Annotated in this window: 92 protein-coding genes, 4 tRNA genes, 3 rRNA genes, 1 other RNA gene and 5 pseudogenes (1 of these 105 running past the window's edge); 38 read left to right on the forward strand and 67 right to left on the reverse strand. The window is 59.9% G+C overall.

What is annotated here, in order from left to right; genetic code table 11:
* Positions 1-14: 14 nt before the first annotated feature.
* From A0257_08315 to A0257_08330, 4 genes and pseudogenes are all read right to left on the reverse strand, one after another.
* Positions 15-308, reverse strand: a complete 294-nt coding sequence (locus A0257_08315) for a cell division protein ZapA (protein ID AMR27114.1) — start codon at positions 306-308, stop codon at positions 15-17.
* 36 nt (positions 309-344) lie between these two features.
* Positions 345-644, reverse strand: a complete 300-nt coding sequence (locus A0257_08320; protein AMR27115.1) for a hypothetical protein — start codon at positions 642-644, stop codon at positions 345-347.
* Positions 645-833: 189 nt separating this feature from the next.
* Positions 834-3,785: pseudogene (locus A0257_08325) on the reverse strand (peptidase M16).
* 578 nt (positions 3,786-4,363) lie between these two features.
* Positions 4,364-6,808, reverse strand: coding sequence for a phenylalanine--tRNA ligase subunit beta (locus tag A0257_08330; GenBank protein AMR29677.1), 2,445 nt, complete (start codon positions 6,806-6,808; stop codon positions 4,364-4,366).
* Positions 6,809-7,108: 300 nt separating this feature from the next.
* Here A0257_08330 and A0257_08335 point away from each other — a divergent pair, with 300 nt between their 5' ends.
* The 3 genes from A0257_08335 (at position 7,109) to A0257_08345 (ending at position 9,785) form a co-directional block, all read left to right on the forward strand.
* Positions 7,109-7,951: a hypothetical protein gene (locus A0257_08335; protein ID AMR27116.1), complete on the forward strand. Its 843-nt coding sequence runs from the start codon at positions 7,109-7,111 to the stop codon at positions 7,949-7,951.
* 105 nt (positions 7,952-8,056) lie between these two features.
* Positions 8,057-9,208 carry a hypothetical protein gene (locus tag A0257_08340; GenBank protein ID AMR27117.1) on the forward strand — a complete coding sequence of 384 codons (1,152 nt, stop codon included), beginning with the start codon at positions 8,057-8,059 and terminating at the stop codon, positions 9,206-9,208.
* 85 nt (positions 9,209-9,293) lie between these two features.
* Positions 9,294-9,785 carry a hypothetical protein gene (locus A0257_08345; protein ID AMR27118.1) on the forward strand — a complete coding sequence of 164 codons (492 nt, stop codon included), beginning with the start codon at positions 9,294-9,296 and terminating at the stop codon, positions 9,783-9,785.
* Between the two features lie 154 nt (positions 9,786-9,939).
* Here the strand turns inward: A0257_08345 and A0257_08350 are convergent, their stop codons facing one another.
* Together A0257_08350 and A0257_08355 are read right to left on the reverse strand one after the other, a co-directional pair.
* Complete coding sequence (locus A0257_08350; GenBank protein AMR27119.1) at positions 9,940-10,458, reverse strand: hypothetical protein; 519 nt, start codon at positions 10,456-10,458, stop codon at positions 9,940-9,942.
* Between the two features lie 241 nt (positions 10,459-10,699).
* A complete protein-coding gene (locus tag A0257_08355) occupies positions 10,700-11,413 on the reverse strand; it encodes a hypothetical protein (protein ID AMR29678.1) in 714 nt (237 codons plus the stop codon).
* Positions 11,414-11,570: 157 nt separating this feature from the next.
* On the opposite strand from A0257_08355, the gene A0257_08360 reads away from it, so the two are divergent.
* The 5 genes and pseudogenes from A0257_08360 to A0257_08380 all read left to right on the forward strand — a co-directional run bounded on the left by A0257_08360 (position 11,571) and on the right by A0257_08380 (position 15,925).
* Complete coding sequence (locus A0257_08360; GenBank protein ID AMR27120.1) at positions 11,571-12,821, forward strand: DNA mismatch repair protein MutT; 1,251 nt, start codon at positions 11,571-11,573, stop codon at positions 12,819-12,821.
* A gap of 109 nt (positions 12,822-12,930) precedes the next feature.
* Entirely contained in the window at positions 12,931-13,584 is a 654-nt protein-coding gene (locus A0257_08365; GenBank protein AMR27121.1) for a hypothetical protein, read from the forward strand.
* Between the two features lie 133 nt (positions 13,585-13,717).
* Positions 13,718-14,398: a hypothetical protein gene (locus A0257_08370; protein AMR27122.1), complete on the forward strand. Its 681-nt coding sequence runs from the start codon at positions 13,718-13,720 to the stop codon at positions 14,396-14,398.
* Between the two features lie 134 nt (positions 14,399-14,532).
* Positions 14,533-15,384: pseudogene (locus tag A0257_08375) on the forward strand (UV damage endonuclease UvdE).
* A 202-nt stretch (positions 15,385-15,586) separates the two neighbouring features.
* Entirely contained in the window at positions 15,587-15,925 is a 339-nt protein-coding gene (locus A0257_08380) for a hypothetical protein (GenBank protein AMR27123.1), read from the forward strand.
* 84 nt (positions 15,926-16,009) lie between these two features.
* On the opposite strand, the gene A0257_08385 is transcribed toward A0257_08380, so the two are convergent.
* The 3 genes from A0257_08385 to A0257_08395 all read right to left on the reverse strand — a co-directional run bounded on the left by A0257_08385 (position 16,010) and on the right by A0257_08395 (position 17,197).
* The gene (locus A0257_08385; GenBank protein AMR27124.1) at positions 16,010-16,297 is read right to left on the reverse strand and encodes a hypothetical protein; all 288 of its coding nucleotides are present in this window, start codon (positions 16,295-16,297) and stop codon (positions 16,010-16,012) included.
* A gap of 37 nt (positions 16,298-16,334) precedes the next feature.
* Positions 16,335-16,766 carry a hypothetical protein gene (locus A0257_08390; GenBank protein ID AMR27125.1) on the reverse strand — a complete coding sequence of 144 codons (432 nt, stop codon included), beginning with the start codon at positions 16,764-16,766 and terminating at the stop codon, positions 16,335-16,337.
* 110 nt (positions 16,767-16,876) lie between these two features.
* Positions 16,877-17,197 carry a hypothetical protein gene (locus A0257_08395; GenBank protein AMR27126.1) on the reverse strand — a complete coding sequence of 107 codons (321 nt, stop codon included), beginning with the start codon at positions 17,195-17,197 and terminating at the stop codon, positions 16,877-16,879.
* A gap of 604 nt (positions 17,198-17,801) precedes the next feature.
* Between A0257_08395 and A0257_08400 the strand changes: the two genes are divergently transcribed.
* Positions 17,802-18,887, forward strand: a complete 1,086-nt coding sequence (locus tag A0257_08400) for a hypothetical protein (GenBank protein AMR27127.1) — start codon at positions 17,802-17,804, stop codon at positions 18,885-18,887.
* 13 nt (positions 18,888-18,900) lie between these two features.
* On the opposite strand, the gene A0257_08405 is transcribed toward A0257_08400, so the two are convergent.
* From A0257_08405 to A0257_08425, 5 genes are all read right to left on the reverse strand, one after another.
* The gene (locus A0257_08405; GenBank protein ID AMR27128.1) at positions 18,901-20,496 is read right to left on the reverse strand and encodes an amidase; all 1,596 of its coding nucleotides are present in this window, start codon (positions 20,494-20,496) and stop codon (positions 18,901-18,903) included.
* Between the two features lie 213 nt (positions 20,497-20,709).
* A complete protein-coding gene (locus A0257_08410; protein AMR27129.1) occupies positions 20,710-20,898 on the reverse strand; it encodes a hypothetical protein in 189 nt (62 codons plus the stop codon).
* 281 nt (positions 20,899-21,179) lie between these two features.
* Positions 21,180-21,371: a hypothetical protein gene (locus A0257_08415; GenBank protein AMR27130.1), complete on the reverse strand. Its 192-nt coding sequence runs from the start codon at positions 21,369-21,371 to the stop codon at positions 21,180-21,182.
* 206 nt (positions 21,372-21,577) lie between these two features.
* Positions 21,578-21,949, reverse strand: a transfer-messenger RNA (tmRNA) gene (gene ssrA / locus A0257_08420).
* 108 nt (positions 21,950-22,057) lie between these two features.
* The gene (locus A0257_08425; GenBank protein ID AMR27131.1) at positions 22,058-23,026 is read right to left on the reverse strand and encodes an alcohol dehydrogenase; all 969 of its coding nucleotides are present in this window, start codon (positions 23,024-23,026) and stop codon (positions 22,058-22,060) included.
* A 315-nt stretch (positions 23,027-23,341) separates the two neighbouring features.
* On the opposite strand from A0257_08425, the gene A0257_08430 reads away from it, so the two are divergent.
* From A0257_08430 to A0257_08440, 3 genes are read left to right on the forward strand one after another with little or no spacing between them, the layout of a single operon-like run.
* Positions 23,342-25,345, forward strand: coding sequence for a DNA polymerase III subunit gamma/tau (locus tag A0257_08430; GenBank protein AMR27132.1), 2,004 nt, complete (start codon positions 23,342-23,344; stop codon positions 25,343-25,345).
* 18 nt (positions 25,346-25,363) lie between these two features.
* Positions 25,364-26,923, forward strand: coding sequence for a hypothetical protein (locus tag A0257_08435; GenBank protein ID AMR27133.1), 1,560 nt, complete (start codon positions 25,364-25,366; stop codon positions 26,921-26,923).
* A 36-nt stretch (positions 26,924-26,959) separates the two neighbouring features.
* Positions 26,960-29,545 (forward strand): hypothetical protein, encoded by a 2,586-nt coding sequence (locus A0257_08440; GenBank protein ID AMR27134.1) that lies wholly within the window; start codon positions 26,960-26,962, stop codon positions 29,543-29,545.
* A gap of 180 nt (positions 29,546-29,725) precedes the next feature.
* Here A0257_08440 and A0257_08445 read toward each other — a convergent pair whose 3' ends face one another.
* The 3 genes from A0257_08445 to A0257_08455 form a co-directional block, all read right to left on the reverse strand.
* On the reverse strand, positions 29,726-30,652 hold the full coding sequence (locus A0257_08445; protein AMR27135.1) for a 1,4-dihydroxy-2-naphthoate octaprenyltransferase: 927 nt from the start codon (positions 30,650-30,652) through the stop codon (positions 29,726-29,728).
* A gap of 161 nt (positions 30,653-30,813) precedes the next feature.
* Positions 30,814-31,314: a glutathione peroxidase gene (locus tag A0257_08450; protein ID AMR29679.1), complete on the reverse strand. Its 501-nt coding sequence runs from the start codon at positions 31,312-31,314 to the stop codon at positions 30,814-30,816.
* A gap of 148 nt (positions 31,315-31,462) precedes the next feature.
* Positions 31,463-33,622: a hypothetical protein gene (locus A0257_08455; protein ID AMR27136.1), complete on the reverse strand. Its 2,160-nt coding sequence runs from the start codon at positions 33,620-33,622 to the stop codon at positions 31,463-31,465.
* A gap of 174 nt (positions 33,623-33,796) precedes the next feature.
* Between A0257_08455 and A0257_08460 the strand changes: the two genes are divergently transcribed.
* The 3 genes from A0257_08460 (at position 33,797) to A0257_08470 (ending at position 37,441) form a co-directional block, all read left to right on the forward strand.
* A complete protein-coding gene (locus tag A0257_08460) occupies positions 33,797-35,128 on the forward strand; it encodes an adenylosuccinate lyase (protein AMR29680.1) in 1,332 nt (443 codons plus the stop codon).
* 82 nt (positions 35,129-35,210) lie between these two features.
* Complete coding sequence (locus A0257_08465; GenBank protein ID AMR27137.1) at positions 35,211-35,885, forward strand: hypothetical protein; 675 nt, start codon at positions 35,211-35,213, stop codon at positions 35,883-35,885.
* A 431-nt stretch (positions 35,886-36,316) separates the two neighbouring features.
* Positions 36,317-37,441, forward strand: coding sequence for a hypothetical protein (locus tag A0257_08470; protein AMR27138.1), 1,125 nt, complete (start codon positions 36,317-36,319; stop codon positions 37,439-37,441).
* On the opposite strand, the gene A0257_08475 is transcribed toward A0257_08470, so the two are convergent.
* From A0257_08475 to A0257_08550, 16 genes are all read right to left on the reverse strand, one after another.
* Positions 37,438-37,833 (reverse strand): hypothetical protein, encoded by a 396-nt coding sequence (locus A0257_08475; GenBank protein AMR27139.1) that lies wholly within the window; start codon positions 37,831-37,833, stop codon positions 37,438-37,440. The genes A0257_08470 and A0257_08475 overlap by 4 nt on opposite strands.
* Positions 37,830-38,960: a glycosyl transferase family 1 gene (locus A0257_08480; GenBank protein AMR27140.1), complete on the reverse strand. Its 1,131-nt coding sequence runs from the start codon at positions 38,958-38,960 to the stop codon at positions 37,830-37,832. The genes A0257_08475 and A0257_08480 overlap by 4 nt, the downstream gene beginning before the upstream one ends.
* Positions 38,957-39,907: a glycosyl transferase family 2 gene (locus A0257_08485; GenBank protein ID AMR29681.1), complete on the reverse strand. Its 951-nt coding sequence runs from the start codon at positions 39,905-39,907 to the stop codon at positions 38,957-38,959. The genes A0257_08480 and A0257_08485 overlap by 4 nt, the downstream gene beginning before the upstream one ends.
* Positions 39,908-39,926: 19 nt before the next feature.
* The gene (locus A0257_08490) at positions 39,927-40,460 is read right to left on the reverse strand and encodes a hypothetical protein (protein ID AMR27141.1); all 534 of its coding nucleotides are present in this window, start codon (positions 40,458-40,460) and stop codon (positions 39,927-39,929) included.
* A gap of 28 nt (positions 40,461-40,488) precedes the next feature.
* Positions 40,489-40,932, reverse strand: coding sequence for a hypothetical protein (locus tag A0257_08495; GenBank protein ID AMR27142.1), 444 nt, complete (start codon positions 40,930-40,932; stop codon positions 40,489-40,491).
* Positions 40,933-41,098: 166 nt separating this feature from the next.
* Positions 41,099-42,970, reverse strand: a complete 1,872-nt coding sequence (locus tag A0257_08500; protein AMR27143.1) for a hypothetical protein — start codon at positions 42,968-42,970, stop codon at positions 41,099-41,101.
* A gap of 375 nt (positions 42,971-43,345) precedes the next feature.
* Positions 43,346-43,457, reverse strand: a 5S ribosomal RNA gene (rrf, locus tag A0257_08505).
* A 100-nt stretch (positions 43,458-43,557) separates the two neighbouring features.
* Positions 43,558-46,477: ribosomal RNA gene (locus A0257_08510) — 23S ribosomal RNA — on the reverse strand.
* Positions 46,478-46,671: 194 nt separating this feature from the next.
* Positions 46,672-46,748 (reverse strand) — tRNA-Ala (locus tag A0257_08515).
* Between the two features lie 37 nt (positions 46,749-46,785).
* A tRNA-Ile gene (locus tag A0257_08520) sits at positions 46,786-46,859 on the reverse strand.
* Positions 46,860-46,977: 118 nt separating this feature from the next.
* A 16S ribosomal RNA gene (locus A0257_08525) occupies positions 46,978-48,498 on the reverse strand.
* Together the 16S, 23S and 5S rRNA genes with 2 tRNA genes alongside form the textbook arrangement of a ribosomal RNA operon.
* Positions 48,499-49,801: 1,303 nt before the next feature.
* Positions 49,802-51,070: an adenylosuccinate synthase gene (locus tag A0257_08530; GenBank protein ID AMR27144.1), complete on the reverse strand. Its 1,269-nt coding sequence runs from the start codon at positions 51,068-51,070 to the stop codon at positions 49,802-49,804.
* 143 nt (positions 51,071-51,213) lie between these two features.
* Positions 51,214-51,564 carry an anti-anti-sigma factor gene (locus tag A0257_08535; GenBank protein AMR27145.1) on the reverse strand — a complete coding sequence of 117 codons (351 nt, stop codon included), beginning with the start codon at positions 51,562-51,564 and terminating at the stop codon, positions 51,214-51,216.
* Positions 51,565-52,017 carry a transcriptional repressor gene (locus tag A0257_08540; GenBank protein ID AMR29682.1) on the reverse strand — a complete coding sequence of 151 codons (453 nt, stop codon included), beginning with the start codon at positions 52,015-52,017 and terminating at the stop codon, positions 51,565-51,567. It abuts the gene before it with no gap.
* A gap of 208 nt (positions 52,018-52,225) precedes the next feature.
* Positions 52,226-52,558 (reverse strand): hypothetical protein, encoded by a 333-nt coding sequence (locus tag A0257_08545; GenBank protein AMR27146.1) that lies wholly within the window; start codon positions 52,556-52,558, stop codon positions 52,226-52,228.
* The gene (locus A0257_08550; protein ID AMR27147.1) at positions 52,555-54,756 is read right to left on the reverse strand and encodes a RelA/SpoT family protein; all 2,202 of its coding nucleotides are present in this window, start codon (positions 54,754-54,756) and stop codon (positions 52,555-52,557) included. Before A0257_08550 ends, A0257_08545 begins: the two co-directional genes overlap by 4 nt.
* Before the next feature lie 170 nt (positions 54,757-54,926).
* On the opposite strand from A0257_08550, the gene A0257_08555 reads away from it, so the two are divergent.
* The 5 genes from A0257_08555 to A0257_08575 all read left to right on the forward strand — a co-directional run bounded on the left by A0257_08555 (position 54,927) and on the right by A0257_08575 (position 61,674).
* A tRNA-Leu gene (locus tag A0257_08555) sits at positions 54,927-55,008 on the forward strand.
* A gap of 90 nt (positions 55,009-55,098) precedes the next feature.
* The gene (locus A0257_08560; protein ID AMR27148.1) at positions 55,099-56,433 is read left to right on the forward strand and encodes a trigger factor; all 1,335 of its coding nucleotides are present in this window, start codon (positions 55,099-55,101) and stop codon (positions 56,431-56,433) included.
* A 152-nt stretch (positions 56,434-56,585) separates the two neighbouring features.
* Complete coding sequence (locus tag A0257_08565; protein AMR27149.1) at positions 56,586-57,293, forward strand: ATP-dependent Clp protease proteolytic subunit; 708 nt, start codon at positions 56,586-56,588, stop codon at positions 57,291-57,293.
* Between the two features lie 295 nt (positions 57,294-57,588).
* Positions 57,589-58,812, forward strand: a complete 1,224-nt coding sequence (locus A0257_08570; GenBank protein AMR27150.1) for an ATP-dependent Clp protease ATP-binding subunit ClpX — start codon at positions 57,589-57,591, stop codon at positions 58,810-58,812.
* A 165-nt stretch (positions 58,813-58,977) separates the two neighbouring features.
* Entirely contained in the window at positions 58,978-61,674 is a 2,697-nt protein-coding gene (locus A0257_08575) for a hypothetical protein (GenBank protein ID AMR27151.1), read from the forward strand.
* A gap of 60 nt (positions 61,675-61,734) precedes the next feature.
* Here A0257_08575 and A0257_08580 read toward each other — a convergent pair whose 3' ends face one another.
* The 5 genes from A0257_08580 to A0257_08600 all read right to left on the reverse strand — a co-directional run bounded on the left by A0257_08580 (position 61,735) and on the right by A0257_08600 (position 67,638).
* Positions 61,735-62,781: a guanylate cyclase gene (locus tag A0257_08580; protein ID AMR27152.1), complete on the reverse strand. Its 1,047-nt coding sequence runs from the start codon at positions 62,779-62,781 to the stop codon at positions 61,735-61,737.
* Positions 62,778-63,161 carry a Fis family transcriptional regulator gene (locus tag A0257_08585; protein ID AMR27153.1) on the reverse strand — a complete coding sequence of 128 codons (384 nt, stop codon included), beginning with the start codon at positions 63,159-63,161 and terminating at the stop codon, positions 62,778-62,780. The genes A0257_08580 and A0257_08585 overlap by 4 nt, the downstream gene beginning before the upstream one ends.
* Positions 63,162-63,192: 31 nt before the next feature.
* Entirely contained in the window at positions 63,193-64,560 is a 1,368-nt protein-coding gene (locus A0257_08590) for a histidine kinase (GenBank protein AMR27154.1), read from the reverse strand.
* A 211-nt stretch (positions 64,561-64,771) separates the two neighbouring features.
* Complete coding sequence (locus tag A0257_08595) at positions 64,772-66,184, reverse strand: hypothetical protein (protein ID AMR27155.1); 1,413 nt, start codon at positions 66,182-66,184, stop codon at positions 64,772-64,774.
* A gap of 284 nt (positions 66,185-66,468) precedes the next feature.
* The gene (locus A0257_08600; GenBank protein AMR27156.1) at positions 66,469-67,638 is read right to left on the reverse strand and encodes a hypothetical protein; all 1,170 of its coding nucleotides are present in this window, start codon (positions 67,636-67,638) and stop codon (positions 66,469-66,471) included.
* 75 nt (positions 67,639-67,713) lie between these two features.
* Between A0257_08600 and A0257_08605 the strand changes: the two genes are divergently transcribed.
* Positions 67,714-68,922 (forward strand): hypothetical protein, encoded by a 1,209-nt coding sequence (locus A0257_08605; protein ID AMR27157.1) that lies wholly within the window; start codon positions 67,714-67,716, stop codon positions 68,920-68,922.
* Between the two features lie 158 nt (positions 68,923-69,080).
* On the opposite strand, the pseudogene A0257_08610 reads toward A0257_08605, so the two are convergent.
* The 9 genes and pseudogenes from A0257_08610 to A0257_08650 form a co-directional block, all read right to left on the reverse strand.
* Positions 69,081-70,671 (reverse strand): annotated as a pseudogene (locus tag A0257_08610) (MFS transporter).
* Between the two features lie 214 nt (positions 70,672-70,885).
* Positions 70,886-73,261, reverse strand: coding sequence for a hypothetical protein (locus A0257_08615; GenBank protein ID AMR29683.1), 2,376 nt, complete (start codon positions 73,259-73,261; stop codon positions 70,886-70,888).
* A 239-nt stretch (positions 73,262-73,500) separates the two neighbouring features.
* Complete coding sequence (locus A0257_08620) at positions 73,501-73,836, reverse strand: hypothetical protein (protein AMR27158.1); 336 nt, start codon at positions 73,834-73,836, stop codon at positions 73,501-73,503.
* Positions 73,837-74,099: 263 nt separating this feature from the next.
* Positions 74,100-74,969, reverse strand: coding sequence for a formate dehydrogenase accessory protein FdhD (locus A0257_08625; protein AMR27159.1), 870 nt, complete (start codon positions 74,967-74,969; stop codon positions 74,100-74,102).
* A gap of 118 nt (positions 74,970-75,087) precedes the next feature.
* Positions 75,088-76,200 (reverse strand): lipid-A-disaccharide synthase, encoded by a 1,113-nt coding sequence (locus A0257_08630; protein AMR27160.1) that lies wholly within the window; start codon positions 76,198-76,200, stop codon positions 75,088-75,090.
* A 90-nt stretch (positions 76,201-76,290) separates the two neighbouring features.
* Positions 76,291-76,704, reverse strand: coding sequence for a 6-pyruvoyl tetrahydrobiopterin synthase (locus A0257_08635; GenBank protein AMR27161.1), 414 nt, complete (start codon positions 76,702-76,704; stop codon positions 76,291-76,293).
* A 69-nt stretch (positions 76,705-76,773) separates the two neighbouring features.
* Complete coding sequence (locus A0257_08640) at positions 76,774-77,778, reverse strand: iron ABC transporter permease (protein AMR27162.1); 1,005 nt, start codon at positions 77,776-77,778, stop codon at positions 76,774-76,776.
* A gap of 3 nt (positions 77,779-77,781) precedes the next feature.
* On the reverse strand, positions 77,782-77,982 hold the full coding sequence (locus A0257_08645; GenBank protein ID AMR27163.1) for a hypothetical protein: 201 nt from the start codon (positions 77,980-77,982) through the stop codon (positions 77,782-77,784).
* Positions 77,979-78,644: a hypothetical protein gene (locus A0257_08650; GenBank protein ID AMR27164.1), complete on the reverse strand. Its 666-nt coding sequence runs from the start codon at positions 78,642-78,644 to the stop codon at positions 77,979-77,981. The genes A0257_08645 and A0257_08650 overlap by 4 nt, the downstream gene beginning before the upstream one ends.
* 156 nt (positions 78,645-78,800) lie before the next feature.
* Between A0257_08650 and A0257_08655 the strand changes: the two genes are divergently transcribed.
* From A0257_08655 to A0257_08670, 4 genes are all read left to right on the forward strand, one after another.
* A complete protein-coding gene (locus tag A0257_08655; protein AMR27165.1) occupies positions 78,801-79,769 on the forward strand; it encodes an ADP-L-glycero-D-mannoheptose-6-epimerase in 969 nt (322 codons plus the stop codon).
* Between the two features lie 22 nt (positions 79,770-79,791).
* Positions 79,792-80,106, forward strand: a complete 315-nt coding sequence (locus A0257_08660; GenBank protein AMR27166.1) for a hypothetical protein — start codon at positions 79,792-79,794, stop codon at positions 80,104-80,106.
* Positions 80,103-80,402: a hypothetical protein gene (locus A0257_08665; GenBank protein AMR27167.1), complete on the forward strand. Its 300-nt coding sequence runs from the start codon at positions 80,103-80,105 to the stop codon at positions 80,400-80,402. Before A0257_08660 ends, A0257_08665 begins: the two co-directional genes overlap by 4 nt.
* A 323-nt stretch (positions 80,403-80,725) precedes the next feature.
* A complete protein-coding gene (locus A0257_08670) occupies positions 80,726-81,184 on the forward strand; it encodes a hypothetical protein (GenBank protein ID AMR27168.1) in 459 nt (152 codons plus the stop codon).
* Between the two features lie 31 nt (positions 81,185-81,215).
* Here the strand turns inward: A0257_08670 and A0257_08675 are convergent, their stop codons facing one another.
* The 3 genes from A0257_08675 to A0257_08685 all read right to left on the reverse strand — a co-directional run bounded on the left by A0257_08675 (position 81,216) and on the right by A0257_08685 (position 83,737).
* Entirely contained in the window at positions 81,216-82,910 is a 1,695-nt protein-coding gene (locus A0257_08675) for a peptidase S41 (protein AMR27169.1), read from the reverse strand.
* A 102-nt stretch (positions 82,911-83,012) separates the two neighbouring features.
* Entirely contained in the window at positions 83,013-83,378 is a 366-nt protein-coding gene (locus A0257_08680; protein ID AMR29684.1) for a hypothetical protein, read from the reverse strand.
* 200 nt (positions 83,379-83,578) lie between these two features.
* Positions 83,579-83,737, reverse strand: coding sequence for a 50S ribosomal protein L34 (locus tag A0257_08685; GenBank protein AMR27170.1), 159 nt, complete (start codon positions 83,735-83,737; stop codon positions 83,579-83,581).
* A 211-nt stretch (positions 83,738-83,948) separates the two neighbouring features.
* On the opposite strand from A0257_08685, the gene A0257_08690 reads away from it, so the two are divergent.
* Positions 83,949-85,685: a peptidase M61 gene (locus tag A0257_08690; GenBank protein ID AMR27171.1), complete on the forward strand. Its 1,737-nt coding sequence runs from the start codon at positions 83,949-83,951 to the stop codon at positions 85,683-85,685.
* 879 nt (positions 85,686-86,564) lie between these two features.
* On the opposite strand, the gene A0257_08695 is transcribed toward A0257_08690, so the two are convergent.
* From A0257_08695 to A0257_08710, 4 genes are all read right to left on the reverse strand, one after another.
* Positions 86,565-86,813, reverse strand: a complete 249-nt coding sequence (locus A0257_08695; GenBank protein AMR27172.1) for a hypothetical protein — start codon at positions 86,811-86,813, stop codon at positions 86,565-86,567.
* Positions 86,814-86,904: 91 nt separating this feature from the next.
* Positions 86,905-87,456 carry a hypothetical protein gene (locus A0257_08700; protein AMR29685.1) on the reverse strand — a complete coding sequence of 184 codons (552 nt, stop codon included), beginning with the start codon at positions 87,454-87,456 and terminating at the stop codon, positions 86,905-86,907.
* Positions 87,457-87,636: 180 nt separating this feature from the next.
* Complete coding sequence (locus A0257_08705) at positions 87,637-88,566, reverse strand: sugar kinase (protein ID AMR27173.1); 930 nt, start codon at positions 88,564-88,566, stop codon at positions 87,637-87,639.
* Positions 88,567-88,663: 97 nt separating this feature from the next.
* A tRNA-His gene (locus A0257_08710) sits at positions 88,664-88,737 on the reverse strand.
* A 229-nt stretch (positions 88,738-88,966) separates the two neighbouring features.
* Here A0257_08710 and A0257_08715 point away from each other — a divergent pair.
* On the forward strand, positions 88,967-90,388 hold the full coding sequence (locus tag A0257_08715) for a DEAD/DEAH box helicase (GenBank protein ID AMR27174.1): 1,422 nt from the start codon (positions 88,967-88,969) through the stop codon (positions 90,386-90,388).
* 190 nt (positions 90,389-90,578) lie between these two features.
* On the opposite strand, the pseudogene A0257_08720 reads toward A0257_08715, so the two are convergent.
* The 4 genes and pseudogenes from A0257_08720 to A0257_08735 all read right to left on the reverse strand — a co-directional run bounded on the left by A0257_08720 (position 90,579) and on the right by A0257_08735 (position 93,804).
* Positions 90,579-91,253: pseudogene (locus tag A0257_08720) on the reverse strand (aquaporin).
* Positions 91,254-91,467: 214 nt separating this feature from the next.
* Complete coding sequence (locus A0257_08725) at positions 91,468-91,899, reverse strand: hypothetical protein (protein AMR27175.1); 432 nt, start codon at positions 91,897-91,899, stop codon at positions 91,468-91,470.
* Between the two features lie 277 nt (positions 91,900-92,176).
* Complete coding sequence (locus A0257_08730; GenBank protein ID AMR29686.1) at positions 92,177-92,815, reverse strand: uracil phosphoribosyltransferase; 639 nt, start codon at positions 92,813-92,815, stop codon at positions 92,177-92,179.
* A 38-nt stretch (positions 92,816-92,853) separates the two neighbouring features.
* Positions 92,854-93,804: a hypothetical protein gene (locus A0257_08735; GenBank protein AMR27176.1), complete on the reverse strand. Its 951-nt coding sequence runs from the start codon at positions 93,802-93,804 to the stop codon at positions 92,854-92,856.
* 413 nt (positions 93,805-94,217) lie between these two features.
* Here A0257_08735 and A0257_08740 point away from each other — a divergent pair, with 413 nt between their 5' ends.
* From A0257_08740 to A0257_08780, 9 genes are all read left to right on the forward strand, one after another.
* On the forward strand, positions 94,218-96,005 hold the full coding sequence (locus A0257_08740) for a hypothetical protein (protein ID AMR29687.1): 1,788 nt from the start codon (positions 94,218-94,220) through the stop codon (positions 96,003-96,005).
* A 71-nt stretch (positions 96,006-96,076) separates the two neighbouring features.
* Entirely contained in the window at positions 96,077-96,424 is a 348-nt protein-coding gene (locus A0257_08745; protein ID AMR27177.1) for a hypothetical protein, read from the forward strand.
* 84 nt (positions 96,425-96,508) lie between these two features.
* Complete coding sequence (locus tag A0257_08750; GenBank protein ID AMR27178.1) at positions 96,509-98,401, forward strand: antibiotic ABC transporter ATP-binding protein; 1,893 nt, start codon at positions 96,509-96,511, stop codon at positions 98,399-98,401.
* A gap of 66 nt (positions 98,402-98,467) precedes the next feature.
* Entirely contained in the window at positions 98,468-98,887 is a 420-nt protein-coding gene (locus A0257_08755; GenBank protein AMR27179.1) for a hypothetical protein, read from the forward strand.
* Positions 98,888-98,897: 10 nt separating this feature from the next.
* Complete coding sequence (gmhA, locus tag A0257_08760) at positions 98,898-99,479, forward strand: phosphoheptose isomerase (GenBank protein AMR27180.1); 582 nt, start codon at positions 98,898-98,900, stop codon at positions 99,477-99,479.
* A gap of 201 nt (positions 99,480-99,680) precedes the next feature.
* Positions 99,681-101,219 (forward strand): magnesium chelatase, encoded by a 1,539-nt coding sequence (locus A0257_08765; protein AMR27181.1) that lies wholly within the window; start codon positions 99,681-99,683, stop codon positions 101,217-101,219.
* A gap of 19 nt (positions 101,220-101,238) precedes the next feature.
* The gene (locus tag A0257_08770; GenBank protein ID AMR27182.1) at positions 101,239-101,550 is read left to right on the forward strand and encodes a hypothetical protein; all 312 of its coding nucleotides are present in this window, start codon (positions 101,239-101,241) and stop codon (positions 101,548-101,550) included.
* On the forward strand, positions 101,522-101,905 hold the full coding sequence (locus tag A0257_08775; protein ID AMR27183.1) for a hypothetical protein: 384 nt from the start codon (positions 101,522-101,524) through the stop codon (positions 101,903-101,905). The genes A0257_08770 and A0257_08775 overlap by 29 nt, the downstream gene beginning before the upstream one ends.
* The gene (locus A0257_08780; protein ID AMR29688.1) at positions 101,898-102,932 is read left to right on the forward strand and encodes a dihydroorotate dehydrogenase; all 1,035 of its coding nucleotides are present in this window, start codon (positions 101,898-101,900) and stop codon (positions 102,930-102,932) included. The genes A0257_08775 and A0257_08780 overlap by 8 nt, the downstream gene beginning before the upstream one ends.
* Here A0257_08780 and A0257_08785 read toward each other — a convergent pair.
* On the reverse strand, positions 102,929-103,618 hold the full coding sequence (locus A0257_08785; protein ID AMR27184.1) for a hypothetical protein: 690 nt from the start codon (positions 103,616-103,618) through the stop codon (positions 102,929-102,931). The two genes, A0257_08780 and A0257_08785, sit on opposite strands and share 4 nt — an antisense overlap.
* Positions 103,619-103,782: 164 nt before the next feature.
* On the reverse strand, positions 103,783-104,868 hold the full coding sequence (locus A0257_08790; GenBank protein ID AMR27185.1) for a hypothetical protein: 1,086 nt from the start codon (positions 104,866-104,868) through the stop codon (positions 103,783-103,785).
* 265 nt (positions 104,869-105,133) lie between these two features.
* Between A0257_08790 and A0257_08795 the strand changes: the two genes are divergently transcribed.
* Together A0257_08795 and A0257_08800 are read left to right on the forward strand one after the other, a co-directional pair.
* On the forward strand, positions 105,134-105,835 hold the full coding sequence (locus tag A0257_08795; protein ID AMR27186.1) for a hypothetical protein: 702 nt from the start codon (positions 105,134-105,136) through the stop codon (positions 105,833-105,835).
* 132 nt (positions 105,836-105,967) lie between these two features.
* Positions 105,968-106,600 carry a hypothetical protein gene (locus A0257_08800; GenBank protein ID AMR27187.1) on the forward strand — a complete coding sequence of 211 codons (633 nt, stop codon included), beginning with the start codon at positions 105,968-105,970 and terminating at the stop codon, positions 106,598-106,600.
* Between the two features lie 232 nt (positions 106,601-106,832).
* On the opposite strand, the gene A0257_08805 is transcribed toward A0257_08800, so the two are convergent.
* The 7 genes and pseudogenes from A0257_08805 to A0257_08835 form a co-directional block, all read right to left on the reverse strand.
* A complete protein-coding gene (locus tag A0257_08805) occupies positions 106,833-108,203 on the reverse strand; it encodes a peptidase dimerization domain protein (protein AMR27188.1) in 1,371 nt (456 codons plus the stop codon).
* A 265-nt stretch (positions 108,204-108,468) separates the two neighbouring features.
* Positions 108,469-109,698 (reverse strand): annotated as a pseudogene (locus A0257_08810) (dihydropyrimidine dehydrogenase subunit B).
* Positions 109,699-109,839: 141 nt separating this feature from the next.
* Positions 109,840-111,162, reverse strand: coding sequence for a hypothetical protein (locus tag A0257_08815; GenBank protein ID AMR27189.1), 1,323 nt, complete (start codon positions 111,160-111,162; stop codon positions 109,840-109,842).
* Positions 111,163-111,311: 149 nt separating this feature from the next.
* On the reverse strand, positions 111,312-112,145 hold the full coding sequence (locus A0257_08820; protein ID AMR29689.1) for an acyltransferase: 834 nt from the start codon (positions 112,143-112,145) through the stop codon (positions 111,312-111,314).
* A gap of 200 nt (positions 112,146-112,345) precedes the next feature.
* The gene (locus A0257_08825) at positions 112,346-113,722 is read right to left on the reverse strand and encodes a dihydropyrimidinase (protein ID AMR27190.1); all 1,377 of its coding nucleotides are present in this window, start codon (positions 113,720-113,722) and stop codon (positions 112,346-112,348) included.
* Between the two features lie 95 nt (positions 113,723-113,817).
* Positions 113,818-115,170 (reverse strand): hypothetical protein, encoded by a 1,353-nt coding sequence (locus A0257_08830; GenBank protein ID AMR27191.1) that lies wholly within the window; start codon positions 115,168-115,170, stop codon positions 113,818-113,820.
* A gap of 76 nt (positions 115,171-115,246) precedes the next feature.
* Positions 115,247-115,343: the final stretch of a hypothetical protein gene (locus A0257_08835; GenBank protein ID AMR27192.1), read on the reverse strand. It continues 200 nt past the right edge of the window; the window shows 97 of its 297 coding nt (coding positions 201-297); its start codon lies beyond the right edge, outside the window; the stop codon is at positions 115,247-115,249.

The raw sequence follows: 115,343 nt of genomic DNA on the forward strand, positions 1-115,343 counted from the left end.
GTGCTGCCCAGCCGCTAGGCGGCCAGCACCACGCCAGTCAGCAGCTCGTCGAGGCGCGCCAGGCGCTCGGTAAGGGCTGCATCGGTTCCATCCTTTTCCTTGCTGACTTTCAGTGAGTCAGCCATTGTGGCGAGGGCTACCATCGCCAGCAGGTCTTGTTTGTCCTGAATGCCATACTGCTCCCGAAACTCCCGTAGCCGTTCGCTGAGCTGCCGGCCCGCCAGGCGCAGGCGCTCTTCGTCGGCCACTTCTACCCGCATGGGATATTCGCGCTCGGCGATACGAATTTTGATGGCTAAGTCGTTCACTTATAGAGCAGTAAGGTAATCGTATAAGAAGGTTCGCTATTCCCTCAGATGGGCAAGGCACTTATCTAGTTCGCGGATGTATTCGTTGAGGCGTTGTTTCAGCTCGTTGGCCTGGGTGGGTTCCCCGCCGGCTATAGTCTGGACAAGTTTAACAATGTTTTCCTGGTTTTGGTACTCGCGAAGCTGTTTTTCTCGCTCGCGGTCGTCGGCCCGGAGGTGTTCAATGGTCACGTTGGCATCGGCTAGCTCCTCACGCAGCTGCTGATAGGCAGCCACTAAGGTAGTTACCTGCCGCTCCAGGCGGTCGAGCTGCGCAAGCTGCTGGGATGAGGCCACGAATGATTTATTATTTTAGCTTGCGAAGGTAGGGCGCACGGGCGGCCCGTTCTGCCCTACCCCCAAAAAAAGCCCGCCGGGACGGCGGGCTTTTTCCAGAGGCAAAAGATGCGGCTATTCGCCACCTTTCTTCTTGGTCTTCACCTTGCGGCCGTCTTCCTCCTTCTTGGTTTTGCCATCAGGCATAGCCGGCATCACGGTGGAAGTGGGTACGGCCGCCGGAGGGGGGGTAGGCGCGGCAGCGGTTACGGGCGCGCCGTTCACATCCAGTTCCTGCACGTCGTAGCCCAGCTGCGAGAGGCCGGGGAAGGCCTTGGCGCGGTCGCCGACCACCACGATGTACATCTTGTCGGCGGGCAGGTATTTCTGGGCCGAGGCCTGCACGTCTTCCTTCTTTAGCCCTTTCAGAATGGCGGCCTGCTGCGTTACGTAGTCGGGCTTGAGGTCGTATTCCACCAAGCGTGAGAGGAAGCCGGCTTTTTGCTGGCCGGTTTCGTAGCGCAGGGCATCGCTCTGGCCCACTGAGCTTTGCAAAAAGGCCAGCTCCTCATCCGAGATACCGTTGCGGTAGTTCTGGATTTCGCTCATAAACTCCTTCACCGAAGCGGCGGTGGCGTCGGCGCGCACGCCGGCCTGGGCCGTGTAGGGGCCAAAGTAGCGCGTGCCCCGGAAGCCCGAATTGGCCCCGTAGGTGTAGCCTTTGTTCTCGCGCAGGTTCAGGTTGATGCGCGAGTTGAAGGCGCCGCCGAGCAGGTAGTTGGCCAGGTAGGCGCGGTAGTAATCGCCAGTGGCGTCGTAGGCCAGCGGCGTGAGGTAGCCCACCCGGATTTCAGACTGCGCCGCGCCGGGCTTGTCGATGAAGTAGATTTTGGTTTTGTCGGGCTGCACCGCCGCCGTGGCGGGGGGTAGGGACACGGGCTTGGCCGCCCAGGCTTTCAAGAAGCCCAGGTTGGGCTCCACGGCGGCCTGGTCCTGGTCGCTCACCACGGTGAGGAAGCTCACGCTGGGCGAGTAGTACTGCTGATAAAACTGCTTCACATCGTCGAGCGTGATGCTCGACACGGTGGCCGTGGTGCCGCTCACCGGCACGCCCATGATGTTATCCTGCCCATAGAGCAGCTTGGCGTAGGCATTGTTGGCAATGACAACCGGCTGCGTTACTTGATTGGCGATGCCCTGCAAATCCTGCTTTTTCAAGCGGTCAAAGTCGGCCGGGTCGAAGCGGGGGTGCAGCAGGCGCTGGTCGAGCAAGGCCAGGGTCGCGGGCAGGTTTTTGGTTAACGACTGCACGTACACGGTCGTGTTTTCGTCGCCCGCAAACACCTGCACGGTGCTGCCCAGGCGGTCGAGCGCCGCCGAAAACTGCTCGCCGGTGTATTTCTCTGAGCCTTCGTTCAGCATTTGGGCCGTGAGCGAGGCGATGCCGGCCTTGCCGGGTATGGCCTGCTCCAGGCGGTGGCCGCCCTCCAGCGTGAGCAGCATTGTGGTGGTGGGCAGCTCGGTATTCTTAGTACCGATGAGCTTGAGGCCGTTGCCAAACTTATCTTCCCAGATAGCCGGCACTTTCACCACCGGGTTAGGTCCCGCTCCTGGCTGCTTCGCGCGGTCGAAGGTGTCGGTAGCCTTCACGTATTTCAGGCCATCATAGCCGTAGTTGGGGGCCACGTAGCCGGCCGTGGAGGCAGTGTAGTTGTCCTTGCCGGCTTCCTCATCAGCCTTGCCCTTGGGCACCACGCTCAGAATAACGGCGTGCTTGCCCCGGAGATACTTGTCGAACACGCGCTGCACGTCGGCCTTAGTGAGGGCGCGGAGCTGCCTGAGCTCAATGGGCAAGCGGTTGGGGTTGTTGAAGTACGTCTGGTTGGCAGCCAACTGGCTCACCTTGCCGCTCACGCTGGCCAGGCTGTTGATGAGCTGGGCCTCGGTGCTGGCTTTGTAGCGGGCCACCTGCTCGTCGGTCGGGCCGGTTTTGGCAAACTCGGCCAGCGTCTGGCGCATGATAACCTCCGTGCTGTCCAGGCCCTTACCCGGCAAGGCCAGTGCAATCATGGCAAATTCGCCGGCCAGCTCCGAGTTGCGCTGGTAGGCCTGGGCCTGCACCGCTTTCTGGGGCTTCACCAGGTTTTTATAGAGCAAGGAATTCTTACCGCTGCCAATGATATCGGCCAGCGCATCGAGCGCTGTCTCGTCGGGGTTGCCGTTGGGCACCGTCGGAAACACCATTTGCAGCATCGGGAAGCGCACGTTGTCCTCGTAGCTCACGTAGCGGTCGGCCGTCAGCACGGGCTCGGGCAGCTTCTGCACCGGCACGGCCGGCCCGCGCTTGATGGGGCCGAAATACTTCTCGGCGTACTTCAGCACCTGGGCTGTGGTCACGTCGCCGCCCACGGTGAGGGTAGCGTTGTTGGGACCGTACCAGCGCAGGAAGAAGTTCTTCAAATCCTGCACGCTGGAGTTGTCGAGGTCCTTCAAATACCCAATAGTCAGCCACGAATACGGGTGGCCGTAGGGGTAGAGCGTCTTCGACACGTACTCGCTGGCCAGGCCATACGGTCGGTTGTCGTAGTTCTGGCCACGCTCGTTCTTCACGGTAGCGCGCTGAATCTCAAACTTTTTCTGGCTCACCGCGTCCAGTAAAAAGCCCATGCGGTCGGCCTCGAGCCACATGGCCGTTTCGAGCTGGTTGCTCGGCACGGTTTCATAGTAGTTGGTGCGGTCCTGGTTGGTGCTGCCGTTGAGGGTGCCGCCGGCGGCCGTCACGAGCTTGAAGTGCTGCTGGTCACCCACGTGGTCGGAGCCCTGAAACATCATGTGCTCGAAGAAGTGCGCGAAGCCCGACTTGCCAATCTGCTCGCGCGCCGAGCCCACGTGATACGTCACGTCCACGTGCACCAGCGGGTCGGAGTGGTCCTCGGCCACGATAACCGTCAAGCCATTGGGCAGCACGTATTTCGAGTAGGGAATTACCAGTTCGCCAGGCTTGCGGGTCACGGTTTCGACCAGGCGGGCACCGCCGGTAGTAGCCATCATCGTTTTTTTGGCCACCGGAGCTTTGGCTTTGGGAGCCGGCTTTTGAGCTAAAGCCGGGGTCGCCACCAGCGCCAGGCCACACAGCCAGGAGTAGGCAAAACGTATTTTCATAAGAAAAATAAGGGGTGGGAAAGGTCGATTGCGATGAGTAGGTATGGCCTACCTCTACTATCGGAACGCAATGTTACTCACCAGTCAGCAAGAATCATTACATCATTCCCTCATTTTCTTCTATTCGTTAATGAAATCACCGCATTTCGCAGCCTAAATAGCGACCGACCGTACCTTCGCCGCACTCGCGTTCGGTAAGTCCCCCAGCCAACGGCTACTCTGCTAAAAAAGAGAAGCCCCGGCTGCGCAAACAGCCAGGGCTTCGAGAAGTGTGGGGGTTATTGCACAACCCTTTTACTTCTAGCCAGATGGAAAGGGAAAACGCGAAGACGGAGTTTAAACTAACGTTTAAGCTTCGGATGCCTCCCGAGCTACTTAAGTGGCTCGTAGGGGCGGTACTAATGGGCGGCGGAGCCATTTCGGCAGTCGCCCACTGGGCCAACTAGGTTGCAAGGGGCGTGCCGCGAGGTGCGGCCCTTGTTCGTCAGACAAATATACTGTGTCGGCTGGTAAGGGTTGCTGGTTGATTAAATCTTCTGGCAAACTGTTCAACGACGGGCGGGGGCAAGCCCCGCACCCTACTTCCGAATCAGCGCGCCGGCCTGCTTCTCAAACTGTTGAATAAGCCGCTGCATCACCTGGTCGATGGCTTGGTCGGTGAGCGTTTGGGTCGGGTCTTGCAACGTGAAGCTGACGGAATACGACTTCTTGCCCGCTTCGAGGCGGTCGCCTTCGTACACGTCGAACACGTTGAGGCCGTGCAGCAGCTTCTTCTCGGTGCGCTGCGCGATGGTGCGCAACTGCTCGAACGTCACGCTCTTATCGACTACCAGCGACAGGTCGCGGCGCACTTCCGGGAAGCGGGGCAGCTCGCGGGCAGTGAGGGTAGCTTTGTATTTCTTGAGCAGCCAGTCCCAATCCAGCTCGGCATACCACACGGGCTGGCTCACGTCGAGGCGCTTGAGCACCTGCGGCGATACGGCCCCGACGTTGCCGACGGGTTGGTTTTGCACCAGCAGCCCTACCCCCCCTGCCAGGTACGGGTGTTGCGTGGGCTGCGGCGCGGCCTGCGGGTAGCCCAGCGCGGCCAGCACCTGCTGCACCGCCCCGGCCGCGTCGTGGTACGTGGCCTTTTGAGTGGGATGCTGCCAGGTTTCGGCGGTGGCGCTGCCGGTGAGCCAGAGGCCGAGCACGGTCTTTTCCTGGTACTTACCGGTGGCGGTGCGCTGGTAGGTGCGGCCAAACTCGTAGAGCTTGAGGTCGCGCTGCCGGCGGTTGAGGTTGTGGCGCACCACCTCCAGGCCCGAATGCAGCAGCGCGGGACGCATCACGTTCAGGTCCTGGCTGTTGTAGTTGAGAATACGCACCAGCTTCTCGTCGGGCGCGTCAGCTTTTTCGAAGTACTGCGAGTTGGTGAGCGAGTTGGTGATAATCTCCGAGAAGCCCTGGCCGCTGAGCAGGCTGGCCACTTTCTGGCGCACCACTTCGGGGTCGGGGTTGGGGAAGGGGGATAGGAACGAGGCCGAATTATGCGGCCGCAGCGCCACGTTGTTGAAGCCGTAGATGCGCAGAATCTCTTCGATTACGTCGGCCTCGCGGGTCACGTCCACCTTGTAGGGCGGCACGGCCAGCAGCCAGGTTTTCGGGTTCTTGGTTCCTGGTTCCTGGTTGGTAGTTTCCTCTTCGATTTTAATATCGAGGCCGGTCAGGATTTCGCGGATGCGCTCCTCCCCTATTTCCTGGCCGATGAGCTGCGCGACGCGGGCCAGCCGCAGGCGCACCTGGTTGGTGGGAATGAGGTGCGGAAACTCGTCCACGACCGGCGCGGCGATGCGCGCGCCGGCTACTTCTTGCAGCAGCAGGGCGGCGCGTTTCAGCGCCACCGGCACCATGTAGGGGTCGGTGCCGCGCTCGAAGCGGAAGGAGGCGTCGGTTTTGAGGCCGTGGGCCTGGCTGGTGCGGCGCACCACGGCGGGCGCGAAGTAGGCGCTTTCGAGGAAAACGCGGGTGGTGCCCGTCCCTACCCCCGATATTTTGCCGCCAAACACGCCGGCCAGCGCCATCGGCGCGCCGTTGCCATCGGCCACCACTAAGTCGTCGGCGCTCAGGGTGCGGGCCACGTTGTCGAGGGTCACGAATACTTCACCGGCTTCGGCGCGCTTCACCCGAATATGGCCGCCCGTGATGGCGGCGGCGTCGAAGGCGTGCAGCGGCTGGCCCAGCTCGTGCAGCACGAAGTTGGTGACATCCACTACGTTGTTAATCGGCGAGAGCCCGATGCTGCGCAGCCGGCGTTGCAGCCACTCAGGCGAGGGGCCGACTTTCACCTCATCCAAAAGCAAGCCGGCGTAGCGCGGGCAGGCTTGCTCATCTTCCAGCGTCACCCTAATGTTGGCCCCTTCGGAGGGGGTAGCAAAGGCACTGACGTCGGGCAACTGCGCGGGCTGGCCCAGCAGGGCGCGCAGCTCGCGGGCCACGCCGTAGTGCGAGGCGGCGTCGGCGCGGTTGGGCGTGAGGCCGATTTCGAACACCGTGTCGGCGGCCAAGCCGAAGTAGTCGGCAGCGGGCGTGCCGTCGGGCAGGTCGGTGTCGAGCACCATAATGCCAGCGTGCGACTGGCCCAGGCCGATTTCATCCTCGGCGCAAATCATGCCTTCGGAGGCCGCGCCGCGGATTTTTGACTTCTTTATTTTGAAAGGCTCGCCGGTCGTGGGGTGCAGCATCGCACCTTCCAGGGCCACTACTACGCGCTGGCCGGCGGCCACGTTGGGCGCGCCGCACACAATCTGGCGCGGGGTTTCGTCGCCCACGGCCACGGTGGTCAGGCTCAGCTTGTCGGCGTCGGGGTGGCGCGCGCAGGTGAGCACGGTGCCCAGCACCACGCCGCGCAGGCCACCGGGAATGCTTTCCAGGTCGGTCAGGCTTTCTACTTCGAGGCCGGAGCCGGTGAGCAGCGCCCCGACTTCAGCGGCGGGCAGGGGGGTAGGGAACAGCGTTTTAAGCCAGTCGAAGGAGATAGTCATGGGCAAAAAGCGCCGGTAGTGCAAGGGCCGGGCGCGTTTGGCAAAGGTACGGGCAGGCGGGGCGCCCCAAAATGCGCGCTTGCTGCCGCCAACGCCGGGGTCCCGTAGGGTGCGGGGCTTGCCCCCGCCCGGCGCATGAACGAATTCAGCGCAAAACGTTCACGCGCCGGGCGGGGGCAAGCCCCGCACCCTACTTCGGTCAATAATTTACCATACGCAGTGCATATTCCCTGATTATCAGCTACATTCAACCTAACGAAGTGCTCGTAACCGTCCCACTCCTTAGCCGCTCCCTGCCTTATGCTGCCTATTCATTTTGCGCCGCATCCGGCGCTGCTGGAGTTTATCGACAGCATTTTTGTGGTCGATATTGACTTTCGGGCGGGCACCGGCTTGTCGTCCATCTACCCCTTCGTGCCCACGCACAACCGGTTTTTGTGCTTTTACCTCCACGACCAGGTGAAGGTGAGCAAGGGGCCGGGCCAGGAGTTTGTTCAGCGGGCGCGGTCCATCATTATCGGGCCGCAACTGACGCCCGTGACCCTCGACCTGGGCCAGCAGCACCAGGCCATCGTGGTGAACCTCAAGCCCGCCGCCATGTACCGGCTGCTGGGCATTCCGATGACCGAGCTGCTGGACCGCGACTACGACGCCCGCCTGGTCATGGGCCGGGAAATTGACGAGCTGCTGGAGCGCTTGCACGAGGCCCGTGGCCCCGCGGCGCGCAACGACGTCACGCAGCGCTACCTGCTGGACAAGCTACCCCAGCTCAAGCCCTTGCTGCCTTTCGACCTGGCCATGCTGCACCAGGTGCGGGCCAGCGGCAACCTGCCCATTGAGCGGCTGGCGGCGCGGGCCTGCCTGAGCGTGCGGCAGTTCGAGCGCAAGTCGTACGAGCGGCTGGGCCTGTCGCCCAAGGTGTATAGCCGCATGATTCGCTTTTCGCACGCCTACAAATACAAGGAAACCGCGCCGCATCTTTCCTGGACCGAAATCGCTTACCGCTGCGGCTATTTCGACCAGATGCATTTCATCCGGGACTTTAAATTCTTCGCGGGCTTCACGCCGAGTATGCTAAAAAAGGAAGAAATAAAGAAGTCGGTGGTCTTCCACACGATGGAAGATTTAAGCATTTCCTTTTGAGGTGCTATCCCGTTGATAATGTCGCATTTGTACTAGGCGTCGGGTTGGGCGGGCGGGTACTTTTGGGAACAGAATTTTTCTTCACCCTACCCCCCTCCCACAGCTATGGCTAAACTCACTGCCCCGGTCGCGTTTACCAAAATCGACCCTTCCATCATCAGCGCGGCCCAGACCAATAGCGCGGTTACGATGCTAAATACGCTGACCACCGAGCTGCAAAAACGGTTCGACGAGCTAGGCGGCGCCAGCTTCTTTGGGCCGCTGGAAAAGAAGGATGTAAACACCTGGTATTTTCAGAATGGCTGCCTATCCTACAATGGCACCCTGAAAAAAGCCGTGGAAATTCACGGCGAAATCTACAAAAAATGGCAGACGCTGGGCGGCCTGGCCTGGGGCAAGCCCGACACCGACGAGTCGCCCTGCGCCGATGGCACGGGCCGCTTCAACCACTTCAACCACGGGGCCAATACCATTATGTGGTCGCCCCAAACGGGGGCCAACGGCGTGGGCGGCGACATTCACCAGCGCTGGGCGGCGCTGGGCTGGGAGCGCTCGTACTTGGGCTACCCCACCAGCGACGAGGTAAATTTTCCGGACGGCGGCCGCGTCAACGCTTTTCAGCACGGCGGCATCTACTGGTGGTCCGACACCGGGGCCATTGATTTGAACGACGTGTCGGTGGCCTACACCGGGCTGGTGTGCTTCAAGGAAACCGGCGAGTCGTCGGGGTCCGATGAGCCCTACGCGGTGCTCGGGGTTATCACGCCTTTTGCCACCTACAATTACCGAACTAAAACCTACGGCGGCGTCGATTCTAACACCAGCCGGCCCGATTTGATGGAAGTGTACCGGGGCAAGCCCAATGGCATCTCTATCAGCGTGTTGCTCATGGAAGCGGACCAGGGCGACCCCGCCAAGTATCAGAAGGAAATAACCGCCGCCATCCAAAAAGTGCATGAGGCCGGCACGGCGGCCCTGGGCTTCATTCCCGTGGTGGGGGTAGGGATTGCCGCCGTGCTGGGTCCGCTCATCCAGAAATTTATCCCCGATATCGGCAAGGCTATCAACGGCTTGTTTGGCTTTGGCGATGACATCATCGGCTCGCAGACTATTACTCTGACGGGCAAGGACATGATTATCCTGGCCAGCAAAACCGGCAACTCGACCCTTAAAAACGTGGGGTTCAAGTTTGCGACCAACAACCTGCTGGGCCAGCATGCCAACTACAAAGTGTATTTCGGCATCGTGCCGGTATAGGCCGGCGGCCTTCATCAACAACCGGGCGGCCGCCACGCGGCGGCCGCCTGCCTGCTACCCCTCCCCGTTTTTCTTTTCTGAACTTATGAAAACTAATCTGGCTTTGTTTGGCGCTGCGGCGCTGCTTACGCTATCGGCCGCCACGCAGCCAGCCGGCGCCACCCCGCCCCAGCGCCCTACCCCCACCCCGGCGGCCAGCCGCGCCCTCAACCCCGACGAGCAGCTGTTTACCACCCTTATCGGGCGGGTAAGCACGGCCATCGAAAAGCAGGACATGGCGGCTTTTGGCAAATTTCTGGCCCCCGAATACGTGCACTACAACCCCGGCAATGGCAGCGGCAACCGCGCCGAGGAGCTGGCCTACGTGGGCAGCTGGACCAAAACCACCATCCAACCAAAGGGTCCGGTGAAGGTGAACCGCTACGGCAATACGGCCATCACCGTCTCCACTTCCACCTTCAGCGGAGTGGCTGACGGCAAGGACTTTAACACTGCCCTTCAAATGATGATTGCCTGGGTGCTGCGCGACGGCCAGTGGCAAATGGCCGTGGTGCAGTCGAAGCTGATGCCAGCGTAATGGTGAGATGGTGAGTAAAAGAACGTCATGCTGAGCTTGTCGAAGCATCTCGCTCGCATCGTTGAACGGATTGATTTTAGTGCAGCACGCGAGATGCTTCGACAAGCTCAGCATGACGTTCTTTTACTCACCATCTCACCACCTCACTATTTCACTACTCACCACTAAGCTGCTCGCCGGCCAGCACGGGCACGCTCAGGCGGTTGTCGGCGGGCGGCTTGGGGCAGCTGTAGTCGTGGTTGTAGGCGCAGAAAGGGTTGTAGGCCGCGTTAAAATCGAGGCTGATTTCGGAGGCTTCGGGAGTGGGGATAGGCAGGTCGAGGTAGCGGCCGCCGGCGTAGGTCTGCTGGCCGTTCGTGGGGTCGGTGAAGGGAAGAAATAATTCCTGGCCCGCCCCTACCCCCTGCTTTTGCAGCAACGTCAACTTTTGCGGCCGGCCGGCCAGGGTAAACTCGGCGGTGCCCCAGCGCGCGTAGGCATCGGCCGAGCCGCGGGTGAGCGCCAGCGGCAGCGGGGTCAGCACGGCCGCCCGCACGAGGCGTGCCACCACGCGGTAGGCCGCGTCGGGGCCGTAGTAGCGCAGGCCATTGAAGGCCGCGCGCTGCCCGGCCGGAATGGGCGAGCTGGCGCTGGTGCGGAAGGCGTTATCTTTCTGCTGCCGGGCCTGGCGCACCTGGGCCAGGTAGGCGGGGTCGGGCGCGGCGGGGGGGTAGGCGGCTGGCTGCCTGAGAAATTGTAGAGCAGCAGGCCAACGACCGCCAGCAGGCCGGCGGCCAGGAAAATTTTACGCATGGGAAGTAGCGCGAACGTTAGCTTCGCTGACCTTCGGTTGTAGTTCGCGGCCCCGCGCCGTGTCAACGGTCGTCGTTCTGGGTCGCGAACTACAAAGTTCGCGCTACTGGGCTACTGCGCCGTTACAGCATTCCTTCGTCGGCGAAACTGTAGTAGCCGTTGTCGGTGTAGATGAGGTGGTCGAGGATGGGCAGGTCGAGAAAATTGCCGGCTTCCTTGAGCTTTTTGGTGAGCGAAATATCGGCCCCGCTGGGCTGGCGGTTGCCGCTGGGGTGGTTGTGCACCAGAATAATGCTGCTGGCCAGGTTTTCGAGGGCGTGCTTAAAAATGAGCTTGGGGTCGGCCACGGTGCCGGCCACGCCGCCGCTGCTGATTTTTTCCTGGCGCATCACCACGTTGGCGCGGTTCAGCAAAATCACCCAAAATTCCTCGTGGGGCAGGTCTTGCAGCGCCGGCCGCACTAGCTGGTGAATGTCGCGCGAGCTGGTGATGGTGGTGCGCCGGCCCGCGCCGGCTTCCTTGCGGCGGCGGCCCAGCTCCAGGGCCGCCACCACCGTAATAGCTTTGGCCGGCCCGATGCCGGGATGCCGACACAGCTGCTTGATACTGAGCCGGGCCAGTTCATTCAAGTCATTATCAACGGCTTGCAGCATGAGCATGGCCACGTCTACGGCCGTGAGCTTGGTGGTGCCCGAGCCCAGCAGGATGGCCAGCAGCTCGGCGTCGGAGAGGGCGGCGCGGCCCTTCTGCATCATTTTTTCGCGCGGGCGGTCCTCCTCGGCCCAGCTCTTGATGCCGAAGCTGGCGGGCGCGGTGTAGGGGGCGGCGAGGGGCAGGTCGGCGGCGGCTTCGGGCGAAAGCGGGGGGGTAGGCGGCATAGAAGCGTTTTAGTATAGCGGCCCAAGATAAAGTAAAAACCGGGTTCGCGCGTCAGCCCCGGCCGCCCCGCCGCCCGCCAAACCAAAAGCCGCGGTGGGTAGTTTGGCAGTCCATATGCGCAATCCATTCGTTTTCTGGGGAATTTTCTTGTTAGCTATCGTGGCCGAAACCTACGGCTACGTGGCCGTGCGCACCGCCCTGGCGCCCAGCTCGGCGGCGGCGCGGCGCGGCTTTGCTATTAGCTACTGGGCGCTCACGCTGGGGCTGTGGGCGCTGTGCTTCTGGGCGGCCCGCACCCGGCACGACGGCCCGGTGGTGCTCAAAACCTACCTGCTGGCCGCGCCGCTGCTGCTGCTGGCGGCCAAGCTGGTGGTGGTTTTTCCGTTGCTCTTAGAAGACCTCACGCGCCTCGGGCGCTGGGCGGCCGGCGGCTTCGGCGGCGCGGCGGGGGGTAGGGCCACGGCCGTAGAGCCTATTTCGCGCAGCCAGTTTATCAGCCGGCTGGCGCTGGGGCTGGGCGCGGTGCCGCTGCTGGCGCTGCTCTGGGGCATGGTGAAGGGCAAAACTGACTACAAGGTGCGCCGCGTGGTGCTGCGCTACCCCAACCTGCCGGCGTCATTCGACGGCTTTAAGATTTTGCAAATCTCCGACCTGCACACGGGCTCGTTCAATGGCAACCTGGAGCCGATGCGCCGCGCCGTGGGCATTATCAACGCTCAGAAAGCTGACCTCATTGTGATGACCGGCGACCTCGTGAACGACCGCGCCACGGAGGTAGAGCCGCACATCGAGGCGCTGGCGGGCATCAAGTCGGACCTGCCGATTTTCTCCATCCTGGGCAACCACGACTACGGCGACTACGTGCAGTGGCCCAACACCGAGGCCAAGCGCGAAAATCTGCAACGCCTGGCCCGCAACCACGCCAAAATCGGCTGGCGCCTGCTGCTGGATGAAAGCCACACCATCCGGCGCGGGGCCGACGAGCTGGCCGTGCTGGGCGTGCAAAACTGGAGCAGCCACCCCAACTTTCCGAAGCATGGCAACCTGGCGCAGGCCCACGCGGCCAGCGGCAACGCGCCGTTTAAGCTGCTGCTCTCGCACGACCCCTCGCACTGGGAGGCGCAGGTACTTGATTACAAAGACATTGACCTCACGCTCAGCGGCCATACCCACGGCATGCAGTTTGGCGTGAACCTGCCCGGCTTTAAGTGGAGCCCGGTGCAGTATTCTTACCCGCAGTGGGCGGGCATTTATGAGCAGGGGCGGCAAAAGCTGTACGTGAACGTGGGCCTGGGCTACCTCGGTTTTCCGGGGCGGGTAGGCTTTTTGCCCGAAATAACGCTGCTGGAGCTGCGCCGGGCTTAGTGGGGCATCTGGCACTTGTTAATGAAGGAATAGTGAGGATAACCTGTGGCTGGCAGTTGCGTTAAAGGCCGAACCAAAAGCCTCATTCTCTTACAATTTCCCCCTTCTCATGAAAAATACCTTGTTGCTGCTGTTCGGCGCTTCGGCTCTCTCATTGGCCTCTTGTTCGCAGGAAAAAACGGCTGACACCACGACTACCACAGCGGTGCCCGCCGATGGCGCTGCCACGACCACTACTACCGTGAGTGATGCCACTTACAAAACGCGTGGCACCCGCATGGCCGACAAGTTTGCCTCGGACATGAAAATCAGCGACGAGCCAACCAAAGAGAAGTTGCGCACGGCCTATTACAATCGCTCGAAGCGCTATGACGAGCTGATGGCCAAGTACAAAGCCGATACGGCCGGCTACGCCGCTGCCCGGCGCGACTACAACAAAGCCACCGACCAGGAATTTCAGACTATCCTGCTAGTGCCGGCGCAGTACAATTCCTACCAGTCGTCGCGCCCGACTTATGACGAGGCCAGTAACCTTGATACTGCCGACCAGACGGCCGGTGCCGCGAGCGCCACGATGCCTTCCGATAGCAGCTCGACCACGACTAATTCGACCGCGACCACGGAGGAAGCGCCGACCTCGACGATGAGCGGTGCCAACGTGGCTAAAGGCAAAACCAAGATGACCGACGGCTCGAAATTGAAAGTAAAAGATGACGGCACCGTGAAAGTGAAAGATGCTGCCGGCAACAAGACCAAAATGTAGTCTTTGAACGGTGAAAACCGCTTATTAGCCTGCGAGAGGCCCGCGTCTGCAACGACGCGGGCTTTTTTTGCTTCATTTGGTAGCAGCTTTGCGGTAGCGTTGCGTTAAAGAATACGTGTTTTTACCAGTCCCCTTGCTTTTTATTAAACACAAGCTGCTCTTAATCAGCTTATTGCTGACTTTCGTGCTGGCAGCACCGGCCGCGTGGGCGCAGGCCGGCAGCCCTTCGCCGGTAGTGCGCGTGAGCGGCACTATTTCGGCGGCGGCGAGCCGGCAGCCGGTGCCGGGCGCCACGGTGCTGGTGCGGCGCACGCACCTGGGCCTGGCGGCCGATGAAAAGGGCGCGTTTTTTATTACGGCCCTAGCCACGGACACGCTGGTGTTTCGGGCGGTGGGCTACAAGCCGCACCTGCTGGTGCTGGGCGGCACCACCCTCTCGCAGCTGGTGGTGCAGGTGAGGCTGGTGCGCGACTCCATTCAGCTGGGCGAGGTGCGCGTGACGGCCGACCGCCCCGACCGCGCCATGATTAACCGGGCGCTGCGCAATATGAAGCGCCCTACCCCCCCGGTGGTGAAGATACCCAAGCGCGCCCCCAAACCCAAGCCGCTGTTTGCCGTGGACTCGACCGCGCCCCGGCCCGAGGCGCCCACCATCAGCGGCTCGAACGTGGACTGGCTCTACGACCAGTTTTCGCGCCAGGGCAAGGAGCGCCGCAAGGTGGAGCAGCTCAAAGCCCGCGACGCGGCCGAGGCCGCCGCCAAGAAACAGGCCGAGTACAACAAAGCCTTCCGCGACAATCGCGGGTATGAGTAAGATTTTCGGGCTCCTGGTTCTTTTGGATTCCTGGTTCCTACTTCCTGGTTGGCATTTGAACCAGAAACCAGGAACTAGCAATCAGAAACTAACAACCAAGAACCAGGAACTCAAAAACCGCGTAAGCCCACGGGATGAAGATTGGGTATCCTTGCGTGAATGAAACGCTGCCGTGCAGTGCGGGCAGCACGTTTCGGCTGGCCTCGTACTCGGCCGAGCGGCTGGCGGCCACCGTGGCGGCCAACCTGGCTTGCCTCCAGCAGATATTGGAATGGAACGTGGCTCACGGGCTGTTGTTTTTCCGCATCGGGTCCGATGTGGTGCCCTTTGGTTCGCACGAGGTTAATACCTATCCCTGGCAGCGCGAATTTCGGAGCGAGTTTCGGGCCATCGGCGACTACGTGCGGCGGCACGGGCTGCGCGTCTCGTTTCACCCCGGCCAGTATGTGTTGATTAACTCGCCCGACGCGGGCATCGTGGGCCGCAGCGTGGCCGATTTGGTGTATCAGGGCGCGATGCTCGATTTGATGGAGCTTGATACCACGGCCAAGCTGCAGATTCACGCCGGCGGCGTGTATGGTGACAAAGGCACGGCGCTGGCCCGCTGGGTCGATACGTTTCAAAACCTGGTGCCGGCTGCCGTGCAGGCCCGGCTGGTGGTCGAAAACGACGACCGCCTCTACAGCCTGCGCGAGTGCCTGAGCCTGCACGACGAAACCGGCGTGCCCATTCTATTTGATAATTTCCACCACGAATGCCTCAACCACGGCGAGCCCATGCGCGAGGCCCTGCGCCTGGCCGCCGCCACTTGGCACCCCACCCGCGACGGCGTGCCGATGCTGGACTATAGCTCACAGGCCCCCGATGAGCGGCGCGGCAAGCACACCACCACACTGGTGCCCGCACTGTTCGAAGGCTTTCTGGCTGACCTCGACGGGCTGGAGGTGGATATGATGCTCGAAATCAAAGACAAAGAAGCTAGCGCCGTGCGGGCTGCTGAAATACTGCGCGCGCGTGGGCTGTTGCCGCCCATGCCGGCGGGCTACGCGCCGCCCGCGTTTGCGCCGCGCCCTACCCCCCTTATTTCTCCCAAAGCCGCCGCGCCCAAGCGCCGGGCTGCCAAGGCCGCCCCCACGCAGCCGGCTGATTAATTCGACTTTCCCTTTTCCCTACCCCCCCTGTTTTACCATGAATGACTTGTTGCACGCCACCCTATCGGGGTTGCAAAATGGCCTGACCAGCTTGCCGCTGGGCTCGGCGATGGATAATACCGAAACCTGGCAGCAGCGGTTTCTGCAAAGCGGCCAGCCCGAGTTTCAGGACATTGCCCGCGAAATGGGCAACCTGCAATCGCTGCTCACGAGCGGCAGCCTGAGCGCCACGGCCATCGGCAACTCGCTGACCATGCTCGGCGACCAGACCAGCCAGGCCAGCCACCACGCCCCCGCCGACCTCAAAGCCGACCTGCTGAAGCTGGCCGACACGCTGCGCCGCCACGGCCACGACCTGCTGGCCCACGCCAGCTAAAACCGGCACCCTACCCCACCAAAAAGGCTGGCCTCCCGTTGTGGGAGGCCAGCCTTTTTGGTGGGGTAGGGAAATGGATAAAACCTACATTTTGGTTTTCATCTTGCCTTTGCCGCCCATCATTTCGCCTTTGCGCTTGGTGGTTTTGCGCTTAGTGGCGTTGCTGGGCGTGTCATATTCGTTGCCGGTGGGCTTGGTCACGACGGTGCCGGCGTCTTCGGCCGCGTTGTTCATGCTGCTGCGGGTAGTGTTGGGGCTGGCCATCGTGGCAGGTGCCTGGCTGGCGCGGGGGCTAACGGGCGCGGTTTGGGCGCTGGCGCTGCCAAAGCAGCAAGTAGCGGCGAGGGCGAACAGAAGATTTTTGGTATTCATATTAAAAAAGAAATAAACAGGGTTCTACAAATAGCCGTTAGGGCTGGATGGTGGGGCTTACTACGCTAGGCAGCGAGTTGTTTTGGGGCAGCTGCGGGCGGCGCTGGTTCACATTGCTGGAGCCTACCCCCCGGCTGGGCACGATATCGCTCGACTGCCGCGACGCGCGCTGCGGAATGAGCCCCTGCTCCCGCACGTCGGGCACCGCCGTGGGTGACTCATCGGGCGTGCCCGCGATGGGCACCGAGCCAGTAAGGCGGCTGGGCTGGGCATCGTAGCCGGTGGACGTACGCTGCACTTGTGAAGGCCCCTGAATGGTACTTTGGTTGAGGGCCGGGTTTACGGGCGGCACGCTGGTTTGGTTTTGAGCGCCGCCGCGCATGGGTGCCGTCGCGTCGAAGGGCACTGTTTGGGCGCGGGCGGTGCCGGCGGCCAGGCCCACAGCTACTAGTAGAATTAACGTTTTCATGATAAGGTATTTAGGCTAATTAACGCGCGATAAAAAAGCCGGCTGCCCGGCAATGGGGCAGCCGGCTTTTATACGGCTAAAGGCAGTAGCGTGGCTACTATAAATTCGCCTTAGTTGGTGGGCGTCATCGTCGATTTGGTCTTGGTCGTCTTCGACTTCATGCGGTGCTCACGGCGCATGGCGCGCTGGTCGCCGCTCGACGTGCCGTTGCGCGTGGTGCCCGTGCCCATCGTGCCATTGTTCATGGTGCCATCGCGCATCGCGCCATTGTTCATGGTGCCATTGCCCATTGTGCCCGTGCTCGGGGTGGTTGTGGTGCCCGTGCCCATCGTGCCGGTGGTGCCGGTAGTAGTGCCGGGGGTAGTCTGGGCGAAGGCGGCGCTGGTGCAAAGGGCAAAAGCAGCGGCGAGGAAAATGCTGGAAACTTTCATGGGAAAAGAGAAAATGGTGGACAAATTGGTTGTGAACCTGGCCTTATACGGGCCGCCGCACTTAGCTTGTTGTCTGATTCACAGTATTTTCTCATTATTTTTTATAAACTCGGCACTAGAGCTTTCACTACTTACTCATGCTGACTAGCTTAGTATGGTGCGGCAAACAGGGGGTAGGGCGGACTACCAAGTCCGCGCTACCCCCCACGACGGCGCTTATTTAGTGGCACTGCGTAACAGCAGTAAGTGCTTGCAGTGGGCCTACCGACTACAGGCTGGTATTTTTCGCAACCAATTAGTATCCAGATTTATACAAGCGGGCACACTTTTTTTATCTTATAATTTATCCGTAAATAAATTGTCTTATCGTCAGCAAAGCTTTATCATCTCAGTGTCACAAACCAGGCCGCTTTGTCCTTGCGGCACCAGCCCTACCCCCCTTCCTTTGCTACTACTCCCGCTGGGCCGGGGTCCTTTCCAACCTGTTCCTTTTCCAAACCAGAAGCAAGCAAACGCCTTCCCGGCCGCGGGGAGGCGTTTGCTTGCTTCCGGGGCTCTCGTCGCCAACTTGCGCTTGCTTTTCCTACCCCCTCTGCCCTGCTGTATGGCTGCTTTCCGATTAATTTTGCTGCTGAGCGGCTGGCTGCTCGCGCCACTGGCCGGCCGGGCGCAGGCCGCCTACCCTACCCCCGTCGGGGGCGACTATGCGCTGGCCAACTTTCGGTTTGAGAGCGGCGAAACTTTGCCGGTGCTCAACCAGCACTATACCACCGTGGGCCAGCCCCGCCGCGACAAAAGCGGCCGGGTAGTAAACGCGGTGCTCATTATGCACGGCACCACGGGCGCGGGCACCAGCTTTTTGAGCGACTTGTTCGCCGGGCATTTATTTGGGCCGGGGCAGCCGCTGGACGCGGCCAGGTACTACGTCATCCTGCCCGACGCCATCGGCCACGGCAAATCGAGCAAGCCCAGCAATGGCCTGCGGATGAAATTCCCGAAATACACTTACGATGATATGGTGGTGGCCAACTACCGCCTGCTCACCGAAAAGCTGGGGGTAGCGCACGCCCGCCTCATCATGGGCACCTCGATGGGCGGCATGGAAACCTGGGTGTGGGGCTACAAATATCCCGACTACATGGATGCCCTGCTGCCCCTGGCCAGCCTGCCCGTGGAGATTGCCGGCCGCAACCGCATGCTACGCAAAATGGCCATCGACATGATAGAAATGGACCCCGCCTGGCAGGGTGGCAACTACACCACCGAGCCCAAAGTGGGCCTCACGGGTGCCGCGTCGTCGCTGATTTTCATGACCAGCAGCCCCAAGCAGATGCAGAAGCTGGCGCCCACCCGCGCCCTGGCCGAAACCGCGCTCGCCAAGACCGAAGCCAACCTCTACAAAGTGCTCGATGCCAACGACTTCATTTACCAGTTCGATGCCTCGCGCGACTACGACCCGGCCCCGCACCTGGCGGCCATCAAGGCCCCGCTGTTCGCCATCAACTCGGCCGACGACCAGGTGAACCCGCCCGAGCTGGGCATTATGGACACCGAAATCAAGAAAGTGGCGCAGGGTCGCTACATCCTGCTGCCCATCACGGACCTCACCACCGGCCACGGCACGCACTCCAACCCCACCATCTGGGGCACTTATCTGGAGGAATTACTGAAGCTGACGGAGCCAAAATAAGCTTGCTTGTCCTTTATTTTTTGAGGGGTAGGGCCGGAAAGCGAGCCGGCGGGCGGCGGTGGTGCGTGGCCTGCTCATAAGCGTAGGCGTAGGTGATGAGGGTAGGCTCATCAAACGAGCGACCCAGGAACTGCAAGCCGGCGGGCAGATTGTCGTAGGTGAAGCCCATCGGCACCGTGAAGGCCGGCTGGCCGGTATGCGGCGCGATGAGCTGGCTGTTATCCCCCTTATAGCCCTTGAAATCGCCGATTTTGGCGGGCGGATTATTCCAGGTGGGGTACACGAGCGCGCCAAGTTTTTGGCCGTCCATCACGGCCGTCACCGCGTTGCGAAAGGCGATGCGGCGCGGGTCGGTGTAAGCCTCGCCCCGGCCGGCCACGCTGGCGCTGGGCGCTACGCCGTGGGCCAGCTCATCCTGCAAATTTTCCTTGATGTAGGCCGCGTACTTGCCCGAGGCTAGCACCTGGTCGATGTTGTGCACCGGCGCATTCGGGCCTTGCGCGGCCAAGTACTGGTTAACGTCGTGCTTGAAAACCGAGGCCCACTGGTCTTTGCTGACCTGGGCAAAATTTGGAATCTCCACATCGACTACCGTGGCCCCGGCCCGGCGCAAATCGGCTACGGCCTGCTCAAAAAGGGCCTTCACCTGCGGGTCGGGGTTGCGCTCGCTCAGGGTGCGCAGCACGCCGATGCGGGCACCGCGCAACCCATCCTTGTTCAAAAACTGCTGGTAGCCCTTTGCCGGAATCTTGCCGGCACCGTAGGCCGTCAGCGGGTCGGCGGGGTCGGGGCCGGTGGCCATCACTTCGAGCAGGCGGGTAGCATCGGCCACCGAGCGCGCCATTGGGCCGCCGGTGTCGTTGCGCAAGTATAGCGGCACGATGCCCGCCCGACTCAGCAGCCCCAACGTGGGCCGAAAACCCACCAGCGCGTTGTGCGACGACGGCCCGCGAATCGAGTTGCCGGTGTCGGTGCCCAAGCCCGCCGTGCCGAAGCTGGCCGCCACCGCCGCCGCCGTGCCGCCACTGGAGCCCGCCGGCACGTGCGCCAGGTTGTAGGCATTGCGCGTCTCGCCCGCCAGCGAGCTGATAGTCACCATCGGGCTAAACGCCCATTCGGCCATGTTCGACTTGGCCAGCACAATGGCCCCGGCCGCCTTCAGGTCGCGCACCATCGTGGCATCGGTAGTCGGCGCAAAGCCTTTAAGCGCCAGCGAGCCAGCCGCCGTTTGCAGGCCCGCCGTATTGTAGTTATCCTTCACAATCAGCGGAATGCAGTGCAGTGGGCGCAGCTTACCGATGCGCCGGTATTCGGCGTCGAGCTGCCGAGCTTCGGCCAGCGCCGCCGGGTTGGTGACTATAATGGCGTTGAGGTGGGTAGGCTGGTCGTAAGCGGCAATGCGTGCCTGGTAGGCCTGCACCAATTGCTCGCAGTTGCAATCGCCGCGCTTCAGTGCCCGCTGCACGTCGGCTATCGAGGCCTCCGTCACTTCAAAAGGCGGGCGGGTAGCGGCCTGCTGCTCGCGCCGCGCCTGGCCGCAGCTGGTGGCCAGCAGCGCGCTACCCCACAGCAGCAAGAGATACAGGCCGGTTTTCCGAAGATTGCTCATAGGCAGGCAATAACGGCCGGAATGAGTGATAACTACTCACTCAGCCGCTAAAAAACCTGCTTTCGCCTTCTGTTAGCCACTCGACCTGCAGCTAATTCAGTCAGGAAGGCTTACGCTGACCAAATAACCGGCTTTTTTGCTAGCCGTGAAACTAAAAACCCGCCCTGCTCAGTCGAGAGCAGGGCGGGTTTTTAGTTTCACGGCTAGCCAATGCTATCGGGACACAATTATGTCGTTAAAGTCTTCTCCCAGCCGCTGCTTTGGGGCCGCGACCTTCCCTTGCTCACTACTGTTAATACCCCACCGGGGCAGCGGCCCCTTGCCACTTGGCAGGCCCGCCTGGTGCTCAAGCTGGCGGTTAACGGCCGGCAGATACACTGGAAACGATTGTGGAGTTTTCATACTGCTTTTACGTATCCCTACCCCCCTAAAGTTGCGAACACTGCCGCGTTTATTTTGCTGCTTCGGCCATGCGTCAAACCGGGCCAACCCGCTCCCGCTCCATGAGCTTACCACCCCGGTGGCATTGCCGCCCGGCTAGCCATTCCGACGCTGGTTAAGCAGTTAGAAATACTGTCCATAATCAACCCCTAACCTTCTGATAAATAGCTTATTCCTAGGTAATACAGCGCAGCAGCGTCATCGGCTGAGGTGAGACGCTGACCAAGCGACGAGGGCTTTTCTTATCTGTGCGGCTGAAGCCTGGGTGCCCTGATAAATTTAGGCTTCTTGATGAATTTGTACCCGTCGAAAATTACCACATATAATACCCCAAGCACCGGCGCTAGCAGCAGCGAAACGAGAATGCGAAGGTGCCAATACTGCGCTGGGCTCAGGTCCCAGGCGTGCGCGATGGTTTTGATGAGAGTTTCCATACTTAAATGTACACACTTTCAGCGACTTTCCTACCTAAAGAACAGGGTCACAAGAATAATAAAAGTGAGTACTCACTCACCAGTCTGATTTGCTGGATTTTACGTTCCCCTGCCGTGCTAAAAAAAATCGGCCCAGGCATAAAATCTGTTGGCTGAGACGCAAAAAGCCCCGCCAGACAAAGTCCGACGGGGCTATTAAATGGGAGGGGTGGAGATGCAGGGATTCGAACCCTGGTCCAGACAAGGAAGCCAACGTGCTTTCTACGTGCGTATCTATGCTTGGATTTTCGAAGAATTCCAGGCGCACATCAGGCCCTTGAAATTCCCTTATCCGCAGTTGGGTTTCGCCGCCGAATCACGGCTCTTCGGCGGCTAGTTTCTACTTACGACGCTCCGTGCTCCCAGGTGTAAAAACTTACCCGAGCGGAACGATGGCAGTGCTTAGTTCTGAACTAGGCAGCCATGGCGTACGAATAGTCGCCAGTTGTTGTTTGATAGATTTTTTGGCGGGAGAGCTTCCATCAACTCCCGGCACGCTTACCCGCGACTTGCGCAAGCTGTCAATTCCGGTCATCCCCATTTTTAGAAAGAACGAGTCTGCTCCCGAAGGAGCAGGACACAAAGATACGCGCCCTACCCCCTAAATGTTCGGCCACCGGCTTTGGTTCCGGCAGCTGCTGGCTGGGCTACATAACGATAACCAGCCGGGTGCCGCTGTCAACAGCGCGGGTCCAGGCGGCTTCGATATCGTGCAGGGGGGCCGTAACCGTGTCGATGGTCAGGTGCCCGTCGGCGGCCAGCTGCAACAGGCCGGGCATCTCGTCGGCAAACATTCTTTGCATATCAGCCTCCGACACGCTGCCCAGGCCCGAGCCCAGCAAGGTGATGTCGGAGCTGCGCAGGGTGCCCGACGAAAGCCGGATGGTATCGTCCGCCATACCTCCTACGGTGACGAAGCGCACCCGGTGCGTGGTGCCGCCGCGGCCTTGCAAAACCTGCAGAATGAGTTCGGCCGGCCGGCCCCACAAGTAGTCAATAACCACGTCGATGGGCGTGCGGACGTGCATTTCCCGCAGCTGGGCAAGTACTTCTTCGTCAGATTGTTGCAGGGAAACCGTTTCTACGCCCTGGGCGCGCAGCTTTTGCAGTAGCTCGGGGTTGCGGCCGGTGGCCATGATGTGGCGGGCCCCGTAGTGCCGGGCGAGCTGCACGGCCAGCTGGCCCGTGACGCCGGTGGCCCCGTTGATGAGCACGGTTTCACCGGGCTGCACATTGGCCCGGAAGCGCAGGGCCGCCGCCGAGCCAAAAATGGCGTTGGGCAGGGCGGCGGCGGTCACATCGTCGAGGTTGGCCGGCAGCTTTACCAGCCGGTTTTTATCGGCCAGCCCCTGCTCGGCCAGCATGCCGGTGAGGCCAAAGGCGTAGATGCGGGTGCCGTCGGCGAGGGTGCCGACCCCATCGACGCCCACTACCTCGGGCTGGGCCAGGCGGCCCCCGCTGGAGTAATGCGCCCCGCTAGCTTTGCCCTTGTCCAGGTTTTTGATGGCGGCGGCGGTGATAGTTACGAGGAGTTGGTCGGGCTGCTGCGCTACGGGGGCGGGAAACTCGCCGTACTTGGGCGCTTCGCCATACTGGTGCAAAACTGCGGCTTTCATGGGCTGGGGAATGGGTTAAGCAAAGGTCGTAAGGGCTTTGGTAGCTGAGCGTTAACAATGGATAAGAAATCCGGCCGCCGCTGCTTTTCCTTTCGCCGCGGACGTTGGTGGCGCTGCTACGTCGCCTCGCCGGGCCAGTGGCAGATGCGGCGTAGGTGGCCGGGTATGAGGGGGGTAGGGCGAAATAAAAAACTGAAATTCTCCGGGCCGCAAAGTTGTTAGGCTGGTGGCTTTTCCGCCAAAAGCTTGAGGGCTCCGGCAGGGGCTAGCCGGGCAGATGCCTGGGCCGGCAGGTATCTTTGTACAGTATCGACTATGGAAAATTTTGTTGTTTCGGCCCGCAAGTACCGTCCGGCCACGTTTCGGAGCGTGGTGGGGCAGCAGCACGTCACTACCACCCTGCAAAACGCCATTCAGAGCCAGCACTTAGCGCAGGCGTTTCTGTTTTGCGGGCCGCGGGGCGTGGGCAAAACTACGTGTGCCCGCATCCTGGCCAAAACCATTAACTGCACCAACCTCACGCCCGAGGCGGAAGCCTGCGGCGTGTGTACGTCGTGCGTAGCGTTTCAGGAAAACGCCTCCTTCAACGTGCACGAGCTGGACGCGGCGTCGAATAACTCGGTGGAGGACATTCGCTCGCTGGTGGAGCAGGTGCGCTACGCGCCGCAGCAAGGTCGGTTCAAGATTTATATTATTGACGAGGTGCACATGCTCTCGAACGCGGCCTTCAACGCCTTTTTGAAGACGCTGGAAGAACCGCCGAGCTACGCAATTTTTATCCTGGCCACCACCGAGCGCCACAAGATTATCCCCACCATCCTGTCGCGCTGCCAGATTTTTGACTTTAATCGTATTAAGGTCGAGGACATAAGGGGGCATTTGCGCTATGTAGCTAACAGCGAGCACGTAACGGCCGACGACGACGCGCTGCACCTGCTGGCCCAAAAGGCCGACGGCGGCCTGCGCGACGCGCTCTCGATGTTTGACCAGCAGGTAACGTTTGCTGGCAACAACCTGACGTACAAGGAAGTAGTGCAGAACCTGCACATTCTGGATTATGACTATTATTTCCGGCTGGTGGAGGCGCTGCTGGGCGAAAACCTGTCGGCTGCGCTGCTGCTGCTCGATTCGGTGATGCAGCAAGGGTTTGATTTACATAACTTTGTAGTGGGCACGGCCGAGCACCTGCGCGGGCTGCTGGTGTGCAAAGACCCCGTGACGGTGCAGCTGCTGGAGGTGTCGGAGGGCATTCGGCAGCAGTACGTGCGCCAGGCCCAGGCCGCGCCGCTGCCCTTTCTGCTCTCGGCCCTGAACCTGATGAGCCAGTGCGACCGCGAGTTCAAGCAGGCCAAAAACCAGCGCCTGCACGTGGAGCTGGCGCTCATGAAGCTGGCGTATCTCAATGGGGCCGTGCAGTTTGTGCGCGACCTCACCCCGGCCGGCAACCAAAGGTCAGCGCCAGCTAACGGCGAGGCTAAAAAAAAAACTAGCAGCTTAGCGGCGGCTCCTACCCCCCCCCTGCCCGCCCAAGCTGCGCCACCCGCCACACCCGTTGCGGAGCCCGAAACCAACGCTCCCGCCGACGGTCCCGAGCCGCTACCCGTCGAAAACGGCGTGCGGGAATTGCACCCTACCCCCAGCATTGAGCCCGAAGCCGCGGCACCCGTGACCGAGCGCCACCAGGTGCGCGACACGTTGCCGCACGTGGAAACCGGCCGACCCAGCATGCAGGGTCTGGAGCCCAATCACCGGCCCACCGACGTGCCGCCCGGCCTCGTGGCCGAGCCGGCCGTCGCCCGCCCCGCCCCGGTCCCTACCCTCCCCAAGCTACCCAGCCTCGCTAGTCGCCTGCCTGGCCTGCGCGACGTGAGCGCGCCCACTGCCCCGGTTGCCCCAGCTCAGAAACCAGAAACCAGAACCCAGGAACCAGCCGCCCCGACCGGCCCGCTGCCGCCCATCGCGCCCGAGCTGCTGCAAGCCGTGTGGCAGCAGCTGGCCGACGAGCGCCGCGCCCAGGAAAAGATGAGCGACTATATGGTGCTGAACCGCGCCGTGGCGGCTGACGCGGGCCACGTTATTACCCTTATTGTGGACAATCCGGTGCAGGTGGTGCAGTTCAACGACTTTCGGGCCGAGTTTATGGCCGAGCTGCGGCGGCGCACCGGCCACCCCGGCCTCACGGTGCAAACCGAGGTGACCACCGCCGCGCCCACCGGCCGCAAGCTCTACACCTCGAATGACAAGTTTGCCTACCTGGCCGAAAAGTATCCGGCCTTGCAGGAAATGAAGCAGCGGCTGGGGCTGGATGCGGACTTTTAGGGAGGTAAGGAATTCGGGATGAGGGATTTCAACAAAATAACCTGGAGTCAATTCCTCCTTTTTCCCTCCAAATACCTGCTTCTTTTAGTAGTAAGCTGCCGCCCTACCCCCCCGCCGCTGCGCGTAAGCTTTGTGGGCGACGTGTTGCTGGCCCGCGCCGTGCCCGCTGCCCTGGCCCGCGACAGCGCCGCCCTGCGCCGCACCACGCGGGCGCTGTGGGCCGGCAGCCGCTACGTGGTGGGTAATTTGGAATGCCCGTTTACCGATACCGCCCGGCCGGTGCGCAAACCGATTGTTTTTCGGGGTAACCCGCGCTGGGCGGGCTGGCTGCGAAGCCTGGGTTTTACGCACGTTTCGCTGGCGAATAACCACACTCTCGACCAGCATTTGCCCGGCTTGCGCGGCACAGCGCGGGCGCTGCGGGCCGCCCGGCTGGGAGCGCTGGGCTACCAGCCCGATTCGCTGGCCGGCTGCCTGCCCACCGTGCTGGGGCCGGATAGCAGCGTGGCCGTGTTTGCTTATTCGGCTTTAACGCAAAGAATACCCGGTGAGGGCTGCGTGTGCGGGCGCGACGCGGCGACGCTCTGCGAGCGGCTGGCGACGTACAAAACACTATTCCCGGAGCGGGCGGTGCTGGTGTATCTGCACTGGGGCACCGAGTATGCGGCGCGGCCCGACGCCGGGCAGCGGCAACTGGCGCACGACCTCATCGATGCGGGCGCGGCGGCCGTGGTGGGGGCGCACCCGCACGTGGTGCAGCCGGTGGAGTTCTACCGGGGCCGGCCCATTATCTACAGCCTGGGTAATTTTCTGTTTGACCAGCACGGCGGCAATACGGCGCTGGCGGCGCAGGTCGATTTCGACTTGGCGGGCGGGCGGGTAGCGGCTACTACCATCCGGCCTTTACAACTGGTCGGCGCGGTGCCGCGGGCGGCCGCTGCCGCTGCCCGCCAGGCACTTGCGCTGCGCCTGCTTCCGGCCGATGGCAGCACGCAACTCCCCGACCCGCAAGCCACTACCTGGCTCCTGCACGCCACCGCGCCGGCCACGGCGGCCGACTCACTACCCGCCTACCTCGTGCCGCATCTGGTATGGCGTGGCCCGGCCGGCCGCCGCTCGGCCGTGCGCCTGCGCTACCTGCCCCACTGGCGGCAGTACCAGTTGCTGGCCCAGACTGATGGCGAGGTGGACCGCCTGCCGCTGGGCTTCCCGATATACCGGCTGACGCTGGGCGACGTGGACAACGACGGGCAGCCCGACGTACTCATCGGGCCCGTGAAGCGCACGCCGCTCGATAGCGTGGTGCGGCGGCGCTTGTTCGTGTACGCCCTCGATAGTGCCGGGCGGTGGCGGCCCCGCTGGCGCGGCTCGCAGCTACTATTCAACATCGTTTATTTTAAAGCCATCCGGGAGCAGGGCCGCACCTTCGTGCAAACCATTGAGCAAGAGCCGGACAGCAGCTATTGCATAGGGCAGTATTACTGGCAGGGCTTTGGGCTGGTACTCGATAAGTTTGTGGCGCGGCGGCTGGGCCGGGCGGCGGCCTACCGGACGTTTGTGCGGTCGCAGGCTTGGTAGTTAGCGGGCTTTTTCAAAAAAAGAATTCTTTTCCTAATGAATCGCAAACCTCTACTCCTAGTCCTGGGTGCCCTGGCGCTGATTCTGGCTGTTTTTGGAATATACTACTGGCGGCAGCGGGCCGCGCCGGCCCCGCTGGCTACCATCTCTACCACCGCTACTACCGCCGCCGCGCCTGGCCATTTTTCCGATACCCAGCACGACAACGGCTTTGGCGAAGTTGTGGCCGTGCGCCTCACCGACGACAAAACCGCGCTCGCCCGGCTCTACCAGCGGCCCGACATTAAAGAATTTTATGGGCCGCCGAGCACCGATATGCTCAATGAAGGTGGGGCCAGCGAGGAGGTGACGCACCACGCCCCGCTACCGCCCTTCGATTTCAACCAAAGCCTGGCCGGCAAGTCGTATCTCGATTTGCTGCTGCTGCGCAACGAGCTGTACGCCCGCAACGGCTACTGCTTCATGAACAGCACCGTACGGCAGGTTTTCGACCAGAAAAAATGGTACCGGCCCGTGTGGCACGAAGACTCCGTGTGGGCCAACGGCGCACTGCTGTTCGCGGCCGGCCCGCTGCCGGTGGACCTCAATAAGCAGGAAGCCGCCTTTGCCCAGCGCATTCATAGCCAGGAATTGGCCCTGCTCAAAACCCGCGTGACCCCGCAGGCCGGCTTCCCCATGATTGGGGTGGACTACGTGGTGAACTACCGTGAATTTGCGCTCACGCCGGCCTGGCGGGCCGCCCTGGCGCGGAATAATTTCGCCATCGTGCCCACCAAGGAGGAACAGCTATTCTACCTCTACGACCAGAACGAGTACGTGTACACGCCCAATTTCGTCACTACCGACCTCGTGCTGCAACTGCTGCATAAGTATTTGAATGGCATTTTGAGTGATGTGGAGGAGCAGCGCCTTGCGCCCGTGGTGGCCCAGATGCTGCGCCAGGGCAGCACCCAGGCCCAGGCTCAGGCCACCCGCTGCCAAAATCCCCAGGCCCGCGACGCCGCCGAATGGGCCGCTGCTTACTATGCCATCGGCCGCAACCTGCTCACGGGCAGCGCCGCCCCCGTGGCCGGCGCCTACGTCGGCGCGGTGGCCAATGAGGTGGCCGACGCCACCGAGGCCACTGGCAAAGGCTCCCTCTTTTTGCAGGATTCCCTTTACCAGTATGGCCAGTTGAAACCCCGCGGAATGTACACCCGCAACGACACTACCCGGCGCTATTTCCGGGCCGTGAAGTGGCTGAATACGGCACCCGTTTTTCTGGATTCCGATGCCGGGCTGCTGCACGCCGTGGCCCTGGCCCAGGCGCTGGCCGCCAGCCCCGAGGCCACCAAGGGCTTCCAGAATCTTACCCAGGTGCTCGATGTGCTGGTGGGCGACGAGGACAACCGCTCGCTCACCAATTTGCTGCGCATTCTCAAAACCGACTACGCCGGCCAAACCCTCGACCAACTCGCTACCCCCGCCACCCTGGCCAGCCTGCACCGCACGCTGGTGGCCGCCGGCACCGACCGCATCCGGGCCAAAGGAGCAACCGCCCTGGCCATTGCGGCGCTGGCCCGGCCCACACTGCTGTTCACGGCCGGCCGCTACACGTTCGACGGCGAAATATTATCGCGCCTCACCAACGTGCTGCGCCCAACCCCCAAAGCCGAGCCGCCCCGCCCCTTCCCGAAGGGCCTCGACATATTTGCTGCCTTTGGCAACCGCACCGCCCAGGACATTTTGCTGAACCACTACAAGGAAGCCGCCCGCTGGCCCGCTTACCCCGACACCCTACGCGTGGTGCAGCGGCAGTTTGCCAATTATAAAAACTGGGACCAGAATATCTACACCAAAACCATGCAGGTGCTGCTGGGCCTGAACGCGCCCAACCCCGATGCCAACCCACCCTATTTTGCCCGTACGCCCGCCTGGCAGCGCCGCAACCTCAGCACCGCCCTCGGCGGCTGGGCCGAACTGAAGCACGACCTGCTGCTCTACACCGAGCAGCCCACCGGGGCCGAAATGGGCGGCGGCGGCGGCGGCCCCCCGCCCCCCCATCACCTCGGCTACGTCGAACCCAACCTGCCCTTCTGGGAACGCGCCCTGGCCCTGCTGGCCTTCCAGGAACAGGCCCTGCACCGCCTGCACGCCAACACGCCTCACCTCGACAGCCTCAATGCCGACCTCCGCCGCCTGGTAACCAACCTGCACGACCTAGCCCAAAAAGAAGTAGCCCACCAACCCCTCACCACCAATGAGATGAACGACCTCGTTAGCATCGGCGGCCAGGTCGAACAGCTCACTTTACGCACCCTCAAGCTCAATCCTGGCGACCCACTGCCTGCCCGCGAGCGCCACCTCGGGGCCGTGGCCGACGTGTATGCCTTCAATGGGGACGTGCTCGAAGAGGCAGTCGGCGCGGTCGATGCGCTCTACGTGGTGGTCGATATCAACGGCACGCCCGTGCTCATGCGGGGTGCCATTTTCAGCTACTATGAGTTCATCAACAACACCCGCCTCACCGATGAGGAGTGGCGCGCCCAGCTGGCCAAAGCCCCTCGTGCCCGCCCCACCTGGCTCCGGGATTTAATCGTGCCCGTGCCGGCCCTGAACAAAAAGGCAAGCGGCAGCCTGTAAGAGTAATGGGTAAGACAGGATGGCCCCGAAGCGGCGATAGGTTCTACTTTCAGGAAGGCAAAAGAGAGCTGCCCGCTGGCCTGTCACCGCTCATACATTTAGCTGGAAACGGCCTTATTTCAAGAGGACCAGTCGCCCCGTCAGAATCTGCGTCATCAGGGCAATCAACAAAGTCTGCGATTACAAAATCTGCCCCAGCCCAAACAGCACCGTGAACACGAGCGTGCTCAGGGCCATCTGCTTCAACAGGGGGTCGAGCCGCTGCGAATCCTGACGCGCCCACACCTGGTAGCCGTTGAAGGCGAACAGCGGCAGGGCCAGCACGAACAGCCACCGCCAAGGCGAGGGCGAATTGGCATAAGTGAACGCCACGTAGAGCACCGCCGCGCCTACCCCCAGCAGCAGCAGCAGCCAGTGGTAGCGCCGGGCGTGGCGCGGCCCCAGCCGCACCGGCACCGTAATTTTACCGGCCAGCTTGTCCGACACGATATCGCGGATGTTGTTGACATTCAGCACCGCCGTGGCAAAACAGCCCAGCGCGGCGGCGGGCAGCAGCACGTTGAAGGGCAGCGCGTGGGCCAGCGTATGCTCGTGCGAGTAAGCTTGCAGAAAGTACGTGCCGCACACGCCCACAATGCCGAAAAACAGGAACACCGACACGTCGCCCAGCCCCGCGTAGCCGTAGGGATTGCTGCCCGCCGTGTAGTTCACGGCCGCCCAGATAGCCGCCAGGCCCAGCACCAGAAACGCCAGCAGCACCCACGCGCCCGCCACGCCCAGCGCCACCAGCAGCAGCAGTAGTCCGCTCACGAACGCCGCCGCCCCGAAGCCCCACATGGCGCGCTTCATCTGCACCGGCGTGATGGCCCCGCTCTGCACCGCCCGCAATGGCCCCTGCCGATGCACGCTGTCGGCCCCGTTCATAGAGTCGCCGTAGTCGTTGGCCAGGTTGCTAAGTATCTGGAGTAGAATGGTCGTCACGGCCGCCAGCGCCACCACCGGGCCATTAAAATGCCCGGTCGCCTTCGCCAAAAAGCCACCCGTGAGGATGCTGGCCAAAGCGAGGGGTAGGGTGCGGGGACGAAACGCGGAAATCCAGGGCGACATGGGGTTAATGGACTGATTGTTAGCTAAAAAAGAACGTCCTGCTGAGCCTGTCGAAGCATCTCTACCGCGCAAGTAACCTCAACGTTTGAGGCTAGTTACGCGGTAGAGATGCTTCGACAAGCTCAGCATGACGTTCTTTTTTGCGATAAATGGCAAAAGGCCTACTTCGTGATGGCCGACACCAGCTCGGGGTCGGTGGGCTTGACTTTGGAGGGGTAGAAGGCTACTACGTGGCCGTTTTCATCAACCAGATACTTGCAAAAATTCCAGGTGGGTGCCTCGCTCACGGCCCCGTTCTTGGCCTTGTCGGCCAGAAACTTATAGAGTGGCTGGGCATCGTCGCCCTTCACCGGGGCGGTGGAGAAAAGCGGGAAGGTCACGCCGTAGTTCTTCTCGCAAAACGAAGCAACTTCGGCATTCGAAGCCAGCTCCTGGTTGAAGCTGTTGCTGGGGAAGCCGAGCACGGTCACTTTGTTGCCGTATTTCTTCGACAATTCTTCCAGCTCCTTGTACTGCGGAGTGAAACCGCACTTCGAGGCGGTATTCACAATCAGGATTTTCTTGCCCTTGTACTTGCTCAGCTTCACGTCTTTACCGTCGATAGTCTTCACGGTGTAGTCGTACACGGTGCCGGGGGCGGCGGTGGCTTCGGTGGGGTGCATGGGGGTAGGGCGCGGGCTGGTGAAGGCCAGGCCGAGCGTGGCGGCGGCGGCCAGGGCGAAGAAAACGGGTTTCATAGAAGAGGCATTAATAAAAGGTGAGTAAGCGGCTGATAACCAAAAGCCGGCCCAATAAGTTTGGCCCAGGCTACTAGCGAGGGGTGGGTGAAGGGGCGGCGGGGCTGGCGGGCACGGCAGCCGGAGTCGCCTGCGCGCCGGTGTTGAGCAGGTCGATGAGGTTGAGGGGCGTAAACTGGGCGGTGTCGCCGGGCTGCACGGTGCGCGTGGTGTCGCGCACGGCCGTCACGATGTACTTGTTGGCCGGGCCCTTCAGGCTCACCGAGTAGTTCAGGTTGTCGCGCTGACTATTGGTAATGAGGCCTTTATTCTGCATAATGTCCGCAATGAAGTGGAAATACCAGCGTGTGGTGCCGCGCAGCTCGCCGTATTGGTTGAACGACTGCTTGTAGTATTTGGGCTTCGGAATAATGCTGGCCAGGTAGATGCACTCGCCCAAGTTGAGCTCGCTGGGCCGCTTGGCGTAGTAAAACAGCGCCGCCTCGCGGATGCCATATACGCCGCGCTTGCCGCTGGGCCAGCGGTAGGCGGTGGGGCCCCACTCCACGATGTTGAGATATATTTCGAACATCCGCTCTTTGGTGAGGGTGTGGGTGCGCGTCACCAGCCAGTTTTCGATGAGCCACACCATCAGCATTTCCTCGGCCTTGCGGCTCACGGTCTTCTCGCGGCTCAGAAACACGTTTTTCACCAACTGCATGCTCAGCGTGCTGCCGCCGCGGGCAAAGCGCTTCTCCTTAATGTCCTCGATGGCCGCGTTCACAAAGGCTTTTTCCATGAAGCCGTGGTGCCGAAAAAACTGCGGGTCCTCGGTGGTCTGAATCACGGCCGGCATGTAGGCCGATACGTCGGCGTAGGGCGTAAAATCGGGGTTGCTCGGCCCCACCAGGAACGTACGCAGCGAATCGCCCTTGTCGTTGTAGGCGGTGAATGGGAACTCGCGCTCCAGCATACTCAGGTCTTCGGCCCCGAAGTGCTTGATAGTAAAGCCTTTGCTGGGCAGCAAGCTCGATTCCAGGTGCAGGCTATCGACCCGCGCCAGGTCCACGTCGGCCTTGAGGTGGTAGGTCAGCGTGCCGGTGCCGGCCGTGCCGGCCACCACGTCGAACATGCCCTCGGGCAGCGAATTAAAAAAGGCGTTGGTGGCGGTGGGGTCCGAGTCAATTTTGAGCTTCACCGCCAGTCGGGGCTTGAGGCGCACCGCGATTTCGGGGTGAAAAACCAATTGATTGAGCACCGCCCGCGTGCCGGGGTCGAGCGACACCGTGCCGCGGCCCAGCGTGGCCACGAAGTCAAGCTGCCCGCGATGCACCACGATATCTTCCGAGGCCAGGCGCTTGTGGAAAAAGCTGAAGTTGCGGGCCGCCACCGAGCCGCGCACCGTGAGCTGCCCGTCGGTCCGCTTATCGGCCACGAAATCCTTACCCGTCAGCTGCACCCGAATGGTGTCGAACGACACCAGCGCCCCGAACCGCCGCGCCACGTAGGGCACCTGCACCGAGCTTTTTACGCCGAACAGCTTCAGGTTCAGGGCGTAGTCGCCGGGCGCGATGGTGCCTTCTACCCCCAGCTCATTCACCACCGAATCGACATTAGCCGTGAGCTGGCCCTGCACCTCGCCCCCTTCGATGCTGAGGCGCGGCATGTTTAGCTGCACCCGGTGGTGGGGGCTGGTGTAGCTGACCACAAACTGCCGGAAATCGGCCTCGCCCGGCACGTTACCGAAGCCCGCATCGAGCACCTGGTTGAGCAGCAGGCCGTAGTTGCGGCCCTGCGCCGTATCGCGCCGCACCACGGGGGTAGCACCCTGCTTTTTCAGTAGAAAAGCAAAGTTGGTCGCGCCCCTGGCGTCTTTGTGGGCCGTGAGGCGCGCCCCGTCAATCTGCAATTCGCTGAATACCGGCCGCCCGGCAAAGAGCGAGCGCAGGCTGAGGCTGACTTGCAGGCGGCGCGCCGTGAGCAGCGTGTCGCCGGCCGCCACGGGGCCGGCCGCGGCCGTCGGCACCAAGCTCATGCCCGCGATTTCGACGGTTTTCAGCGCCGTAAAATGGGCCGGGCCGAGCGTCAGCGTCACCGGATACTTGGCCTCTACTTTGGTTTTGACCTGTCCCAGCGCGTAATTCAGCAGTTGCTGGCGCTTCCAGAGAAACACGCCGAGCGCCAGCAAAAGCAGCGCCAGCAGGCCAGCCAGGGAATAAATAAGTCGTTTTTTAGCAAGAGCGGATACGCGCATACCCGCAAAGTTACCGGGTTGGCGGTTTCCAGTTTCGGGTTTTTGGTTTTTAAGAGCGGGTTTTTACTGGCCGCCGCCTGGCTGGCCGCCGCCCACGGGTGCCGGTTTAGCCGGCTTGCGTCGCCCTGGCAGCTAGTTTTGCGTCCGCAAACCCAGTTCCCGCGTCCCTACCCCATGCTCACTGCCCTTTCGCCGCTCGACGGCCGCTACCAGCGCCAAACGGCTCCCCTCGGCCCGTATTTTTCGGAGCTGGCACTCATGCGCTACCGCGTGCGGGTCGAAGTGGAGTACTTTATTGCCCTCTGCGAATTGCCGCTGCCCCAGCTAGTGGCCGTGCCGGCCAGCGCATTTCCGGCTCTGCGCGGCCTGTATGAGCAGTTTGGCGAAGCGGAGGCCCAGGCCATTAAAACCCACGAAGCCATCACCAACCACGACGTCAAAGCCGTGGAATATTACCTGCGCGACGAGTTTAAGAAGCTGAACCTGACTGATTTTTTGGAGTTTATTCACTTCGGCCTGACTTCGCAGGATGTCAACAACACCGCCATTCCGCTCAGCCTGAAAGAGGCCATGACCGATGTGCTGCTACCCCGCTTCAAGCAGGTGAAGGCGCAGCTGGCCGAGCTGGCCGCCGGCTGGGCGGCAGTGCCCATGCTGGCGCGCACCCACGGCCAGCCCGCTTCGCCTACCCGCCTGGGTAAGGAGCTGGAAGTATTCGTGGCGCGGCTCGATGGCCAGCTGGCGCTGCTCGGCCAAGTGCCCTACGCGGCTAAGTTTGGCGGCGCGACGGGCGGCTTCAACGCGCACTTTGCCGCCTACCCCCACCTCGACTGGCATGCCTTCGCTGAGCGCTTTGTGAACGATACGCTGGGCCTGCACCGCACCTTCCCGACCACCCAGATTGAGCCCTACGACAACCTGGCGGCCTTCTGCGATGGCTGGAAGCGCCTGAATACCATCTTGCTGGACCTGTGCCGCGACGTGTGGCAGTATATCTCGCTGGGCTATTTCAAGCAGACGCTCAAGGCCGGCGAAGTGGGCTCGTCAGCCATGCCGCACAAGGTGAACCCGATTGATTTTGAGAATGCCGAGGGCAACCTGGGCGTGGCCAACGCACTGCTGGAACACTTCGCGGCCAAGCTGCCCATCTCGCGGCTCCAGCGCGACCTCACCGATTCCACGGTGCTACGCAACCTGGGTGTGCCGCTGGGCCATCTGCTCATCGCGCTCAGCGCCATTGCGCGCGGCCTCGGCAAGCTGGCTTTGGATGAAAGCGCCCTGGCCCGTGACCTCGACGCCAACTGGGCCGTGCTGGCCGAGCCCATCCAAACTATCCTGCGCCGCGAAAACTACCCCGACCCCTACAACGCCCTCAAGCAGCTCACGCGCACCGGCACGGCTATTTCGGCCGCCACCATCGCGGGCTTCGTGGAAGAGCTGGACGTGCCCGAAAGCGTGAAAGCCGAGCTGCGCGCCCTCACGCCCGCCAGCTACGTAGGCCGCTGAGCCACCTTGTTATCTCGTTTATTATTCGGTACTTAGCGCCAGCTACTGCGCCGGGCGAGGACCTGCGCGCGGCTTGGTGGGTATGATTGATGCAAACCTGATAGCCAACAAAATTCGCGAGGTGGCCGCCACGGCCGACCTGTATCCGGGGATAGTAATCGTGCTCAACAGCCGCACGCAAGGCGTGGAGTACATGTCGGCCCGTGGCCTGGGCCTGCTGCAAATCTCACTGCCGGCGCTGCGCGCACTAGGCGCGGCCTACCATTCGCGCTTTTTCAATGCCGAAGAATCCGTGCATTACGTGCCGCGCATCTGGGAGCTGCTCAACCGCAACGAACCCGACCTGGTTATCTCGTTTTTTCAGCAGGTGCGCACCACCCAAAGCACCGACTGGAGCTGGTATTTTAGCTCGTTGCGCCTGCTGCTGCGCGGCCCCGACGGGCTGCCACTGCTGCTCATTTGCATGGCGTGCCCCGTCGCGCCGCAGGAGCATTTGGCCCTTAAGGTGAATTTGCAGCGGATGCTCGACGAAAGTCATTTTCTACGAGCCAACCACGGCCGCTTCGCGACGCTCACCAGCCGCGAGCGCGAGGTATTGCGGCGCTCGGTCCTAGGCCAGTCGGCCCCCGAAATCGCCACGCAGCTATTTATATCCCCCAAAACCGCCGAAACCCACCGCCGCAACCTGCGCCGCAAGCTCCAAGCCGAATCGGCATTCGAGCTCAGCCAATACGCCCGGGTTTTCGATTTGATTTAAGGCATTCCCTACCCCCCCCTTGCCCGCTCAGGCTGGCGTATTCTGCCACACTGTCTTCACAACGGGAATCCAATTAAATAACCAAAAAATACCTACTTTTAAGTATTGCCCACCAGCACCATGTAGGTGACCTTTGCTAGCATCAACTCCAAATATTAGCCGGCCTTCGCAGGCAAAACCTGGCTATTTCAGGCTTTAAAGCTCTATTTTACCGTGGCTCTTAGCCCGGCCTGCCACTTGCGTGGCATAGGTTTTTCTTTAACTCACATTATTCTCCGCCGCCTATCGATTCTCACTCTACTCCTTTGGGTGGCTACCCCACTCTGAAAACAAACTGCTAATTGCCCGCCGGCCTTGGTTGTTTCCCCTGCTTGAACGGGAGAGATGGCCGGGGCCGGCTATTTTTGCGGCTTGTCCTTATTATCTGCCTAGTGTCCCAGTTCCTGCACGATATCCCCGTTCATCCCGACTGCCGTTTTTTTCGCGGTGACCTACCCTGCCGGCCCAACAAGGAACACGGCTACACGTGCGGCGACTGCCCAGTGTATGAGCCCGTTACGAAGCGCATTTTGCTCATTAAGCTCGGGGCAATCGGCGATGTTATCCGCACCACGCCGCTGTTGCGGCGGCTGCGACAGGAGCATTCGGGCTGCTACATTACTTGGCTCACGCTCACGCCGGCCATTTTGCCGCAGGGCCAGATTGAGGAGATTCTGAAGTTTGACTACGCCAGCGCGCTGCATTTGCAGGCCCGGCGCTTCGACATCGCCATTAACCTCGACAAGGAGAAAGAGGCCGCCGCGCTGCTGCTCCACGTGCGGGCCGAGCAGAAATTCGGCTATACCCTGCGCGAGTACGACGGCGTGCCCTGGCCCGTGAATGACCTCGCCGACCACAAGTACCTCACCGGCGTCTTCGACCAGCTCAGCATCGGCAATACCAAGCCCTACGTGCGGGAAATCTTCGAGCTCTGCGGCTTCGACTTCCAGGGTGAGGAGTATGTGTTTGATACCCACGACGATAAAGGCTACGACTGGCGCGCCCTACCCCCCGCCAGCGCCGGCCCGCGCATTGGCCTCAACACTGGCTGCGGCGACCGCTGGACCACCCGCCTCTGGAGCACCGGGAAGTGGATTGAATTGATTACCAAGCTGCAAGCCGCCGGCTACGCGCCCGTGCTGCTGGGCGGCGAGGCCGAACACCCGCGCAACCTGGAGCTGCAAGCCGCCACCGGCGCGGCCTACCCCGGCACCTTCCCCCTACCCCAGTTCATCAACCTGATGAACCAGATGCAGGGCATCGTGACGCAGGTGACGATGGGCATGCACATTAGCATCGCATTGCGCAAGCCCACTATTTTGATGAATAACATCTTTAACCCGCACGAATTTGACCTCTACGGCCGGGGCCAGATTGTGCAGCCCAACAAGCAATGCGTGTGCTTCTACCGCGGCACCTGCCGCCTCGGCACCAGCTGCATGGAAGACCTGCCCGCCGAAAAGGTATTCGAGGCGGTAATGGAAAGCGTGCCGCTTCCCGCGCAGGGCAGGCTTTAGACGGCCGGTTGGCTTAGCTCCCGAAAATACGCTTCGATTTTAACTAGATAATCTCTGGTATAAAAATTAACCCGTCGCCGCCACAGGCTTTCAGAACCCAGCATTCGGTGGCGGGTGCCGGTGTAGCTGGCCGTGAGGCGCGCCCGCAGCCACTCCGGGTCCCAATAGCCCCACACGCCCGCTACGTCGTGCAGGTTGACCCACAGCGCCGGGGCCACTTCGTCATAGTTTATCTGCTTGATTTCGAGCCAAGTGAATCCACTGACTACGCAAACCTCGGCCGTGTGCCGCAGCTCGTTGGGCTGCAATTCGGTGTCGAGATACATATCGGCTAAGACTTGCCACACGGGCCACCGCCGGTCGGGTTCGGGCACGGGCGGGCGCTGGCTCATAGCCCGGCTACCTCTTTGAGCGCCGCCACCATCACTTCCCACGAGAATTTTTTGGCTTCCGCCCGCACGCCGGCCGCGAAGGTTTCCTCCCGGTCATTCGCGTAAAAATCCACCAGCGCGTCGGCGATGGCGAGGGGGGTAGGCGGCACCACGTAGCCTACCACGCCAGATGGAATCAACTCAGCCAGCCCACCCACGTCGGTAACCAGCATGGGCCTGCCAAAATGGTACGCCACCTGCGACACGCCGCTTTGGGTGGCGTTTTTGTAAGGCTGAACAACCAGGTCGGCGGCGCTGAAATAATCAGCTACTTTTTCATTCGGAATGAAATCAGTGGCGCGTACCAGTCGATTTTCGAGAGTGTATTTTTTAATTAATGCCTCATAAGGCGCGGCGTCTTCATAAAACTCGCCTGCGATGAGCAGCTTCACCGGCAGGGCCGCCACCCGCGCGTCGGACATTGCTTCGAGTAAGATATCCAGCCCTTTATAAGCGCGGATGAAGCCAAAGAACAGCACGTAGCGAAACTGAGGCGCTAGTCCCAGCGCCACCAACGCGTCGGCCTTCGGCTTGGCCGGCCCAAAGTTGTCGTAAAGCGGATGTGGCCGGTAGAGCGCTGGTTTGTCACGGAAACCCAGCTTTTGCAAATCGGCCAGCACGGCGCGGCTCATGGTTACGAAGCCGTCGCAGGCGCGCAGAAAGTAGCGCGTCAACGGGCCGTCGCCAGGCCCTTTTTCGTGCGGAATCACATTGTCGGTGATGGCCACGATGCGCGTGTGACCGTTGCCGCGTGCCAGCCGCGCCACCGTGCCCAGCGCCGGCCCCATAAACGGCAGCCAGAACCGAAACACCACCAAATCGGGCCGCGCCCGCCGCAATCGCCGCCCTACCCCCATCCACGAGAGCGGGTTCACCGAATTGATACTCACCTCAATATCCAGGTCCGTCGGCCCGGCTTCGGTGCTAAACTGCGTCTGGCCCGGAAACAGAAAGCCGGGGTATTGCAGCGAGAAGGTGACAATCCGCACCTCGTCGCCCGCCGCCCGAAAGGCCCGCGCCAACCGCTCGTTGTAGGTGGCCAGGCCGCCGCGCAGGGGGTAGGCGGGGCCAATGATGACGACGTTCATCGCAGTTTTTCCCGCACCAGGTAGTCGTTGCGCTTCGGCCCATTGAGCTGCACCAGTTCGCCCAGGAAACCTGCCAAAAACAGCTGCATGCCCACAATCACGGCCACCAGGGCCAGGAAAAACAGTGGTTGGTCCGTCACGTCGCGGGCGCGGAGATTATGCCAGGCCAGCCACGCTTTCTCACCCACCAGCCACAAGGTCAATACTGTGCCGAAGAAGAATGACAGCGTGCCCAGCGTGCCAAAGAAGTGCATGGGCCGCCGCCGAAACTTGCCTACGAACGTGATGCTGGCCAAGTCCAGGAAGCCGTAGATAAAGCGCTCCAGCCCAAATTTGGTGACGCCGTACTTGCGCTCCTGGTGCTGCACCACTTTCTCGCCTATCTTCTTGAACCCGTTCCACTTGGCAATGACCGGAATGTAGCGGTGCATCTCGCCATACACCTCAATAGCCTTCACCACGCGCTGGTCGTAGGCCTTGAGGCCGCAGTTGAAATCGTGCAGTTGAATGCCCGAAATCGCCCGCGTCGCCCCATTAAAGAGCTTAGTCGGAATAGTTTTCGACAGCGGGTCATAGCGCTTCTGCTTCCAGCCACTTACCAAGTCATAATCGTCTTCGATTATCATGCGGTATAGCTCCGGCAGCTCCTCGGGCGAGTCCTGCAGGTCGGCATCCATTGTGAACACAACCCGGCCCCGCGCCGCCTCGAAGCCCACGTTGAGCGCCGCCGACTTGCCGTAGTTGCGGTTGAAACGAATGCCGCGCAGGGCCATATCCTGGCCCGCCAGCGCCTCAATTACCAGCCATGAGTCGTCGGTCGAGCCATCGTCAATCAAAATCACTTCGTACGAAAGTCCCCGCGCCGTGAGCACCCGCTGAATCCAGCGCGTCAGCTCGGGTAAAGACTCCGCTTCGTTGAGCAACGGAATGACGATGGACAGTTCCACCGGAAAGCTGGCAGTTAGTTTATTCAAACTCAGGCTTCGGATTTTTAACGAATGCGGAAGCTATCAGGCTCACGAGAAAACCCATGAAAAGGGTACCTAATATTACAAAAACAAGCAGTATTGGGCCACTGGTGAATTTTGAGGATAACGCCATTGCCTGGTCAATCTGCGCATCTGACATCGTACCCTTAGCTTCCATATCAGCCCGTGCTTTGTCCATTGCCCGCGTCATCGTCTCCGGGTCAATAAAAGTGGTATACACATACACGAACGCTGCACTCAGCACGCCCACCACTACCGAAACCAACGCCCCAATAATAAGGCCCTCCCCGTAGCTCATAAAGCCTCCGTTAAGCTGCTTGTATTCGCGCTGCGCCAGCACAATGCCCACAATCAGCACCACACTGGTAATGAAGCGCAGATAACTATTTTGCTCCAGATGTAGCGCATACAGGCCGAAGGAAATAATAATACTCACAAGGCCTGTCAGCAGGCCGTAGCGTATTCCTATCGCCGAAGGCGTAACTACTACTGTATTAGTTGGTTCCATCATAAAACGAGTAAACAGGTTGGAAAATACGCTATTCCCGAAAGTATATTCCGCCCGGAAAAGCGAGTAAAAGGCCAAATAACAACACAAGTGAGAAATTTCCAACGGCCATATCGCTGACCGTCAGATTAGCTACTTTCTGCAGCTGCTGCTTTTCCAGCGTAGCATTGTGCTTTTCCTTGGGTATTTCGGCATGTTGCATCTGCACTATCTCCAGCGCTTCGGCCCGGTGCCGGGCCAGAACGGTTTCGCCCACACCACTGGCCAGCCCCACCACACTCGCCGCCGAGATGAGCGCCGCCAGCAACGCCGTCAGCCCGCCCACGGCCATTGCCCGGCCCAGTCCGGGCTTACTGGGGGCCGACTGCCGCCGCAGCAGCCACTGGCTACCGACTACTGCCAGCGGCACTAGTAGCTGCGCAAGCATTTGCTTAGGCCCAAATGCATTATTGCCAGTCAGTTGCAAAATGAGCATCCAGAGGCCGCATACGGCCCCTACCCCCACCCCAAAGCGTAAAGCCAACCGCACAAGCAGCCCCGAGGCTGGGGCGGCGGTAGATGCCGGCTCATTTAATGAATCTACTGATTGCATATTCTACGAATCGACCGGCAAGATACGGCGGCTAGTCTTGCCCCTAGACTTAACCCGCTATGGCCCGCGGCCCTATCCCCCGCTGCCGCCCAAACCGCAACAGCAATGCTTCGGCCAGCAAGCTAACCAGCACCAACATCAGGCAGTAGCGCCACAGCGGCTGGCCCGTTTGCTGACTACCGTAGCGAGCCAGCGCCTCAGGCTGGGCACCCGTGTCCAGTACGCGCACATTCGGCTGGTTAGGCCCGATGAGCTGCCGCAGCTCCGCAACCGAATATGCGGCCAATTCTGACTCGCGCTTGGGTACGTTGAAAGCCAGCGTTGTTACTAGCTTGCCCCCTTGCGTCAAAGCATAGAAACCAGCTTTAGCCAAGCCGACGGGTATTCCCAAATGCAGCTGCCCACCCTGCATGCGCTGCGCCGGAATGTAAGTAAGGCTATCGTGCTCCAGCCGGTAATTGGCCTCGCCGGAAGCGTTTTTACCATCTTGAGAGGGCACAGCTAAGGTTAAGGCATTAGTATCCAGCCGATAGGCTGGCTGCTGGTCGGCATGGTAGCTTAACATTGCCAGCCGATACAATACGGGCACAAACAATGAGTGCGAAGTAAAATCAGTGTATTCTTTGGCAAATGGCGCAGCAAACACATACGCTCGTCCCGCACCGCTAGCGAACTCAGACAGGTAGCTACCGCCATCCCGAAGCCGCAAAATATCCCGGCCAGCCTGCCGCATTTGTACGATTGGCGCCACTTGGGGCATAGCTACCCGTTGCGGCTGCGCTCCTAATACGTCCTTGAAAAAAGGGTCCCGCGCATTTGGTGGCGCCAGTTCCTGTTTAACCGGAATCCCGTTACCCCCTACCCACTGCTCACCACCAATACCCAAAGCGCGGAATAACTCATGGTAGCTAGCTCGCCCGGCCGGGTTACTCGTTGGCACCACCACCACGCTGCCCCCCCGCCGCACTACGGCCACGAGGGCATCGCGCAGTCCCGGCTCAATTCTGACTACTTCGCGCACTAATACCAGATTAGTTTGCCGCAATACACCATAATCAACCCGTTGCGGCTGGCTGAATTTATAATCGAATAGCGGCTCGTTCGCATAGGCTGCTTTGGTTGCGGGTTCCTCGCCAATCTCTACTACCCGCACAGTGGGCGCAGGCTGCAAGGTGAAGTAATATGTATTATCAAACGTAACCGGCACATCTTCAATTACTACTTGCCCCAAGGATAATTTAGCATCTGGTAATTGCACTTGTACCGTGGTTTCAGTAGCCTGTCCGGCCGCCACCGATACGCTAAAAGTTGCTACCTGCCGCTCACCCAACAGCACTTTTACGGGAGCATCTACTACATCCCGCCTACCCCCATTACGCAGCCTGATGTGCAACAATATATTTACCTGCGCCCGTACAAACGCATCGTTCAACCATACACTATCAACATATAAATTCCCCGTCGGCTTCGCTGCAAGGGGAACGAGAATGACATTGCCACGGGTACTCAGCTGTTGTACTACCTGGGGCGGCATTTCATTTTTCTGAAAATCGCTAAACACGTAAAGAGAGCCTTGTTGCTCTTTCTGCCAGGCATCACGCACGCTCGCACTACCCCAGCTTAGGTGATGCCCTACTTGCGCTTGGCCATCCAACGTTTCCAGTAAAGCACTTCGACTAACATTGGCACCAAATTGCCCTATCATATGAAAATGCGCCGTCGGCCCGTAACTCTGGCTCAGAGTAGTCACTCCCATAATGGCTTCTTGTAAAAGCTGTGGCTGAGTATCGCCCGCCGCTTGCATACTACCCGAATTATCCAGTGCAATCTCAACTACCCCACTGGCCGTACGTGCTGATTGTTCGGCATTAGGGATGAAGGGTTGGCAAAAGACCAAGACTAAAAATAGTACACTCAGCATTCTGGCAAGTAGCACGAATAATTCCTGCAACCGGCGACGACGCATGGTAGTGAGTTCTACTTCACGAATAAACCCAGTATTGGTAAATAATACGCGTTGTGGTCTCCTCATATGCAAAAGATGAATGACAATTGGTATTCCAATTGCCAGCAAACCCCACAAAAACCCTGGATGCAGTAGTTTCATTAGTGAATAAGCGCCTTCAATTCTAACTTCACAAGGATAACTACAAACCTACCTTTTTTATTCCGTCCTCAACATTAAGAGGGCCCTTTTATAAAGTAGGGTGGGATAGCGTAATAGGGCCTAGTTAAACGCGAAGAGCCCCCGGCCAGGCGCTGATGAAAGCGCTTGGCCGGGGGCTCAGCAGCAAAAAGTTGGCGGCGACCGACTCTCCCACCGGTGAAGGCAGTACCATAGGCGCACCGGGGCTTAACGACTCTGTTCGGAATGGGAAGAGGTGAACACCCGGGCTAAAGCCACCATTGCTGGCGTTACCTATCGTGTTCAAGGATAGGTTAACAAAACCGTTGACATAAGGGAAAAGAGAAAGAAGCAAAAGTGCAGTCACCTGCGCGGGGCCAGCGGAAGCCCTCGGTTCCTTAGTACGGCTCAGCTATGCTATTTCTAGCTTTACACCTGCCGCCTATTTACGTGGTCGTCTACCACGAACCTTCTTTTGGGAGGCCTCATCTTGAGGTGAGTTTCGCACTTAGATGCTTTCAGCGCTTATCTGCTCCCAGCGTAGCTACCCGGCGCTGCCCCTGGCGGGACAACCGGCGCACCAGCGGCTGGTCCAACTCGGTCCTCTCGTACTAAAGTCAGGTCCTCTCAAGCCTCCAACGCCCACCACAGATAGGGACCGAACTGTCTCACGACGTTCTGAACCCAGCTCGCGTGCCACTTTAATCGGCGAACAGCCGAACCCTTGGGACCTTCTCCAGCCCCAGGACGTGACGAGCCGACATCGAGGTGCCAAACCTCCCCGTCGATATGAGCTCTTGGGGGAGATCAGCCTGTTATCCCCGGCGTACCTTTTATCCTTTGAGCGATGGCCCTTCCATGCGGAACCACCGGATCACTATATCCGTCTTTCGACCCTGCTCGACTAGTCAGTCTCACAGTCAAGCCCACTTCTACTATTGCGCTCTACATCCGGTTACCAAGCGGATTGAGTGGACCTTTGAAAGCCTCCGATACTCTTTTGGAGGCGACCACCCCAGTCAAACTACCCAGCAGCCACTGTTCTCTGAGATACTCAGAGTTAGGCATCAGGCACAGTAAGGGCGGTATTTCAACGTTGGCTCCACCAGACCTAGCGGCCCCGCTTCGACGCCTCCCGCCTATGCTACACATACTGAACCCAACACCAATGGCAACCTATAGTAAAGGTGCACGGGGTCTTTCCGTCCCGTGGCGGGTACTCGGCATCTTCACCGAGACTACAATTTCACCGAGCTCACGGCTGAGACAGCACCCAAATCGTTACACCATTCGTGCAGGTCGGAACTTACCCGACAAGGAATTTCGCTACCTTAGGACCGTTATAGTTACGGCCGCCGTTTACTGGGGCTTCGATTCAACGCTTCGCCTTGCGACTAACATCCCCTCTTAACCTTCCAGCACCGGGCAGGTGTCAGGCCTTATACGTCCGCTTACGCGTTAGCAAAGCCATGTGTTTTTGTTAAACAGTCGCTTGGGTCTTTTCACTGCGGCTTCTCTGCTTGCACAGAGGAAGCGTCCCTTCTCCCGAAGTTACAGGACCATTTTGCCGAGTTCCTTGGCCGTGATTCACTCGAGCGCCTCAGGATTCTCTCCTTGACTACCTGTGTCGGTTTGCGGTACGGGCCGATTGTAGATACAACGTTTAGCAGCTTTTCTTGGCAGTCCTTAGGTACACTATCCACGTGAGCCGAAGCCCGTGTGGTACTATCACCTTTCCCCTAATCGAGCGTACTTAACTACTCAACCAATAGGTACGGGCTTTAACGAGCACTTCCGTCCGCTCGCGGTACTTTCATTCCTGCGTCCCTGCATCACTTCTACATCCGGGGGCCAGAATATCAACTGGCTTGCCATCGGGTACACCTCTCGGCTCTCCCTTAGGTCCCGCCTAACCCAATTCCGATTAGCGTTGAATTGGAAACCTTAGTCTATCGGCGAATGGGTTTCGCACCCATTTTATCGTTACTCATGCCTACATGTGCTTTTCTGGACGCTCCACCGTGCCCTGACAGGACGGCTTCTCCGCAACCAGAATGCTCCCCTACCACTTGACTATCTCCGAGGAGTATGTCAAATCCCGCGCTTCGGTGCCTAGCTTGATGCCCGCGTATTATCGATGCCCGGTCGCTCGACCAGTGAGCTGTTACGCACTCTTTAAAGGAATGGCTGCTTCCAAGCCAACCTCCTGGCTGTCAAAGCAACTGGACCTCCTTTGTTCAACTTAGCTAGAACTTAGGGACCTTAGCGGCGGGTCTGGGTTCTTTCCCTCTCGGCCGGGGACCTTAGCACCCCAGGCCTCACTGCCGTGTATGAATTTGCTGGCATTCGGAGTTCATCAGGATTCGGTAGGCTCTGACACCCCCTAGTCCTATTGGTAGCTCTACCTCCAACAAACCTAACCACGACGCTGTACCTCAATACATTTCGGGGAGTACGAGCTATTTCCTAGTTTGATTGGCCTTTCACCCCTACCCTCAAGTCATCCAAATCCTTTTCAACGGAAACTGGTTCGGACCTCCACAGCGTGTTACCGCTCCTTCATCCTGCTCAAGGGTAGCTCACTAGGTTTCGCGTCTACCCCCCCTGACTACGCGCCCTATTCAGACTCGCTTTCGCTGCGGCTACGCGCCTTCAAGCGCTTAACCTTGCCAGGGAGGAGTAACTCGTAGGCTCATTATGCAAAAGGCACGCTATCAGACTACAAAAGTCCTCTAACTGCTTGTAAGCACACGGTTTCAGGTTCTTTTCACTCCCCTATTCGGGGTTCTTTTCACCTTTCCCTCACGGTACTGGTTCACTATCGGTGTCTCAGGAGTATGTAGCCTTAGCGGATGGTGCCGCTCGCTTCAGACGGGGTTTCTCCGGCCCCGCCCTACTCAGGGTATCGCTACCGTGAATCAGAAATGTCACTTACCGGGCTCTCACCGTCTCTGGCGCAGTTTCCCACCTGCTTCAGTTATCTCGATTCAATCAGATGTCGCGACCCTACAACCCCACAGCGGCCGTAACCGCCGTGGTTTGGGCTCCTCCCCGTTCGCTCGCCACTACTTGGGGAATCATGGTTATTTTCTTTTCCTGCAGGTACTGAGATGTTTCAGTTCCCTGCGTTTGCCCTTATTCACTGAAGAATAAGTCACTGGTCTTCAACCAGTGGGGTTGCCCCATTCGGAAATCCAGGGATATAACGGGTATGTGCCCCTCCCCCCAGCTTATCGCAGCTTATCGCGTCCTTCTTCGCCTCTGAGACCCTAGGCATCCCCCGTGTGCTCTTACTTACTTCTCGCTTGCGATTCACCCTACACGGGGTAGAATGAACTGCTTATATCTTGTGGATATAAGCCCGCTTTTACTTCTCTCTCTTGTTTTCCCTTACGTCAAAGAACGTTTATCATCCTGTCGATGATAAATGTGATAAAACTAAATTTCTTTAAATTCTATCAGTATGCTATTTACCTTTCTCAATTAGAAAGTATAATTAGTGGAGGATAACGGAGTCGAACCGTTGACCCCCTGCGTGCAAGGCAGGTGCTCTAGCCAGCTGAGCTAATCCCCCAGAAGTTGACTCGCAAGCAGAAACCCGCTGCTGCCAGTGGGCCTGCCTGGACTCGAACCAGGGACCTCTACATTATCAGTGTAGCGCTCTAACCACCTGAGCTACAAGCCCGGGTTCGCCCTGCCCTCTTACGAAGTCAATGCAGAATCCGATAAAATCGTTGAATGGAGGAAATAGACAAATGTGTGGTCAAGCGACCCAAATCTTAAGTAGTCAAGAGCGGGGCTGCTCCAGAAAGGAGGTGATCCAGCCGCACCTTCCGGTACGGCTACCTTGTTACGACTTAGCCCTAGTTACCTGTTCTACCCTAACTGGCTTCGTTGCGGAGCACCAGCTTCAGGTCTACCAAACTTCCATGGCTTGACGGGCGGTGTGTACAAGGCCCGGGAACGTATTCACCGCGCCATGGCTGATGCGCGATTACTAGTGATTCCAGCTTCACGGAGTCGAGTTGCAGACTCCGATCCGAACTGAGAACGGCTTTTCGAGATTGGCATCTGGTCGCCCAGTAGCTACCCGCTGTACCGTCCATTGTAGCACGTGTGTCGCCCTAGGCGTAAGGGCCATGATGACCTGACGTCGTCCCCGCCTTCCTCACTGCTTGCGCAGGCAGTCTAGCTAGAGTCCCCACCATTACGTGCTGGCAACTAACTATAGGGGTTGCGCTCGTTGCGGGACTTAACCCAACACCTCACGGCACGAGCTGACGACGGCCATGCAGCACCTTGCTTTGTGTCCCGAAGGAAAAGTCCATCTCTGAACCGGTCACGCGCATTCTAGCCTAGGTAAGGTTCCTCGCGTATCATCGAATTAAACCACATGCTCCACCACTTGTGCGGGCCCCCGTCAATTCCTTTGAGTTTCACTCTTGCGAGCGTACTCCCCAGGTGGGATACTTATCGGTTTCCCTAAGCCACGAACAATCTTTAGCTCGCAGCGAGTATCCATCGTTTACGGCGTGGACTACCAGGGTATCTAATCCTGTTCGCTCCCCACGCTTTCGTGCCTCAGCGTCAGTATCAGCCTAGTCAGCTGCCTTCGCAATCGGGGTTCTGGACGGTATCTATGCATTTCACCGCTACTCCGTCCATTCCGCCAACCTCGTCTGTACTCAAGTCAACCAGTATCCAGGGCAGTTCCGCTGTTGAGCAGCGGGCTTTCACCCCAGACTTAATCGACCGCCTACGCACCCTTTAAACCCAATAAATCCGGACAACGCTCGCACCCTCCGTATTACCGCGGCTGCTGGCACGGAGTTAGCCGGTGCTTATTCTGCAGGTACCGTCATCACTCCACACGTGAAGCTTATTCTTCCCTGTCAAAAGCAGTTTACGACTCAGAAAGCCTTCTTCCTGCACGCGGCATGGCTGGGTCAGGCTCTCGCCCATTGCCCAATATTCCCTACTGCTGCCTCCCGTAGGAGTCGGGCCCGTATCTCAGTGCCCGTGTGGGGGACCAGCCTCTCAGCTCCCCTAGTCATCGTCGCCTTGGGCAGCCGTTACCCACCCAACTAGCTAATGACCCGCAACCCCATCTATACCCAATAAATCTTTACTAATCACCTGATGCCAGGTTAATAGCTTATGCGGTATTAATCCGCCTTTCGGCGGGCTATCCCCCAGGTATAGGTAGGTTAGTTACGTGTTACGCACCCGTGCGCCACTATGACATTGCTGCCACCGTTCGACTTGCATGTATTAGGCCTGCCGCTAGCGTTCATCCTGAGCCAGGATCAAACTCTCCATTGTAAAAATTCCTGCACCATAGCGAACTATGGCTGATGTCGAGATGCTAGCCTTGCTCTTAGCTGACGGCTCGTTAATTCGAATCGCTTGTTTGCTCTGCCAACTTAAGCTTGCGCCCGGCTGACAAAACACCTCACGTTTTTGTCTATTTCCAACATTCAAAGAACGATTGCTACTTCCAGTTGAAGTGGCATGGCGGGCGGCCTAAGCGGCCCGTTTGCTGTGTTTGACAACACCCTGTTTTGATTGGGAGTGCAAAGGTACGAGTATTTTTTGAACTTGCAAGTCTGAAGCGAAAAAATTTCAGCTTGGTCGCCTTCGGTTGAAGCGGGGTGCAAAAGTACAATAAGCTTTTCCGACTTTGCAAGAGGGTAGGAAAATTTCTTTTTCTTGCCTTTTAGATGTTAGCAGGGCGAGTAATACACGCCAGCTACATGCATAGTCTTGTGAACCTTAGCTTTTCTAAAAGCTTACGTTTTTAGGTTCCTTATAAACTTTTTGACATTTTGGGACTGCAAAGGTAGCAAGGCTTTTTGGGTGGGCAAGCAGTGTTTTACGAAATAGGCCGTATCAAGGTTGTAAGTGGCTGAGTATGCAGGAGAAATTTTTATTAACCCACCACACTTTCGCTGATTTGGAGTACTTCTAATATCGAGCAGTTGGCTACGGTATAGGCGAGGTACCAGGAGTACCCTAGAACTACATACTCGGCGAACTCCATATGTATCAGGCACCACACATGATTTAGGCCGAATGTGTAGCTGGGAAACTGGCCGCGTTAGTGTAAGTGGGATAATCGACTACGGTACCTGTCTCTAGCCAGTCGGCGGGGAAGCCATTAACTCAGCAATAATCGCCATTATCGACGGAGCCGGAGCAATACGCAGGGGCTGCGGGGCCGATAGCTTGAATGAGCAGCTGAACGAATGCTTCGTTCAGCTGCTTACTTTCTCGCAAGTTGGGCGGTCAGCCGCCAAAACGGGTGTTAATGTCCTCAGGCGTGAAGCTACTGGCATAGGGAATACCCCATATTTGAGCTAGCTCACGGTAGGTAATGGGGGTCAACTGGTCGTCGGTTGCCGTGGGGCACCTAGGTTGTATTTACGATAGAAAACAACACTGGCATCCATTTCGGCGATACTGCTGCTCTTGAAAGAGTATTCGGCTAGTGGAATGCTCTAATAGGAAGCAAAATTTTCAAGTAGGCCTCAGGGCTGACCGGGAGTATTAGGGCACCTTACTGAGCCAATCGAGCTGGTGGGTGCTGGCTATCTCCTAGGGCATGGTCAGGACTACTTGCTTTTGCGGCTAACGGAATAATGTACTCACGCGGTCGGGGCCGACGCTGACGATACGGATGGGCACTTGCAGCTCTTTTTCCAGAAATAGCAAATAGTCAGTCAGCTCTTGAGGGAACTGGGCGGCGTCGGTGACTTGGGTGAGGTCAGTGTGCCAACCGGGGATAGTGACGTACTCGGGAGTAATGGTTTCGAGTTGGCCGGGGTCGGGCAGGTTGGGAGTGCTTTCGCCGGTGGGGGTGCGGTAGTGGGTGCAGGCCTGGATTTCGGCAAAACCGTCGAGCACGTCGGCTTTCATGAGGTGCAGCTCGGTTACGCCGTTGAGCATGATGGCGTAGCGGAGGGCGGGCAGGTCTATCCAACCGGTGCGGCGGGGGCGGCCGGTGGTGGAGCCGAACTCGCGGCCGGCCTGGCGGATTTGCTCGCCTACGTCATCGGTTAGCTCGGTGGGGAATGGGCCGCTGCCAACGCGGGTGCAGTAGGCTTTGGTGATGCCATATACCTTATCTATATGGCGGGGGGCAATGCCCAGGCCGGTGCAGGCGCCAGCGGCGATGGTGCTCGACGAGGTAACGTAGGGGTAGGTGCCGAAATCGATATCTAATAAGGAGCCCTGGGCGCCTTCGGCGAGGATGCGCTTGCCTTGGCTAAGAAGGTTGTTGAGCAGGTACTCGGTGTCGATGAGCTGGAGGGTGCGCAGGAACTCGACGGCGGAGAAGAAGTCAGCTTCGAACTCAGCGATTTCTAACTCCTTATTATAATGACTGGCGATGCTAGCGTGGTGGGCGACGGCTTCCTGGTAGCGTTCCTGAAAATCGGGGAGCAGAATGTGGCTGACGCGCAGCCCTACCCTCCCGATTTTATCTGAGTACGTGGGGCCGATGCCTTTGAGCGTGCTGCCGATTTTGGTGTTCCCGCGGGCTTCTTCGCTAATGCGGTCAAGGGCGCGGTGCGAGGGCAGGATGAGCTGGGCTTTTTTGGAGATGTAGAGGTTTTGGCTCCAGTCCACTCCCCTATCGGTAAGCTTTTGCAGCTCCTGGCGGAAAACGACGGGGTCGAGGACCACGCCGTTGCCAACGATGTTGAGAATATGGGGGTGAAAAATGCCGCTCGGCACTTGGTGGAGAACGTGCTTGATGCCATCGAAAGTGAGGGTATGGCCGGCGTTGGGGCCGCCCTGGAAACGGGCTACGGCATCATAGGTGGGCGCTAGCACGTCCACGATTTTTCCTTTTCCTTCGTCGCCCCACTGGAGGCCTACTAATACATCTACAGGCATTTTGGTATTTTTTAAAATTCTATCATACTGCGCTTACGAAGGGCTTTCGGCGCTCAGGTACGTTGCGGCTACCTATTCAACGATTACTTAAGCGGGATTAAAGTCCTTCGCAAACTCAGGCTAACACACAAAAAAATAGCCGCCTAGGAGGCGGCTAGTAGGAGTTGCTGACGGGCCATAGCCTCGTCGGTGGCTACGGTGAAGATATTAGTTAGCTTGGTGAGCGCCAGCATTTTCTTGGGATGGTCGGCGGGGTTGATAAGCACCATATCGCCGCCGCGACTACGAAACTTGGTGAGCAACGAAACCAGGACGCCAATCCCGGTGCTATTAATATAACGAATGCCCGAGAGGTCCACGGCGCAGTTGGTGACGTCCTCACCCAGATGCTCGTTCACAGACGCCAGCAGCTGCTGGGTATCAGGGCTGCCGATGAGGTCGCCGGCCAGGGAAAGGAAGAGAATGCCGTCAGTGAGGATGCTGGTGATGGTCATTTAGGCGGGTTTGCCGGGCTCGGAGGTTGAATAGGCAGCGGCTTTGGCGCGGCAGTCGCCACAAATGCCGTACAAATTTAGGGAATGATGCAGGATATGGAAGTTGAGCAAATCCCCGACCATCGTTTGGATGCCATGAATGCGCGGGTCGCAGAACTCTACTACCTTATGACATTCGGTGCAAATAACGTGGTCGTGCTGCCGGTAGCCATAGCTTTTTTCGTACTGCGCCAGGTTGCGGCCAAACTGGTGCTTGCTGACCAAACCCTGCTCTACCAGCAAATCAAGCGTATTATAGACCGTAGCGCGGCTCACTTGCAGGTTGCGCTCCTTCATGCCCGCATACAGCTCCTCCACATCGAAGTGGCCTGAGCGCACGTAGATTTCTTCCAAGATGGCATAGCGCTCGGCCGTTTTGCGCAGACCTTTATTTTCGAGGTAGGCAGTGAAGATTTTTTTGACCTCTTCGAGCCGTTCCGTATTTAGCGGGGCCTGGCTGGCGGCGCTGGGCGTGTGCCGGGCCGCATAACCAGTTTCGGAAGAGCCGCCTACCCCCTGCTCTACCTCATCAGTGGGCGGAGAAGCTACTTGCTTTTTATTCACTGGAATACTGGGTTATGGGTAACGGGCATTCTATAAGCCACAGCACGCGCATTAAGTTTTATGGCGCAAAATAGAGGGGGTAGTGATTGGCGCAGCCAGGATTAAAGGCCGCCTGGCACACCGGGCACGTGTTGCCGCACGCCAGGTAGCTACTTATACTGAGTGTGTGGCGGCAATTTCCGCAATAAATAGCCTCTTCCCCAAACTCGGCCCGCAGCCACACCACGGGCGCGTGGTCGGTGGCCTCGCGGTGGCAGTCGATGCAGGCATAATACGTATCGCAACACTTGAACTTGATGGCGATAATATCGCGCTCCGAGTGCCAGTGGGCGCATTGCGTACGAGCATTTACGCCGGTACCGTGCACGGTGATGGCGGGCGTTTCACTCACGATTCGAAGCGCTCTACTTGCAGCACGCCATTTACTTTGCTCAGGCGCTGGATGAGCTTATTCAGGTGGTCGGTGTCGTTGACGAAAACCATAATCTGGCCCTCAAAAACCCCGTCATTCGATTCAACGGTGATGGAGCGCATATTCACCTTGAGGCTGGTGGAGATGACGCGCGTCACGTCGTTGACAATCCCTACCCGGTCGGAGCCCTTGAACCGGATACCGGCCAAAAAGGCCAACTCCAGCTGGTCGGTCCACTTGGCGCGCACGATGCGGTTGCCGTAGTTTGACATCAAATCGACGGCGCGGTGGCAGCTGGTGCGGTGGATGATGAGGCCGGTTTCGGTTTCGAAGCCAAACACGTCGTCGCCCGGAATGGGATTGCAACAGCGCGCCAGGCTGTGGTTGAACTTGTCGGTGCGCTCGCCCACCACGAGCATATCGGGGCGTACACCCCTGATTTTCTGCACTTCGTGGTCAAACTTCTTGGGCTCCAGCGACGAGCTGGCGCGCGACGCGGCTGAGTTAAAGAGCGTGTCGCGGATTTCGCGGCCGTCGAGTTGGCCCACCGCCAGGCGATAGTAAAATTCAGGGGGGGTAGGGACGTTGAAATACACTAGCAGACGCTGGATATTCTCGGGCGTGTTTTCGACCCCAATCAGTTCCAAACGCTTTTCCAGGATGAACTTACCATCGTCGGCCTTGGCGCGTTTGTCATCGCGCAGGAAATCTTTTATACTGGATTTCGCCTTGCTGGTAATCACATAGTTGAGCCACTCGGGGGTAGGGCGCTGTTTGTGCGAGGTTAGAATCTCCACTTGGTCGCCATTGCGCAACTGGTAGCTGAATGGCTCCAACTTCTGGTTGACCTTGGCCCCGAGGCAGTGCAGGCCGATGTGCGTGTGAATGTCGAAGGCAAAATCCAGCGCCGTCGCCTTATCGGGCAAAATGATGAGCTTGCCCTTGGGCGTGAAGGTGTAAACCTCTTTCACGAACAGGTTCTGGCGAAACTCGTCCATGAATTCCAGCGCGCTGGAGTTGTTGGTTTCCAGCATTTCGCGCACCCGGTTGACCCAGGCTTCGAGCGTCGATTCGGGCTGGAGACTGCCAGTATCCTTGTATTTCCAGTGCGCAGCGTAGCCTTTCTCGGCGATATCGTCCATGCGCCGCGAGCGGATTTGCACCTCGACCCACTGGCCGGGGTGCGACATGACGGTGGTGTGCAGGCTCTCGTAGCCGTTGGCTTTGGGCGTGCTCACCCAGTCGCGCAGGCGGTCGGGGTTGGGCTGATAAAAGTCCGTAACGATGGAATAAACCTGCCAGCAGGCGGCCTTCTCCTGCTCGGGCGGCACGTCGAGAATGACACGGATGGCAAACAGGTCGTACACCTCCTCAAAGGTGACGTTCTGCTTGCGCATCTTCTTGAGAATCGAATAGATACTCTTCGGCCTACCCTTGATTTCGTAGCTGAAGCCCTGCGCTTTCAACTCCTCATCGATGGGATGCACAAACTCCTTAATAAAGCGGTTGCGGGCACTCTGGCTCTGCTTGACCTTGCCTTTCAGCTCATTATAAATCTCGGTATCAGTGTATTTGAGGTGCAGGTCTTCCAGCTCCGTTTTGATGGCATAGAGGCCCAGGCGGTGGGCCAGCGGCGCGTAGAGGTAAATGGTTTCGCTGGCAATTTTGAGCTGCTTGTGGCGCGGCATCGAGTCCAGAGTCCGCATATTGTGCAGGCGGTCGGCGAGCTTGACAAGAATCACGCGCACGTCTTCGCTGAGCGTGAGCAACATCTTGCGAAAATTCTCAGCCTGCTCGCTGGAACCGTACTCGAACACACCCGAAATTTTGGTCAGGCCGTCCACAATACGGGCGGTTTTGGGGCCGAAATCGCGCTCGATGTCCGAGATTTCGGTGGGCGTATCTTCTACTACATCGTGCAGCAGGGCCGCCACAATGCTGGTGGTGCCCAAGCCGATTTCCTCCACCGCAATCTGGGCCACGGCCAACGGATGCAGGATGTAAGGCTCGCCCGACTTGCGGCGCATGTCTTTGTGCGCTTCGAGACTTTGGTTGAACGCCTTCTTAATCAGCTTGGTATCGCCGTCGTGCAAGTACGGCTTGGCCGTGCGCAGCAAGCGGCGGTACTGGCGCAGGATTTCCTGGCGCTCGGCTTCGAGGTCAATTACGGGAGGCATGGTACTGCAAATAACAAGCTGGCGCGCCAAAAGGTGGCGCAGGGGTAGGATAAGCTTTCGCTTGTCAAACACTGGACTATCTGATGTCTGACAAGCGAAAGCTTATCCTATACTTGCGCGGCTAGCGAATACTCAGTACCTTTGCGGCCCCGCAGCGAACGGCTGCCCCCGCGGATGTGGCGAAATTGGTAGACGCGCCAGATTTAGGCTCTGGTTCCTTACGGTGTGTGGGTTCGAGTCCCTCCATCCGCACTTTTCAAGTTGAATAGGCCCCTGGCTACGTAGTTGGGGGCTTTTTTTTTAACCTTTCCGACTGGCAAGCACCAGCTTGCTCCCACTGTTTTGAATATTACGCTTGACCGCAATGAGGAGCAGCTAACCGGGCTGCTGAACGTGCATCTTGACGAAGCCGACTACAGCGACGCTGTGGAGAGGCAAATCAAGGAAACCTCCAAAAAGGCGCAGTTCAAGGGCTTCCGCCCCGGCAAAGTACCCGCCGGCCTGGTGCGCAAAATGTACGGCAAAGGCATCCTGGCCGACGAAATCAACCGTCTGCTCGGCAGCACGGTCGATGGCTACCTGAAAGACAACAACGTTAAAATTCTGGGTGAGCCCCTACCCCTGCCCAGCGACGTGGACTTCGACACGGCTAAGGCCTTCGATTTCCAATTTGAGCTGGGCTTGCTGCCCGATTTTGAGCTGCCCGCCGACCAGCAGGTAGAACTTAAGCGCCCGGCCATCAGCCTCGACGACGCGACGCTGTCCGAGACGCATGAGCAGATTACCCGTCAGTTTGGCGAAACCACCAACCCCGAGGCTTCGGAGGCTAGCGACTATCTGTTTGGCAAACTGAAGAAGGCCGGCGCTGAGGGCGAAGGCCAGACGGTGCTCCTACCCATCAACAAAGTGACCAGCGGCCAGGAACGCTTCGTGGGCGTGAAGGCCGGCGATAAGCTGACCTTTGACCTAGGCGAGGCTTTCGGCGGCGACGCGGGTGCTATCCGTAGCTTCTCGGGCCTGAGCAAGGACGAGGCCAGCGGCGCTACCGGCGAGTACGAGTTCGAGGTGGAAAAAATCAACCGCACGGCCGCCCCGGAGGAAAACCAGGAGTTGTTCGATAAGGTATTTGGCCCCGAGACAGTGGCTTCGAAAGAGGAGTTTGACACCAAAGTACGCGAGACGGTGCAGTCGAACTACGACCGCGAGTCGGACAATCTGGTGAACCGCCGCCTCATCGACGCAATGATTGACGCCACGCCGATTCAACTGCCGACCGAGTTTTTCAAGAAGTGGCTGGTGCGCGCCAACGAAGGCAAGCTCGATGCTGCCACCGTGGAGCAGCACTACACCGACTACGAGCGCGAACTAAAATGGAGCCTCATCCGCAACAAGGTAGTGGAAGACATGGGCCTCAAAGTAGAGACCGATGAAATTCGCAACCGCGTGCTGGACAAGATTTTGGGGCAGTTTGGCGGCGGCATGGCGCTGACTGATGAGATGCGCCAAGGCATGGCAGGCTTCGCCGACAACTACCTCAAGCAGGAGAACGGCAAGAACTACGTGCAGGAGTACGAGGCCATTCTGGCAGAAAAAGTAGTAGAGGCTCTGCGTGGCAAAGTTGTTGTTACGGATGAGCCCGTAACGGCCGAAGAATTTCGCAACCAGAACGAGGGCTAGCCTTCAATTTGGTTGAGAGTAGAAAAGCCTTTACGCCCCGCGTAAGGGCTTTTTTATGTTGTACACGATACGTTTACAACATTCTCCCCCCCTACCCGTCTTTTACTATCTGAACACGGGCGGGCCGCGGCCTACCCCCCTACTTATTTCCCATGCTGAATAAACAAGAGTTTCGCAAATTCGCCGTGAAGGGCCAGGGTCTCAACGGTTTAGCGGTAGACCAGTACATTAACAACGTCGAAGGCCAGGTGCGCAGCGGGCTGATAATGCCTTCCAACATGACCCGCTCGGTTATTGAGGAGCGCCCCCAGAACTTCCGGGAGATTGACGTGTTTTCGCGTCTTATCATGGACCGGATTATCTTTCTGGGCACGGCCGTGGACGACTACATCGCCAACATCCTGACGGCGCAGATGCTGTTTTTGGAGTCGGCTGACTCGAAGAAAGATATCCTGCTGTATATTAACTCGCCCGGTGGCTCGGTGTACGCGGGCTTGGGTATTTATGACACTATGCAGTACGTGAACCCCGACGTGGCCACCATCTGCACTGGCTTGGCGGCCTCAATGGGCGCCGTGTTGCTAGCTGGTGGTGCGGCGGGCAAGCGCTCGGCCCTACCCCACGCCCGCGTAATGATTCACCAGCCCAGCGGCGGCGCGCAAGGCCAGTCGTCGGATATTGAGATTACGGCTCGCGAAATCTTGAAGCTCAAGAAGGAGCTGTATGACATTCTGGCGCAGCACACCGGCAAGACTTACCAGGAAATCCACGACAACTCGGACCGCGACTACTGGATGCGGGCCGATGAAGCCAAAGAATATGGCCTGATTGACGAGGTGCTGGAAAAGGCGAAAATCTAGACCACTGATTAGCGCAGAGTTTAACGGATTTAGCTTCGCTGTCCTTCGGTTCGCGAATTTTGTGAACGTTACGTTTCGTGGTAAAAAGCTCTGGTCATTTGGCCGGAGCTTTTTGTTTTGGTGGCTCTTGGTGGTTGGCGGGGAGTTTGCAGAAACTTTTGGGGGCGCGGGGCGCTTTGCAACTGCTACGCCTCACTTGGTTTCCTTGGGGGGGTAGGGGCGCGATTGCTACCCTGCCAACTTATCTTTGTGACCGTTTTCTTTTGAAAACTGCTTCCTTCTCAGAACGCTCCCGATGCCGGAAATAGCCTGCTCCTTTTGCAACAAGCCCAAGCGCGACGTCGCGGTGATGATTTCGGGCATTAATGCCCACATCTGTGAGAAATGCGTGGCGCAGGCACAGCACATTCTTTCGGAAGAAACCAAGCTGCAAGCCGAGGCGCGCCAGCCGAAGTTCAACCTCATCAAGCCCCGCGAGATTAAAACCCACCTCGACCAGTACGTGGTGGGCCAGGACGAGGCCAAGCGCGTGATGAGCGTGGCGGTGTACAATCATTACAAACGCCTGATGCAGAAGCCGCAGCACGACGAAGTAGTGATTGAAAAGTCGAACATCATCATGGTGGGTGAGACCGGCACCGGCAAGACCTTCCTGGCCCGGATGCTGGCCAAGATTCTGCAAGTGCCCTTTTGCATCGCCGATGCTACGGTACTGACCGAGGCTGGCTACGTGGGCGAAGATGTGGAAAGCATCCTGACGCGCCTGCTGCAAGCGGCTGATTACAACCTCGAAGCGGCCGAGCGCGGCATCGTGTACATTGACGAGATTGACAAAATTGCGCGCAAGAGCGACAACCCCAGCATCACGCGCGACGTGAGCGGCGAGGGCGTGCAGCAGGCTTTGTTGAAGCTGCTGGAGGGCACGCACATTAACGTGCCGCCGCAGGGCGGCCGCAAGCATCCCGACCAGAAAATGATTTCGGTGAATACCGAGAATATTCTGTTTATGTGCGGCGGGGCGTTTTCGGGCATCGACCGCATTATCAAGAGCCGGCTGAATACCAAGCCAATGGGCTTTTCCAAAACCAATTTGGGCGAGAAGGTGGACACGCAGAATTTCCTGCGCTACGTGTCGGCTCAGGATATCAAGTCATTCGGTTTAATACCCGAGCTGATTGGCCGCCTACCCGTGCTCACGCACCTCAACCCGCTGGACAAAGCCACGCTGCGCCTGATTTTGACCGAGCCGAAGAACTCACTGGTGCGCCAGTACCAGCGGCTGTTCAATATGGAAAATATCGCGCTCGACTTTACGGAGGAAGCGCTCGAATACATCGTGGAACGGGCCGACGAGTACCGCCTAGGCGCGCGCGGCCTGCGCTCCATCTGCGAGAGCATCATGACCGACGCCATGTTTGAGATGCCTTCCGAAGCAGGGGTAGGCGAGTTTACGATTACCGAAAGCTATGCGCGCAGCAAGTTTGAGAAATCGCCCTTGCAGCTGATGCGGGCGGCGTAAGCAAATAGGTATTGCACTGAAAAGAACGTCATGCTGAGCTTGCCGAAGCATCTCGCTCGCTTCGTTGGGTTAGTAATCCAACGATGCGGGCGAGATGCTTCGGCAGGCTCAGCATGACGTTCTTTTTATTCTTCCATAGCCAGCCCCCGCACTAACTTGCGGCCCATGACACTAACTGAGCGTGGGCAGCGGCTATTGGGTGTGCGCCCCGAGGAAGGGCGCACGGTGTGGCTGTTTTTTCTGCACAACTTTTTACTGGGGGTAGGCTCCATCCTGGTATATGTGGCGGCCAACGTGCTGCTGCTGGAAAATAACCCCGAGCGCAACCTACCCTTGGCCTATGGCGTGGCGGCGCTGGCCATGCTGGCTGTCGGCCGCGTGTACGCGCATTTTGAGCACCACTGGCTGTTGCAGAAGCTGGCGGTGCGGGTGTTGCTGGCGGCCGTGGCCCTGGCGGGCGTGCTGGGCGTGCTGGTAGCCACGGGCCATTCGGTGGCGTCGGCCATTGCAATTATGGCAGGCTACCGGGTCATTTACCTGCTGACTAGCCTGGAATTCTGGGGCGTGTCGGCGGTGGTGTTTGATGTGCGGCAGAGCAAGCGGCTGTTTGGCATTATCAGCGCGGGCGACATGCCGGCCAAGGCGATGGGTGCCGTGCTGGCCATCTTTATTCGCAGCAATGTGGAGCTGCCGTGGCTGCTGGGCACGGCCTTCGGGGCGTATCTGCTGGCGCTGATGGCGCTGCGCGCCACACTCAGCTCACATGTGGTGGAGGCCGCGCCCGACCGCCGCCGGGCGCGGGAGCAGGGGGTAGGGCCGGGCCTGCGCAGCTGGTTTGGCGATAGCCGCCTGGTCCTTATTATGTGCCTGAGTCTGCTGGGGCTGTCGGCCGTGACGACGGGCGTCGAGTACCTGTTTTTCGTGAATGTGAAGCACCGCTTTCACGACGAGGCCGCCATTATGCAGTACGTGGGCACTGTGCTGGTCGTCACCTATTTGCTGGCGATGCTGTTCAAGCTATTGCTCTCGCAAACCGCCGTGGACCGGCTGGGCGTGCGGCGGGTACTGCTGGTGCTGCCCGTGGCGCTGCTGGGCGGGCTGGCCCTGTACGCTGGCCAGGACCGCGCCGATATCGGGTCGCTTTTGCGGTATTTCTGCGGGCTATACCTGGGGCTGGAAGTACTGCGGCGGGCCGTGTTCGACCCGGTGTTTCTGCTACTGTTTCAGCCGCTTTCGGCGCCCGAGCGCCTGCAGGCCCACACGCTGGCCAAGGGCGTGTATGAGCCGCTGGGCATGGCGCTGGGCGGCGGGCTACTGTTTGCATTGCACGCCCTGCCGGGCGGCCAAACGTGGGCGCCCTTTATCTGGATGGGCTCCTTTATGCTGGTGGTGCTCTGGCTGTTGACGCGCACGTATCAGCAGTATATGGCGGAGCTTCAGCACGCGCTGGGCCAGCGCTTTGCGGAGGATATCCCAAATGCCGGCGCTGACATTTCTGCCGCAGGCCCTATCCCCCCAGTGCCCGCCAGCCCCGCCGATATTCGCCAGCTTACGGAGGCGCTGGGCAGCAAGGGCCGCCGGGCCGCGGCCACCCAGCACCTGCTGCGCCTCGGCGACACCGCACTACCCACGCTGGCCGAGGTGCTGAATGCGGACCCTGACCACATACTGGTGCGGCGCGTGGCGCAGGTGTGCGGCCGCCTGCGCACGCCCGCCAGCCGGCAACTGCTGGTGGCGCTGGCCCGGCAACCCAACTTATTCCGGCGCGAAGCGGCGCTGCGGGCATTGCGCCATTTTGACGTGGTGCCGCACGAGGTGCCGCTGTTTCAGGCGCTGGTGCACGATGAGCTGTTACTGGCCCAGCAGCTATTGCACGGCCAAACCACCGCTACCCCCGAGCTATTTGGCTGCCTCGACTACGAGCTGACCCGCACGCAGCAGCGGGTTTTTGCCCTGCTGGGCCAGATTTATCCGCCGCAGCTCATTGCCGATGCGCAGCGCGGGGTGGCCCACGCCGCCCGCGAGCGCCAGGCCAACGCCCTCGAAATACTCGATAACAGCATTGCCCGGCCCACTTACCAGGGCTTGCAGGCGCTGCTGGCCGTGGCGCCGGCCGCCGAAAAAGAGCGCACCTTCGACCGCCTGCTTGGCCCGCTGCTGGCCCCTACCCCCATCGTGGAAACCATTGTGGAACGCGGCGAAATGGCCTTCTCGGACTGGACGGTGCGCGTGGCCCTCGACGAGTGGCAGCCGGCCGCTGGCACCGTGCCGACGCTTTCGCCGCACTTGCGCAGCCCCAGCCCGCTGGTGCGCGAAAGCGCCTTTGCCCAGCTGGCCCGGCTCGCTAGCACGCACCCCGCGCTTTACCAGCAAGTGAATGACGCCCACCAAACCCTCGCTACCCTGCTTATGAGCCACGCCGCCACCACCTCGCACATCACCGCCACCGAGCGCGTGCAGGTGCTTCAACGAACGGCCCTCTTTGCCGAAACGCCCGAAAACGTGCTTAGCAGCATCGTGCCGATTATGAACGAAGTCAGCTTCGCCGCCGGCCAGCAGATTTTTGCTAAGGGCGACCTGGGCAGCTCGCTCTTCATTATGTACGAAGGCCAAGTGGGCGTTTTCAACGGCCCGCAGCTGCTGGCCACTTTCGGCAAGGGCGATTTCTTTGGCGAGCTGGCGCTGCTCGACGCGGAGCCGCGCTCGGCATCGGCCGTGGCGCAGGGGGTAGTAACGGCGTTTCGCCTCGACCAGGAAGATTTTTACGACGTGATGGAGGAGCGCCCCGAGGTGCTGCGTAACATCCTGCGAGTGCTGTGCCAGCGCCTGCGCAGGCAGAACGAGGCAATTGCGGGCGCTTAGTTGAAGCCGTTTGTCATTGCGAGCGAAGCGCGGCAATGACAAACGGCTTCAATCAAATTCCTAAGAAACCACCTCGTACGTCATAATCGGGTGGGCTTTGTTTTTCAGCTTTAGCTCGCCAATGGGCTCGCACTGAAAGCTTTCTTTGACGCGCTCGTAAACGACGTCGGTAATGACAATCTGGTTGGGCTGGCCGGCCGCTTGCAGGCGCTGGCTCACGTTCACGGTATCGCCTATCACGGTGTAGTCCAGGCGCTTGAGGGAGGCCGAGCCGATGTTGCCGGATACCATTTCGCCGGTGTTTACGCCGATGCTCACGGCCGGGTGGTAGTCGGTGCCATCGGGCAGGGTATCGTGGGCGGCCTGCAGCTTGGTGCGCACCACCAGGGCCGCGTCGATGGCCCGGTCGAGGTGATACTCGCCCCGAAACACGGCCATCACGGCATCGCCCATAAACTTGTCGATGTAGCCGCCATGCGCGATTACCTCCTTCACAATCTGGTCGAAATAGGAATTGAGCAGCGAGACGACCGTGGCGGCCGGCTGCGTTTCGGAGAGCGACGTGAAGCCGCAGATATCCATAAAAACCACCGTGGCCTCTACCGTTTCGCTGGCCAGAAGCTTATTCTCGAAGCCCGGCCGGGCCATGAAGTTGATGACCGTTTCATCGACGTACATCTTCAGAATATTATTCTCCTGAATGGCCCGCATCGTGTCGTGCAGCTGCTGCACATACACGATTGTTTTCTCCATCGTCAGCTCCAAGTCCTTGAAATCGACGGGCTTGCACACAAAGTCGAAAGCCCCACGGTTCATGGCGGCCCGGATATTTTCCATGTCGCCGTAGGCCGAAACCATCACGGTTTTGGTCATGGGGTTGCTCTCGTGCATGCGGCCGAGCAGCGTAAGGCCGTCCATCACGGGCATGTTGATGTCGGAGAGCACAATGTCGATATCGGCGTGCTCGTGCAGGCAGTCGAGGGCCTCCTGGCCGTTGCCGGCGAAGAGGAATTCGTAGGCGTTTTCGCGGATTTTGCGGCGAAACTTTTGCTTGATGAGCAGCTCTAAATCTGCTTCATCATCCACAACCAGAATTTTCGTTTTCATGTAGTAGCGATAGTATGGAGCTTTTCCTTGAGCGCGGCAAAATCGACCGGCTTAACCAGGAAATCATTGGCTCCCAGCTGCATAGCCTGGTCGTGGGTGGCCGTGTCGCCGTAGGCCGTAAGCATCATCACCAGCGGCGGCGGGGGGGGCAGGGGGTCAGTTTTGACGTGGCGCAGCAGTTCGAGACCGCTCATGCCGGGCATGTTGATGTCGGACAGGATGAGCACGACCTGCGACGGATGGTCGCGCAGAAAAGCCAAGGCTTCCTCGCCCGAGTAAGAGAAGGAAAACTCAAATTCGCCGCTGCGGATTTCGCGCCGGAAGCGCTGCTCGAACAACAGCCGCACGTCGGGTTCGTCGTCAACTACCAGGATTTTCATAGGGAAGTAAAAGTAAGAATGGGCGGCGCGGCTAGCAGGGTAGCATAATGCGGAAAGTCGTCCCTACCCCCTCCTGGCTTTCCACGGCCAAGGTACCGCCGTGGCCTTTGGTAATAATATCGTGGCTCAGCGACAGGCCCAGGCCGGTGCCCTCGCCGCTAGGCTTAGTGGTGAAAAAGGGCTGAAAAATCCGGCTCATCAATTCAGCCGGAATGCCGGTGCCGTTGTCGCTGACCCGTATTTCCACCGCCTCGCCTACCTGCCGGGTAGCCACGCCCACGGTGGGCGCGTAGCCCGGCTCGCCCAGCTGCTGGCGCTTTTGCACCGCGTAAAAGGCGTTGGTGAGCAGGTTCAGCAGCACCCGGCCCACGTCGCCGCTCACCGCTTCGACGGGGGGTAGGGCGGGTGCCAAATCGGGCTGCAAGGTGGCGTTAAAGGTTTTGTCTTTAGCCCGCAGGCCGTGGTAAGCCAGGCGTAAGTACTCGTCGGCCAGCTGGTTGATATCGGTGGGGGCGCGCTCGCCGGTGCTGGCGCGGCTGTGCTCCAACATGCCGCGCACGATGCCCGAGGCCCGGCCGCCGTGCTGCGCGATGCGGCCCAGGTTCTGGCGCAGGTCGGCCAGCAACTCGGCTTCGAGGGCGCGGTCGCGGGTAGGGCGGGCGCGCTCTTCGGCCAGCTCGGCCACCAGCTCGGTGCTGACTTCGGCGAAATTGTTGACGAAATTGAGCGGGTTCTGAATCTCGTGGGCGATGCCCGCCGTGAGCTCGCCCAAGCTCGCCATTTTCTCGCGCTGAATAAGCTGGCTCTGCGTTTCCTGCAGCTCTTGCAGGGTGGTGCGCAGCTCGTCGGTCTGGCGGGTTAGGTCGGCCGTGCGCTGGGTTACCTCGTATTCGAGCGTCTGGTTTTGGCCCTCAATAGCCCGTTGCGCCTGCTCGGCCAGCAGGCGCACCTGGGCCTCGGCTTTCAGGCTTTTGGCTTGGCTGCGGGCTACCAGCAGCAACACGCCCAGCCAGCAAAAGGTCAGGCCCTGCGCATTCTCCAGCGCGTCGCTTTTTGCCCAGGCCGGCGCCAGAGGCTGCATGAGCAGGGCCAGTGCCTGGCAGGCCGCGTACGGCACCAAGCCCACCGCCACCCAAAACGCCGGCCGGTAATTCCTTAGCTGCCAGCAGATAGTGATACCCACGCCCAGCGCGCCTACCAGAAATAAGTCGTCGAACCAGCTCACCACTGGCCCACCCAGCACCAGCCCCAGCACCACGATAACCGCCGCCGGCTGCCAGGCCCGCGCCAGCCAGCGGTCCCACTGGGGCAGGCGCGTAGGCGTGTCCAGCGCCTTACGCGCCCAGTACAGCAGCCCAGCCGCCGCTGGCGCAGACATGAGCAGTTCACTATCAGCCATGCAGTCAGTTGGTTAGGTAATGAAGCGGTTTAAGAAGTAAGTAGCACGTCATTCCGAGCTTGCCGAGGAATCTCGCGCGGGCCGTTCGGGTGTCGTTCCACGACGCGGACGAGATTCCTCGGCAAGCTCGGAATGACGTGCTACTTACTTCTTAAATTACTGTAAGTCAATAATTAAGTAGAAAAAGTACCTCGGTGTGGCGGCCGTCTAATCAGCCAGCCGCCCGAAACGGCAGCCGCACCGCAAATTCGGTAAACTCTCCCTCCTGGCTGTCCACGGTGAGCGTGCCGCCGTGGCCCTGCACCACGATGTCGTGGGCCAGCGACAGGCCCAGGCCGGTGCCCTCACCCGTGGGCTTGGTGGTAAAAAAGGGCTGAAAAATCTTGGCCCGCACCGCCTCCGGGATACCCGTGCCGTTATCGCGAATGCGGATTTCCACCTCGTCGCCGTCGCGGCGGGTAGCCACGCTCACGGTGGGCACGTAGCCGGCGGCGCCGCCCTGCTGGCGCTTTTGCACCGCGTAAAAAGCATTGGTAAAGAGGTTGAGCAACACGCGGCCCAGGTCGCCGGGCACGGCGGACACCAGCGGCAGCAGGGCCGAAAAATCCGTTTTGAGGGTGGCGTTGAAGGTTTTGTCTTTGGCCCGCAGGCCGTGATAGGCCAGGCGCAAATACTCATCGGCCAGGGCGTTGAGCTCGGTGGGCTGGCGCTCGCCGGTGCTTTGGCGCGAGTGAGCCAGCATGCCGCGCACAATGCTGGCCGCCCGCTGGCCGTGCTGGCTTATCCTGGTGAGGTTGGCGCGCAGGTCGGCCAGCAGCTCGTCTTCAAGGCCGGGGTCGGGGGTAGGGCCGGCCTGCTCGGTTTCCAGCTCGGCCACCAGCTCCGCGCTCACATCGGCAAAGTTGTTGACGAAGTTGAGCGGGTTTTGAATCTCGTGGGCGATGCCCGCCGTGAGCTCGCCCAGGCTGGCCATTTTCTCACTTTGAATAAGCTGCTGCTGTGTGGTGCGCAGCTCAACCAAGGCCGTTTGCAGCTCGTCGGCCTGCTGGGTGAGGGTAGCGGTGCGCTCGGCCACGAGGCGCTCCAGCTCGGAATTGTGGGCGGCGGCCAGCTGGCGCTGGTGCTCTTCTTCGGCCCGGCGCACCTGTTCTTTGGCCAGGCTTTTCTTCTGAGAAAAAGCCACGCCCGCTACCGCAAAGAACCAGAGCAGGCTTAGGCCGCCCGCTTTTTTAAAATACGTATCAATCGCTGCCATAAACTGGAAGCCCAGCAGCGATTGCCCCAGCAAAATGCCCCGGTAAAGAGCAGGTACCGCAATGGCCCACAGCATAGTAGCGGCCGGGCGGTAGCTCCGCACCTGCCACAGCACCGCCGCCACCACCCCAAACATGAACAGCAAATACCAGTCATTGAGCTGGCCGTTGACGTAGCGCAGCGCGGCCGTAACCGCAAAGCCCACCAGCGCCGGCACCCACAGCAGCAGTAGCCAGGGGCGGGCGCGCGGCATCAGAATCGGCCGGTTGAGCAACGACCGCACGATGGCCCCCACCACCAGGCCCGCCGTGGCCGAATTCAGCAACGCCCAGTTGTAGTGCGTTTTCCAGTCGAGGAGAAATTGCTTCATGGGGAGGGGGTAGGGTTGGCAGCCGCAGAGCAAACGTAGCACTTCCCTCTCAATTTGCCCCGCCGCCGCCAAGCAGGCCCGGCCAAGCGCCCCCGGCGGCCGGTGTTTAAGTAGTCAGTCAAAAGTAATGGTATCAAAAGAACGTCATTCCGAGCTTGCCGAGGAATCTCGCTCGCATCATCCGGGCCTCGTTCCACGACGCACGCGAGATTCTTCGGCAAGCTCGGAATGACGTTCTTTTGATACCTGTTTACTGCTGCACGAGTACTTGGCTTCGCCCCCGCCTAGCTCAGCGCCCGCTCAGCCGCCGCGCGCTCGGCGGGGGTGTTCACGTTGCGCAGGGCATCGCCACCGGGGGTAGGCAGCACTTCCACCTCACTGTTGATGAGCATTTTGCGGGGGCACGAATAGCCCAGGCTCAGAAAGCGCAGCAGCTCGGGGTAGGCGCGCGGCTCGAAAATGGTGATGAGCGGCTCGGGAAAGTCGTTGCCAGGGCTCTGAAAAGCCGTGGCCAGGCGGCCGGGCTGGCGGCCGGCCACCAGCGCGCGCAAGGTAGCGGCCGTGAGAAACGGCAGGTCGCAGGCCAACACCAGCCAGGCCGCATTCGGGTCGCGCCGAAACGCCGACAAAATGCCGCCCAGCGGCCCCAGACCCAGAAAAGTATCGGGCAATGGCTGGAGACCGGCCGGCAGCTCAGATGCCTGCTCGGCGCGGCACGACACGAATACGTCTTCGCACACTTCGGCCAGCAGACCGGCGGCTACCTCACGCTGCTCGCGGCCGGTGGAGCCGTAGCGCAGGCGGCTTTTGTCGGTTTGCATGCGCTGGCTGAGGCCGCCGGCCAGCACTAGGCCGCGCAGCGGCACCCGGCGCGCGGCCAGCCACTGCGTTACCCAAGCGGCCAGGCCGGCCACGTCGGCCAACGCAAAGCGGGGTAGGGTGGCGTGGTGCGGCAAATGCGCTTGCAAGTAGTCGGGCACCTCCCCTACCCCCTCGGCCAGCACGAACGCCTGCACATCGGTCAGCTTATCGAGCTTGTGGGCCAAGGATTTGCGTGGGTCGATGAGCACGATTTGCCGATTGGCTCGGAAGTGGTTGCCGTTCACCAGCACCAGGTCAGCGCCGGCCAGCAGCTCGGGCTGCGCAAAGCGGGCGAAGGTGCCCCGGTCGTCGCGGCGGCGAAAGAGAATCTTATCCGTTACTTCCACAAAAGCCCCGGCTTGCAGCAGCGGGCTCAGGGTGTGGGCCGCGTCGGCATCGCCGCTGGCGTGGTCGGCATCGACGTAGCCCACGCGGTGGCCGGCCGGGGCCAGCGCGGCCGTGAGGCCCGCGGCCAATTGCTGGATAGCGCCGCAGGGCGCGCCCAAAAAGGCCAGCTCGTGGCGGGCAAATTCGCCGAGGTCGGGGCGGGTTAGGTCGGCGTGCTTGGTGCGGGGGGCAAGGTCTTCGGTCATAGCTTTCCTAACAATTCAGCGGAAAAATAGCTTGCATTTAGCTTACCCGCTCGTCTTTCCACTTCTCCTTCCTACGTGCTTTCCGTCGCAGACGCCTACCGCCTGGTGCTGGCCACCGCCCGCCCCCTACCCCCCGAAACCGTGCCGCTCACCGCCGCCACTGGTCGCGTGCTGCACCAAACCGTAGTGGCCGACCGCGACTTCCCTCCCTACAACCGCGTGACGATGGACGGCATCGCCCTGCGCTTCGAGTCGCTGGCGGCCGGCCATGTCACCTTTCGCATTGAGCGCACGCAGCTGGCCGGGGCCGCGCCGCAGCCACTAGTCGACCCGCTGGCGGCCATCGAAATAATGACTGGCGCAGCCCTACCCCCCGGCACCGACACGGTGGTGCGCTACGAAGATGTGGACTTTAGTAGCGACGAGCCGCGCCGGGCCACCGTGCGCGTGGCCCCGCCCCGAACGGGCCACAACGTGCACGCTCAGGGCAGCGACCAGCCGGCCGGCGCGCCCTTGCTGGCACCCGGCCGCGTGCTGAGCCCCGCCGAAATCGCGGTGGCGGCCACCGTAGGCGCGGCTACGCTGGCCGTGGTTCGCCGCCCGCGCCTGGCCGTGGTGAGCACCGGCGACGAAATTGTGCCCGTGGAGGATACGCCCCTACCCCACCAGATTCGGCGCTCCAACGCCCACATGCTGCAAGCAGCCCTCACCCTGGACGGCGCCGAAAGCACGATTTTTCACTTTGACGACGACCTGGCCACCCTCAAGGCGGGGTTGCCGCCGCTGCTGGCCGGCTTCGACGCGGTGCTGCTGAGCGGCGGCGTGTCGAAGGGCAAGGCTGATTTTTTGCCGCAGGCGCTGCGTGAGCTGGGCGCGGAGGAAATTTTTCATCGGGTGGCGCAGCGGCCGGGGCAGCCGTTCTGGTTTGGGCAGCTGCCGGGCGGGGCAGCGGTGTTTGCGCTGCCCGGCAACCCGGTGGCCACTTTCGCGGGCTACTACCGCTATGTGCGCGGCTGGCTGCGCCAGTGCCAGGGGGTAGGGGCCGCGCCCCAGGTATTCGCCGCCCTCACCGAAGCGGTCGAGTTTCAGCCGGCGCTCACCTGCTTTCTGGCCGTGCGCCTCGAACCAGCGCCCGACGGCTGCCTGCTGGCCCACCCTACCCCCACCGCGGGCTCGGGTGACCTGGCCGGCCTGCTGGTGGCTGATGGCCTGCTGGAATTGCCGCCGCACCTCACGCATTTCGCGGCGGGCACCTCGTGGCCCGTCTGGCCCTACCGGGCGTAAAAACCGCCTCTCTAAAACGCGAAAAACGTCTGTCATTGCGAGCGAAGCGCGGCAATCGCACCAGAACTATTGGCGCGGGTGTCGTTCTGGGGCGGTTATTTCGCTTTGCTCGCAATGACAGACGTTTTTCGCGTAAGTCCTAAGTTTTGGAAGACTGCTTACTTGAACAGCGCCAGGGCTTTAATGAATGTTTGCGAGACGCCCCACACCAGCGGCACGCTGACAAAGAGCCAGGCCAGAATTACTGAGCCGCCCGCCGACTCTTGGGTTACGACCGGGGGAGCGGAATTGGGTTTCGGGTTCATACACTACGAAAGTTAGAGGGTGAGGAATAGCTGCCTAATGGCCGCCCGCTTCGATGGTTACCGGGCCTTTTTCCTGGTATTTCTCGTTCACGGCCGTGATGGCCAGGTCAGCCAGCAGGCCCACCACAAGCAGGCCGGCCATCGTGTAAAACACGTTTTGGTAAGCTGCCGCGCCGGTTAGGCCCTGCGTCTTGGCGTGGTCGTGCAACTGATGCACAATGAGCGGGCCGAGGACGCCGGCCGTGCTCCAGGCTGTGAGCAAGCGGCCGTGAATGGCCCCTACCTGAAACTTGCCGAACAGGTCGGACAAGAACGCCGGGGCCGTGGCAAAGCCGCCGCCATACATGCTAACAATTACGCAAGCTGCTATTACATAGAACGTAAGCTGTAAGTTGTGGCCCAGCGTCGGCACGAGCGCGTAGAGCAGAATGCCTAAGCCAAAATAAATAGCGTAGGTGGTTTTACGGCCCAGCTTATCCGAGGCCGAGGACCAGAAGAAGCGGCCCAGCAGATTAAACAAGCTGAGCAAGCCCACGAAGCCGGCGGCAGCGGCGGCCGTCACGCCGTTCCCTACCCCCATCGCTTTATCCGAAAAGGTATCCTGAATGAGCGGCGAAGCGGTTTCGAGGACTCCAATACCGGCCGTTACGTTGGTCACCAGTACTACCCACAGCAGCCAGAATTGCGGCGTTTTAATGGCGTTGTCGGCCGACACGTTGCCGCTGGTGATGAGCGTGCTGTGCTCGGCGTTGGGCACGTAGCCGGCCGGGGCCCAGTCGTCGGCGGGCACCCGAATGGTCCACACACCAAACTGCATAAACAGGAAGTAGATGATACCCAGCACGATAAACGTGGGTGCTACGCCCTGCGGAGCCGTTGCCTTGAAGTGGCTCATCAGCGCTACCGACAGCGGCGAGGCAATCATGGCACCCCCGCCAAAGCCCATGATAGCCATGCCCGTGGCTACCCCCTTGCGGTCGGGAAACCACTTAATGAGCGTGCTCACCGGCGAAATATAGCCAATGCCCAGCCCGATGCCGCCCACGACGCCGTAGCCGAAATACAGCAGCCAGATATTGTGCTGGCTAATGCCATAGGAACCAATCAGGAAGCCACCGCCGAAGCACAGCGCGGCCGCCATCATGGCTTTGCGCGGCCCCACGCGCTCCAGCCACTTGCCAAACAGCGCCGCCGACAAGCCCAGCAGCACGATGGCAATGGAAAAGGTTACCCCAATCTGCGTGGGTGTCCAGTCGGTAGGGGCTGGGTTGGCCGGGTCGCCGCTAATAAGGGAGCCCAGCGGCTTGTTGAATACACTGAACGCGTAGGCCTGCCCAATGGCCAGGTGAATGGCCAGCGCGGCCGGCGGTATGAGCCACCGGTTATAGCCGGCCGGCGCAATCGTGCGGCTGCGGTCAAGAATTGAAGAGGAGGTGTCGGCCATGCGGGTGGGATAAAGATTGAGATTACGGCAGCGCTACCGGTAAGCGCTTATTTACGTGCAAGGTAGAAGCATCCTTTCACTCGGCAAGCAGCAAAAATATATTTTTTGCTAATCTGCTATAGGCAATCAACGACGCAGTTTGCTTTTGAGTAGGGCTGGTAACTAAAACGCCCCTGACAGGCGTCAGAGGCGTTTTCATGAGGTAACTAACTGATTAAGCCATTGCCGCCTCGGCTACCGACCGCTGCTGGGCGGTAGCTTTCGTCACCTTCGACCTGGCCACCGTCACCACCACGAATTTCGAGGTGGGCGTATTGCTCACCTTAGCCACGCTCGAAATAGGGACCAGTGGGTTAGCCTCGGGGAAGTAGGCTGCCACGTTGCCCTTCGGAATGGCGTAAGGCACTACCTGAAATACTTCTACCGTGCGGGTTTCACCCTCAAAATGACTCGTGATATCAATCAGTTCTTTGGCCTTGAGGCCGCGCTCTTCAACGTCTTCCGGGTTCATAAACAGCACCCGGCGCTCGCCGTGGATGCCCCGGTAGCGGTCGTTGTACTCGTAAATAGTGGTGTTGAACTGGTCGTGGCTGCGCACGGTCATCAGCACCAGCTGGCCGGGCTCCAGCGGGTATTTCTCCAGCTCGGTAGCGGTGAAATGCGCCATGCCATCCTCGGTCGTGAACTTGCGCTCGCGGGGGCCATTGGGTAGGTAGAAGCCGCCCGGCCGCTCCAGCTTCTCATTAAAGTTCTCGAAGCCCGGAATCACGCGGCTGATGTGGTCGCGGATGACGTCGTAGTTCTGGGTCATGGCCACCCAGTCGCCTTTGATTTTATCGCCGAGCGTGGCAATGGCTACTCCGCTCAGAATAGCTACTTCGCTCAGCATCTGGCCGGGCAGCGGCGTTAGCACGCCTTTGTTCTGGCTCACTACCCCCATCGAATTCTCGCATGAAGTCATCTGATGACCAGACTTTTGCATATCGATATCGACGTGCGCGAAGGTGGGTAGCAACAGGCTGGTTTCGCCGGTGGTGAGGTGGCCACGGTTGAGCTTGGTGGCCACGAACACGGTCAGCTTTTGCTTGCGCATGCCGTCGGCAATCAGCTCGGTGTCGGGGCCAGCAGCCAGCAGGTTGCCGCCCAGGCTGAAAAACACCTGGGTTTTGCCCAGGGCCATCGCTTTCAGGCTATCCACCACATCGCGGCCGTGCTCTTTGGGCGGCTCAAAACTAAATTCTCTGCTCAAAGCCTCCATAAATGACGGGGCCATTTTCTCCCAAATGCCCATCGTGCGGTCGCCCTGCACGTTGGAGTGGCCGCGCACCGGGCAGGTGCCCGCGCCGGGCTTGCCGATAGCCCCTTTCATCAGGTGCAAATTCACGATTTCCTGAATCGTCTGCACGCCCTGGCGCTGCTGAGTCACGCCCATTGCCCAGCAGGTGATAATCTTCTGCTTGTGGGCCAGCAGGTTGGCGGCTTCCAGCAGCTCCGCGCTGGTCAGGCCGCTTATCTGTTCAATATCGGCCCAGCTGGTGTTGCGGATATTCCGTTCAAAGTCCTCAAAACCAAGGGCAAACTCCTTGATGAAAGCATGGTCAATTACCTGGCCGGGATTCAGGTCTTCGGCTTCGAACAAGTGCTTCATAATACCGCGCAGCACGGCCATGTCGCCATCTACCCGCACTTGCAGAAACACGTCGGTAATGGGAGTGCCATCGGTGAGCAGCGCGCCCATTGCCCGCAGCGGATTCATAAAATCCTGCGGGTTGCGGAAGTGGTTGAGGCCGGCTTCCATCAGCGGGTTGATGCTGATAATCTTGGCCCCGTTGCGCTTCGCGATTTGCAGCGCCGACAGCATCCGGGGGTGGTTGGTGCCAGGGTTTTGGCCAATGATGAGGATTACTTCGGCTTCGTGAATGTCGTTGAGCGTCACCGAGCCTTTGCCCAGGCCCAGGGTTGGGCTCAGGGCCGAGCCGCTGCTCTCGTGGCACATGTTCGAGCAGTCGGGCAGGTTGTTGGTGCCGTACTGACGCGCAAAAAGCTGGAACAAAAACGCTGGCTCATTCGGGATTTTGCCCGACGTGTAGAACGTCGCCTCGTCGGGCGAGGGTAGGCCGTTGAGCGTGTCGGCAATGAGGTAAAAGGCGTCGCGCCACTCAATGGGCTCGTAGTGCGTGCCGCCGGGGCGCTTCACCATCGGATGCGTGAGGCGGCCCAGGTTATTCTGGTCGCGGTCGGTGAGGCGCGACAGGTCAGCGAGGCTATACTTGGCGAATACCTCGGGGCCGCAGGCCCGGTCGTCGGCGTCGGAAGCGGTGGCTTTAGCCCCATTCTCGCAAAATTCGGCTATCGAGCGGTGGTCGTCGGGGTCGGGCCAGGCGCACGACGAGCAGTCGTAGCCATCTTTTTGGTTGAGTTTGAGCAGGGCCTTGGTGCCGCGCGCCAGGCCCGCCTCGCCCCAGTTAAACTCCATCGACTTAACTACGGCCGTAACGCCCGCCGCGATGCGCTGCTGAGCTGATATCTGCAGGCCCGTCAGGTCCTCCGGAGGCTGCGCCAACACCGTATATTTATGCTTATTACCCATCGTATCGGGGGCCGCCACGTGGGCAGCCTCTTTTTTGTGATTGCCGGTAGCGGTGTAATTATCGGCAACCGGCGCGGCCCCCTGGCCGGCACGCTCGCCGCTTTTAGGCTTGTTTTCAGCCTGCTGCTCCGCTGGATTGCTGGCTTTGGTGGGGTCGTTGGCGGGGGAATCCTGCATGGGATAGTAGAATAAAAAGTAGCGTTTGCAAGCTAACTGCCCCGCCCAGGTTTTGCCTGAAGCTAGTGACGGCAGTCGAGGTCTTTCTCTACCAAGATACGTAATTCCTGGTTTTCAGCCACCAAAACCTGCTCGCTAAAGCCAATGTTTTCGGTTTCAGTCCATTCGCGGGCAATAGTGGCCGGCACTTGCACGGCCAACCAGCCAGCTTCGTACTGCACCCGCACGGCCGCAGCCGGCGCGGCATCGGGCAAGCGCTCCAGCGAATAGTGCAGCGTGGTGGCGGGGGTAGGGCCAAACGCAACGGTGTAAGCTACCTGGCCGGTGCGGGCAAACTGCGCCACCTCGGCCTCCGATAGGCGCAGGCGCAGCGAGTTTTCTTCAAGTCTTAACTTCATAAATCACGGATTAAACGGGTTTGAGCGGATTTCACGGATTTTGTGGACGGCGCTGGTGGCTTCGTTGTTAGCTTGGCCAGAAAGGGGCGTATTACCAAAGAGCGCCGGACCATTCGAAAATTTATTATTTCCATCCTACCCTACCCCAGCAAGCCGAAGTCTGAAGGCCGAAGCTAATTCAACCAACAACAAAGCCAACCACTCACCCAAATTACTCGCCACCAGCGCCGTCCACAAAATCCGTGAAATCCGCTCAAATCCGTTTAATCCGTGATTCGGTGAGCGTGCGTGTAAATGTTAAACCGCTCTTGCCGCACGAACCCTAAAAGCGTGAGGCCAAACTCCTCGGCCGCTTCCACGGCCAGGCTGCTGGGCGCACCCACCGCCGCCAAAATCGCTACCCCCGCCACGGCGGCCTTCTGCACCAGCTCGAAGCTGGCCCGGCCGCTGAGCAGCACAATCTGCTGGTTCAAAGGTAGTTGCCCGGCCAGCAGCACTGCCCCCACTACCTTGTCGAACGCGTTGTGGCGGCCCACGTCTTCGCGCAGCAGCAGCAGCTCGCCCGCCGCCGAAAACAGCGCCGTGGCGTGCAGGCCACCGGTTTGCTCAAACACGCGCTGGGCCGCCCGCTGCCGCTCGGGCAAGGAGTGGATGAGGGCGGCCGATACGCGCGGGCTGTCGGCCGGCGGGGGGGTAGGGAACGAGCTGGCGCGCACCGCCTCGATGCTGGTTTTGCCGCACACCCCGCAGCTCGACGTGGTGTAGAAATGCCGCTCCAGGCGGTTGAGGGCCACGGCCACGCCGGGGGCTAGCTCGGCGCGTATCACGTTGCCGCGCTCCTTGGGTCGGCGCGGGTCGGCGCGGTGCTCAATCGATTCTATATCAGCCGCTTGCTGTACCAGGCCTTCGCTCAGCAGGAAGCCCGCCACCAGCTCGGCATCGTGGCCGGGCGTGCGCATGGTCACGGCCAGCGTGTGCGTGAGGCGGTGGTCGGCGGGGCCATAGCCCAGGCTGATTTCGAGCGGTGCCTCCACGGCCAGCAAATCAGTCGCCGCCGTAACGACCTCGCCCACCACGCGCTGCACGGTGGTGCGCTCAGCGCTAGCAAGGGACGGCGGCTGGGGGGTAGGCATGGTTGTAAGTTTCTGGTTCTTGGTTAGGCTGGCTCACGCGCCGGCTGCTTCTGCGTCTTCTGCGTAAACCTCCGCGTCCTCTGCGGGCTAAAAAACGCAAGGAGCCGACAACGCAGCACTAAGCTACCTGCAAGTAGCTCACCATCAAGGCGGCAGCCTGGCGGGCGGCGCTGTGCTGGCCCAGCTTCTGGCGCAGCTCGGCGTAGCCGGCGCGCTGCCGGGCAATGTACTGCTGGTCAGTAAGCAGGCGCTTGAGCTCATCGAGCAGGTTGCGGGCCGTGAAGCCACCCTGGATAAACTCGGCTACCACCTCGCGGCCCACGATGAGGTTGACCAGCGAAATGTACGGCACCTTTATAACCGCCTTCACAATGAGGTAGGTGAGGCCGCTGGTGCGGTAGCACACCACCTGCGGCACATTGAACAAAGCTGTTTCGAGGGTAGCCGTGCCGCTGGTGACGAGCGCCGCGCTGGCCCGGCTCAACAAGTCAAATGCCTGGTCAAACACTAGCTTAATTCCATTGCGCTCAAAGTGTTGGTAATATGCGCGGTCGAGGTTACTCACGCCTGCCACCACAAACTGATACTCCTGAAACGCGGGTAGCACGGCCAGCATTTCGTGCAACATCTCCTCGATTTCCTGCTTGCGTGAGCCCGGCAGCACGGCAATAATCTGGCGCTTGGGGTCGAGGCCATGCTGGGCCATAAAGCCGGGGTCAGGCTGGAAATTCGCCACCTCATCGGCCGTCGGGTTGCCGATGTAATCTACCTTGTAATCGAAGCGCTGATAGAACTCCTCCTCAAAGGGTAGAATCACGAACATCTTGTCCACCAGCACTTTTATCTTCTCTACCCGGCTCTGGTTCCAGGCCCAGATTTTAGGTGAGATATAGTAAAACACCCGAATGCCCTGCGCCTTGGCCCAGGCCGCCATGCGCAGGTTGAAGCCACCGTAATCGACCAATATCAGCACATCGGGCTGGTAGGCCAGAATGTCGGCCTGGCACTGCTTCAAAAACCCCCGAAATTTGAGCAGGCTGGTCGCGGTTTCCCAAAAGCCCATCATGGCCAGTTCGCGGTAGTGGCGCACTAGGTGGCCGCCCTCCGCCTCCATCAGGTCGCCGCCCCAGTAGCGAAAATCGGCGCCAAGGTCCTGAGCCTTCAACTCGCGGAGCAGGTTGGCGGCGTGAGTGTCGCCGGAGCGCTCGCCGGCAATGAGGTAGTATTTCATCGTAATTATGCATTTGGAATTAGGAATTATGAATTGTTTCTCAAGTCATTGCGCTTCGGCAGACTCAATTCATCATTCATAATTTCGGCGTTAGCCGAAGTATTCCACTGCGTTGCGGGGCGTTTCATATAGTTTGACGCAGTGCAGCCGGGCCGAGCTGATGGCGGGTAACTCGCGCTCGATAATCTGCCAGAAGGCCACGGCCAGGTTTTCGGTGCTGGCCAGCTGGCCGGCCAAAAACGGCACGTCGAGATTAAGGTTTTTGTGGTCTACCTGGTCGGTGATGTGCGTGCGCAGCAGGTCGCTTAAAGCCTTGAGGTCCACCACGAAACCGGTGTCGGGGTCGGGCTGGCCCTTCACGGTCACTATCATCTCATAGTTGTGGCCGTGCCAGTTTTCGTTGGCGCAGGGGCCGAATACTTCCGCGTTGCGCTCCGGGCTCCAGGCGGGGTTGTAGAGCTTGTGGGCGGCATTGAAGTGCTCGCGGCGGCTGACGTATAGCATAAGGGGTTCCTGGTTTCTGGTTCCTAGTTGATGGGTGGTTACTAGTTGATTAGAACTAGTAACCCGCAACTAGAAACTCTTTTTCCGCAGCAAAGATACAAAAAACGGCACCCCCAGCAGGGCCGTGACCAGGCCCACCGGCAGGCCAGCGGGGGGGTAGAGCAGCCGCGCCAGCAGGTCGCAGGCCAGCAGAAAGCCGCCACCCAGCACCGCGCAAAACGCCAGATTAGCCCGGCCGGCCGTGCCCAGCAGTCCCCGCGTGAGGTGCGGCACCACCAGCCCCACGAAACCAATTGGCCCGCACAACGCCACTACCCCCCCCGTGAGGGCCGCCACCAGCCCCAGCAGCAGCCACCGCAGCCGCGCCACCGGCAGGCCCAGCGCCTGCGCCCGCTCCTCGCCCAGCAGCAGCAGGTTCAGGTCTTTTTGGAGAAAAACCAGCAGCCCCAGGCTGGCCACCAGCACGGCGGCCGGGTAGCTCAGCACCACCCAGCTGGCCCGCTCAAACGACCCGAACGCCCAGAAAACCACCGTCTGCAAATTGCCCTGGTCGGCCTTCAAAAATGTAATGAGCGAGCCCGCCGCCGCCGCCAACGCGCCCACCCCTACCCCCCCCAGCAGCAGCGACGCCGGCAGCACCCGCCCCCGCCGCGAGCCAATGGCCACCACCAGCACCGTGGCCAGCAGCCCGCCCGCCAGGGCCGCCAGCGGCGGCAAATACAGCCCACCCAGCGTGAGCGCCGGAAAAAACAGGTAGGTAATAATCGCCCCCAGCGACGCCCCCGACGCCGTGCCCAACAAATACGGGTCGGCCAGCGGGTTCGTCACCAGCGTCTGCAGCAGGTAGCCGCTCAGCGCCAGGCTCGCGCCCGCCAGCCACGCCAGCAGCAGGCGCGGCAGCCGCAGCTCCACCAGCACCAGCTGGGCCGGGTCGGTGGGGTCGTAGTGCCGCAGCGTGCGCAGAATAAACGCGTAGCTGGTGACGTACGAGCCCACGCGCAGCCCCAAAACCAGCAGCAGCAGCGTGAGCAGCGTGCCCGCGAGCAGCCAGCGGCCGGGGTGCGTAGCGGGCATAGCTTAGTTCGTTAAAAGAGCGCGCAACTCACGCACCGCTTCCACCACGCGGGGGCTCGGGCGCTGGAGCAAATTAGGCGTGGTGGCGAATACGCGGCGGTTCTGGTAAGCGCGCGTGCGCCGCAACTCGGGGTTATTCTTAAAAAACGTGCTGTCGAGCTTCCCAAACCGGCCGCCGAGCAATACATCCGGGTTCAGCTTCAAAATATACTCCCGCGTGAGGGCCGGAAAGGGCTGCGGGAAGGTATCGCGCACCGCATTTTGCCCGCCCGCCAGCCGAATCTCGTCCGTGAACAGCGTGTTCTGACCGTAGGCATAAATCGGGTCGGCCGAGGCCAGGGCCAGCACCTGGGGCCGGCGGGGGGGGGGGTAGGGCCGGCTGCCAACTGGTCGAGCTGCGCTTGCAGCGAATCGGTGAGGTGGCGGGCCTGCGCCGGGCGGCCCAGCAGCCGGCCCAAGTCGTTGAGGCCGCGCAACACGTCGGCCACCCGCCGGTATTTCTGGTAATAGACCGGGATGCCGAGCTGCCCTAGGCGCGCCGCCGCGTCGGGCGGCGTCATGCCTTCTACCGTAAAAACTACGTCGGGCCGCAGGGCCACGAGTCGCTCCAAATCGAGGGGGTAGGAGCTCACCAGCGGCTTGCGCAGCGCGGCGGCCGGGTAGTCGTCGGCTTGGGTGCGGGCAATGATAGTGGCCGTATCGGCCACGGCATACAGCATTTCGGTGAGGCTGGGGGCCAGTGCCAGCACCCGGCGCGGGTGGGCGGGCAGGGTCAGCTCCCGGCCCAGGTCGTCGCGCACTTGCACGGTAGCCAGGGGGGTAGCCGGTTTATTTTCGGACTGGCAAGCCACCAAACCGGCCAGCAATAGACTACTAATAAGCCAAACGCGCATGGCCGCAAAGGTAGCCCGAACGGGCGCGGCAGGGTACCTTTGAATAGCGGAGGGTAAGCTTTGGCTTGCCGCTCGTAATTCAGTAGGATTTCGCCCCACGGCAAGCTAAAGCTTACCATACATTCTGTTATGATAGTCGTCACCGGCGCCGCCGGCTTCATCGCCAGCTGCCTTGTCTCCCGCCTCAACGCCGCCAATTTCAACGATTTGGTGGTGGTTGACAACTTCGCCATCGAGAAAAAGCTACCCAATATATTGGGCAAAAAGTTGCGCGAGTACGTGGACCGCGAGGAGTTTTTCGACTGGCTCGCTGCCCACCACGAGCAGGTGGAGTTCGTTTTCCACCTCGGTGCCCGCACCGACACGGCCGAGCAGGACCCCGCCGTTTTCGACGTGCTCAACCTCCACTACAGCCAGCAGATGTGGCTGGCCTGCGTGCGCTACAACCTGCCGCTCGTGTACGCCAGCAGCGGTGCCACCTACGGCGACGGTCGCCTCGGCTACTCCGACCAGGACGACGCCCTACCCCTCCACCTGCGCCCGCTCAACCCCTACGGCGACTCGAAAAACGACTTCGACAAGTGGGCCCTGGCGCAGGAAGAAAAGCCCTATTTCTGGGCTGGCCTCAAGTTTTTCAACGTTTACGGCCCCAACGAATACCACAAGGGTCGCATGGCCTCGGTCATCCTGCACGCCTTCCGCCAGATTCGCGAAAACGGCAGCATGCAGCTCTTCCGCTCGCACAACCCCGAATACGTGGATGGTGGCCAGATGCGCGACTTCATTTATGTGAAAGACGTGGTGGAAGTGTGTTACTTCCTGCTGCACCACCGCACACACTCAGGCCTCTACAACCTCGGCACCGGCCAGGCCCGCACCTTCCAGGACCTCGCCCTCAACACCTTCGCCGCAATGGGCCAGCCCGCCGACATCCGCTTCCGCGACACCCCCGAGGACATCCGCGACACCTACCAGTACTTCACCGAAGCCGACATGCGCAAGCTGCGCAGCATTGGTTACGACCTGCCATTCGCGTCGCTGGAAGAAGGCATCCGCGATTACGTGCAGGGATACTTGGTGCCAAACACGTATTATTAAGCAACCCTTCGCTCCCTTCGCTATGGCCTCCCCCACTGCCACCTGCCCGCGCCCGGCCAAAAAGCCAGCAGCTCCAAAGCTAACCGCCGCCGCTGTTGAAGCTACTGCCGATGCCTTTCTGGCCGCCTTCAAAGCGCTGCCCAGCAAGGTGCAGTGGCGCGTTGTGCAGTTGCTTGAGGAGTATGAAGACGAGCTCGACGAAGCGCAGCTAGCCGCTGACAAGGCAGCAAACCCGGAAGATTATGACCGGAAAAATTCTATTACCCTTGAGGAATACTTGCAGGAAAGAGAGGTGCGAAATACGCAAAGCAATGGCGAACAGTCACTTGCTGCATGAAAAAACCGCTATCTCCTAAACTGACCGCTGACACAACCCGCCGCTATACCGTTAAGCTAACGAAAACGGCCCAGAAGCAATTAGATAAGTTACCAGACACCCAAATCGAACGCATTAAAGTAGAATTGCTCGAACTCGCCAGTAATCCCCGGCCTTCCGGTGTTAAAAAGTTAAAAGGCCAGGAGGGCTACCGAATTCGGTTTGGTGACTACCGAATTATGTATTCCATTTTCGACGACGTTCTGCTGGTCGAAGTAGTGAAAGTAGGACAACGCGGAAATTTCTACAATAAGTAGGTAGATGTGCCCGATTGAAGCGAGTCTAAATGAACCATGTTCCTACTGGTCAGAAGAATAGTTACAGTATCGCACCTGAGCACAGTACTTCACCGAGGCCGACATGCGCAAGCTGCGCAACATCGGCTGACCACCCGTTCGCGACGCTTCAAAAAGGCATCCGCGATTACGGGCAGGGATATTTATTGGAAGGCGCTTACTATTAGCATTTACAAATACTTGCCAGTAGCATGTATGATTTAGAATTGCTCAAACTTCACTTAGAAGCACATTGGGGCAAAAGTACTGGCCAGCAATTTTGCATTCCAGACCCGCATAGAAAGATGCCTATCGCTTTCCGAGTGCTGGAATTTCCCCCTGGCGGAGCTCATGATTTCTGGATTTACTCTACGCTCGGTATGTCGATTGATATGGATGACCATTGCATAGAGCTACACGTATTTTCTCAAAACCAGGATGTTGGTTTAGTTGAATTACTGACGGTTACCGCATCATTTCATCGTAACGATACTCCTTTAGACTTACATCACAGCGTTTATATTGGCCAACCCTGGCAAGATAATTCTTTATGTGACCACGCATTTCTGTCGTTGCCATACCTAGACGGAGAAGAACTGGAAGTTATCAATTTTAATGATAACCACCTACAAAATCTTTGGCTCCTACCTATCACTGAAGGTGAGCGAGATTATAAAATGGAGCACGGTTGGATTGCCTTGGAGGAATTGTTTGAAACCAACAACCTCAATTACTTAGACCCTAACAGAGCTTCTTACGCATAAAAAAAGCAGACCAACTGGTCTGCTTTTTTTTCTATTTAGTCCCCGCCGACTTCGTCGCGCTGGCGGCCCTACCCCCTGGTTTTAGCAGGGCGGCGTAGCGGTTAGGGTCGTTGAGCACGGCCACGGCGGCCTGGATATTGGGGTCGTCGTCGAAGCCTGCTTCGGTGCGGCCCTTCTCGTAGTAGTAGCGCGAGGCGATTTCTTCCTCCAGCAGCTCCCGGATTTCGGGTTTGAAGCGCTGCAAGTCGTTGGTTTTGTTGGCGGCTACTTTGCGCTTGATGGCGTCCAACTCGGGCTTCACGTCTTCGTAGTGCTTCTCTTCCTTCACCTTTTTGGTGAGGTCGGTGAGCACACGCTCGGCGTCGGTGCTGTAAGCCATGCTCTTGCCTTGCAGATACGTAACAAACTTCTGATAATCAGCATCCGACAGCTTGAATTCGCGGGCCGGCGCGATGGTAGCGTGCTCGGCGCGGTAGCGGGTAGCGTAGTCGAAGAGGTAGCTCTTCTGGATGAGCACGCGGGTGATGTCGGCGATTTCGCGGTCCTGTATATCAATGTCTGGGGCCACGCCGCCACCATCGTACACAATGCGGCCGGCAGCAGTTTTGAAGGCTGTGCGCAGCGAATCCGGGAATTTGCTCAGCGCGCCATCGTCAGCGCGGTGTGAGTAGTCGATTTCCTGAATGCAGCGTCCGCTCGGAATGTAATACTTGGCAGTCGTCACCTTCAGCTGCGAGTTATAGCTCAGCGGCCGGGTAGCCTGCACGAGGCCCTTGCCGAAGGTGCGCTCGCCCACGAGCACGGCGCGGTCGTAGTCCTGTAACACGCCCGACACGATTTCCGACGCCGACGCCGAGCGGTTGCTCGTGATGATGGCAATCGGTATCTGGGTATCGAGCGGCACGTCAAGGGCCTTATACGTCTTGTTCCACTCCGTCACTTTACCCTTAGTGCTCACCACGTCGAGGCCCTTGTCCACGAACAAGTTAGAGATATTCACGGCCTCGTTGAGCAACCCGCCGGGGTTGTCGCGAATATCAAAAACCAGCTTTTTCGCGCCTTTCTCCTTGAGCTTTATTACGGCGTTTCGCACTTCGCGGCCGGCATCCATCGTGAAGCCGCCCAATTGAAAATACCCAATGTCGTTGGTCAGCATGCCGTAGTAGGGCACGTTGTCCACCTGAATTTTATCGCGGGTAATATCGATTTGGACCGGCTTATCCTGGCCGTAGCGCGTCACCATCAGCTTCGCCACCGAGCTGGCCTGGCCCTTGAGCAGCTTACTGATATCGGCGTTCGTCTTTTTATCAACGTTGATGTTGTTGATAGTCAGGATTTCATCGCCAGGTAGCAAGCCGGCCTTTTGGGCGGGGTAACCCTCGTAGGCGCTCTGCACCACCGTTTTGCCGTTGCGCTTCACCACTACCGCCCCAATGCCGCCGTACTGGCCGGTCGTGAGGGTGCGGAAGTCCTCAATATCGTCCTCGGGGATGTAGTTAGTGTAGGGGTCCAGCGATTTCAGCATCCCGTCGATGCCCGTTTTCACCAGCTTGCCGGGCGTAATCTCGTCCACGTAGTACGTGTTCACTTCCTTAAAGAGGGTAGCGAAGATGTCGAGGTTCTTGGCAATCTCAAAATATCGCTCGCTATCGGACGCGGCCCGAAAGCTAACAAGGCCGAGCGCGCCCAGACCCAGGGTAGCGAGTAATTTTTTACGGTTTGTCATCGGGCAGAAAGATAATAAAGAATGCCGGAGGAAACGCTACCTAAATAGCGATTCTCATTTTCTCCCAATTCATTCTTCGTTTCTTAGTGAAGAGTTGCCTACCTATGGTGCAGGTTGCACCGTGGCTTCGGCCAGCAAACGATTCAGCCCGGAAATTAATTTTTTTTCTATCAGCCCCAGCTCACTTTTTTCTTTGCCCGTGTACAAAATACCTAACAGCGCCACCGGATGGCCGTTTTCGGCTTCCAGCAAGCGGTATTTATTCAGGCGGTAAGCCTCGCGCATCAGGCGCTTGAGGCGGTTGCGGTCCACGGCCCGCTTAAACGTGCGCTTGGGCACTGTGATGAGTACTTCGGGGGGGGTAGTGGTGCGCGCCGATGCCGGCAGCCAGGTAAGGCGCAGCGGATAAACCCCTAGCGACGGGTTCTGGCGATTAAAAAGCTGCTCGATGCGCTTTTTGCTGCACAGGTGCTCCGCTTTGGGGAAAGTGTACGTTCGGCCAGTGGGCGGCGGCGCGCTGGCGGCGGAGAGCTCGGTCACGATAATAGAAATAGCGAAGCCGCATTGTGGCGGAGGTTATTCCTGGCCAAGCCAGAAAATTACCTACTCCAACAATGCGGCTACCTGCCAGCCAAACGCTATCAGCTAGCTACTAACAGCTTGACAGCCTAGCGCTTGTGACGACCTTCGTCCGATACGGTGAGGCGCTTGCGGCCTTTGGCGCGGCGACGGGCCAGCACGTTACGGCCGTTAGCGGTTTCCATACGGTTGCGGAAACCGTGCTTGTTGCGGCGCTTGCGCTGCGAGGGTTGATAGGTACGTTTCATGTCCGGTCAAATTGCGAGTTGGGCCGGCAAAGGTACGAATTTCGTTTTAGAATAGCAAGGGCTGAACGATAATGTAAAACGGAGTGGCACTCCGTTGCCAGCAAGCCGTAAAACAGGGGGCAGGCTGCCCTACCCCCCCTGCCTTGCCGCAACCTGCGCCCAAACGGCGCGCCGCGCCATTTTACTTTGCCAGTCGCCTTCAATTTCGTCCATGACCTACTACCACGTTTCCTTCGAAAATCCGCTCACGTTTTACCTTCAGATTCAGCTTATGGTGGAAGTGCCGGCCGAGGCTGACGGCCCGCTGGCCTTACAGCTGCCTGCCTGGCGGCCAGGTCGTTATGAACTGCAAAATTTCGCGCAAAAAATCCAGCGCGTCGAAATCAGCGATGCCGAGACGGACGTGCCCCTACCCTACCGCAAAGTGACCAAGGACCGCTGGGAGGTGCCCGGCGCGGCGGGCCGCAGCGTGCGCGTGCGCTACAATTTCTACGCCCACCAGATGGATGCCGGCGGCTCGTGGCTAGATGCCACGCAGCTCTACCTCAACCCCGTGCAGGCCCTGATGTATGCCGAAGGCCAGCAGGATGCGCCCTGCCAGCTCACCCTGGACCTGCCCGCCGACTGGCGCCTGGCCTGCGGCCTGCCCCAGACGCTGCCCAACACGCTGCAAGCCAGCAATTTTGACCAGCTGGCCGACTCGCCGCTCATTGCCAGCCCCAGCATTCAGCACCAGCAATACGAGGCGGGCGGCGTGCCCTTTCACGTGTGGGCGCAGGGCGAGGAAGCTTTGCCAAACTGGCCAAGGCTATTGGCCGATTTCAAGGCGTTTTCGGAGGAACAGATTCAGCTGTTCGGCAGCTTTCCAGTGGCTGACTATCACTTTCTTAACCAATTTTTGCCCTACAAGCACTACCACGGCGTGGAGCACCACAATTCGACGGTGATTGTGCTGGGTCCGGCCGAGGCGCTGATGCACGAGGCGCTGTACAAAGAGCTGCTGGGCGTGAGCTGCCACGAGCTATTTCATACCTGGAACATCAAGGCCATTCGCCCGGCCGAAATGCAGCCCTACGACTACGCCCGCGAAAATTATTTTCGCACCTGCTACATCGCCGAGGGCATCACGACCTACTACGGCGAATATTTGCTGGCGCGCAGCCGCGTGCGCACGCCGGCCCAGTATTTTGAGGAACTGAACGGCGTGCTGCGCAAGCACTACGACGACGTAGGCGGCCAGAACCTGAGCCTGGCTGATGCCAGCATGGACCTCTGGCTCGACGGCTACCGGCCCGGCGTGCCCGACCGCAAGGTGAGCGTCTATCACAAGGGCGCGCTGGCCGCGCTGCTGCTCGACCTCACCATCCGGCAGCTGCACGGCCACGACCGCAGCCTCGACGACGTGATGCGCCGCCTCTACGACGACTTTGGCAAAACCGGCATCGGTTACACTGATGAGGACTATGCCCGCATTGTGAGCGAAGTAGCCGGCCGCAAAATGCAGGTGTATTTTGATAAATTTATCAACGGTACCGCGCCCTTGCAGGAGCCGCTTGACAAGGCGCTGCACACTGTCGGTTGCCAGTTGGTGGCAACTGAAAACGCTTCGGCTTCGGAGGGTATTTTCGGCTTTCGCACGGTGGTGAAAAACGAGCGCACGGAGGTAACTTACATATGGCCCGGCTCGCCGGCCGCCGCCGCGCTCACCGTCGATGATGAAATCGTGGCCATCAACGGCCGCCGCGTCGATATGAATCTGCAAAGCCTGCTCAGCATCGACGCGCCGCACTACGAGGTAGCCGTGTTTCGGCAGAATCGACTACTGGTAGTGGAGCTGGCTGCGCAGCGAGGGGTAGGGTTTGGCCCGCGCTACGCGGTGGAGAAGCTGGCGGAGGCCGACGAGGCGCAGCGGGCGGGGTTTCAGAAGTGGATGGGCTGGGCATTTTAAGCAGCTTGCTTCCCAGCCTTTAAGTTTATACTTTTCCACTATGAAGCACTCTTATTGGCTGCTGCTGTTGCTAATTGCGTGCGAACACGCCAAGCCTGATTCTCAAAAATCGAGCTTTCAGGCCAAGCCTCATCATACTGAAAAACAGCCAATCGTTGCAGCTGAGCCTACCGTAGCTTTTACCTCCGGCGACCGCGCTACCAATGGGCTAAATGATACGCTGCACGTCAGTCAGGGTATCGTGCTTCGGTTGGAACCAGGTAGCAAAAGTGACTTTGCCAAAGTAGCGCGCAGCCAGCCTTCGTTTTCTGAGACTCACCTCATCCGGCAAAAAGGTAACGGTCGGGTATATCGCGTTGACCATACGCTGATAATACGGCCTTTTAACGGGCCAGCGCTACGCTTTTCCGACGATACTCATCAAATGCGGGGGGATGAAAATGAGGATATGGACACTCGCTGTGAGTTTTTGGGTAGTGTACCCGGCCAGTCGATAGCTTGCAATATGAACGTTATCAACCCTTTCTCATCAACAAATATTCGGGCCGCGCTACCTTACTCTCCTGGGACCCAGAAATCTCGCCTAATCGGCAATTTCTGCTTATTGCTACCCCCGGCTTAGATATCGAAAGTTTACTTAATGGACTTGAGTTGCTCACCATTTCTGACCATGAAGTGAATTCTTCATGGACTAAAACACTGAATAACTGGCAGCCGCAGCAAGTGCGGTGGCTTGACAACCACACGATAGCTATTGAGCAGTTGCGCTTCGAGCCTAAAGTGGATACCACTTACGTACGGCTGCTGCTTCCCAACTAAAAACGCCCCGCTTCATCGGTCTGTCGATGAAGCGGGGCGTTTCTTTGAAAGGTGTGGCCCTTAATGCTTGGCGTCGCCGCCTTTGCCCACTTTGCCTTTGTTGACTGACATTGGCTTGTTGCCCTGCGGGTTGCTGCGAATTTTGTTGACCCCGCTGCCGGCGTCGTTGCCATCGGTAGTGTTGCCGTGACCTGATACCTGATTATCGTTCGGGTTTTGCACCTGGGTGCTTTTTTTCTTGGTATTCTCGAACGGGTCAACGGACGTCTTTTTGTCCTTTGGGTCGGAGTTTTTATGAGCTAATGACATGGCGGGAAAAGGATTAGTGAGCGTGTCCTTAGTGTACCCGCCAACGAGCCGCAGGGTTGCCCCTACCCCCCGTTTTCTTGCCGAAGCCGGCTTACTCGGCCAGCTTCTCCAGCGCCGCCCGAAACGCGGGCGTGTCGTAGTCGGCCATGCCATCGTGGCGGTCGGCCAGCCGCCCGGCGGGCGTGAGGATTACCGTGGACGGAATGGAGGGCGAATCGAAGGGCGCGGGCAGCGGCGCGGCCGGAAAAAACACCGGCAGTGTGTAACCCTTGCGCTTCAATAAGGCCCGCGCTTTATTTGGATTCTCATCGAGCGAGATGAGCACGAAGGCGACTTTGGCGGTGTCCGTTTTTTGGTAGAGGGCTTGCAGGCCGGGCATTTCGGCCAGGCAGGGCGGGCACCAGCTGGCCCACAGGTTCACGAGCACCACCTTGCCCCGAAACTGGCGCAGGTTGGCCGGGTGGCCAGCGAGCGTGTACAGCGGCAGGGGGTAGGGATAGTCGGCGCGCGCACTGGCAAATTGCACGGGCAGCGCCGCCCTACCCCCGTCTGGGGCCGTGGGCGGCGCAGCGCGCCACAAGCCGGTTGCCAACAGGCCGCGCTGCAACGTGCTGAGTACGGGCAGGCGCAGGTCAGTCGTCATCACCACCGCGAAGGCGGCGAGGAAGACGATTTCGCCCAGGTTTTTGCGTAGCCAGGAAGGCATGATTAGGGTTTCTTTTCTGTCATTGCGAGCAGAGCGAAGCAATCGCACCTGAACGACCGGCGTAGGTATCGTTCGGGTGCGATTGCTTCGCTCTGCTCGCAATGACGCCTGTTGAAACTACGCCGTGACGCCCATTGGCTGCACGCGCACCAACTCTTCAAACTGCGCTTCGCGGGCTTCGATTTCTTCCTGCGTCAAGTTTAATAACCGCTCGGTGCCGAATTTTTCGACGCAAAACGAGGCCATTGCCGAGCCGTGGATGACGGCGCGCTTGAGGTTTTCGAACGAGCAGTCGTCGGTGGCCGCGATGTGGCCGATGAAGCCGCCGGCAAAGGTGTCGCCCGCGCCGGTCGGGTCGAAGACTTCTTCGAGGGGTAGGGCCGGGGCGAAGAATATTTTATTCCTGTGAAAGAGCAGCGCGCCGTTTTCGCCCTTCTTGATGACCAAAAACTTTGGCCCCAGAGCCAGGATTTTGCGGGCGGCCTTCACCAGCGAGTGCTCACCGGACAGTTGCCGGGCTTCCTCGTCGTTGATGCTGAGCACGTCAATCATCTCGATGGTGGCCAGCAGGTCGTCGGGGGCCGAATCCATCCAGAAATTCATCGTGTCGAGCACGATGAGCTTGGGGCGGTTCACGAGGCGCTCAATGACAAGGCGCTGCACCTGGGGCGCCAGGTTGCCCAGCATCAGGTACTTGCAGTCCTGATACGCATCGGGGATGAGCGGGTCGAACGAGCCGAGCACGTTCAGCTCAGTCGTGATGGTTTCGCGCGAGTTGAGGTCCTGGCTGTACTTGCCCGACCAAAAAAACGACTTTTCGTCGGGCTTGATTTGCAAACCTTCGGTATCAACACCGTGGGTTTCCAGAATCTGAATGTCGGACGGCGGGAAGTCGCCCCCCACCACGGCCACCAGGTTCACGGGCTTGGTCGAGTACGAAGCCGACAGGCTGATATAAGTAGCTGCGCCACCGATGATTTTGTCGGTTTTGCCAAAAGGAGTTTCCAGGGCGTCGAAGGCCACGGAGCCGATTATGAGAAGGCTCATTGCGGGAAATTAGAGAGGGTAGAGAAGTAGGCGATGGATACCCAACTATTCAATTAACAAAAAAGTCCCCGGATTCGCATCCGGGGACGTTGAAGAGGGTAAATAATGGGGTTCGAACCCACGACCTTCGGAATCACAATCCGATGCTCTAACCAGCTGAGCTATATCTACCATGTGTGCTTTGGGAGTGCAAAGATACGCAGGGTACTGAAATTTGCAAAGAAAATCGTTTGTCCTTGCGAGCGAAGCGCGGCAATCGCACCCGAACGATAGACGCACGACCGGTGTGAGTTTCGTTCGGATACGATTGCCGCGCTTCGCTCGCAAGGACAAACGATTCTATTACGCTCGCCCCAAAGAAGAAACAGGATGCGCAGCAAAATATCCCGACCTTTGCCACATGGACACCCCATTTGCCTTCGCCGACTTTAAGCTTAACAAGCAATTACTCACCGCCGTAGCCGAGGCGGGCTTCACCGAGCCCACGCCGGTGCAGGTGCAGACCATTCCGCTGCTGCTGGCCGGGCACGACGTGCTGGGCATTGCCCAAACCGGCACCGGCAAGACGGCCGCTTTCGGCCTACCCCTGCTCATGAAGGTGAAGTATGCGCAGGGCGAGCACCCGCGCGCCCTGGTGCTGGCCCCGACCCGCGAGCTGGCCATTCAGCTCGAAAAACACCTTAAAGCGCTGGCCACCTACACCGATTTGCGCATTTATGCCATCTACGGCGGCTTGGGGCCGAAGACGCAGATTGAGACTATCAAGGCGGGGCTGGATATTCTCATCGCTACCCCCGGCCGGCTGATGGAGATTTATCTGAAGGGCGACCTCATGCTGAAAAATATTCAGACGCTGGTGCTCGACGAGGCCGATAAGATGATGGACATGGGCTTTATGCTCCAGATTCGGGCCATCTTGGAAATCATTCCGCGCAAGCGCCAGAACGTGCTTTTTTCGGCCACGATGCCCGAGCGGGTGGCGGTGCTGAGCGAAGAATTTCTGGAATTTCCGGTGCGCGTGGAGGTAACGCCGCCGGCCCAAACAGCCCAGACCATCACCCAGAGCCTGTATGAGGTGCCCAACCTGGCCACCAAAATTAACCTGCTCGAATACCTGCTGCACCGCGACGCGGCCGAGATGACGCGGGTGCTGCTTTTTACCCGCACCAAGGAAAACGCCGACCAGGTGGCCGCCTTCCTCAAGCGCAAAGCGCCCGTGGGCGAGGTGCGCGTGATACACGGCAACAAGGGCCAGAATGCCCGCATGAACAGCATGGACGCCTTTAAGGAAGGCGGTGTGCGCTATTTGGTGGCTACCGACGTGGCGGCCCGCGGCATCGACGTGCCGCAGGTGAGCCACGTGGTGAACTTCGACGTGCCGCTGATTTTTGACGACTACGTGCACCGCATCGGGCGCACCGGGCGGGCGCGGCACGCGGGCGCGGCCATCACCTTCGCCGACCCCACCGAGCGCCAGCACATGGAGCGCATCGCAGAGCTTATCAATCAGGAAATTCCGCTGCTGACCATCCCGGAGGAAGTCTCGCTGACCAACACGCCCTTCATCGAAAAGCAGGTGCAGGACCGCACGCTCGACGAGCAGCGCCGCCGCCAGGACCCCGATTTCAAGGGGGCTTTCCACGAAAAAAAGGAGTGGATAAAGCCCGGCGTGACGATTGATAAGCGCACCGGCAAAGCCTTCGAAGAAGGCAAGCACCACAAGAAAAGCCAGAAGGGCAACAAGAAAAACCCTGGCAAAAAAGGCGCTTCGGCACCGGGCATGAAGGCTATCCGGGCGCGTCCCAAGCGGCGCAGTAGCTAACGGGCTGCCCACTGGCACAAAAAAGAGCGTCGCGCAAAGTTGAAACTTCGCGCGACGCTCTTTCTTTTCTACCCCCCCCTTACAACGGCGGAGCCGGGTTACTGGACGTTACGTCGCCGATGGTAGTGGTAGCCCGTGAGATATACTGGGCCGAAGCCGCCACTGCCTCAGTGCCATCGCTGCCCGTGAGCCACTGGTACGAGATGCCCGCCAAGGCCCCCCCCAGCAGCGGTGCCACCCAAAACAGCCACACTTGCTGCAAGGCCAGGCCGCCCAGAATCAGGGCTGGACCTAGCGAGCGGGCCGGGTTGACGGAGGTGTTGGTGACCGGAATGCTGAGCAGGTGAATAAGGGTGAGGCCCAGGCCAATGGCAATGGGGCCGAACCCCTTGGCCGCCCGCGCATCGGTAGCGCCCAGAATAATGTAGAGGAAAATCATCGTCAGCAATGTTTCGGTGACGAAGCAGGCGAGCAATGAGTAACCGCCCGGCGAGCCCGCACCGTAGCCATTGGCAGCCAAGCCGTTGGTAGCTATGTTGTAGGCTGGCGAGCCCGAGGCAATGACGTAGAGCACACCCGCCCCCGCCAGGCCGCCCAGCACCTGCGCCACCCAATAGGGCAGCAGGTTGCGGCCCGCAAAGCGCCCACCCAGCCACAAGCCCAGGCTCACGGCGGGGTTGAAGTGACCGCCCGAAATGTGGCCAAACGCGAATGCCATCGTGAGCACCGTGAGGCCGAAGGCCAGCGATACGCCCAGGAGCCCGATTCCTACTTTGGGGAAGCCGGCCGCCAGCACGGCACTGCCGCAACCTCCCAGCACCAGCCAGAAGGTGCCAATAAATTCGACGGCCAGCCGACGCGATATAGCCGCCTGCACGGGGGCTGGCTCGGCCGGTAGCTCCAGCGCAACGGGAACAGTAGTAACAGCGGACATAGAATGAGAATAGGCGTGAGTGTAAACTCTCTTTAGCCCGCCTTTTTGTTGGCAAAAAGGCGAAGTAACGCTTATACGAAATGACCTGACTGGCAGCTATTTCTTATAGATGCTTTGCAACGAATCTCAGCGATGCAACGCGTAGCTAATGGTGCAGTATGTGCCCGATGCGAACGCTGGCCAGCGTGAGCACACTACCCCACAGCACAGCGCTCCAGAACATGTGCAGCATAATGCGCTGGCGCGGCACGCCCAGCAGGGTGGCCACCACGGTGCCGCCGATGGGCGAAAGCAGCACGGGTGTCAGAAACGCGATGCCGCCCATGCCAAAGCGCTTGAAGACCTTGATGATATTGCGCGAACGCTTGGAAAAAACCGGCACCCGGCGCAGGCGGCGCTGCTGCTGCCGGTGCCGCACCCAGGCCCTACCCACCCCCGAAATGATGAAGACGCTCGTCATCATACCCGCCACCGTGAGGCACAGCGTGGGCCAGAAACCCAGCCCCATGCTACTGCCCGCTAGCGGGCCACCCAAAAATTTTACGGTGCTGAGCAGAAATACAGTGGCAAGCTTCATGGCAAAATGTAACACTAATACAGGAATAACAATAAAATAGCTGGCAAACCTGCTTGATGAGACAGGAATGGCAACAAAAATAGACAATTTCCTGTATCAGTTTACGCGCTAGGCCTCGAAATTTTAGTTATCAATGTACTATGCTGCTTTCGTGCCGGATTTCGCAGCGGTCGGCCGAGCTACATTTTTTAGCTTGAAGACCCTACCAATTCGGTCAGCAAAAACAGGCACTTAATGAAGGTACAACAGCACCAGGAAATACTCCCTACTTACAATCCTAAATTTTACTACCAAAAGCCAAGTCGCCGGCATCGCCCAGGCCGGGGATGATGTAGGCCTGCTCGTTGAGCTTTTCATCGACGGCCGCCAGCCAGAGCGTGGCCTCGGGAATTTCGCGCATGACGTAGGCTACCCCCTCGGGCGAGGCGATAACGGCCGCGATATGCACCTGGCGCGGCGTGCCGAAGCGCAACATGGCGCGGTAGGTTTGCACCAAGCTTTTGCCGGTGGCCAGCATGGGGTCGGCCAGGATGAGCACGCGCTCATCGAGGCTGGGCGCGGTGAGGTAGTCGAGCTGCACCTGCACCTGGGCCGTGCCCTCAATGCGGTAGGCGGCGGCAAACGCGCTGGGGCTCTGGTCAAAATAATTGAGGAAGCCTTGGTGAAACGGCAGGCCGGCGCGCAGCACGGTGGCCAGCACCGGGAAATCGCGGAGCAGCTGGCTCGGGGCCTCGCCCAGCGGCGTGCGCACGGCCTGCGGCGTGTAGCTGAGCTGGGCGCTGATGCGGGTGGCCATAATTTCGCCCAGGCGCTCCAGGTTGCGGCGGAAGCGCAGGCTGTCCTTCTGCACGTCCACGTCGCGGAGCTGGGCCAGAAAATGGTTGGCGATGCTGGGCTCGGCGCACACCACGTGCAGGCGTTCGGGCAGCGGGGGGGGGGTAGGGGCAGCAGAAGTCAGGGGCGCATCCATGAGGAAAACCAGTTGGGGGGAGTGAGGGTCAGGGCAGCGTATAGTACGGGCCGCGCCCCGAAATTGGCGAAGAAACGCCCAATCCCCGGCAACGTGCCTCCTTCAAAGTCAAACACCTGGCCCGGCTGGCCCGCGTGCCGGCGAATGGCATCATCGAGGAGCAGCATGGGCGCTTTGGCCGCGCGGCCGGCCGGCGTAACCGCCGCAAACAGGTAAATAACCCCGCCGCCGTGGCGCACGAACAGGGCACCGGCGAGCAGCTCGCCAGTGGCTGGCTGGCGCACTTGCCGTATCTCCGCCACGCCGCGCAGCTGGGCGGCCCGCACCAGCCGCCGCAACAAGTGGTAGTGGCGCGCCCGCAGCCCCGTGTCGGCGGGCCCACGATAGGTTTGAAACAGGCGAATCAGCTCTTCCATCTCCGCCTCCGAGCCCTCGGCAGCGCCCAGCGGCTGGGGCAGCAGCTGGTTTTTCCGCAGCCGGCGGCGATACTCGGCCGTGTAGCCTTGCAGCAGCGCCGGGTAGGCGGGCGCTAAATCGAGGTGGTAGGTGAGGCGCTCGGTGGCCTCGAAACCGGGGGGTAGGGCGGGCAGGGCCACGCCGGGCGGCAGCTGCTGGTAGAGCTGGCGGCAATACGTGGCGGCCAGCCGCAGGTAGTCGGCCAGCTCGTGGTGCTGGCTGGCGGGCGTCAGCACCAGGCCTAGCTGCTGGGTGAAAAGCGGCTGGTACGCTACCCTACCCCCCGGCCGCCACTTGGTGGGCAGCGGCAGCAGCGAGCGGTATTCGCCGGCCGGCCCCAGCTCGACCACGGCCGCCCAGCGGCCAGCCGTGGCGTGCAGCCACCACGCCTGCACGTAGGGCAGCGCGCCGGGGCTGGCAGCCACGCAGGCTTCCCAGTTGATGAGGTCGAGGTCAGGAAAGCGGAGCAGATGCAGCATTCTCTAATGGGTAGTGGGTAGTGGGTACTAAAGAACGTCATTCCGAGCTTGCCGAGGAATCTCGCTCGCATTGTGGAACAAAGCCCGAACGACTACGAGCGAGATTCCTCGGCAAGCTCGGAATGACGTTCTTTATTCCCCACTACCTACTACCCATTATCCATTACCTACTACCCATTCCCCATTACCCAAACCGGCCGACGTAATTTTGGGCGACTTGCCTTCTTTATGGTGATTTTTAGTTGATGAAATACTACTTATCCTTCTTGTTGCTTGGGCTGGCTGGCCCGCTCGCGGCGCAAACTACGCCTACCCCCCCCCCCGAGCCCAATTCGGCCAACTGGTATATTTTCAACAAGCCGCTGGCGGAAGATGCCAAAGCGCAGCAGCCCGAGCCCAGCGACGCGAAAGCGCTGCGCGCGTATGGCCGCCGGGCCTTGCGCACGCCGCGCACGCCCTACCAGGGCAATTTATACGTGCCGCTCGACCCGAATACCTACCGCCTGCTGGACCGCTACGCCATTAAGTACGGCCCCGATTCGTTGCACGACCCGCACACCAGCGTGCGGCCCTACACCCGCGCGGCGGCGGCGCACCTGGGCGAGCGCATGCTGGGCGAGGAAGCGCCGGATTCGTTTGACCCGGACAAGGCCACGCCCGGCTTATCGCGGGCTGATTTATTTAATGCCCAATATCTGCTCAAGGATAACTGGATGTATGCCGCGCAGGGCGACAGCCTCAACCAGAGCAAGCAGCCGTTTCTGACGTATTTCTACCGCGACCAGACCGACCTGTACAGCGTGCAGACCACCGATTTTTCCTTTCGCCTGAACCCCGTGCTGCTGTTGCAAGCCGGCGCGGACCGCGGCGACAACAGCATTGGCGGGCTGCGCTACGTGAACACGCGCGGCGCCGCTTTCGAGGGCATTATTGACCAGCGGCTGGGCTTCTACGGTTTTTTTGCTGACAACCAGGAGGCGGTGCCGGGCTGGGTGCAGGCGCAAATCCGGCGCGATAACATCGTGCCCCACGAGGGCTATTGGAAGGATTTTAAGACGGTAGGGGGCAGCGCCTACGACTTTTTTACGGCGCGGGGCGGCATCACCTACGCGGCGACCAAGCACATTAACGTGCAGCTTGCGCACGACCGCAATTTTATCGGCAACGGCTACCGCTCACTGATTCTAAGCGATTATAGCGCGCCGTATTTCTTTCTGAAGCTGAACACGCGGGTCTGGAAATTCAATTACCAGAATATTTTTGCCGAGCTTACGGCCCGCCGCAGCATCAGCGGGGCCGACTCGCTATACCCCAAAAAATACCTGGCCCTGCACCACCTCAGCCTCGACGTGACCGATAATTTCAACATCGGCATGTTTGAGTCGGAAGTATCGGGTGGGCCGGGGCGCGGGCTGGAACTCCAGTACCTGAACCCGGTTATTTTCTACCGCGCCATTGAGCAGCAGGTGGGCTCGACGGACAACGCGCTGCTGGGCCTCGACTTTAAGTGGAACATCAAGCACCGCGCTCAGCTCTACGGCCAGCTGGTGCTCGACGAGTTTAAGCTGAGTGAAATCAGGGCCGGCAACGGCTGGTGGAGCAACAAGCAGGCCATCCAGCTCGGCGGCAAGCTGATTGATTTGGGCGGCATCCGCAACCTGGATTTGCAAGTCGAATTCAATTATATTCGTCCCTACACCTATCAGCACGAGACCCTGTACACGGCCTACGAAAACTACCAGCAGCCGCTGGCTCACCCGATGGGCGCCAACCTGGCGGAGATACTCGGCGTGCTCAGCTACCAGCCCCTACCCCGCCTCAACCTGGTGGCGAAGGTTTTCTACTCCAAGCAGGGCCTGGACTATACGTATAGCCAGGTTGGCCAGCCCGTTCCCAATAGCAATTACGGCTCCAACCCCTTGCAGCCCTACAACAACCGCCCGCTGCTGCCCAATGGCCAGCTCCAGGATTACGGCTACCGGGTGGGCGGCGGCAACACCAGCCACCTCTTCCACGGCGACCTCACGGCCACGTACCAGCCGCGCCTCAACCTCTTTATCGATGCTACGCTCATCGTGCGCCATCAGTCGATTAATCAAGTGTTGACTTACCCGAACGGCGGGATGATTGGCAACGGCACGGAAGTGTACCCGTCGGTGGCGCTGCGCTGGAACATCGCCCAGCGCCTGAACGAATTTTAATCGCGGATTGACGCGGATTTCGCAGATTCGGACGGCGCGGGCTAGGGGTTTTTCTTTTTTCTTTTCGGCTGATGAGTACTACTACCTTTTTATATCGGCCGGTTAATCAGGCGGAGCTAGACCTGATTGCGGCCAGCGGCTGGCGGGCGTTTCCGCCCCGGCTGCCCGAGCAGCCTGTCTTCTATCCCGTGCTGAACGAGGACTACGCGGCGCAAATCAGCCGCGACTGGAACGTACCTTACTACGGCGTGGGCCACGTGGTGCGCTTCGCGGTTGACACGGACTACCTGGCGCAGTTCGCTGTGCAAAACGTGGGCGACGCGCAGCACAATGAGCTAGGAGTGCCCGCCGGGCAGCTCGCCGAATTCAACGAGCACATCCAAGGCCAAATTGACGTAACGGCTACCTTCCACCGTTGAGCAAGCTCGCCTCTCCCCCCTTCGCCAGCACCGCCCGCTGACGCTCGAATCTGCGAAATCCGCGCCATCCGTTAAATCTGCGATTTGAAGACTTACCTGCGCCTGCTGAGCTTTGCCCGCCCCTACGGTAATTTCCTGCCGCGGTATATCCTATACACTACGCTGGGAATATTCTTTGGCATTGCCAATTTCACGCTGCTCATCCCACTACTCAGCGTGTTATTCGACACGAAGAATATAGTAGCGACGGCGGTCCCGCCTACCCTGCCTCATTTTGCAGCTTCCTCGGCTTACTTACTCGAACTAGGGCATTTTCTACAAAAAGCCTTCTCCATTAGCTACGTCAAAGACCTTTTTAACTACCACCTTGCGCGGGTAGTGGCCACGAACGGTCGGCAGGGTGCCCTGGCCTACGTATGCGCTATCATTATCGTATCCGTCTTTTTTAGCAACGTATTTCGCTACCTGGGTGGCCGGTTGCTGGCCGGCGTGCGGGCGCGGGTGGTGCGCAACGTGCGCGGCACGCTCTTCGGCCGCATCACCGAGCTGGAGCTGGGCTACTTTTCGAACGAGCGCAAGGGCGACCTCATCTCGCGCCTCACCAACGACGTGCAGGAAGTCGAAATATCGGTGGTCAACACGCTCACGGCAGTCTTCAAAGAGCCCCTCAACATTGTCGGCATCTTCCTAATACTGCTTTCCATGTCGGTGCGGCTCACGCTGTTTTCGCTGGTGCTGCTGCCCATTTCGGGCGGCATCATCGCTAGCGTGTCGAAGCGGCTGCGGCGGCACGCCACCATCAGCCAGACCACGCTGGGGGCCATGCTTTCGGTGATTGAGGAAACGCTGGGCGGGATGCGGGTCATTAAGGGGTTTAATGCGCGCCGCTACGTGCTGGATAAGTTCGACTTTCAAAATGACCTCTACGCCCGCACCACCCGCGACATCGACAACACCCGCGACCTGGCCTCGCCGTTCTCTGAGTTTGCGGGCGTCACGGTGGTGGCGGGGCTGCTTTACTACGGCGGCTCGCTGGTGCTGAGCGGCCAGGCAGGGTTGTCGGCCGAGGCATTTATAGGGTACATCCTCCTGTTTTCGCAAATCCTGACGCCCGCCAAAAATCTCTCGGGGGCGTTTGGCGGCATCCAGCGCGGGCTGGTGGCCGGGGCGCGGGTGCTGGCCGTTATCGACACCGAGCCCAACGTGCGCGACCGGCCGGGGGCGATGGCCCTACCCCCCTTCCAGGAGCAGGTGGAGCTACGCAATGTGAGTTTTCACTACGGCGACGTGCCGGTGCTCTACGACCTGAACCTGACCGTGAAAAAGGGCCAGACCATCGCGCTAGTCGGCCCCAGCGGCGGCGGCAAAAGCACGCTCGCCGACCTGCTGCCCCGCTTCTACGACCCCAGCGCCGGCCAGGTGCTCATCGACGGCCATGACGTGCGCGACTGCACGCTTCACTCAGTGCGGGCGCAGATGGGCATCGTAACGCAGGAAAGTATCCTATTTAATGACACGATTTATAACAATATTAAATTCAACACCGAAGCCACGGAGGAACAAGTGATTGAAGCCGCTAAAACGGCCAACGCGCACGACTTCATCATGGCCTCGTCCGAGGGCTACCAGACCAGCATCGGCGACCGGGGCGGACGGCTGAGCGGCGGGCAGCGCCAGCGCCTGAGCATCGCGCGGGCCGTGTTGCGCAACCCGCCGATTCTGATTCTGGACGAAGCTACCTCGGCGCTCGACACCGAGAGCGAAAAGCTGGTGCAGGAAGCCCTCACGCGCCTCATGGCCGCGCGCACGTCGCTCGTTATTGCCCATCGCCTCAGCACGGTGCGCCACGCCGATGAGATTATCGTGCTTCAGCACGGCCGCATTGTGGAGCGCGGCACCCACGACGAGCTTTCGCGGCGCCCCGGCGGCCTCTACCAGCGCCTGAGCCAGCTGCAAACCAACGCGGCGCTGGTCTGAACGTAAGCGGAAGTAGCGAGCCCGACGGTTCACCTTATTTTTAGCCCTACCCCTCTTTTATTTGCCATGTCTTTTATCAAACGCGCCGTTACGGTGCTGGCCCTCATCTACTTGCTGCTGGCCCTGCTGATTCTGTTTTTTCCGTTCGTGCGCTCGTCCACGGTGGGTATTTTCAGCGTGTATAGCCTGCCGATGGAAGTGAACCTGCTGCTGGGTTTCATGTGGATGAGCGTGGCGGTGGTGGGCTTGCTGCTGATTTTTGAAAATATCGACAGCGGCCTGTTGCGCCGCACCGTGGGCAAGCAGGAGCAGAAAATCAACGAGTTGAAGGCCCAGCTTTTTGATGCCAAAAAGCCGCTGGGCGCGCCGGCCTACCCCACCCCGGCCGCGCCAACGTCGCCGGGCGTGGCCTACCCCACCGCCGACCAGGCCCGCCGGGCCGGGCCGCCGCCCAACTTCCCTACCCCCCCACCCACCATCTATTAGCCGACCCCGCTTGCACCTCCCCGACCTCATCCGCGCCGAGTTGACCGAAGCTCGCGCCGTGCTCGATTCCTTTCTGGCTGATGAAGCCAACCTCCAGCGCATTGCCGACGCGGCCCAGCTTTTCGCCACCAGCCTCAACAATGGCGGCAAGGCCCTGACCTGCGGCAACGGCGGCAGCCTCTGCGACGCCCAGCATTTTGCCGAGGAACTGAGCGGCCGCTACCGCCAAAACCGCCGCGCCCTGGCCGCCATCGCCCTCACCGAAGCTTCGCACATGACCTGCGTGGCCAATGATTTTGGCTTTGAGTTTGTGTTCAGCCGCTTCGTGGAGGCGCTGGGCCGGCCCGGCGACGTGCTGCTGGCCATCAGCACCAGCGGTAATTCGCCCAACATCCTGCGCGCCGCCGAGGCTGCTAAAGAATTAGGGATGAAGGTAGTAAGCCTCACCGGCAAAGACGGCGGCCAGCTCGCCGCCCTCAGCGACGTCGAAATCCGGGTGCCGCACTTTGGCTTCGCCGACCGCATTCAGGAGGTGCATATCAAGGCCATTCATATTATGATATTGCTGATTGAGCAGCTGGTAGCCGCTTGATACAGAACGAAAAAGAACGTCATGCTCGTCTGGCGTCCGCTTGTCGAAGCATCTCTACCACGCCGTTAAAGTTAGTAATTCTAACGGCGTGGTAGAGATGCTTCGACAAGCGGACGCCAGATGAGCATGACGTTCTTTTTCGTTCTGTCTGATGTTCCTTTGCAAGAACAATTCTTATACTGAAGAGATTATACTGACCTAATGCTAACCAAAACTTACGGCTCGGCCGTGCAGGGCGTCAATGCCTATACCATTACTATTGAAGTAGTTGTCACGGCCGGTACGCTATTCTATGTGGTAGGCTTGGCCGATAGTGCGATTAAAGAGAGCCAGCAGCGCATTGAGTCGGCGCTGAAACTGCGCGGCTACCGGATGCCGCGCACCAAGGTGGTCGTGAATATGGCACCGGCCGATATTCGCAAGGAGGGCGCGGCCTACGATTTGCCCATCGCGCTGGGCATTTTGCATGCCTCGCAGCAGCTGACTACCGACAACCTGGGCGACTATATTATTATGGGCGAGCTGTCGCTCGATGGTGCGCTGCGGCCCATCAAGGGCGTGCTGCCGATTGCCATTCAGGCGCGCAAGGAGGGGTTTAAGGGCATCATTTTGCCCAAGGAAAACGCGCAGGAAGCGGCCATCGTGAATAACCTGGACGTGATTCCGGTGGAGACGATGCAGCAGGCCATCGATTTTTTTGAGGGTAGGGAAACCATTGAGCCCATGCGCATTGACACGCGCGACATTTTCCAGCACACTGCCAACCAGTATGCCGCCGACTTTGCCGACGTGCAGGGCCAGGAAAACATCAAGCGGGCGCTGGAAATAGCGGCGGCCGGCGGCCACAACGTGATTATGATTGGCCCGCCCGGCGCGGGTAAAACCATGCTGGCCAAGCGCTTGCCTACCATCCTACCCCCCCTCAATATGCAGGAGGCGCTCGAAACCACCAAGATTCACTCGGTGGCTGGCAAGCTGGGCACGGGCCAGGGCTTGCTGAACCAACGGCCCTTCCGCGCCCCGCACCACACGATTTCGGACGTGGCGCTGGTGGGCGGGGGTAGCAACCCGCAGCCAGGCGAAATCTCGCTTTCGCACAACGGCGTGCTGTTTCTGGACGAGCTGCCGGAGTTCAAGCGCACGGTGCTGGAGGTGATGCGCCAGCCGCTGGAAGAGCGCCGCGTAACGATTTCGCGGGCCAAAGTGAGCATTGATTTTCCGGCCAATTTCATGCTCATCGCCAGCATGAATCCTTGTCCCTGTGGGTATTACAATCATCCTGACAAAGAATGCGTGTGCGGGCCGGGGGTGGTGCAAAAGTATCTGAACAAAGTGTCGGGGCCGCTGCTCGACCGCATCGACCTGCACGTGGAGGTGACGCCCGTCACCTTCGACCAAATGACGGAAACCCGCAAATCTGAAACCAGCCACGACATTCAACTGCGCGTGGAGAAAGCCCGCGAAATCCAGACCCAGCGCTTCGCCGACCACCCCGATACGCACTCCAACGCCATGATGCCCTCGCAGATGGTGAAGGACATTTGCGAGATAAGCCAGGCCGGCCGCACCTTGCTCAAAACGGCGATGGAGCGCCTCGGCCTCAGCGCCCGCGCCTACGACCGCATCCTGAAAGTGGCCCGCACCATCGCCGACCTGGCGGGCACCGACGAAATCCAGATTCAGCATCTGGCCGAGGCCATTCAGTACCGGAGTTTGGATAGGGAAGGCTGGGCGGGGTGATTTTGCCGTACTTTGTGGTATGCCTCAGCTCCCCCACTCGCTCGATTACATCCGCCAGGTGCTGGCCGATTATTTTGCCGATAAGCCGGTACGGCGGGTGCAGATTTTTGGCTCGTACGCGCGGGGCGAGGCCACGGCCGAGTCCGATTTGGACTTGCTTATTGAATTAGAGCATCCGGTTGGCTGGGAATACTTTAGCTATGCCGACGATTTACAGGTAAGGCTGGGGCTAAAAGTTGACCTGGGCAGTAGTGTTTCAGATTATATTTTTCGCTATATCAGCAAAGACCTCCAAACGCTTTATGAACGCCAAGAAAGACAGGCCGCGTGACCCCGACCGCGCCCGCCACATGGTGGTTGCGGCCAAGCTTATCATCTCGTTTACGCAGGGACGCACTTTTCAGGATTTTCTGTCTGATTTGCTGTTTCAATCGGCGGTGGAGCGGCAGTTTGAGATTTTAGGAGAAGCTAGTTCGCACATCTCGACGGCTACTCAAAAAATGTGGCCTTCAATCGAATGGGTGCAGATTAAGAATTTTCGCAATCTACTGGCCCACGAGTACTTCCGTACTGATTACGCACAAGTTTGGAATATTGCCATCAATATGCTGCCCGCCTTATTGCCGACGTTAGAGGACCTATTCATTGACCTCGACCAGCAATTTGGCCCCGATGCCAGTGTATAAATCCGTCGTTAAACCGCTGCTTTTCAAACTCGACGCTGAGCGGGCGCACCACTTCGTATTCAATAATCTAAGGCGGGCGGCGCGGCTGCCGGGTACCGGCGCGCTGTTGCGCGGCCTCTACGACTACCGGCACCCTAGCTTGGTGCGGGAGGTTTTCGGGCTGAAATTTCCGAACCCGGTGGGGCTGGCGGCGGGCTTTGACAAGAACGCGGTGCTGACCGATGAGCTGGCCACGCTGGGCTTTGGCTTCGTGGAAATTGGGACGGTGACGCCCCGGCCGCAGCCCGGCAACCCTACCCCCCGATTATTTCGCTTGCCGCAGGACGCGGCGCTGATTAACCGCATGGGCTTCAACAACGACGGGGCGGCGGCCGTGGCGGCGCGGCTGGCGCGGCGGCAAAACCAGCAGCTCATCATCGGCGGCAACATCGGCAAGAACAAGGACACGCCCAACGAGCGGGCGGCCGACGACTACGTGGCGGCCTTCGAGGCGCTGGCCGAGGTGGTCGATTATTTCGTGGTGAACGTCAGCTCGCCCAACACACCGGGCCTACGCGAGTTGCAGGATAAAAAGCCGCTCATCCGCCTCTTGCAACAGGTGCAGGCAGTGAATTTGGCGCGCCCTACCCCCCGCCCGCTGCTGCTCAAAATCGCGCCCGACCTCACCAACGCGCAGCTCGACGACATCCTGGAAATAGCCCGCGAAACGCGGCTCAGCGGCCTGGTGGCCACGAACACGACCATCGGCCGCGCCGGGCTCACCACGCCTACCCCCACCGTGGCGGCCTATGGCGCGGGCGGCCTCAGCGGCCGGCCCCTGCGGGCGCGGGCCACCGAGGTCATCGCCTACCTGCACCAAAAAAGCCGGGGCGAACTGCCGATTATCGGGGCGGGCGGCATCCACTCGGCCCAGGATGCGCTGGAAAAGCTGGCCGCCGGTGCCACGCTGGTGCAGCTCTACACGGGCTTTATCTACGAAGGGCCGGGGCTGGTTGGGCGAATTAACCGGGTGCTGGCGCGGGGCTAGGCAGCTTCGGCCTCGTTGAGTGCTATGCGCTCGCTTTTGGCCCCGGTGCCACCCACGTAGCGACGCTGCGTCCAGAGCATATACGGCACGCCTAGTAGCGAGGGCCACAGGAAATTCCAGGGCCAGGGAATGAAGTGCAGGCTGGTGGCCGAAAAGGCCGACACGGCCGCGATGTAGGCACCTATAAAACCCGAAATGTGGTTGCGCAGCCACTGGCCCGGCCGGGGTGGGGTAGGGCGCAGGTAGCTTCGAAGCTGAGTACCGGTGCGCACTACGCCGGCCAGGCCAAATACGATGGCTGGCACGATGTCGTGCCGCAGGCCGTAGTAGCCAAAAAAACTGAACACCGGCAGGCCGACGCCCACCATCAGCCAATCGACCCAGGCAGGCCGCTGGCCTTGGTTGAGCTGCTTGAGGTAGAGCGCCCGGTAGCCAAATGCCGCTAGGTACAGGCTGAATATACCGGTGATGAACAGGAACACCAGCGCTACCTCGCGCCCGGTCGGCAATGGCATAAATAGCACTTGCAGCCCGGCCAGCAGCAGCGAGGTGGTGCCCGCCACCACCATCGCCCAGAAAAAAACCAGTCCCCAGCGCCGGTGCGCCACGCCACCCTTGCGCACGGCTAGCGCCACCGGCGCCACGAAGAAACCCGTAAAGCCCGCCGCGATGTGCAGGTAGAGCATAGCGCGCAAAAACGTAGAGAGCATGGGTCGCGCGAGCCGCCGGGAGGTTAGCACCGGTTCGCATCCCAAAGGTGCGGCCGCGCCCGGCCCCTACCCCCCGCTTTTTGTCCCAAGCGTAGCCCACGCTCGTTAAAGCCGCCAATAAGCGCCCTCAAGCGTGGCGGCTACAGCCTAACACCCACCTTAAACTCGATGACATCGGCTGTGGCCACGTGCGCCTTCAGGTCAATGTCGGCAAAAAACAGATTGGTAACCTGATACTTGAGGCCAATACGTTCGTAGAAAAAAGGGTTCGACTTGTAGGGATTATAGACGTAGAACCCCAGGTGCGTAACCAGCGCCAGCCGCCCGAACAATAGCTCGTGCCCCACGAAAGCGCCGGCTTTTTTCACGTCGGGCAGGTGGTCCTGGCTGCGGGCAGTGTCGCGCAGCGCGGCCAGCAGCGAGCGGTCGTCGAAGCCCTCCACGCCCACCAGCAGGTTGCTTTTGCGGTTCACGCGCCGGCCGGCGGCCAGCGTCACCGAGTTCACGAGGTAATGTCGTGGGTCGCCGCCGCTGCGCTGCTTATATCCCAGGCTGGTGCTGATATTCCAGAAATTATGCCCGACATCAGTCGGGTCGGGGGCCAGGGCGGTGGCCGTGGGCACCGGCCGCAGCTGGTGGTAGTTGAGGCCCAGCAGCAGGGTAGGCAGGTTGATGCCGAAGTTGGGCTTGGCCGTGGCCCCGTTGGAGTAGTGGTTGAGTGCCAGGCCCATGAGCAGGCCCAGGTGTTGGCCGATGGCCACGTCATACTCCAGGCGCATTTGCAGGGCAGCGTTCAGCGGCGAGCTCACGAACGTGTTCTTCCGGTTGCTAGAGAGGTCGTAGTGCTGGGGGAAATACGCCAGGCCCGTGCCCAGCCGGAAGCTCAGGTCGTGGCGCGCCGTGCGGCTGATGGGCTTGCTGAAATACACCGACGCGGCATAGCTCTGGCCCAGAATGGGGTTGTGGTAGTCGTAATACACCAGGGCCAGGCCCACCTTGGGATAGTTGTACCAGCCGTGCCAGGGCGCGGCCCCGGTGGTCTGGCGCTGCACGTTTAGCTCGAAGCCCGTGGGGTGCGATGCTACAAGGTGCGCCACCGGTGCCGTATGGCTGATAATGATGGCACCTTGCGCATAGGCTCCAAAAATAAATGGGGCCGGCGGTGCAACGCGCAGCGAGTCGCCGGGCCTCATCTGAGCAGCTTGGCCGTGGCGCGCGGCTCCCAACGCACTCAACAGAAATGCAACACTAACTACGTAGCGTTGAATACGCTGCGAATTCCAATGACAATGACGCATAAAAGGAAGCGGGCAAACCTATTCCAAAGCTACGTCCTGCCTGAGGCCAGCCCAACGGCTACCGCGGAAAATCAAAATTTACGCAGAATGTAACCCTGTCCCAGCCACACCAAGTATAAGGCGCATTCCTGGTCAAATGTCATTAATTATTCTATCACTACCCGGCCAGGGGTTATTAACCCATTTTTCAGTCATGAAAAAAGTACTTCTTTCCCTCGCACTTCTAGCCGGTTTTGCCGGCGCTGCCAACGCCCAGAGCGGCGTGGTAAAATATGGTATCAAGGGTGGTTTCAACCTCAGTTCGTACACCGGTGGTGGCGACACTGGCTCAAGCACCGGCTTCAAGCCCGGCTTCGCGGCCGGCCTCCTCGTCAACTACGGCCTGTCGGACATGACTTCGCTGCAAGTCGAAGGCCTGTACTCGCAAAAGGGTGCCTTCATCGACCAAGCGAACTACCCCGCCGGCAGCACGCTGGCTCCGTACAACGGCTATCAGTACCGCTCCACGCTCTCCTATATCGATGTGCCAGTGCTATTTAAGGTCAACACGGGCGAGGCTGGCAAAGGTCTGTTTTTCGAGCTCGGCCCGCAGGCCAGCTTCGCGCTGGGCGACCGTGAGTTCTTCCGCCCGCAGGGTGAGAAGGCTGGCAGCCCCAAAGAAGTGACGGTGTTCAACAGCCGTGACCGCCTGGTGCCGGTGGGCGTTGGCTACGTAGGTGGCATTGGCTACCAGATTACTAGCGGCCTGGGCCTGGGCTTGCGCTACACCGGCAGCTTCTCGAACGTGTATAAGGATGGCTTTGGCACCGGCAGTGCCCCGCTGCAAGGCAGCAATAACTTCCATAACGGCGTGTTCCAGTTCCAGGTACACTACCTGTTTGGCGGCAAAGGCTAAGCGCTTGTTTGCTTAACAAAGTTTGTCAGAAAGCCAGTTTCCCGATGGGAAACTGGCTTTCTTCATTTCCCTACCCCCGCTTGCAAAGCCAATGTCCGTAGCTTTGCCCCATCCATCACCCGTAGGTTTCTGATGAAAAAAACTACTTTTATGCTTTTCGCCCTGCTTGCCGGGGGTAGCACCGTGGCCCACGCGCAGTACCGCGGGCGCGGCGGCAACGTGTCGCTAGGTCTCAAAGCCGGCGCTTCGCTCACCAATTTTGTGGGTCCTGATGCTTATGACACGAATGGCCACCGTTTCGACAGCCGCTTTGGCTTCCACGCGGGGATTTTTGCCAATATTGGCTTTGCCCGGCTATTCGCTTTTCAGCCCGAATTAATTTATTCGCAAAAAGGCGTCAAGATTAACGGAGCTGACGCCGGCATTCGGATGCACTACCTCGACGTGCCGCTAGCCTTTCACGTCAATACCGACGGCTTTTTCTTTGAGGCCGGACCGCAGGTAGGTTTTTTGTTGGCCGCCCAATCCGAGGCTGGCAGCGTATCCTACAACTTACAGAGTGGCAGCAGTAAGGCTTACAAAGATGTTGATTTTGGCTACTTAGCGGGTCTGGGCTACCAGCTAAAGCATGGCCTGGGCGCGGGCCTGCGCTACAATGGGGCCTTCAGTAACTTCCCGACTTCTTCCATGAGCAGCAACTCGACGGTGCAGACCCGCGCCCGCAACAGCGCATTTCAGCTCTACGCCACTTATTCGTTCAACTAATTAACTACTATTACGCAACGGGGAGTAGCGCGAACGTTGTAGTTCGCGTCCCCGCGCCGTTAAAGCCAGTAGAACGGCGCGGGGACGCGAACTACAACGTTCGCGCTACTCCCCGTTACTATCTCGAATAAGATAGGGCGTAACAGCAGTTTGTAAGCCGTTCCCTACCCCCATCAAAAAGCCCGAACGTTGCAGAACGTTCGGGCTTTTTGATGGGGGTAGGGAACGCGAGTTACCGCGCCGCCGCGTATTCTTTGTAGAATTCGGGAATGGTTTCGATGCCTTTCAGGAAGTTGAAGACGCCGAAGCTCTCATTGGGCGAGTGGATGGCGTCGGAGTCCAGCCCGAAGCCGAGCAGCACCGAGTCGAGGCCCAGCTCACTCTTAAACATGGCCACGATGGGAATGGAGCCGCCGCCGCGCGTGGGCACTGGCTTCTTGCCAAAAGTGGTGGTAAGCGCCTTAGCAGCAGCGCGGTAGGCAGCCGAGTCGGTGGGCGTCACCACGGGCTCGCCGCCGTGGTGGGGCGTCACCTTCACGGTGATGCCGGCGGGCGCGATGCTGGCGAAGTGCTTCTGGAACAGCGCCGTAATTTCGTCGCTGGTCTGGTGCGGCACCAGGCGCATCGAGATTTTGGCGTAGGCCTTGCTGGCAATCACCGTTTTAGCGCCCTCGCCGGTGTAGCCGCCCCAGATGCCGTTCACGTCGAGCGTGGGCCGGATGCTGGTGCGCTCGGGAGTAGTAAATCCTTTTTCACCCACGGCGGCGGGCAGGCCGATGCTCTGCTTAAACTCCTTCTCCGAAAACGGGGCCTGGGCCATTTCGGCGCGCTCGGCGGCGCTCAGTTCGTCCACGTTGTCGTAGAAGCCGGGGATGGTGATGTGGCGGTTCGCGTCGTGCAGGCTGCTAATCATGTCGCAGAGCGCGTTGATGGGGTTCATCACGGCCCCGCCGTAGAGGCCCGAGTGCAGGTCGCGGTTGGGGCCGGTCACTTCCACCTCGTGGTAGCTGAGACCGCGCAAACCCACCTCGATGCTGGGCACGTCGTTGGCCAGAATGCCGGTGTCGGAGATGAGCATAACGTCGGCTTTCAACTTCTCTTTGTTAGCTTTCACGAAGATAGCCAGGTTGTTAGAGCCAATTTCTTCCTCACCCTCAAACATAAACTTGATGTTGCAGGGTGCGCCGGTGCCACCGTCGCGCAGCATCATTTCCAACGCCTTCACGTGCATATACACCTGGCCTTTGTCGTCGCAAGCCCCACGGGCGTAGATTTTCTCGTCCTTAATTACCGGCTCAAAAGGCGGCGAAGTCCACAGCTCGTAAGGGTCGGCGGGCTGCACGTCGTAGTGGCCATACACGAGCACGGTCGGCCGGTCGGGGCCGGCAAAATACTCACCATACACGATAGGATTGCCGGCCGTGGGGCAAATTTCCACGCCTTGAGCGCCGGCTTCTTCAAGCTTGGTTTTCAGAAAATCGGCCGCCTTAAGCACGTCGCCGTGAAACTTAGGGTCGGCCGACACGGACGGGATGCGGAGCCAGTCCATTAGCTCTTCGAGAAAGCGATTCTGATGTTGGGTGAGGTAGGCGGGGGTAGGCATAAGTGGAAAGGAAATAATGGGAGCGCAAAAGTAGCCTGCTAACCGCAAGCCGGGCGCGTATTACTGCCAACGCCTCCTTTCAGACGACTAGCGCCACCTTTTACCGTGCAAATTATTCTGACTTATATTCTATAAATCCTAATGCCCGCGCCTTGCCAGGCAGCGTCTTGTGGCGCTCCTTGCCCAGCGCGGCGGCCGGCTCGGGCACCCAATGGTGGCGGCCGCCGGCCAACTCGTCATTGAAGGTGGTCGGAACGTTGCCCGCCGCGGTTCGCTCCCGCCAGGTGAGGTGCTGGGTGCCGTCGTCGAGGCGGTCCATCGTAATGCACTCATCCACTGGGCATACCAGCGAACAAAGGTTGCAGCCCACGCAGTTTTCTTCGATGATGGCAGGCGTGCGGGTGCCCGCCTGCAGCCGGATGGCTTGGTGCGCGCCGTCTTCGCAAGCCGTGTAGCAGAGCTGGCAACCGATGCACTTCTCTTCGTGAATGTGGGCCTTCACCTGGTACTTCATGTTGAGGTCTTCCCAGTGCCGCACGTTAGGCAAGGCCTTGCCCACGAAGTCGTTGACGGTCTGAAAATTCTTCTCCACCATGTATTGCTCCAGCCCGCTTACCATCTCCCGAATGATGCCGAAGCCGAAGTGCATGGCCGCCGTACATACCTGCACCGAGCTGGCACCCAGCAAGATATGCTCTACGGCATCGCGCCAGCTCTCGATGCCGCCGATGCCCGAGATGGGCAGACGCACGTCGGGGTGCTGGGCGCAGTTTTTGACCATGTTCAGGGCAATGGGCTTCACGGCCGGGCCGCAGTAGCCGCCGTTCGTGCCCTGCCCATCCACGAGGGGGTAGGGCGCAAAGTGGTCGATATCGACGCCCACGATGCTTTGAATGGTGTTTATCAGCGAAATGGCGTCGGCCCCGCCGCGGCGCGCCGCCATCGCCGGCTCGGTAATGTCGGAGATATTGGGCGTGAGCTTCACAATGACGGGCTTCTGGGCCACTTCCATCACCCACTCCACTATCATCTGCAATATTTTGGGCTCCTGCCCCACCGCCGAGCCCATGCCGCGCTCGCACATGCCGTGCGGGCAGCCAAAATTCAGCTCGAAGCCATCGGCCCCCGCGTCCTGGCTCTGCCGCACGATGTCGTGCCACTCCTGCCGGCTCTGCACCATGAGCGAGGCGATGACGGCGTGGTTGGGAAAGCGCTTCTTGACCTCCGAAATCTCGCGCAAATTGTCAGCCAGCGGGCGGTCCGAAATCAGCTCGATGTTGTTGAAGCCCACCAGCCGCTTATCGCGGTAGTTGACCCCGCCGTAGCGGCTCGACACGTTGATAACGGGCACCCCGAGGGTTTTCCACACCGCGCCGCCCCAGCCCGCGTCGAAGGCTTTCATCACCTGGTAGCCCGAGTTGGTGGGCGGTGCCGAAGCCAGCCAAAACGGGTTGGGCGACTTGATGCCGGCGAAGTTTATGGAGAGGTCTGGCATACTACACAAGGATAAAAAAGAACGTCATGTCGAGCTTGCCGAGACATCTCGCAGGCAGCAGTAATTTGAACGTCAGGAGTTACTACCCCACGCGAGATGTCTCGGCAAGCTCGACATGACGTTCTTTTTGGCGCACAAAAACTACTTACTCAAAAACGCGTGAATGCCCCGCGCCGCCACCTTGGCTTCGGCGGCGGCGTTCACTACTTCGGCCCCGCCGTTGCGGGCGTCGCCGGAGGCAAAGTATTGGGGGTTAGTGGTCTGGCCCACGGCGTCGGCCACGATGCGGCCCCGGCCGTCCAGCTCCAGGCCCGGAATGTGGTGCAGAAAATGCGTCTGCTTGGCCTGGCCGGTAGCTTTAATCACCATGTCGCAGGGCTGCGTGAACTCGGTGCCGGGCACTTCGCGCACACGGCCATCCACCACCGCCGTGCGGATGAAGCGCACGCCCGTCACGTATTCCTCGCCCAGAATTTCGAGCGGGGCCACGTTGAACAGGCCCCGTACCCCTACCCCCTTTGCCAAGTCGTATTCGAAATGATAAGCACCCATCTCGTCCTTGCCGCGCCGGTAGGCCAGAACCACGCTCTCGGCTCCCAGCCGCGCCGCCTCGGAGGCCGCGTCCATCGCGGTGTTGCCGCCGCCCAGCACCACCACCGTGCGGCCCACCGCCGTGCCCGCCTGCCGCTGCCGCAGCTCTTCGATAAACTCGACCGCGCCCACGCAATTCGCTTTGTCCTCGCCGGGCAGGCCCAGCGCGCTGGTATGCCCCAGGCCGATGCCCAGGAAAATGGCGTCGTACTGGGCTTCGAGCGCGGCCAGGTCGGCGCGGCCGGTGATAGGCGCATTGTAGCGCACCTCGTAGCCAAACTGCCCTTGTAGATACGCCATCTCGGCCAAAGCTTCCTCGTTGGTGATTTTATACGGCGCCACGCCATAAAGCGTGAGGCCCGAAGGCTGCGCCTTGGCCTCAAAAACTACTACCTCATAGCCCAGCGCCCGCAGCTCGCAGGCGGCCGAAATGCCAGCCGGCCCCGCCCCGATAACGGCCACGCGCTGGCCAGTGGCCGGGCCGGGCGCGAAGAGCTGCTTGTTCTCCGCAATGGCCTGGGTAGTGGCGTAGCTCTGCAAACGGCCGATTTCTATCGGCTTCACGTCCTGCAAGTTATACACGCAGGCACCCTCGCACAGCACCTCCGTGGGGCACACCTTGCCGCAGGCGTTACCGAAGTAGTTAGCCTCGTAAATGGTGCGCGCCGACCCGGTGACATTGCCCGAGTTTATCTGCCGGATAAACTGCGGAATGTCAATGCCCGACGGGCAGGCCGTGATGCACGGCGCGTCGAAGCAAAACAAACAGCGCGCGCTTTCATACAGCGCCTCGTTGCGGCTCATGTCGGGCTTGAGCTGCGCGAAGTTCTCCGCGAACTCCTGGGCGGTGGTAGGGGTAGTGAATTCGGCCATTTCGTTTATTTATAAGTCGCGTAATACCGTTTATCATTGCGAGCGCAGCGCGGCAATCGCACCCGAACGATGGACGAACAAGCGGCGCGGGTGTCGTTCTGGGGCGATTGCCGCGATGCGCTCGCAAGGACAAACGGCAGGTAGTAACCCTACAATTCCACCAGCTTCCCGTACGTCTCGGGCCGGCGGTCGCGGAAAAACTGCCAGGTGGCGCGCACTTCGTCAATCATATCGAGGTCGAATTCCGCAATCAGCAGCTCGTCCTTGTACTCATCGGCCTGCTTGATAATCTGGCCGCGCGGGTCCACGAAGTAGCTGGTGCCGTAGAAGCGGCCCAGGTTCCAGGGTTTTTCCTCGCCTACCCGGTTGATGCAGCCCATGAAGTAGCCGTTGGCCGCCGCGTGGGCGGGCTGCTCCAGCTTCCAGAGATATTGCGAGAGGCCGGCCACCGTGGCCGAAGGGTTGTACACGATTTCGGCCCCGTTCAGGCCCAGCACGCGCGCGCCGTCGGGGAAATGGCGGTCGTAGCAGATGTACACGCCCACCTTGGCGTAGCGGGTTTGAAAGACGGGGTAGCCCAGGTTGCCGGGTTTGAAGAAGTACTTCTCCCAGAAGCCGTTGGTGTGCGGAATGTGGTTTTTGCGGTACTTGCCCAGGTAGGTGCCGTCGGCGTCAATCACGGCCGCCGTGTTGTAGAGCACGCCCGCCGACTCGCGCTCGTACACGGGCACAATCATCACCATCTGGTACTTTTTGGCATATTCGGCCATGCGCTCGGTGGTGGGGCCGGGCACCGACTCGGCCGAAGCGTACCACGTCTGGTTTTGGCCGGGGCAGAAATACGGCGTGTTGAAAATCTCCTGCAAGCAGAGAATCTGCACGCCCTGCCGGCCGGCTTCCTCAATCAGCGGCAGGTGCTTCTGCACCATCGCTTCCTTGATTTCTTCGATAGAGCCTTCGCCCTCGGTCATCGGCAGGCTCATCTGGATGAGGCCGGATTTGATAATGCGCGCCATAGGTTTTGGTTGGTTGCTTATGGTTGGTTGATTAATACCGCTTCGTTTTCATCGTCTGTCATTGCGAGCCTGCGAAGCAATCGTACCTGCACGAGTCGTTTGGATGTCGTGCTGGTGCGATTGCTTCGCAGCCTCGCAATGACAGACAAGTTTGGACTGCCTGCCCATCAAAAAGCCGTCTTCCCACGCTTGATAAACTGCCCGTAGCCGCGCCTTACTTTAGCTTCGCCGTGGTCGATGGCCACCTGGCCGCGCAGCAAAACCGTGTCTATTTTACCGGTCAGCTCCCAGCCTTCGTAGGCCGAGTAGTCGCAGTTCATGTGGTGGGTAGCGGCCGAAATCGTGTGCTTTTTCTCAGGGTCGAAAATCACCAAATCGGCGTCGGCCCCAATGCTGATGGTGCCTTTGCGCGGAAACAGGCCAAAGATTTTGGCGGCGTTGGTGGACGTTACTTCCACGAATTTCTGCGGTGTAATTCTCCCCTTCCCTACCCCCTCCGAAAATAGCAGCTCCATACGATGCTCCACGGCCGGGTGGCCGTTCGGGATTTTGGAGAAGTCGTCCTTGCCCATCAGCTTCTGCTCCCACCTAAACGGGCAGTGGTCGGTGCCCACCACGTTCACCAAGCCTTGATTGATGCCGGCCCACAGCGTGGCCTGGTCCTTTTTTTCGCGCAGTGGCGGCGACATGACCCACTTGGCACCCTCGGCCTCGTTTTCGTAGAGTGAAGCGTCGAGCAGCAGGTACTGGATGCAGGTTTCGACCAGCACGCGCTGATTGCGCTCGGTGGCGCGGCGCACCTGGTTGAGCGCGCCCTGGCAAGTAAGATGCACGATGTAGGCATTCACGCCCGTGTAATTGGCAATGTCGGCGAAGCGGCCCGAGGCTTCGGCCTCTGTCACTTCGGGCTGCGAGAGGTAGTGGTAGAGCGGGGTTAATTTCCCCTCGGCGCGGTGCTGGGCGATGAGCGTGTCAATCAGGTCGCCGTTGGTGGCGTGGGCGGTTACGAGGCCGCCGTGCTTTTTGACCTCTTGCATGAGGCCCACCATCTGCGCGTCGTCAATCATGAGCGCGCCTTTGTAGGCCATGAAGGTCTTGAAGGACGTGATGCCCTCGGCAATCATATCCTTGATTTCCAGCTGCGTATCCGAGTTGAAATCCGTCACGGCCATGTGGAAGGAATAGTCGCCCACGGCGTTGCCGGTGGCCCGGCCCTGCCACTCCTCTAGCGCGGCGCGCAGCGAGCTACCCTGCTTTTGCAGGATGAAATCGATGACCGTGGTGGTGCCGCCGTGCAAGGCGGCGCGGGTGCCAGTTTCGTAGGTGTCGCTGCTAAACGTGCCCATGAAGGGCATTTCCAAATGCACGTGCGGGTCGATGCCGCCGGGCATTATCAGCTTGCCAGTGCAGTCAATAACCTGCGCGCCGTCGGGCAGGGGTAGGCCCCGGCCAATGGCGGCGATGGTTTCGCCTTCGACCAGAATATCGCAAATACTGTCCGAGTCGGCCGTGATGACGCGGCCGTTTTTTAGCAGAATCGACATGATAAACAGTTAAGTGTAGCGCGGCCTCTGCGAGTCCGCGCGCTACACGATTAGCAGCTAACCCACGCGCGGACTCGCGGAGTCCGCGCTACAGCTTAGTGCGTGTGCGCGTCCGCGATTTTCAACGCCTCCGAAATAATTGCCAAGCCTTCATCCAGCTCCGCTTTATTGATACACAGCGGGGGGGCGATAAAAATGTAGTTCCAGCGCACGAAGGTGTACATGCCCAGCTCTTTAATCTTAGCGGCTACCTGGTTCATCACGCCCATTTGGTCGGGGGTAGCGTTCCAGGGGGCCATCGGCTCCTTGGTTTCGCGGTTTTTCACCAGCTCCAGGCAGCCGAGCAGGCCGGTGTTGCGCCAGTCGCCGATGCTGGGGTGCTGCTTAATTAGCTCAGCCACGCGCTCATCGAGGTACTGGCCCATCGCCACGGTGTTTTCGAGCAGGTTATCCTCCTGGTAAATGTCGAGCACGGCCACCGCGGCGGCGCAGCTCACGGGGTGGGCCGAGTAGGTGAGGCCCAGCGGCAAGGGCTTGTCGTCAAACGACTTGGCAATGGCTTCGTCAACGATTACCGCGCCCAGCGGCAGGTAGCCGGCCGTGATGCCCTTGGCGGTGGCAATTATATCCACTTTCACGCCGTGATGGTCGGAGCCGAACCATTTGCCGGTGCGGCCGAAGCCCGACATCACCTCGTCGGCCACCAGCAGAATGCCGTGCTGGTCACAGATTTCGCGCACCCGCGTCCAGTAGCCGGGCGGGTATTTGATGCAGCCCGACGTGCCCGACTCGCCTTCCAGAATAATGGCCGCCACGCTATTAGGGTTTTCGTAGCCAATAATGCGCTCCAGGGCATCGGCGGCGCGTTGGGCGCACTCCTCGGGGGTAGTGCTGTACCAGGGGCAGCGGTAGAAATACGGGTTTTCGACGTGTACCACGCCGGGCATGGCTTGGCTATCCATAGCAAACTTGCGCGGGTCGCCGCCCACGCTCATGGCTCCGTAGCTGGCCCCGTGAAACGACTGGTAGAGCGCCACAATCTTGTGCCGGCCGGTGTAGATGCGCGCCAGCTTGATGGCGTTTTCGATGGCCTCGGCCCCGCCCAGCGTGAAAAACGCCTTGGTCAGGTTGGGCGCGGTTATCTCGGCCAGCTTGCGGCCCAGGTCGCCGCGCGCCTTGGTTATCATGCCGGGATACACGTAGCTTACCTCGCGCATCTGGGCGGCCACGGCCTCGGTCACGCGCTGGTCGCCGTGACCGATATTCACGTTCATGAGCTGCGACGAAAAGTCGATATACCGCTTACCGTCGCGGTCGTAGAGGTACACGCCCGCTGCCCGCTCGGCGCTGATGGGACTGAGGCCCGTTTGCTTCGACCACGAGAAAAGCGTGTGGTCGAGGTTGTCGTGCAGAATTTGCTGCTGGTCGAGGTCGAGGGTAGGGTGCATGTGGCTGTATAAAATAAAGTAAACCAAGAACGTCATGTCGAGCTTGCCGAGACATCTCGCGTGCAGTCGTTGGGCCTCACCCGGCCCACGTATGCAAATCAATCGGTTCCCAGGCTGGATTTAGGGTATTAATTAAGAATTCCTTTTTGGCGCGTGCCCAGTTTTTAATCTGC

It is taken from the genome of Hymenobacter psoromatis (assembly GCA_001596155.1).
GTDB lineage: Bacteria > Bacteroidota > Bacteroidia > Cytophagales > Hymenobacteraceae > Hymenobacter.

Bases quoted from the DNA above. Each gene is read 5' to 3' on its own strand.
- A0257_08330 (AMR29677.1), bottom strand. From the start codon at position 6,808: ATGACTATCTCCTTCGACTGGCTTAAAACGCTGTTCCCTACCCCCCTG.
- A0257_08335 (AMR27116.1), top strand. From the start codon at position 7,109: ATGCTGCCTATTCATTTTGCGCCGCATCCGGCGCTGCTGGAGTTTATC.
- A0257_08340 (AMR27117.1), top strand. From the start codon at position 8,057: ATGGCTAAACTCACTGCCCCGGTCGCGTTTACCAAAATCGACCCTTCC.
- A0257_08345 (AMR27118.1), top strand. From the start codon at position 9,294: ATGAAAACTAATCTGGCTTTGTTTGGCGCTGCGGCGCTGCTTACGCTA.
- A0257_08360 (AMR27120.1), top strand. From the start codon at position 11,571: ATGCGCAATCCATTCGTTTTCTGGGGAATTTTCTTGTTAGCTATCGTG.
- A0257_08365 (AMR27121.1), top strand. From the start codon at position 12,931: ATGAAAAATACCTTGTTGCTGCTGTTCGGCGCTTCGGCTCTCTCATTG.
- A0257_08380 (AMR27123.1), top strand. From the start codon at position 15,587: ATGAATGACTTGTTGCACGCCACCCTATCGGGGTTGCAAAATGGCCTG.
- A0257_08385 (AMR27124.1), bottom strand. From the start codon at position 16,297: ATGAATACCAAAAATCTTCTGTTCGCCCTCGCCGCTACTTGCTGCTTT.
- A0257_08390 (AMR27125.1), bottom strand. From the start codon at position 16,766: ATGAAAACGTTAATTCTACTAGTAGCTGTGGGCCTGGCCGCCGGCACC.
- A0257_08395 (AMR27126.1), bottom strand. From the start codon at position 17,197: ATGAAAGTTTCCAGCATTTTCCTCGCCGCTGCTTTTGCCCTTTGCACC.
- A0257_08400 (AMR27127.1), top strand. From the start codon at position 17,802: ATGGCTGCTTTCCGATTAATTTTGCTGCTGAGCGGCTGGCTGCTCGCG.
- A0257_08405 (AMR27128.1), bottom strand. From the start codon at position 20,496: ATGAGCAATCTTCGGAAAACCGGCCTGTATCTCTTGCTGCTGTGGGGT.
- A0257_08410 (AMR27129.1), bottom strand. From the start codon at position 20,898: ATGAAAACTCCACAATCGTTTCCAGTGTATCTGCCGGCCGTTAACCGC.
- A0257_08415 (AMR27130.1), bottom strand. From the start codon at position 21,371: ATGGAAACTCTCATCAAAACCATCGCGCACGCCTGGGACCTGAGCCCA.
- A0257_08425 (AMR27131.1), bottom strand. From the start codon at position 23,026: ATGAAAGCCGCAGTTTTGCACCAGTATGGCGAAGCGCCCAAGTACGGC.
- A0257_08430 (AMR27132.1), top strand. From the start codon at position 23,342: ATGGAAAATTTTGTTGTTTCGGCCCGCAAGTACCGTCCGGCCACGTTT.
- A0257_08435 (AMR27133.1), top strand. From the start codon at position 25,364: ATGAGGGATTTCAACAAAATAACCTGGAGTCAATTCCTCCTTTTTCCC.
- A0257_08440 (AMR27134.1), top strand. From the start codon at position 26,960: ATGAATCGCAAACCTCTACTCCTAGTCCTGGGTGCCCTGGCGCTGATT.
- A0257_08445 (AMR27135.1), bottom strand. From the start codon at position 30,652: ATGTCGCCCTGGATTTCCGCGTTTCGTCCCCGCACCCTACCCCTCGCT.
- A0257_08450 (AMR29679.1), bottom strand. From the start codon at position 31,314: ATGCACCCCACCGAAGCCACCGCCGCCCCCGGCACCGTGTACGACTAC.
- A0257_08455 (AMR27136.1), bottom strand. From the start codon at position 33,622: ATGCGCGTATCCGCTCTTGCTAAAAAACGACTTATTTATTCCCTGGCT.
- A0257_08460 (AMR29680.1), top strand. From the start codon at position 33,797: ATGCTCACTGCCCTTTCGCCGCTCGACGGCCGCTACCAGCGCCAAACG.
- A0257_08465 (AMR27137.1), top strand. From the start codon at position 35,211: ATGATTGATGCAAACCTGATAGCCAACAAAATTCGCGAGGTGGCCGCC.
- A0257_08475 (AMR27139.1), bottom strand. From the start codon at position 37,833: ATGAGCCAGCGCCCGCCCGTGCCCGAACCCGACCGGCGGTGGCCCGTG.
- A0257_08480 (AMR27140.1), bottom strand. From the start codon at position 38,960: ATGAACGTCGTCATCATTGGCCCCGCCTACCCCCTGCGCGGCGGCCTG.
- A0257_08490 (AMR27141.1), bottom strand. From the start codon at position 40,460: ATGATGGAACCAACTAATACAGTAGTAGTTACGCCTTCGGCGATAGGA.
- A0257_08495 (AMR27142.1), bottom strand. From the start codon at position 40,932: ATGCTCATTTTGCAACTGACTGGCAATAATGCATTTGGGCCTAAGCAA.
- A0257_08500 (AMR27143.1), bottom strand. From the start codon at position 42,970: ATGCTGAGTGTACTATTTTTAGTCTTGGTCTTTTGCCAACCCTTCATC.
- A0257_08530 (AMR27144.1), bottom strand. From the start codon at position 51,070: ATGCCTGTAGATGTATTAGTAGGCCTCCAGTGGGGCGACGAAGGAAAA.
- A0257_08535 (AMR27145.1), bottom strand. From the start codon at position 51,564: ATGACCATCACCAGCATCCTCACTGACGGCATTCTCTTCCTTTCCCTG.
- A0257_08550 (AMR27147.1), bottom strand. From the start codon at position 54,756: ATGCCTCCCGTAATTGACCTCGAAGCCGAGCGCCAGGAAATCCTGCGC.
- A0257_08565 (AMR27149.1), top strand. From the start codon at position 56,586: ATGCTGAATAAACAAGAGTTTCGCAAATTCGCCGTGAAGGGCCAGGGT.
- A0257_08570 (AMR27150.1), top strand. From the start codon at position 57,589: ATGCCGGAAATAGCCTGCTCCTTTTGCAACAAGCCCAAGCGCGACGTC.
- A0257_08575 (AMR27151.1), top strand. From the start codon at position 58,978: ATGACACTAACTGAGCGTGGGCAGCGGCTATTGGGTGTGCGCCCCGAG.
- A0257_08580 (AMR27152.1), bottom strand. From the start codon at position 62,781: ATGAAAACGAAAATTCTGGTTGTGGATGATGAAGCAGATTTAGAGCTG.
- A0257_08585 (AMR27153.1), bottom strand. From the start codon at position 63,161: ATGAAAATCCTGGTAGTTGACGACGAACCCGACGTGCGGCTGTTGTTC.
- A0257_08590 (AMR27154.1), bottom strand. From the start codon at position 64,560: ATGGCTGATAGTGAACTGCTCATGTCTGCGCCAGCGGCGGCTGGGCTG.
- A0257_08595 (AMR27155.1), bottom strand. From the start codon at position 66,184: ATGAAGCAATTTCTCCTCGACTGGAAAACGCACTACAACTGGGCGTTG.
- A0257_08600 (AMR27156.1), bottom strand. From the start codon at position 67,638: ATGACCGAAGACCTTGCCCCCCGCACCAAGCACGCCGACCTAACCCGC.
- A0257_08615 (AMR29683.1), bottom strand. From the start codon at position 73,261: ATGGGTAATAAGCATAAATATACGGTGTTGGCGCAGCCTCCGGAGGAC.
- A0257_08620 (AMR27158.1), bottom strand. From the start codon at position 73,836: ATGAAGTTAAGACTTGAAGAAAACTCGCTGCGCCTGCGCCTATCGGAG.
- A0257_08625 (AMR27159.1), bottom strand. From the start codon at position 74,969: ATGCCTACCCCCCAGCCGCCGTCCCTTGCTAGCGCTGAGCGCACCACC.
- A0257_08630 (AMR27160.1), bottom strand. From the start codon at position 76,200: ATGAAATACTACCTCATTGCCGGCGAGCGCTCCGGCGACACTCACGCC.
- A0257_08635 (AMR27161.1), bottom strand. From the start codon at position 76,704: ATGCTATACGTCAGCCGCCGCGAGCACTTCAATGCCGCCCACAAGCTC.
- A0257_08640 (AMR27162.1), bottom strand. From the start codon at position 77,778: ATGCCCGCTACGCACCCCGGCCGCTGGCTGCTCGCGGGCACGCTGCTC.
- A0257_08655 (AMR27165.1), top strand. From the start codon at position 78,801: ATGATAGTCGTCACCGGCGCCGCCGGCTTCATCGCCAGCTGCCTTGTC.
- A0257_08660 (AMR27166.1), top strand. From the start codon at position 79,792: ATGGCCTCCCCCACTGCCACCTGCCCGCGCCCGGCCAAAAAGCCAGCA.
- A0257_08665 (AMR27167.1), top strand. From the start codon at position 80,103: ATGAAAAAACCGCTATCTCCTAAACTGACCGCTGACACAACCCGCCGC.
- A0257_08670 (AMR27168.1), top strand. From the start codon at position 80,726: ATGCCTATCGCTTTCCGAGTGCTGGAATTTCCCCCTGGCGGAGCTCAT.
- A0257_08675 (AMR27169.1), bottom strand. From the start codon at position 82,910: ATGACAAACCGTAAAAAATTACTCGCTACCCTGGGTCTGGGCGCGCTC.
- A0257_08685 (AMR27170.1), bottom strand. From the start codon at position 83,737: ATGAAACGTACCTATCAACCCTCGCAGCGCAAGCGCCGCAACAAGCAC.
- A0257_08690 (AMR27171.1), top strand. From the start codon at position 83,949: ATGACCTACTACCACGTTTCCTTCGAAAATCCGCTCACGTTTTACCTT.
- A0257_08695 (AMR27172.1), bottom strand. From the start codon at position 86,813: ATGTCATTAGCTCATAAAAACTCCGACCCAAAGGACAAAAAGACGTCC.
- A0257_08700 (AMR29685.1), bottom strand. From the start codon at position 87,456: ATGACGACTGACCTGCGCCTGCCCGTACTCAGCACGTTGCAGCGCGGC.
- A0257_08705 (AMR27173.1), bottom strand. From the start codon at position 88,566: ATGAGCCTTCTCATAATCGGCTCCGTGGCCTTCGACGCCCTGGAAACT.
- A0257_08715 (AMR27174.1), top strand. From the start codon at position 88,967: ATGGACACCCCATTTGCCTTCGCCGACTTTAAGCTTAACAAGCAATTA.
- A0257_08725 (AMR27175.1), bottom strand. From the start codon at position 91,899: ATGAAGCTTGCCACTGTATTTCTGCTCAGCACCGTAAAATTTTTGGGT.
- A0257_08735 (AMR27176.1), bottom strand. From the start codon at position 93,804: ATGCTGCATCTGCTCCGCTTTCCTGACCTCGACCTCATCAACTGGGAA.
- A0257_08745 (AMR27177.1), top strand. From the start codon at position 96,077: ATGAGTACTACTACCTTTTTATATCGGCCGGTTAATCAGGCGGAGCTA.
- A0257_08755 (AMR27179.1), top strand. From the start codon at position 98,468: ATGTCTTTTATCAAACGCGCCGTTACGGTGCTGGCCCTCATCTACTTG.
- A0257_08765 (AMR27181.1), top strand. From the start codon at position 99,681: ATGCTAACCAAAACTTACGGCTCGGCCGTGCAGGGCGTCAATGCCTAT.
- A0257_08770 (AMR27182.1), top strand. From the start codon at position 101,239: ATGCCTCAGCTCCCCCACTCGCTCGATTACATCCGCCAGGTGCTGGCC.
- A0257_08775 (AMR27183.1), top strand. From the start codon at position 101,522: ATGAACGCCAAGAAAGACAGGCCGCGTGACCCCGACCGCGCCCGCCAC.
- A0257_08785 (AMR27184.1), bottom strand. From the start codon at position 103,618: ATGCTCTACCTGCACATCGCGGCGGGCTTTACGGGTTTCTTCGTGGCG.
- A0257_08795 (AMR27186.1), top strand. From the start codon at position 105,134: ATGAAAAAAGTACTTCTTTCCCTCGCACTTCTAGCCGGTTTTGCCGGC.
- A0257_08800 (AMR27187.1), top strand. From the start codon at position 105,968: ATGAAAAAAACTACTTTTATGCTTTTCGCCCTGCTTGCCGGGGGTAGC.
- A0257_08805 (AMR27188.1), bottom strand. From the start codon at position 108,203: ATGCCTACCCCCGCCTACCTCACCCAACATCAGAATCGCTTTCTCGAA.
- A0257_08815 (AMR27189.1), bottom strand. From the start codon at position 111,162: ATGGCCGAATTCACTACCCCTACCACCGCCCAGGAGTTCGCGGAGAAC.
- A0257_08820 (AMR29689.1), bottom strand. From the start codon at position 112,145: ATGAGCCTGCCGATGACCGAGGGCGAAGGCTCTATCGAAGAAATCAAG.
- A0257_08825 (AMR27190.1), bottom strand. From the start codon at position 113,722: ATGTCGATTCTGCTAAAAAACGGCCGCGTCATCACGGCCGACTCGGAC.
- A0257_08830 (AMR27191.1), bottom strand. From the start codon at position 115,170: ATGCACCCTACCCTCGACCTCGACCAGCAGCAAATTCTGCACGACAAC.